110 protein-coding genes and 6 tRNA genes (1 of these 116 cut by a window edge) are annotated in these 113,104 nt (G+C 63.2%); 63 read left to right on the forward strand and 53 right to left on the reverse strand.

The genetic code is table 11. The features are described 5' to 3' along the window. Positions 1–368: aminotransferase class III-fold pyridoxal phosphate-dependent enzyme (locus tag FEZ59_RS14195; RefSeq protein ID WP_172932811.1), on the forward strand; the 368-nt coding region annotated here is incomplete at its 5' end. A gap of 2 nt (positions 369–370) precedes the next feature. On the opposite strand, the gene FEZ59_RS14200 is transcribed toward FEZ59_RS14195, so the two are convergent. Further along, positions 371–637, reverse strand: coding sequence for a hypothetical protein (locus FEZ59_RS14200; RefSeq protein ID WP_151531097.1), 267 nt, complete (start codon positions 635–637; stop codon positions 371–373). 17 nt (positions 638–654) lie between these two features. On the opposite strand from FEZ59_RS14200, the gene FEZ59_RS14205 reads away from it, so the two are divergent. Further along, on the forward strand, positions 655–1,353 hold the full coding sequence (locus FEZ59_RS14205) for a hypothetical protein (protein ID WP_113683567.1): 699 nt from the start codon (positions 655–657) through the stop codon (positions 1,351–1,353). Here the strand turns inward: FEZ59_RS14205 and FEZ59_RS14210 are convergent. The 3 genes from FEZ59_RS14210 to FEZ59_RS14220 form a co-directional block, all read right to left on the reverse strand. After that, positions 1,339–2,019: a PhzF family phenazine biosynthesis protein gene (locus FEZ59_RS14210; RefSeq protein WP_003942237.1), complete on the reverse strand. Its 681-nt coding sequence runs from the start codon at positions 2,017–2,019 to the stop codon at positions 1,339–1,341. The genes FEZ59_RS14205 and FEZ59_RS14210 overlap by 15 nt on opposite strands. Positions 2,020–2,099: 80 nt before the next feature. Then, complete coding sequence (locus tag FEZ59_RS14215; RefSeq protein ID WP_003942122.1) at positions 2,100–2,639, reverse strand: carboxymuconolactone decarboxylase family protein; 540 nt, start codon at positions 2,637–2,639, stop codon at positions 2,100–2,102. Positions 2,640–2,641: 2 nt separating this feature from the next. Then, positions 2,642–3,229, reverse strand: a complete 588-nt coding sequence (locus FEZ59_RS14220) for a peroxiredoxin (RefSeq protein ID WP_172932812.1) — start codon at positions 3,227–3,229, stop codon at positions 2,642–2,644. Between the two features lie 229 nt (positions 3,230–3,458). On the opposite strand from FEZ59_RS14220, the gene FEZ59_RS14225 reads away from it, so the two are divergent. Further along, a complete protein-coding gene (locus tag FEZ59_RS14225) occupies positions 3,459–4,379 on the forward strand; it encodes a hydrogen peroxide-inducible genes activator (RefSeq protein ID WP_020907545.1) in 921 nt (306 codons plus the stop codon). Between the two features lie 28 nt (positions 4,380–4,407). Here the strand turns inward: FEZ59_RS14225 and FEZ59_RS14230 are convergent, their stop codons facing one another. The 5 genes from FEZ59_RS14230 to FEZ59_RS14250 all read right to left on the reverse strand — a co-directional run bounded on the left by FEZ59_RS14230 (position 4,408) and on the right by FEZ59_RS14250 (position 10,319). Next, positions 4,408–5,808: an FAD-linked oxidase C-terminal domain-containing protein gene (locus FEZ59_RS14230; RefSeq protein WP_029255251.1), complete on the reverse strand. Its 1,401-nt coding sequence runs from the start codon at positions 5,806–5,808 to the stop codon at positions 4,408–4,410. Between the two features lie 77 nt (positions 5,809–5,885). Further along, complete coding sequence (locus FEZ59_RS14235) at positions 5,886–6,530, reverse strand: hypothetical protein (protein WP_172932813.1); 645 nt, start codon at positions 6,528–6,530, stop codon at positions 5,886–5,888. 163 nt (positions 6,531–6,693) lie between these two features. Beyond that, entirely contained in the window at positions 6,694–9,045 is a 2,352-nt protein-coding gene (locus FEZ59_RS14240; RefSeq protein WP_172932814.1) for a hypothetical protein, read from the reverse strand. Continuing rightward, positions 9,042–9,350 (reverse strand): type VII secretion target, encoded by a 309-nt coding sequence (locus FEZ59_RS14245; protein ID WP_021334291.1) that lies wholly within the window; start codon positions 9,348–9,350, stop codon positions 9,042–9,044. Before FEZ59_RS14245 ends, FEZ59_RS14240 begins: the two co-directional genes overlap by 4 nt. Before the next feature lie 120 nt (positions 9,351–9,470). Continuing rightward, a complete protein-coding gene (locus FEZ59_RS14250; RefSeq protein WP_047888405.1) occupies positions 9,471–10,319 on the reverse strand; it encodes a LysR substrate-binding domain-containing protein in 849 nt (282 codons plus the stop codon). 56 nt (positions 10,320–10,375) lie between these two features. Here FEZ59_RS14250 and FEZ59_RS14255 point away from each other — a divergent pair, with 56 nt between their 5' ends. Continuing rightward, on the forward strand, positions 10,376–10,783 hold the full coding sequence (locus FEZ59_RS14255; RefSeq protein WP_019748228.1) for a DUF5997 family protein: 408 nt from the start codon (positions 10,376–10,378) through the stop codon (positions 10,781–10,783). A gap of 53 nt (positions 10,784–10,836) precedes the next feature. Here FEZ59_RS14255 and FEZ59_RS14260 read toward each other — a convergent pair whose 3' ends face one another. The 3 genes from FEZ59_RS14260 to FEZ59_RS14270 form a co-directional block, all read right to left on the reverse strand. Further along, on the reverse strand, positions 10,837–13,341 hold the full coding sequence (locus tag FEZ59_RS14260; protein WP_020907550.1) for a DEAD/DEAH box helicase: 2,505 nt from the start codon (positions 13,339–13,341) through the stop codon (positions 10,837–10,839). Positions 13,342–13,367: 26 nt separating this feature from the next. After that, positions 13,368–14,405, reverse strand: coding sequence for an alpha/beta hydrolase (locus FEZ59_RS14265; protein WP_019748230.1), 1,038 nt, complete (start codon positions 14,403–14,405; stop codon positions 13,368–13,370). 181 nt (positions 14,406–14,586) lie between these two features. Further along, a complete protein-coding gene (locus FEZ59_RS14270; RefSeq protein WP_003942198.1) occupies positions 14,587–15,546 on the reverse strand; it encodes a PAC2 family protein in 960 nt (319 codons plus the stop codon). 361 nt (positions 15,547–15,907) lie between these two features. On the opposite strand from FEZ59_RS14270, the gene FEZ59_RS14275 reads away from it, so the two are divergent. Together FEZ59_RS14275 and FEZ59_RS14280 are read left to right on the forward strand one after the other, a co-directional pair. Continuing rightward, on the forward strand, positions 15,908–16,663 hold the full coding sequence (locus FEZ59_RS14275; protein WP_172932815.1) for a sensor domain-containing protein: 756 nt from the start codon (positions 15,908–15,910) through the stop codon (positions 16,661–16,663). Positions 16,664–16,818: 155 nt separating this feature from the next. Continuing rightward, the gene (locus tag FEZ59_RS14280) at positions 16,819–17,949 is read left to right on the forward strand and encodes a DUF4192 domain-containing protein (RefSeq protein WP_172932816.1); all 1,131 of its coding nucleotides are present in this window, start codon (positions 16,819–16,821) and stop codon (positions 17,947–17,949) included. Here FEZ59_RS14280 and galE read toward each other — a convergent pair. Both galE and FEZ59_RS14290 read right to left on the reverse strand, forming a co-directional pair. Next, positions 17,946–18,935: a UDP-glucose 4-epimerase GalE gene (gene galE / locus FEZ59_RS14285; protein ID WP_029255256.1), complete on the reverse strand. Its 990-nt coding sequence runs from the start codon at positions 18,933–18,935 to the stop codon at positions 17,946–17,948. The two genes, FEZ59_RS14280 and galE, sit on opposite strands and share 4 nt — an antisense overlap. Before the next feature lie 8 nt (positions 18,936–18,943). Further along, positions 18,944–19,630, reverse strand: coding sequence for a metal-dependent transcriptional regulator (locus tag FEZ59_RS14290; RefSeq protein ID WP_003942150.1), 687 nt, complete (start codon positions 19,628–19,630; stop codon positions 18,944–18,946). A gap of 176 nt (positions 19,631–19,806) precedes the next feature. Between FEZ59_RS14290 and FEZ59_RS14295 the strand changes: the two genes are divergently transcribed. Together FEZ59_RS14295 and FEZ59_RS14300 are read left to right on the forward strand one after the other, a co-directional pair. Next, positions 19,807–21,078, forward strand: a complete 1,272-nt coding sequence (locus FEZ59_RS14295; RefSeq protein ID WP_019748234.1) for an acetoin utilization protein AcuC — start codon at positions 19,807–19,809, stop codon at positions 21,076–21,078. After that, positions 21,071–23,776 carry a bifunctional GNAT family N-acetyltransferase/acetate--CoA ligase family protein gene (locus FEZ59_RS14300; protein ID WP_020969494.1) on the forward strand — a complete coding sequence of 902 codons (2,706 nt, stop codon included), beginning with the start codon at positions 21,071–21,073 and terminating at the stop codon, positions 23,774–23,776. The genes FEZ59_RS14295 and FEZ59_RS14300 overlap by 8 nt, the downstream gene beginning before the upstream one ends. Positions 23,777–23,900: 124 nt before the next feature. Here the strand turns inward: FEZ59_RS14300 and FEZ59_RS14305 are convergent, their stop codons facing one another. The 3 genes from FEZ59_RS14305 to FEZ59_RS14315 form a co-directional block, all read right to left on the reverse strand. Next, on the reverse strand, positions 23,901–24,872 hold the full coding sequence (locus FEZ59_RS14305; RefSeq protein WP_003942639.1) for a sigma-70 family RNA polymerase sigma factor: 972 nt from the start codon (positions 24,870–24,872) through the stop codon (positions 23,901–23,903). 159 nt (positions 24,873–25,031) lie between these two features. After that, complete coding sequence (locus FEZ59_RS14310) at positions 25,032–26,531, reverse strand: methyltransferase (RefSeq protein WP_019748236.1); 1,500 nt, start codon at positions 26,529–26,531, stop codon at positions 25,032–25,034. A gap of 26 nt (positions 26,532–26,557) precedes the next feature. Then, on the reverse strand, positions 26,558–26,917 hold the full coding sequence (locus tag FEZ59_RS14315; RefSeq protein WP_019748237.1) for a DUF3099 domain-containing protein: 360 nt from the start codon (positions 26,915–26,917) through the stop codon (positions 26,558–26,560). Between the two features lie 83 nt (positions 26,918–27,000). Between FEZ59_RS14315 and FEZ59_RS14320 the strand changes: the two genes are divergently transcribed. Then, positions 27,001–27,237 (forward strand): DUF3039 domain-containing protein, encoded by a 237-nt coding sequence (locus FEZ59_RS14320; RefSeq protein WP_003942602.1) that lies wholly within the window; start codon positions 27,001–27,003, stop codon positions 27,235–27,237. Here FEZ59_RS14320 and FEZ59_RS14325 read toward each other — a convergent pair. After that, positions 27,210–28,457: a YihY/virulence factor BrkB family protein gene (locus FEZ59_RS14325; protein WP_097387412.1), complete on the reverse strand. Its 1,248-nt coding sequence runs from the start codon at positions 28,455–28,457 to the stop codon at positions 27,210–27,212. The two genes, FEZ59_RS14320 and FEZ59_RS14325, sit on opposite strands and share 28 nt — an antisense overlap. Before the next feature lie 256 nt (positions 28,458–28,713). Between FEZ59_RS14325 and FEZ59_RS14330 the strand changes: the two genes are divergently transcribed. After that, the gene (locus FEZ59_RS14330; RefSeq protein ID WP_020907558.1) at positions 28,714–30,492 is read left to right on the forward strand and encodes a DEAD/DEAH box helicase; all 1,779 of its coding nucleotides are present in this window, start codon (positions 28,714–28,716) and stop codon (positions 30,490–30,492) included. 134 nt (positions 30,493–30,626) lie between these two features. Here FEZ59_RS14330 and FEZ59_RS14335 read toward each other — a convergent pair whose 3' ends face one another. Beyond that, positions 30,627–30,818: a hypothetical protein gene (locus FEZ59_RS14335; RefSeq protein WP_003942643.1), complete on the reverse strand. Its 192-nt coding sequence runs from the start codon at positions 30,816–30,818 to the stop codon at positions 30,627–30,629. 234 nt (positions 30,819–31,052) lie between these two features. On the opposite strand from FEZ59_RS14335, the gene FEZ59_RS14340 reads away from it, so the two are divergent. From FEZ59_RS14340 to FEZ59_RS14355, 4 genes are all read left to right on the forward strand, one after another. Next, on the forward strand, positions 31,053–31,430 hold the full coding sequence (locus tag FEZ59_RS14340; RefSeq protein ID WP_020969495.1) for a DUF952 domain-containing protein: 378 nt from the start codon (positions 31,053–31,055) through the stop codon (positions 31,428–31,430). 86 nt (positions 31,431–31,516) lie between these two features. After that, a complete protein-coding gene (locus FEZ59_RS14345) occupies positions 31,517–31,999 on the forward strand; it encodes a cation:proton antiporter regulatory subunit (protein WP_021344116.1) in 483 nt (160 codons plus the stop codon). Between the two features lie 7 nt (positions 32,000–32,006). Continuing rightward, on the forward strand, positions 32,007–33,179 hold the full coding sequence (locus tag FEZ59_RS14350) for a cation:proton antiporter (RefSeq protein WP_003943778.1): 1,173 nt from the start codon (positions 32,007–32,009) through the stop codon (positions 33,177–33,179). 21 nt (positions 33,180–33,200) lie between these two features. After that, positions 33,201–34,010 carry a tyrosine-protein phosphatase gene (locus FEZ59_RS14355; protein ID WP_047888402.1) on the forward strand — a complete coding sequence of 270 codons (810 nt, stop codon included), beginning with the start codon at positions 33,201–33,203 and terminating at the stop codon, positions 34,008–34,010. Positions 34,011–34,079: 69 nt separating this feature from the next. Here FEZ59_RS14355 and FEZ59_RS14360 read toward each other — a convergent pair whose 3' ends face one another. Both FEZ59_RS14360 and FEZ59_RS14365 read right to left on the reverse strand, forming a co-directional pair. Continuing rightward, entirely contained in the window at positions 34,080–35,438 is a 1,359-nt protein-coding gene (locus FEZ59_RS14360; protein ID WP_019748245.1) for an RNA polymerase sigma factor, read from the reverse strand. Between the two features lie 178 nt (positions 35,439–35,616). Then, positions 35,617–36,384: a polyphosphate--glucose phosphotransferase gene (locus FEZ59_RS14365; protein WP_007732834.1), complete on the reverse strand. Its 768-nt coding sequence runs from the start codon at positions 36,382–36,384 to the stop codon at positions 35,617–35,619. Positions 36,385–36,540: 156 nt separating this feature from the next. Between FEZ59_RS14365 and FEZ59_RS14370 the strand changes: the two genes are divergently transcribed. Beyond that, positions 36,541–37,419, forward strand: coding sequence for an inositol monophosphatase family protein (locus FEZ59_RS14370; RefSeq protein WP_021344118.1), 879 nt, complete (start codon positions 36,541–36,543; stop codon positions 37,417–37,419). Positions 37,420–37,435: 16 nt separating this feature from the next. Here FEZ59_RS14370 and cei read toward each other — a convergent pair whose 3' ends face one another. Continuing rightward, positions 37,436–38,119, reverse strand: a complete 684-nt coding sequence (gene cei, locus FEZ59_RS14375; RefSeq protein WP_003942618.1) for an envelope integrity protein Cei — start codon at positions 38,117–38,119, stop codon at positions 37,436–37,438. Between the two features lie 533 nt (positions 38,120–38,652). On the opposite strand from cei, the gene FEZ59_RS14380 reads away from it, so the two are divergent. Next, positions 38,653–38,955, forward strand: a complete 303-nt coding sequence (locus tag FEZ59_RS14380; protein WP_003942593.1) for a DUF4193 domain-containing protein — start codon at positions 38,653–38,655, stop codon at positions 38,953–38,955. Positions 38,956–39,035: 80 nt separating this feature from the next. Here FEZ59_RS14380 and FEZ59_RS14385 read toward each other — a convergent pair whose 3' ends face one another. Next, positions 39,036–39,533, reverse strand: coding sequence for a DUF3093 domain-containing protein (locus tag FEZ59_RS14385; RefSeq protein ID WP_019748248.1), 498 nt, complete (start codon positions 39,531–39,533; stop codon positions 39,036–39,038). A 41-nt stretch (positions 39,534–39,574) separates the two neighbouring features. Between FEZ59_RS14385 and dut the strand changes: the two genes are divergently transcribed. Both dut and FEZ59_RS14395 read left to right on the forward strand, forming a co-directional pair. Continuing rightward, positions 39,575–40,069, forward strand: a complete 495-nt coding sequence (gene dut, locus FEZ59_RS14390) for a dUTP diphosphatase (protein WP_003942635.1) — start codon at positions 39,575–39,577, stop codon at positions 40,067–40,069. Between the two features lie 3 nt (positions 40,070–40,072). Continuing rightward, complete coding sequence (locus FEZ59_RS14395) at positions 40,073–40,912, forward strand: DUF3710 domain-containing protein (protein WP_020969500.1); 840 nt, start codon at positions 40,073–40,075, stop codon at positions 40,910–40,912. A gap of 11 nt (positions 40,913–40,923) precedes the next feature. Here the strand turns inward: FEZ59_RS14395 and FEZ59_RS14400 are convergent, their stop codons facing one another. Beyond that, positions 40,924–41,649 (reverse strand): alpha/beta hydrolase, encoded by a 726-nt coding sequence (locus tag FEZ59_RS14400; RefSeq protein ID WP_019748250.1) that lies wholly within the window; start codon positions 41,647–41,649, stop codon positions 40,924–40,926. Positions 41,650–41,787: 138 nt separating this feature from the next. On the opposite strand from FEZ59_RS14400, the gene FEZ59_RS14405 reads away from it, so the two are divergent. Together FEZ59_RS14405 and FEZ59_RS14410 are read left to right on the forward strand one after the other, a co-directional pair. Beyond that, on the forward strand, positions 41,788–42,162 hold the full coding sequence (locus FEZ59_RS14405; RefSeq protein ID WP_065352420.1) for an OB-fold nucleic acid binding domain-containing protein: 375 nt from the start codon (positions 41,788–41,790) through the stop codon (positions 42,160–42,162). Between the two features lie 52 nt (positions 42,163–42,214). Further along, positions 42,215–42,928: a DUF3159 domain-containing protein gene (locus tag FEZ59_RS14410; protein ID WP_019748252.1), complete on the forward strand. Its 714-nt coding sequence runs from the start codon at positions 42,215–42,217 to the stop codon at positions 42,926–42,928. On the opposite strand, the gene FEZ59_RS14415 is transcribed toward FEZ59_RS14410, so the two are convergent. From FEZ59_RS14415 to FEZ59_RS14425, 3 genes are all read right to left on the reverse strand, one after another. Beyond that, the gene (locus tag FEZ59_RS14415; protein WP_019748253.1) at positions 42,921–43,214 is read right to left on the reverse strand and encodes a GNAT family N-acetyltransferase; all 294 of its coding nucleotides are present in this window, start codon (positions 43,212–43,214) and stop codon (positions 42,921–42,923) included. The genes FEZ59_RS14410 and FEZ59_RS14415 overlap by 8 nt on opposite strands. 33 nt (positions 43,215–43,247) lie before the next feature. Then, the gene (locus tag FEZ59_RS14420) at positions 43,248–43,910 is read right to left on the reverse strand and encodes a TrkA family potassium uptake protein (RefSeq protein ID WP_003942632.1); all 663 of its coding nucleotides are present in this window, start codon (positions 43,908–43,910) and stop codon (positions 43,248–43,250) included. Between the two features lie 86 nt (positions 43,911–43,996). After that, positions 43,997–44,662, reverse strand: coding sequence for a TrkA family potassium uptake protein (locus FEZ59_RS14425; protein ID WP_019748254.1), 666 nt, complete (start codon positions 44,660–44,662; stop codon positions 43,997–43,999). Positions 44,663–44,833: 171 nt separating this feature from the next. Here FEZ59_RS14425 and FEZ59_RS14430 point away from each other — a divergent pair, with 171 nt between their 5' ends. The 4 genes from FEZ59_RS14430 (at position 44,834) to FEZ59_RS14445 (ending at position 50,440) form a co-directional block, all read left to right on the forward strand. Continuing rightward, positions 44,834–46,828, forward strand: coding sequence for an APC family permease (locus FEZ59_RS14430; RefSeq protein ID WP_007732857.1), 1,995 nt, complete (start codon positions 44,834–44,836; stop codon positions 46,826–46,828). Between the two features lie 48 nt (positions 46,829–46,876). After that, positions 46,877–48,145 (forward strand): TRAM domain-containing protein, encoded by a 1,269-nt coding sequence (locus tag FEZ59_RS14435; RefSeq protein WP_172932817.1) that lies wholly within the window; start codon positions 46,877–46,879, stop codon positions 48,143–48,145. A gap of 154 nt (positions 48,146–48,299) precedes the next feature. After that, positions 48,300–48,788: a MarR family winged helix-turn-helix transcriptional regulator gene (locus tag FEZ59_RS14440; protein ID WP_003942624.1), complete on the forward strand. Its 489-nt coding sequence runs from the start codon at positions 48,300–48,302 to the stop codon at positions 48,786–48,788. Positions 48,789–48,793: 5 nt separating this feature from the next. After that, positions 48,794–50,440 carry an MDR family MFS transporter gene (locus FEZ59_RS14445; protein WP_019748256.1) on the forward strand — a complete coding sequence of 549 codons (1,647 nt, stop codon included), beginning with the start codon at positions 48,794–48,796 and terminating at the stop codon, positions 50,438–50,440. 50 nt (positions 50,441–50,490) lie between these two features. Here FEZ59_RS14445 and FEZ59_RS14450 read toward each other — a convergent pair whose 3' ends face one another. Both FEZ59_RS14450 and glsA read right to left on the reverse strand, forming a co-directional pair. Then, positions 50,491–51,156 carry an SIMPL domain-containing protein gene (locus FEZ59_RS14450; RefSeq protein ID WP_019748257.1) on the reverse strand — a complete coding sequence of 222 codons (666 nt, stop codon included), beginning with the start codon at positions 51,154–51,156 and terminating at the stop codon, positions 50,491–50,493. Between the two features lie 9 nt (positions 51,157–51,165). Next, positions 51,166–52,992 (reverse strand): glutaminase A, encoded by a 1,827-nt coding sequence (gene glsA, locus FEZ59_RS14455; RefSeq protein WP_172932818.1) that lies wholly within the window; start codon positions 52,990–52,992, stop codon positions 51,166–51,168. Between the two features lie 252 nt (positions 52,993–53,244). On the opposite strand from glsA, the gene dxs reads away from it, so the two are divergent. Then, a complete protein-coding gene (dxs, locus tag FEZ59_RS14460) occupies positions 53,245–55,191 on the forward strand; it encodes a 1-deoxy-D-xylulose-5-phosphate synthase (RefSeq protein ID WP_172932819.1) in 1,947 nt (648 codons plus the stop codon). A gap of 88 nt (positions 55,192–55,279) precedes the next feature. Here the strand turns inward: dxs and FEZ59_RS14465 are convergent, their stop codons facing one another. Continuing rightward, positions 55,280–56,722, reverse strand: coding sequence for a sugar porter family MFS transporter (locus FEZ59_RS14465; protein WP_020907569.1), 1,443 nt, complete (start codon positions 56,720–56,722; stop codon positions 55,280–55,282). 464 nt (positions 56,723–57,186) lie between these two features. Beyond that, positions 57,187–58,203, reverse strand: coding sequence for an iron-siderophore ABC transporter substrate-binding protein (locus FEZ59_RS14470; protein WP_172932820.1), 1,017 nt, complete (start codon positions 58,201–58,203; stop codon positions 57,187–57,189). 124 nt (positions 58,204–58,327) lie between these two features. Here FEZ59_RS14470 and FEZ59_RS14475 point away from each other — a divergent pair, with 124 nt between their 5' ends. Together FEZ59_RS14475 and FEZ59_RS14480 are read left to right on the forward strand one after the other, a co-directional pair. Beyond that, entirely contained in the window at positions 58,328–58,879 is a 552-nt protein-coding gene (locus tag FEZ59_RS14475) for a TetR family transcriptional regulator (protein ID WP_172932821.1), read from the forward strand. Positions 58,880–58,981: 102 nt separating this feature from the next. After that, complete coding sequence (locus tag FEZ59_RS14480) at positions 58,982–60,553, forward strand: GMC oxidoreductase (RefSeq protein WP_172932822.1); 1,572 nt, start codon at positions 58,982–58,984, stop codon at positions 60,551–60,553. 66 nt (positions 60,554–60,619) lie between these two features. Here the strand turns inward: FEZ59_RS14480 and FEZ59_RS14485 are convergent, their stop codons facing one another. The 5 genes from FEZ59_RS14485 to FEZ59_RS14505 form a co-directional block, all read right to left on the reverse strand. Continuing rightward, entirely contained in the window at positions 60,620–62,725 is a 2,106-nt protein-coding gene (locus FEZ59_RS14485; RefSeq protein ID WP_047888396.1) for a 3-hydroxyacyl-CoA dehydrogenase NAD-binding domain-containing protein, read from the reverse strand. Further along, on the reverse strand, positions 62,726–63,946 hold the full coding sequence (locus FEZ59_RS14490) for a thiolase family protein (RefSeq protein ID WP_003942598.1): 1,221 nt from the start codon (positions 63,944–63,946) through the stop codon (positions 62,726–62,728). Between the two features lie 161 nt (positions 63,947–64,107). Beyond that, entirely contained in the window at positions 64,108–65,397 is a 1,290-nt protein-coding gene (locus FEZ59_RS14495) for a ribonuclease D (RefSeq protein ID WP_019748264.1), read from the reverse strand. Between the two features lie 11 nt (positions 65,398–65,408). Further along, positions 65,409–66,815 carry a wax ester/triacylglycerol synthase family O-acyltransferase gene (locus FEZ59_RS14500; RefSeq protein WP_172932823.1) on the reverse strand — a complete coding sequence of 469 codons (1,407 nt, stop codon included), beginning with the start codon at positions 66,813–66,815 and terminating at the stop codon, positions 65,409–65,411. Positions 66,816–66,875: 60 nt separating this feature from the next. Further along, a complete protein-coding gene (locus tag FEZ59_RS14505) occupies positions 66,876–67,466 on the reverse strand; it encodes a DUF3000 domain-containing protein (RefSeq protein WP_019748266.1) in 591 nt (196 codons plus the stop codon). Between the two features lie 198 nt (positions 67,467–67,664). Between FEZ59_RS14505 and hemE the strand changes: the two genes are divergently transcribed. The 7 genes from hemE to FEZ59_RS14540 all read left to right on the forward strand — a co-directional run bounded on the left by hemE (position 67,665) and on the right by FEZ59_RS14540 (position 74,901). After that, positions 67,665–68,732 (forward strand): uroporphyrinogen decarboxylase, encoded by a 1,068-nt coding sequence (gene hemE / locus FEZ59_RS14510; RefSeq protein ID WP_020907577.1) that lies wholly within the window; start codon positions 67,665–67,667, stop codon positions 68,730–68,732. After that, on the forward strand, positions 68,729–70,090 hold the full coding sequence (locus FEZ59_RS14515; RefSeq protein ID WP_172932824.1) for a protoporphyrinogen oxidase: 1,362 nt from the start codon (positions 68,729–68,731) through the stop codon (positions 70,088–70,090). Before hemE ends, FEZ59_RS14515 begins: the two co-directional genes overlap by 4 nt. Positions 70,091–70,094: 4 nt before the next feature. Continuing rightward, the gene (gene hemQ, locus FEZ59_RS14520; protein ID WP_019748269.1) at positions 70,095–70,790 is read left to right on the forward strand and encodes a hydrogen peroxide-dependent heme synthase; all 696 of its coding nucleotides are present in this window, start codon (positions 70,095–70,097) and stop codon (positions 70,788–70,790) included. Between the two features lie 54 nt (positions 70,791–70,844). Continuing rightward, positions 70,845–73,121: a molybdopterin guanine dinucleotide-containing S/N-oxide reductase gene (locus FEZ59_RS14525; protein WP_113683579.1), complete on the forward strand. Its 2,277-nt coding sequence runs from the start codon at positions 70,845–70,847 to the stop codon at positions 73,119–73,121. Between the two features lie 82 nt (positions 73,122–73,203). Next, positions 73,204–73,677 carry a YbaB/EbfC family nucleoid-associated protein gene (locus FEZ59_RS14530; protein ID WP_020969512.1) on the forward strand — a complete coding sequence of 158 codons (474 nt, stop codon included), beginning with the start codon at positions 73,204–73,206 and terminating at the stop codon, positions 73,675–73,677. Next, positions 73,670–73,981, forward strand: coding sequence for a hypothetical protein (locus FEZ59_RS14535; protein ID WP_172932825.1), 312 nt, complete (start codon positions 73,670–73,672; stop codon positions 73,979–73,981). The genes FEZ59_RS14530 and FEZ59_RS14535 overlap by 8 nt, the downstream gene beginning before the upstream one ends. Continuing rightward, positions 73,981–74,901 carry a hypothetical protein gene (locus FEZ59_RS14540; RefSeq protein WP_046378502.1) on the forward strand — a complete coding sequence of 307 codons (921 nt, stop codon included), beginning with the start codon at positions 73,981–73,983 and terminating at the stop codon, positions 74,899–74,901. The genes FEZ59_RS14535 and FEZ59_RS14540 overlap by 1 nt, the downstream gene beginning before the upstream one ends. 119 nt (positions 74,902–75,020) lie before the next feature. Here the strand turns inward: FEZ59_RS14540 and msrB are convergent, their stop codons facing one another. From msrB to FEZ59_RS14560, 4 genes are read right to left on the reverse strand one after another with little or no spacing between them, the layout of a single operon-like run. Continuing rightward, positions 75,021–75,452: a peptide-methionine (R)-S-oxide reductase MsrB gene (msrB, locus tag FEZ59_RS14545; RefSeq protein ID WP_003942631.1), complete on the reverse strand. Its 432-nt coding sequence runs from the start codon at positions 75,450–75,452 to the stop codon at positions 75,021–75,023. Positions 75,453–75,461: 9 nt separating this feature from the next. Continuing rightward, complete coding sequence (locus FEZ59_RS14550) at positions 75,462–76,745, reverse strand: glycosyltransferase 87 family protein (RefSeq protein WP_172932826.1); 1,284 nt, start codon at positions 76,743–76,745, stop codon at positions 75,462–75,464. A gap of 60 nt (positions 76,746–76,805) precedes the next feature. After that, positions 76,806–78,359: an alpha/beta hydrolase gene (locus FEZ59_RS14555; RefSeq protein WP_172932827.1), complete on the reverse strand. Its 1,554-nt coding sequence runs from the start codon at positions 78,357–78,359 to the stop codon at positions 76,806–76,808. A 19-nt stretch (positions 78,360–78,378) separates the two neighbouring features. Continuing rightward, a complete protein-coding gene (locus tag FEZ59_RS14560; RefSeq protein ID WP_172932828.1) occupies positions 78,379–79,128 on the reverse strand; it encodes a pyrimidine reductase family protein in 750 nt (249 codons plus the stop codon). Between the two features lie 43 nt (positions 79,129–79,171). Between FEZ59_RS14560 and zapE the strand changes: the two genes are divergently transcribed. Beyond that, entirely contained in the window at positions 79,172–80,188 is a 1,017-nt protein-coding gene (gene zapE, locus FEZ59_RS14565; RefSeq protein ID WP_172932829.1) for a cell division protein ZapE, read from the forward strand. Between the two features lie 12 nt (positions 80,189–80,200). On the opposite strand, the gene FEZ59_RS14570 is transcribed toward zapE, so the two are convergent. Together FEZ59_RS14570 and FEZ59_RS14575 are read right to left on the reverse strand one after the other, a co-directional pair. Beyond that, a complete protein-coding gene (locus tag FEZ59_RS14570; RefSeq protein ID WP_003942603.1) occupies positions 80,201–80,734 on the reverse strand; it encodes a GNAT family N-acetyltransferase in 534 nt (177 codons plus the stop codon). A gap of 67 nt (positions 80,735–80,801) precedes the next feature. Then, positions 80,802–81,998, reverse strand: a complete 1,197-nt coding sequence (locus tag FEZ59_RS14575; protein WP_019748279.1) for an MFS transporter — start codon at positions 81,996–81,998, stop codon at positions 80,802–80,804. A gap of 116 nt (positions 81,999–82,114) precedes the next feature. On the opposite strand from FEZ59_RS14575, the gene FEZ59_RS14580 reads away from it, so the two are divergent. Then, the gene (locus FEZ59_RS14580) at positions 82,115–83,500 is read left to right on the forward strand and encodes a GH1 family beta-glucosidase (RefSeq protein WP_020969516.1); all 1,386 of its coding nucleotides are present in this window, start codon (positions 82,115–82,117) and stop codon (positions 83,498–83,500) included. 174 nt (positions 83,501–83,674) lie between these two features. Beyond that, positions 83,675–84,172 carry an alpha-isopropylmalate synthase regulatory domain-containing protein gene (locus FEZ59_RS14585; protein WP_020907588.1) on the forward strand — a complete coding sequence of 166 codons (498 nt, stop codon included), beginning with the start codon at positions 83,675–83,677 and terminating at the stop codon, positions 84,170–84,172. 146 nt (positions 84,173–84,318) lie between these two features. Here the strand turns inward: FEZ59_RS14585 and FEZ59_RS14590 are convergent. From FEZ59_RS14590 to FEZ59_RS14610, 5 genes are all read right to left on the reverse strand, one after another. Further along, positions 84,319–84,393, reverse strand: a tRNA-Val gene (locus FEZ59_RS14590). A 16-nt stretch (positions 84,394–84,409) separates the two neighbouring features. Next, a tRNA-Gly gene (locus tag FEZ59_RS14595) sits at positions 84,410–84,485 on the reverse strand. Positions 84,486–84,577: 92 nt separating this feature from the next. Next, positions 84,578–84,652: transfer RNA gene (locus FEZ59_RS14600), tRNA-Val, on the reverse strand. A 1-nt stretch (position 84,653) separates the two neighbouring features. After that, positions 84,654–84,724: transfer RNA gene (locus tag FEZ59_RS14605), tRNA-Cys, on the reverse strand. Between the two features lie 25 nt (positions 84,725–84,749). Continuing rightward, a tRNA-Gly gene (locus FEZ59_RS14610) sits at positions 84,750–84,822 on the reverse strand. 293 nt (positions 84,823–85,115) lie between these two features. Here FEZ59_RS14610 and FEZ59_RS14615 point away from each other — a divergent pair. From FEZ59_RS14615 to pdxS, 9 genes are all read left to right on the forward strand, one after another. Beyond that, positions 85,116–85,187, forward strand: a tRNA-Val gene (locus FEZ59_RS14615). Positions 85,188–85,432: 245 nt separating this feature from the next. Further along, positions 85,433–85,843, forward strand: coding sequence for a TIGR02611 family protein (locus FEZ59_RS14620; RefSeq protein WP_085989954.1), 411 nt, complete (start codon positions 85,433–85,435; stop codon positions 85,841–85,843). Positions 85,844–85,976: 133 nt separating this feature from the next. Beyond that, on the forward strand, positions 85,977–88,034 hold the full coding sequence (thrS, locus tag FEZ59_RS14625) for a threonine--tRNA ligase (protein ID WP_007732914.1): 2,058 nt from the start codon (positions 85,977–85,979) through the stop codon (positions 88,032–88,034). Beyond that, positions 88,031–88,585, forward strand: coding sequence for an HIT domain-containing protein (locus FEZ59_RS14630; protein ID WP_019748284.1), 555 nt, complete (start codon positions 88,031–88,033; stop codon positions 88,583–88,585). The genes thrS and FEZ59_RS14630 overlap by 4 nt, the downstream gene beginning before the upstream one ends. An 81-nt stretch (positions 88,586–88,666) precedes the next feature. Continuing rightward, positions 88,667–89,362, forward strand: a complete 696-nt coding sequence (gene pgsA, locus FEZ59_RS14635) for a phosphatidylinositol phosphate synthase (protein ID WP_020907628.1) — start codon at positions 88,667–88,669, stop codon at positions 89,360–89,362. Beyond that, positions 89,359–90,261, forward strand: coding sequence for a phosphatidylinositol mannoside acyltransferase (locus FEZ59_RS14640; RefSeq protein ID WP_019748286.1), 903 nt, complete (start codon positions 89,359–89,361; stop codon positions 90,259–90,261). Before pgsA ends, FEZ59_RS14640 begins: the two co-directional genes overlap by 4 nt. Continuing rightward, a complete protein-coding gene (locus FEZ59_RS14645; RefSeq protein ID WP_003943332.1) occupies positions 90,258–91,385 on the forward strand; it encodes a glycosyltransferase family 4 protein in 1,128 nt (375 codons plus the stop codon). Before FEZ59_RS14640 ends, FEZ59_RS14645 begins: the two co-directional genes overlap by 4 nt. Further along, positions 91,382–92,404 (forward strand): NUDIX domain-containing protein, encoded by a 1,023-nt coding sequence (locus tag FEZ59_RS14650; protein WP_172932830.1) that lies wholly within the window; start codon positions 91,382–91,384, stop codon positions 92,402–92,404. The genes FEZ59_RS14645 and FEZ59_RS14650 overlap by 4 nt, the downstream gene beginning before the upstream one ends. Positions 92,405–92,574: 170 nt before the next feature. Beyond that, positions 92,575–93,483, forward strand: a complete 909-nt coding sequence (gene pdxS, locus FEZ59_RS14655) for a pyridoxal 5'-phosphate synthase lyase subunit PdxS (RefSeq protein ID WP_003943338.1) — start codon at positions 92,575–92,577, stop codon at positions 93,481–93,483. A gap of 100 nt (positions 93,484–93,583) precedes the next feature. Here the strand turns inward: pdxS and FEZ59_RS14660 are convergent, their stop codons facing one another. Further along, positions 93,584–94,060: a RidA family protein gene (locus FEZ59_RS14660; protein ID WP_046379901.1), complete on the reverse strand. Its 477-nt coding sequence runs from the start codon at positions 94,058–94,060 to the stop codon at positions 93,584–93,586. Between the two features lie 161 nt (positions 94,061–94,221). Here FEZ59_RS14660 and FEZ59_RS14665 point away from each other — a divergent pair, with 161 nt between their 5' ends. From FEZ59_RS14665 to FEZ59_RS14675, 3 genes are all read left to right on the forward strand, one after another. Continuing rightward, the gene (locus FEZ59_RS14665) at positions 94,222–94,644 is read left to right on the forward strand and encodes an NUDIX domain-containing protein (protein WP_134999628.1); all 423 of its coding nucleotides are present in this window, start codon (positions 94,222–94,224) and stop codon (positions 94,642–94,644) included. A gap of 128 nt (positions 94,645–94,772) precedes the next feature. Continuing rightward, positions 94,773–96,281, forward strand: coding sequence for an HNH endonuclease signature motif containing protein (locus FEZ59_RS14670; protein WP_134999629.1), 1,509 nt, complete (start codon positions 94,773–94,775; stop codon positions 96,279–96,281). Between the two features lie 114 nt (positions 96,282–96,395). Then, on the forward strand, positions 96,396–97,217 hold the full coding sequence (locus FEZ59_RS14675) for an acyl-CoA thioesterase II (RefSeq protein WP_019748291.1): 822 nt from the start codon (positions 96,396–96,398) through the stop codon (positions 97,215–97,217). Between the two features lie 45 nt (positions 97,218–97,262). Here FEZ59_RS14675 and FEZ59_RS14680 read toward each other — a convergent pair whose 3' ends face one another. Further along, on the reverse strand, positions 97,263–97,928 hold the full coding sequence (locus FEZ59_RS14680; RefSeq protein WP_242459817.1) for a hypothetical protein: 666 nt from the start codon (positions 97,926–97,928) through the stop codon (positions 97,263–97,265). A 35-nt stretch (positions 97,929–97,963) separates the two neighbouring features. Between FEZ59_RS14680 and tesB the strand changes: the two genes are divergently transcribed. Beyond that, positions 97,964–98,815 carry an acyl-CoA thioesterase II gene (gene tesB / locus FEZ59_RS14685; RefSeq protein ID WP_019748293.1) on the forward strand — a complete coding sequence of 284 codons (852 nt, stop codon included), beginning with the start codon at positions 97,964–97,966 and terminating at the stop codon, positions 98,813–98,815. Then, a complete protein-coding gene (pdxT, locus tag FEZ59_RS14690) occupies positions 98,815–99,420 on the forward strand; it encodes a pyridoxal 5'-phosphate synthase glutaminase subunit PdxT (protein WP_003943308.1) in 606 nt (201 codons plus the stop codon). Before tesB ends, pdxT begins: the two co-directional genes overlap by 1 nt. Before the next feature lie 25 nt (positions 99,421–99,445). Here pdxT and FEZ59_RS14695 read toward each other — a convergent pair whose 3' ends face one another. Then, positions 99,446–100,123 (reverse strand): response regulator transcription factor, encoded by a 678-nt coding sequence (locus FEZ59_RS14695; RefSeq protein ID WP_046378508.1) that lies wholly within the window; start codon positions 100,121–100,123, stop codon positions 99,446–99,448. Beyond that, complete coding sequence (locus FEZ59_RS14700; RefSeq protein WP_225989350.1) at positions 100,078–101,292, reverse strand: histidine kinase; 1,215 nt, start codon at positions 101,290–101,292, stop codon at positions 100,078–100,080. The genes FEZ59_RS14695 and FEZ59_RS14700 overlap by 46 nt, the downstream gene beginning before the upstream one ends. 111 nt (positions 101,293–101,403) lie before the next feature. On the opposite strand from FEZ59_RS14700, the gene FEZ59_RS14705 reads away from it, so the two are divergent. Together FEZ59_RS14705 and FEZ59_RS14710 are read left to right on the forward strand one after the other, a co-directional pair. Beyond that, positions 101,404–101,604, forward strand: a complete 201-nt coding sequence (locus tag FEZ59_RS14705; protein WP_003943331.1) for a hypothetical protein — start codon at positions 101,404–101,406, stop codon at positions 101,602–101,604. A gap of 1 nt (position 101,605) precedes the next feature. Beyond that, positions 101,606–102,307, forward strand: coding sequence for a GAP family protein (locus FEZ59_RS14710; RefSeq protein ID WP_019748297.1), 702 nt, complete (start codon positions 101,606–101,608; stop codon positions 102,305–102,307). 30 nt (positions 102,308–102,337) lie between these two features. Here FEZ59_RS14710 and FEZ59_RS14715 read toward each other — a convergent pair whose 3' ends face one another. Both FEZ59_RS14715 and FEZ59_RS14720 read right to left on the reverse strand, forming a co-directional pair. Next, positions 102,338–103,258, reverse strand: a complete 921-nt coding sequence (locus FEZ59_RS14715) for a hypothetical protein (protein ID WP_172932831.1) — start codon at positions 103,256–103,258, stop codon at positions 102,338–102,340. Continuing rightward, entirely contained in the window at positions 103,255–103,611 is a 357-nt protein-coding gene (locus FEZ59_RS14720; RefSeq protein WP_003943322.1) for a GntR family transcriptional regulator, read from the reverse strand. The genes FEZ59_RS14715 and FEZ59_RS14720 overlap by 4 nt, the downstream gene beginning before the upstream one ends. Before the next feature lie 145 nt (positions 103,612–103,756). Between FEZ59_RS14720 and FEZ59_RS14725 the strand changes: the two genes are divergently transcribed. The 10 genes from FEZ59_RS14725 to FEZ59_RS14770 form a co-directional block, all read left to right on the forward strand. Next, positions 103,757–104,509 carry a YebC/PmpR family DNA-binding transcriptional regulator gene (locus FEZ59_RS14725; protein WP_007732951.1) on the forward strand — a complete coding sequence of 251 codons (753 nt, stop codon included), beginning with the start codon at positions 103,757–103,759 and terminating at the stop codon, positions 104,507–104,509. A 125-nt stretch (positions 104,510–104,634) separates the two neighbouring features. After that, positions 104,635–105,204 (forward strand): crossover junction endodeoxyribonuclease RuvC, encoded by a 570-nt coding sequence (ruvC, locus tag FEZ59_RS14730; RefSeq protein ID WP_020907638.1) that lies wholly within the window; start codon positions 104,635–104,637, stop codon positions 105,202–105,204. Next, positions 105,201–105,800, forward strand: coding sequence for a Holliday junction branch migration protein RuvA (gene ruvA / locus FEZ59_RS14735; protein WP_007732953.1), 600 nt, complete (start codon positions 105,201–105,203; stop codon positions 105,798–105,800). Before ruvC ends, ruvA begins: the two co-directional genes overlap by 4 nt. Then, complete coding sequence (gene ruvB, locus FEZ59_RS14740; RefSeq protein ID WP_172932832.1) at positions 105,797–106,894, forward strand: Holliday junction branch migration DNA helicase RuvB; 1,098 nt, start codon at positions 105,797–105,799, stop codon at positions 106,892–106,894. The genes ruvA and ruvB overlap by 4 nt, the downstream gene beginning before the upstream one ends. 138 nt (positions 106,895–107,032) lie before the next feature. Continuing rightward, complete coding sequence (gene yajC, locus FEZ59_RS14745) at positions 107,033–107,380, forward strand: preprotein translocase subunit YajC (protein ID WP_019748301.1); 348 nt, start codon at positions 107,033–107,035, stop codon at positions 107,378–107,380. A gap of 220 nt (positions 107,381–107,600) precedes the next feature. Further along, entirely contained in the window at positions 107,601–109,322 is a 1,722-nt protein-coding gene (secD, locus tag FEZ59_RS14750; RefSeq protein ID WP_020907641.1) for a protein translocase subunit SecD, read from the forward strand. Next, positions 109,319–110,542 (forward strand): protein translocase subunit SecF, encoded by a 1,224-nt coding sequence (gene secF, locus FEZ59_RS14755; RefSeq protein WP_020907642.1) that lies wholly within the window; start codon positions 109,319–109,321, stop codon positions 110,540–110,542. Before secD ends, secF begins: the two co-directional genes overlap by 4 nt. Before the next feature lie 2 nt (positions 110,543–110,544). Beyond that, entirely contained in the window at positions 110,545–112,275 is a 1,731-nt protein-coding gene (locus FEZ59_RS14760; RefSeq protein ID WP_172932833.1) for an ABC transporter substrate-binding protein, read from the forward strand. 41 nt (positions 112,276–112,316) lie between these two features. After that, a complete protein-coding gene (locus tag FEZ59_RS14765; protein ID WP_029255289.1) occupies positions 112,317–112,850 on the forward strand; it encodes an adenine phosphoribosyltransferase in 534 nt (177 codons plus the stop codon). Positions 112,851–112,948: 98 nt separating this feature from the next. After that, on the forward strand, positions 112,949–113,104 hold the 5' end (the start) of the coding sequence (locus FEZ59_RS14770) for a RelA/SpoT family protein (protein ID WP_029255290.1). Its footprint extends 2,256 nt past the window's final position; only the first 156 of its 2,412 coding nucleotides appear in the window; it begins with the start codon at positions 112,949–112,951; its stop codon lies beyond the right edge, outside the window.

The raw sequence follows: 113,104 nt of genomic DNA on the forward strand, positions 1-113,104 counted from the left end.
GGTGGCGTCATGGTTACACGTACGGCGGGCATGCCGGTGCTGCTGCGGCGGCGATGGCGAACCTCGACATTCTCGAGCGTGAGAATTTGCTTGGGGAGTCGAAGCGTCTGGAGGCGTCGTTGCATACGCATCTGCAGCCGTTGGCCGAGCATCCGCGGGTGGCGGAGGTTCGTAGTGGACTGGGTGCGGTCGCTGCGGTGCAGTTGGTTGATCCGGCGGAGGCTTTGCCGTTCGTGAAGACGTTGCGTGAGCACGGTATTTCGGGTCGCGCGGCGGGTCAGGGTGCGATGCAGATTTCGCCGACGTTCGTCATGACCGATGATCAGGTCGCGGAGATGGCAGCAGGGATCCTCGCAGCCCTCGGATGAGTTCAGTTGCGGCGCCGGAGGAGCTTCTCTATTCGGCGCCGCACTGCGTTGGGTGCAGGTTCGAGTTCCAGAACCTCTTGTTCCGACTGCTTGGCGTAGGCCTGGGTGTACCGCTCGTGCAGTACCGAGCGAATTTCGTCCGGAGAGTAGGCCCGACGCTGGCGTTCGCCGCGCGCAACGAGAACCCCGGTGGCGGCAACGCCCATTGCACCGGCGAGGCCGACCAGTTTCCAAACGTGCGAGGCGCGCAGAGGAGTAGGGAGTTTCATCCCTCTACGCTAGAGGCATGGACCGACGATTGCTTTCGCAGGTGAGTCTCGAGGAGGCCGCCGCGGCGACCCGCACGGGCGACATCTGGATCTTTCGCGGAGAGTCGACGGCGGACCGGGCCATCCAGACGCTGACCAACAGCCCGGTCAACCACGTCGGAATGTCGGTCGTGATCGACGACCTTCCGCCGCTGATGTGGCATGCGGAACTCGGTCACTCGCTGCAGGACATGTGGACCGGACGCTTCCAGCGTGGTGTCCAACTGCACGATCTGCGATCGGCGGTTCAGGTCTGGGGCGCCAAGTACGGGCAGCGTGGATGGTTGCGCCAGCTCGACCACGAGATCACCCGGGAGCAGGAAGACGCTCTGCTCAAGACGATCGCACGGCTGGACGGTACGCCGTTCCCGTCGACGGCCAAGCTTGCCTCACGCTGGTTCGGAGGCCGAATCCCGAAGCTGCGCAAGAAGTCCGACGTGTCCGCAGTGGCCGTCGAGAGCGCCTACTGCGCCGAAGTGGTTGCCAAGACCTATGAGGCGATGGGTCTGCTTGTCGGTAATCGTCGTATCAACTGGTTCGATCCGGGCAAGTTCTGGAGTGGAGATCAGTTGCCCCTCGCGCCGGGAGTTGCGCTCGGTGACGAGATCTCGGTGTCACTCAGCGCACGTGACCTCGAGGCCGGACGCAATCCCGCCGGGTACTCACAAGGTTCGTGACGGCTCGGCGACGACGCGGCCGCCGACTTCGAGCCACCCTTCCGGAGAGAAGGTGGTGTGAAGCACCGATCCGCGTCCCTGGGTGATGAGCAGTGATTTCCTCAATCGGTCCGTGATGCGCAGCGCTGCAGATCCGGTCGCCTCGTCCTCGGCGATTCCCATCACCGGTGCGAACATGCGTGCGCGGATGGCAGCTTCGAGCTTGTCCTGCCATGCCCACAGATACGAATGATCCGCCTCGTAGTCGGACGGATCTGCGTCGATGACGTCGTCGACCGTGTCCATCGGATAGATCGCGAATTCCGGTGCCCATTCGGCACGCGCGCGTACCCACGTCAAAGCGCCGGATTGGCGGACGTCGACACTGCCGGCAGGAACGTCGAGGGCGCTCACGCGACGACCCTGTTCGCCCAGCCACCACGTGGCACCGACGGTCGGGTGTCCGGCGAAGGGGAGTTCTGCTGCCGGAGTGAAGATCTGGACCCGCGCACGCGAGGCGCCGTCATCCGGAACGTCGATGAAGATGGTCTCGCTGTAGTCGAGTTCCTTCGCGACGGCTTGTCGATCCGATTCTGCAACCGTGGACGCGTCGACGATTCCCAACGGATTCCCGTGCTTGCCGTTCTCGTCCGTGAAGACCCGGACCACACTCACCTCGATACCCATCGGTCCACCCTAGCGCGCGAAAAGCCCTCCCCACCTTCACGGTGGGGAGGGCTCGTCGAACTGCACTCAGGTCCGAGTGATCAGACCTGTGCGGCAGAGAGGATCTCGTTGGCTTCGACAGCCTGTGCGACGCCCGCGACGATGGAACCGGCGCGGATCGCTTCGAAGATGACCTCGCGGTCGACACCTTCCTGGCGGAGGGTGTTCTCGTGAGCTTCGAGGCAGTGGTTGCAGCCGTTGATCGCGGACACTGCAAGCGACCACAATTCGAAGTCGGCCTTGTCGACGCCCGGGTTGCCGATGATGTTCATCCGCAGGCCGGCACGAAGGTCGTCGTACTTACCGTCGAGGTAGCCCTTGGTGCGGTAGAAGACGTTGTTCATGCCCATGATCGACGCTGCGCCGAGAGCGGCGTTGTAGGCCTCTGCCGACAGGTTGTCGGCAGCCTCGGAAGCAATCTCCTTGAGCGTGGACGCAGACTTGGTGGCTGCGGCCGTTGCGAGGAGCGTTCCCCACAACTGCTGCTCGTTCAGGACCGTCGTGCGCGCAATGGAACTCAGGTTGAGCTTGAGGTCCTTCGCGTACTCGGGAAGCGAGTTCTTGAGGTTCTCGACGCTCATACTCAGACGCTCGCAGTCAGGAGCTCGCCGGCGTTGATGGTCGGGTCGCCCTTCTTCCAGTTGCATGCGCACAGCTCGTCGCTCTGGAGAGCGTCGAGGACGCGGAGAACCTCGTCGACGTTACGGCCGACGGAACCGGCTGTGACGGAGACGAACTGGATCTCGTTGTTGGGGTCGACGATGAACGTCGCGCGGTCTGCAACGCCGTTGGCGTTGAGGACGCCGGTGGCCTCGGCAAGCTCACGCTTGAGGTCCGAGAGCATCGGGAAGGGGAGGGTCTTGAGCTCTTCGTGCTGTGCACGCCACTGGAAGTGCACGAACTCGTTGTCGACGGAAGCGCCGAGAACCTGAGCGTCACGGTCTGCGAACTCTTCGTTGAGCTTGCCGAATGCAGCAATCTCGGTGGGGCACACGAAGGTGAAGTCCTTGGGCCAGAAGAAGACGATGCGCCACTTGCCTGCGTAGTCGTCACTGGTGACGGTGGTGAAGTAGTCATCGGGCTGCTGGGCATCGACCTTGGACAGGTCGCCGCCGATGACAGCCGTGAGGTTGTAAGCGGGGAACTGGTCGCCGATTGTGAGCAGAGCCATGTGTCTCATTCTCCTACGTGTCTCGTGAACAGGAATTTCTTGCGCACACGATCCGGCTGTTCGGACTGTGACGGCCGAACGTGCTGGATCGAGAGGGTTTGTCACCGTCAGCGGGTCGGACGGTTTCGACTGGAGTGTCGAGGTTGTGACCGGCGCTTTTTGGTATGAGTCCATTCTGCATCAAACCGTTCAAAAGGTAAAGGTGATGGGTGGCACTACACTGATAGGCATGTCTGATCAGACTTATCAACCTTCCTTGTCACAGCTGCGTGCCTTTGTGTCGGTGGCCGAGTACCGGCACTTCGGTACTGCCGCAGCACGTTCCGGTGTGAGCCAACCCACACTGTCGCAGGCGCTGGCGGCTCTCGAGGCGGGACTAGGGGTCAAACTGATCGAACGTAGTACGCGGCGCGTGCTCGTGACCGCGGACGGACAGCGCTTGCTCGGTCAGGCGAAGCAAATCCTCGAGGCTGCCGACGGTTTCGTCGCGAGCGCGGCCGGCTCCGGCGACTCTCTGACCGGACCGCTACGCATCGGGTTGATCCCGACCGTTGCGCCGTACATTCTTCCGGGGTTGTTGCCGGAGCTGCGCGAGAAGCTACCGTCGTTGGCGCCGCAAATAGTCGAGGATCAAACGGCGCGCTTGCTGGATGCCCTGCGATCGGGAGCGCTCGACGTCGCGGTGTTGGCGCTTCCTGCCGGAACACCTGGCCTGGTGGAAGTTCCTGTGTACGAAGAGGATTTTGTGATGGTCGTGCCGAACGATCATTCCTTGGCCGGACGTGTCGATCTCACGGCGGACGTGCTCGACGCGCTGCCGTTGCTCTTGCTCGACGACGGCCATTGCCTGCGCGACCAGACGTTGGATCTGTGCCGTTCGGTAGACGCCCATCCGCTTGCCGGCGACACGCGGGCTACCTCTCTCGCGACAGTCGTGCAATGTGTGGCCGGGGGACTCGGGGTGACTTTGGTCCCGGAATCGGCTGTTGCCGTGGAGGTTCGACGCGGGGACTTGTCGACGGCGCATTTCGCCTCGCCGGCTCCAGGTCGCACGATCGGCGTCGTGTTCCGCTCGTCGAGTGGCCGAGCAGAAGGATTCCGTCAGCTGGCCGAGCTGGTCCGTTCGGTCAGCCCGACGGTTCCTCGATGACGTAACTCGTTCGACGTCGACGTGAAAGCTAGTCGAGAGAGCCTTCTTTCACGGCAATGACGGCTCCGGGATTGAGAATTCCCAGCGGGTCGAGCGCATCCTTGACCTTGCGATTGAGGGCCATGACGTCTTCACCCAACTGTGACGGCAGCCAGTCGCGCTTGAGTCGACCGACCCCGTGTTCGCCGGTGATCGTGCCGCCGAGCGCGATGGCGAGATCCATCACCCGTCCGAATGCGATCTGTGCGCGTTCGGACATGTCCGGGTCTGCGGGGTCGAAGACGATGAGCGGGTGTGTGTTTCCGTCTCCAGCGTGCGCCACCGTGCAGATCAGGACGTCGAGGTCGTCTGCGATGGCTTCGACCCCGGTTACCAGCTGGGGGAGTGCGCGCATGGGAACGCCCACGTCTTCGAGAAGCAGACTTCCCATCGCGAGCACTGCCGGGAACACTGCCCGCCGTGCCGCCGCAAAAGCGTCACCTTCGGCCTGGTCATCGGTGGCGAATACTTCGGTGGCTCCGTTGTTTTCGCACGCCTGAACAATTGTCTCGATTTCCAGCACGCCTGCTGCGCCGGGTGCGTCGGACTGCGCGAGCAGCAGTGCGTGAGCCTTGCGGTTCAGACCCATGCGCACCGAATCCTCGACGGCATTGATGCTGGCATGATCCATGAACTCGAGCATCGCCGGACGCATGTTGCTGGTGATCGCCAAGACCGCGTCGGCAGCTTCTTGTACCGAGTCGAACGACGCGACGACGGTTGATGCGGGCGGCTGCGCGGGAATCAAACGCAACGTGATTTCCGTGATGATGCCGAGAGTTCCCTCACTGCCCACGAACAGTTTGGTGAGGGAGAGTCCGGCGACGTCCTTGAGAAGTGGACCTCCGAGGCTGACCGCTGTCCCGTCTGCCAGCACGACCCGGAGTCCGAGAACGTAGTCGGTGGTAACTCCGTACTTGACGCAGCAGAGTCCGCCGGCGTTGGTGGCTGCATTGCCGCCGATGGAACAGATCTCGAAGGACGACGGGTCAGGTGGGTACCAGAGTCCGTGCTCTGCGGCGGCTTTCTTGACCTCCGCATTCATCAAGCCGGGCTGAGTAACCGCCACACGGGCGACCGGGTCGATCGTGATCTGTCGCATTCGCTCGGTGCTGACCACTATGCAACCGTCGACGGCGCTGGATCCACCGGAAAGGCCCGAGCCGGCACCTCTGGGAACCACCGGTACGCGGTTGGCGGTTGCCCAGCGCATCACTGTTTGGATGTCTTCGGTGCACGTTGCGCGAACCACGGCAGCGGGATGGCCGGCGGTCGGGTCGGCGGCCCAGTCCTGGCGGTAGCCCGCGGTCACATCCGGATCCAGCAGGACGGCTCCCTCGGGGAGTGCCGCTACAAGTTCGTCCAAGGCGTACGAATTTTCGACCGTCATCACTCCATCATGCGTCCGGCAGCGCCGCTGAGGTCCTGACTTGGTCAGATTTGGGCGCGGCACCGTTGCCCTGGCCCCTACCGGGCCGCATCTTCTGGCCAGCCGGGGTAGTTGGGGAGGACGAGGGGTGGGGCGAAGTCGGTGCTCATCCGGAGTCGATTCCCGTCGTGACGCGATTTGAACCAGTCAGAGCAAGTCTCCTGTTGCACACGGTCGCTGGTGGAGCTGGTGAATTTGTCGACGATCCAGCCGCCGAAGACGTCCCCTTCCGGTGCATTGCGGGGCCCTTCGAATCGAGGGTAGGGGGTAGCCGTAGAAGCGGTGTTGTGCATCCAGATCTCGTAACTACTGCTCGGGAGTCGCGACGAATCCGGTTTGCGGCCGTCGTAATCGGTATCGTAGGCGTCGGAGCAGGCGTAAGCGACCACGGTCGAATCGCCACGGTATCCGGCGGGAATTGTTTGAATACTCAAGATCCGGTTGATGCTGGTACCTCGGTAGACGCGTGGTGGTGTGTCTGCGGGTTCTCCGTAGCGGCGATCGCTCGAGACCGTTCCACGAGTGTTCGCAGTGATTCTCGAGAACCCGTGGTAGGCGTCGCTGCGATCGCCACCACTGTCAACGATGTAGTCGGATTCTATGAATGCTCGGATTATGGTGGCCTCTTCGCTGAAGAGGTCGATGCCGGGGTCTGCGAGCCATTGGTTGTGATAGTCGGTCATGTAGCTCGGTAGTACATAGACGTTTGACGCGGCGGGCGTGGTTGTGGCGCTGACGTTTTCGGTTGAGTTGGGCGCCGCGCAACCCGCGATACATGATCCCATGCTGAATGCCAGTGCAAGAGCGGTTGCGGCGCGGTGGTTTCGCCTTGTAAACGCAGGAAATCTATCCGACATCGTCGAGTCCGTCTCTCATGTTGGTCATGAACGTATCGCGATTGAATCCCCGAAACGTCAAATAGTCCTGCAGCGTGCTGTCGAATTTGCCGTTTAGACCCAGGGTCTCCAGATCGACTGGTCTGAGGGATTCGCTCGGATCGCCATTGACTCGAAAACCGTTCAGTTGCTCGAAGTCTTCTCTTCCGTAGGCGTTGTCGAGTGCCTGAACCAATCGGTAGTCGAGAAGGGTCGTCGAAGCCGAACTCTGGTCTGTGAAGTTGAGTTGTGCCGGAGGAACTTCGACCGGGGAGCCGAGGACGTGATCTTTGAGTTCGACTCCCAGCATGCTGACTGCAACGCTGGTCGGTGGTCCGAAGCCTGGGATCATGGCGGCACCGCCGGAAATCAGCCAACCGAGTTCGTCGTATGTTTTCCCACGTCTGCTGATGATGTCCTGTTGCGCCGCCGCAGCGTCACCGGTTCTGTTGAAGGCTTCTTCCTCCAGAGCGCCGTCCATCAGTGCCTGGACGCGTCCCGCATATATTGCATATTGCGAAGAACCCGCGGCGATGTCTCCGCTCATGCTGGTTTCGACGAAGGTCCCTTGGAGTTGGCCCGCGGCTCCGAGCATGTTCGCATTGAAACTTGCGGCTGCGTGGGGGTCGCTGTCGATGATCGCGATCACCGATTTTGCATTGGCGAATCTGTCGTCGTAGGCATCGAGATTTTCGAAACCGAGGGTACCGGTTTGATCGGGTTCCAATCCGACGAGATTCCCGATGTACGGGGTCACCGCGGAACCAATGGATTGCGTCAACGCGGGATTCACTTCTCCGATGGATCTGTTGTCCAGGCCGGCGATGTCGAGGTAGGCACCTTTGTTGTCGGCGAGATTGTGGGCGAGCGCAAGGGCAGAGGCGCCGGCCCGTTCGGCAACAGCTGGGTTGGAGTTGGTGGCGTCGGGTCCGATCCAATCGGTGAGGCCGCTGACGGCTCGTCCGTCATCGTTCCATTCGCGGGTGAACAGATTCACCACGTCGTCCTGATGAGCAGGGGTGGTGAGGAAGTCGGCGTTCGAAGGTATGTCCCGAGTGGCAACGTCGAGGGCTTTGGTGAGGCTGGAGTCGAGCTCATCGTTGCTGACGGGCTGGCCGTCGTCGTCGAAGACCAATCGCATCGGGGCGCTCGATGAAGTTTGCGATTGGAGAGGGGCGAGATCTGCGCTGCGATCGAGCAGTGCAGAACTCAAAGCGCTGCCGGATTGCGTCGCCGGGTCTGCATTTCGAAGTATGTCCGTGAGTGCATTCGAATCGTCGAAATGGTTGACGTTCACGGTGGTGGAGTACCCACCGGGTTGGAGTTGCGAGCTGTACGCGGGGTCGCTGAAGATTCTGCGGACGTCTGGCGGAAGGTTGTCGAGGCTGCCCGCGTTGCCGTTGCCGTCGGTGACGTTGGGATTGGAGACGGTGAACATGCCCGAGGCGAGGGCGCTGGGGATTCGCGCGTCGGCGGGGACATTCGCATCGGGGAAGTTGACCGTGCGGAATCCTTCGGCTCCTGCACCGATATTCTTCAGCTCGTCGAGGTTGGTATCGGCGTAGAACTCACGTAGGTAGGCGAGTTGTTCCGGGTCGACGACCACGGGCCCGCCGGCAGCAAGTTGCGCTTGTTGTTCCGGAGTGAAAGTCGTCGCGGCGATCAACCGTTGCTTGGCCGCCTCGCTCTCGGGTGTTGCGCCCGGGGACTGCGCGAGAATGTCGGAGTCGTGGGCTCCCTGACCATCGAACCGAACGTGATGTGAAGGGGCGGTCGACGCTGCATCGGGGATCCCGAAATCGGCCTTGCGGTCGATGAGCGAGGTGCCTGCGGCGGTGATCTCCGTGAGGATTCTGGCGGCGCTCGCGTCAGTCTCGTCGACGTCCGTGAGTGCCGTGCCGATGCGCCACGAGTGATATTCGAGGCGGGCTTCTACCCCGCGCGGATCTGTGCTCGCCAGAGATGCGGGCGTCGCGGTGACGGAACCGTCGTCAGAGACGGTGAAACCGTCGGCGCTCGCGTCGTCGACGCGGCTGACCAGTGTTTCGCGGGTGTACCGGAGGTTTGCCGATTGCGCTGCGACACAGCGCCCGGCGTCTCCGACTATCGCGACGGCGTCTCGCCCGAAGGCATGCTGCTGGGTTGCCGAATCCCATGCTGCGGTCGCCGCGCTGCCGCTCCAATCGCTGGTTGCGGTGCCCATGATGCGGTGCGCGATGTCGACGTTGCTGTCGAATACGTCATGTCCGCGGCCCAGGGAGCCGGCATAGTTGTCGAGGGCGTCCAGATTCCAGGATCGGATCTGCGAGATCGACAGTGTCATCGCACGTCTCCCGAATCCTCGATCCGTGCGCCGTTGGCGATGTCGACCCGGGCGAACACTCGTGCGGAGTTTTCCAGTTTCGTGCGGGTAGCAGTGATCCCCGCACCGATCGCGCGGCCGAGTTCGTCGACGGTGACGACGTTGTCGGCTATGGCTGCAGCGAACGCCGACCCGGCGGCTCCGGCCGATGCGGCGGTAGCGGCCTCCGAAGCCGAGAATCCACCGAGTTCCTCGGCAGATGCCGTCAGCCCCTCCGCAGCACTTGCCAATTCGGCTGGATCAGCTGAAAAAGTATCCACACCCATGAACGAATCCCCCCGAATTCATCTGCGAGATCACAGTGAATCGAGGATAGAGCATGCCAGATGACCCGACCTCGAGGGGTGCGTCATCGTCCTCGCGGTCGAGGGGGTTGTGTGAAAGCCCTAGCGGCCCTTCTGCTTTCCGGAGAACCGGCCACCCGAACTCTTGGTCCCACCGGACTTGCCGCTGCCCGATTTGCCGCCGGCCTTGGCCTTGCCGGAACCGGCGTTGCGTCCGGAAATGTTCTTTGCGGTGCCGGCGCCCTTAGCTTTCTGCCCGTTCTTGGCAGCTTCTGCGCGACGCTCGCGGGCCGCGATCTTGGCCTTGACGGAGCCCTTGATCTTCTCCGCCGGCTCACCGTTTCGGCCGCGGGAACTCTGCGCCGTTCGGCCCCGCACGATGCCGATAAGTTCCTCGACCAGATCTGTGGTCTTGGACTCCATCCATGCCAAAGCCACAGGAGCCTCGGGCGCATCGTCCACCGGACGGAAGGTCAGGTCCTTGCGATGGTGGAACCGCGCCAGCGAATGGGGAACCACGACAACTCCGACGCCGGCGGCCACCAACTCGATGGCGTCGGCGATGGTCGCGGGTCGCTCGGCGGCGGTCTTTCCGGGACGGGTCGGCCAGTCGAGTCTGTCGTCGAGCGGATCGAGCACTATCTCGTCGGCCAGATCGTCGACGGAAATCTGATCGACAGTAGTGAACACGTGATCTTTCGCTACCACCACCACCGGGGTTTCCGCATACAGCGAGATGGCGCTGATTCCGGTCCGGTCGATCGGCAGGCGAACCAACCCTGCATCTGCTTCACCTGCGCGAAGTGCAGCTTCGAGTTCGAGTACCGGGAACTGAACAAGTTCCAGACGCACCTCGGGGAGCCGCTCGTGCCACACCCGGACCCACTTGGTGGGCGTCACCCCCGGGGCGTACGCGAGTCGAAAAATTGCCTGACTATCCGCGTCTGTCACCAGGCAAGGCTACCGCCTTGGTAAAAGCACCCGTATCGGCTGGTTACTCTTGTTGCATGACGTCGAACAAAACTCCCCAGACGATGAAGCCGACGACGGCTGCCAAGAAGCTGGGTGTGTACCTGGAAGCAACACCTGCGCAGTTCCAGGAAGGCGACGTGACTCGTGACGAGCTGACCGCTCTGCAGACCGATCCGCCGGAGTGGCTGCTGGAGCTGCGACGCACCGGACCGCACCCTCGCCCGGTCATCGCCGCCAAGCTGGGTGTATCGATCGCCGGCCTGGCCCGCGGCGGCGTCGAAGAAGCACTCACCACGGATCAGATCGCCGCACTCCTCGAAGAGAAGCCTGATTGGCTCGAAAAGGAACGCGCTGTTCAGGCCGACGTGCGGGCCGAAAACGTTCGCATCAAGGAAAAGCGCGCTGCGCGTCGTAACCAGCCGCGGAAGGCTCGAAGGGGCTGACGCCCCCTGTGCGCCTTTCCGGTAGCGATGACTACCAGAAAGGCGCACAGGCGCTAGCCTTCTACGACGCTCAGCTCGTCGAACACGATTTCACCCGCGGCATCCGATTCCGGGATGTCGACGACGGCAAGCAGCGCCCATCCGTGATCGCCCTCCGGATCCTCGAGCACCTGCCGCACCCGCCAGAACTCTCCGTCCTCAGTGACCTGGAAGAGCGCCGGACCGCGCGCCGACGGCCCGGTTCCGATGGTTGCGTACTCCTCGAAGTACGGCAGTAGTTGCTCTTCCCACTCGGCGGCCTCGATACCGTCCTCGAGGTTTTCCAGCTCGTTCCACTGTCGACGCGACGCGAGATCGATGCGTCGGAACATCGCATTGCGCACCATGACGCGGAATGCGCGCGGGTTCGCCGAGATGGGACGGGGAATGTCGGCGCCGAACGCAACCTCTTCCGTGTCTGCCTCGGCTCCGGGGTCGGTGAGTGACTCCCACTCGTCGAGCAGGCTCGAGTCGACCTGACGGATCAGCTCGCCCAACCACTCGATGATGTCTTCGAGTTCCTCGGTGCGCGCTTCGGTCGGGACGGTTTGCCTCAGCGCGCGGTAGGCGTCGGCGAGGTAGCGCAGGACGAGGCCCTCGGACCGGGTAAGTCCGTAATGGCTGATCAATTCGGCAAACGTCATGGCGCGTTCGATCATGTCGCGCACCACGGACTTGGGGGAGAGGGCGAACTCGGTGATCCACGGGTGGCCACCCCGGTACATTTCGAAAGCCGGGAACAGCAAGTCCGACAACGGTTTCGGCCAGGTGACCTCTTCGAGAAGCTCCATGCGCTCCTCGTACTCGATGCCGTCCGCCTTCATCTGCGCCACCGCTTCGCCGCGTGCGAAGTGCTGCTGCGCCATCAGAACCTGACGCGGATCGTCGAGCGTCGACTCGATGATCGAGACGACATCGAGTGCGTAACTGTCGGATTCGACGTCGAGAAGTTCGAATGCCGCCAAGGCGAACGGTGAGAGTGGCTGGTTCAAGGCGAAGTCGCGTTGCAGGTCCATCGTCAACCGAGCCATGCGGCCGTACTCGTCGGGTTCGTCGAGGCGTTCCACGATGCCGGCGCTGAGCAATCCGCGATACAGCGAGATCGCTTTGAGGATGTGCTTGCGTTGCGCCGGACGCGATTCGTGGTTGTCCTCCAACAGATGCCGCATCGCGTCGAAGCAGTTGCCCGGGCGGGCAATGACATTGAGCAGCATCGAGTTGCTGACCGAGAATCGCGACACCAACGGTTCGGGCGATGCCGCGACCAAGCGGTCGAACGTCGCTTCGCTCCAGGACACAAACCCCTCGGGAGCCTTCTTGCGTTGAATCTTCTTGATCTTCTTCGGATCGTCGCCGGCCTTGGCGACTGCCCGCAGATTCTCCACTTCGTGTTCCGGTGCCTGGACGACAACGGTGCCCATCGTGTCGTAGCCTGCACGACCCGCGCGGCCGGCGATCTGATGGAACTCGCGGGCCTTCAGATGCCGTGTGCGGACGCCGTCGTACTTGGCGAGACCGGTCAGCAGCACTGTGCGGATCGGGACGTTGATTCCGACGCCCAGAGTGTCGGTACCGCAGATCACCTTGAGAAGCCCGTCCTGCGCGAGAACTTCGATGAGCCGTCGGTACTTGGGCAACATGCCAGCATGGTGAACGCCGATGCCGTGCCGGACCAGGCGCGAGAGTGTCTTTCCGAACCCCGTGGTGAAGCGGAAACCGCCCAGCGCTTCGGCGATCGCTTCCTTCTCGGCCTTGGAACAGAAGTTGACGCTCGTCAGTGCCTGGGCGCGCTCGAGCGCGGCCGCCTGCGTAAAATGCACGATGTAGACAGGGGACTGGTTGGTGGTCACCAGATCTTCGATGGTTTCGCCGACCGGCGTGGTCGCGTACGAGAACATCAAAGGCACAGGGCGTTCCGTGCCGGAGACGACGGTGGTCGGCTTCCCGGTGCGACGCGTCAGATCCTCGGAGAAGAAGTCGACCTCACCGAGAGTTGCCGACATCAAGAGGAACTGCGCGTGCGGCAACTCGATGAGCGGAACCTGCCACGCCCAACCTCGATCGGGTTCGGAGTAGAAATGGAACTCGTCCATCACGACTTGGCCGATATCGGAGTTCGGGCCCTCTCGCAGTGCGAGATTCGCGACGATCTCTGCCGTCGCACAAATGATCGGCGCCGACGAGTTCACGGCGGCGTCGCCGGTCATCATGCCGACGTTCTCGGCACCGAAGACCTCACACAGCGCAAAGAACTTCTCACTCACCAAGGCCTTGATCGGCGCTGTGTAATAGGTGCGCTTGCCGAGCGACATCGCATAGAAATGCGCGCCGATCGCTACCATCGATTTACCGGACCCGGTCGGCGTCGCAAGGATCACGTTTGCACCCGAGACCAACTCCATGACGGCCTCTTCCTGGGCAGGATAGAGCGTCAAACCTCGTTCGAGGGTCCACGAAGAGAAGGCGTCGAAAACGGAATCAGGATCCGCGTTGTCGGGGAGAAGTTCCGTCAGCAGCACTCGTACAGGCTAGCCGCAACCGCGGATCAGGTTGCGCTTCGCTCGTCCGAGCCCATGGCGTCGAGCACTGCCATGCGGGTGGACGACGTTCCGGTAATGGTGTTCTCGCCGACGCCGGAGATCAGCATGTGACGCCAGCGGGCCTCGTCGAAGACGAGTGGTGCGGTGCTGGAAAGAAAATCTTCGACGATCTGCAGGAAACGCATCGGATCGTCGCGGAACGGGAAGTGGCCCGAGCCGCGGAAGATTTCGAGACGTGAGTTCGGCATCGCCGCATGCGCGAGGTGAGCGTGGGAGACGGGAATGACGGAGTCGTCGTCGCCCCAGATCAGTTGAACCGGCAGATTCTCGGTCAGATAACAGCGGTCGAGCATCGTGACGACCTGCCCGCGCCAGTCCACGACTGCCCGCAGCGTACGAAGGTAAGCCTCGTAGGCAGTGGGGTCGGGGAGATCAGCGAGCACTCGAATCAGGTCCGGCGTGTCGTGCAGCATGGTGCCGGGGCGCAGATTCGAACCGTGGACGACACCGGCAAGGTTTCCGGCCATCCGGACGAGCGGCATCGCGCCAGGTATCCGGAGCAGTTTGACGACCTCGTTGACCACCGGAACGGACATGAGTCGCAGCAGCGGGTGGACGTCCTTGGTGACGCCACCGGCTGAGACCAGCACGAGGCGATCGACCATGTGCGGGAACTGATAGGAGAACTGCATCGCGACGCCGCCGCCGAGCGAATGCCCGATGACGGTGACGTGCTCGATGCCGAGTGTCGACAGGAGATCACGCATGCCGTTGGCGTACGCGGCTACCGAGTAATCGGCGCGCGGCTTGTCGGAGCGGCCGTGACCCAACAGGTCAGGTGCGATGACGGTGTACTTCTTGGCGAGGTGGGGAATGATCTCGGTCCACGTCGACGAGTTGTCGCCGATTCCGTGCAGGAGCAGTACTGCCGGACCCTCGCCGGCTATCCGAAATGCGCGTCGGTAGCCGTGAATCGTCCGGAACATCATCCGCGGTTCCTCGTCGGGGACCGGTCGGAGCTGACGGTTCCGTGGTCTGCTCATGTCGCCTCCTGGCTCGGCGTGTGACCACGTTGACTGTCTGCTCCAGTTGTTGAGCCGTCAACGAAAATCACACAGAGTTTGAGGCTATCCGACGGATGTGTCCTGAACAACAGCCCAGGTAACGGAGGGGTTGCGGAATGCGCACAATGTCGAATTATGCGCCCCGCCCGTCACATTTTCGTCAGTTGTCGCCTCGATCGAGGTCTCCAGCTGAGCCGAAGTCGTCATTTCCTGCCTGTTCGGCCAGGAACTTTTCGAACTCTGCGCCGATCTCGTCACCGCTGGGAAGGTCGGCCTCGCCGGCCAGAAGGGACGACTGTTGTTCCTGAGCGGCGACAAAAGTGTCGTATTGGCGCTCCAAAGCGTGGACTACAGTCTGAACTTCTTCGTTCCCGGCTATGTGCTCGTTAACCTGTTCCCGAACGCGCGCCGCGGCCTCACCCAGTGCAACCAAGGGCAATTCCAGATCCGAAACCTCGGAAACGTTTTCGAGCAAAGTCTCTGCGGCGCCCGGGTAGTCCGTTTGCGCGAGGTAGTGGGGGACATGCACCGAAAAGCCCATCGCCTCGTGCCCGTGCTGAGACATACGAAGCTCGAGGAGTGACGATGCGCTGCCGGGAACCTGCAGTTCACCTGACCAACGCTGATGGTCCTGGATCAGGTCCTTGTTGGTCGAATGTGCTGTCACACCCAGCGGTCGGGTGTGCGGGATTGCCATCGGAATCGCGTTGAGCCCGATGGTTCGACGCACTCCCAGCTGTTCGGACAACAGACGAACGGCAGTAGTGAACCGCTCCCACTTGAGGTCCGGTTCCATCCCTGCGAGCAGCAGGAAGGGCGTGCCGGCCGTATCGCGCAGTGCGTACAGATTGAGCGCCGGAGCGTCGTAATCGGAGAAATGATCGGCCTTGAACGTCATCGTTGGTCGACGTGAGCGGTAGTCGATCAGCTCGTCGACAGCAAACGACGCGACAAGCTCGGTTTCCAGGCTTTCCCGCAGATGCGTCGTCGCCAACTTCACGGCGTGACCGGCGTCGGAGTAACCCTCGAGTCCGTGAATCAGGATCGGTCCCTGGCCGTCGGCAGCCGCCAACTGGGGCGCCGGAAATTCCAGCTCGTACATCCTCGACTGTTCGTCCATCGCAGTCCCCTTCGCTCTTCGGTCTTGATCTCAAGTGTCCACTATCGGCGCACGCTCGACAGCATCGGAGTCAGGTGCCCGACAGCACTGGATCAGACGTTCATCGGTAAGAACACCGAGTCGGTGACCGATCATTCCCGATCCGACGAGACGGACGTTCGCCGAGAGCGAAGCCGAGCGGTATCTTTCGACACTTGGCCTGGGCATTCGCTAGATGTCGGGTGCGCGGCTTCGGACATGGCAGAGTGGAAGACAAGTTCGGCACGGCCGATTTGTCTGAAATGCATTGGTCGATTGTCGGGATCGGTCGAGGTCGAGTGCGGAGGCTTACATGCGGGTGTGTCCACGATCGTCCAGGCGAGTGGCCGCATACTCCCTTGCTGCGGTGGCCGCCGTTGCACTACTCGCGGGCTGCTCCGGGTCGGTCCAAGGTGCACCCGTTCCGGACTCCGCGCCGGCGACAGCCGGTGCGACCGACAGCGGCTCAGCGGCACCGAGTACGACGGCTGCACCCAAATCCTCGACGCCGAAATCCACCTCTCCGAAAACGGCGGCACCGTTGTCCGAACTGCTGCTGACTCCCGAGGAATTTCCCGAGCCCTTCGGCGCTGTTGTGCTGCCCCCGCAGGCCGTTCCGATGGCAGCGCCGGATCTAGTCGGCGTCCCACGCGGTGCCACCGTCGATCCATCCGAATGTGAGCCACCGGAACAGGATTACGGTCCGAACGGGACCGTGATGGCGGTCGGGACCGACAATGCGACGAGGGCAACGATTTCGGTCGAACTCACGAAGGTCGATGCACCACTGGACGAGTTGGAAGCGCAAACGCGCCAGTGCCCGTCCATGACGGTCACTGCGAACGGCGTCACCACTACAGTGACGACGGAAATTCTTCCGCCGTCGCCGATCGATGCCGACAAGACGATGTCACTTCGCCGCACCGTCGTGTCCCCCAAAGCCGCAGCCGGCGATCAGACGATGCTGACATTGATCGCGCAGGTCGGCGACGTACGGGTAGCAACAACACTGATGACGTTCGGTTCTGCGACGCCCTCGACGGCACCTCTGGATCAAGCGTTCACCGCAGCCGTACAGAAGGTCAAAGCAGGCAAGTGATTTCGCAGCACACGGGTCCGACACAGAGCGGACCTTTTCGGTGCGGCGCGATAATTCGTCCCCAACTGACTCGATAATCCACAGACGAATTCGACGTCGCTGTTTTCCCTGGTCGAGCGGATGGCGGCATCGGGGCGATCGGCGAGGGTCTGTGCATGACCACATCACCTCTTCCAGGAGAATTCGAATTCGCCGACGACGACCTGGCCCTTTTCGGACGCGTTGAACGTGTTTCCGATCCAGGCGAATTGATCGCGGCAATACCCGCCCTCCTGGGATTCCATCCGTCCAATTCCGTCGTTGCGCTGTCTTTGATGGGCGCTTCCGCCTCGACGCTCGGCCCGGTAATGCGACACGACTACTTTCCAAGCGTCAAAGGAAAGCCCGCGAGGCAGATGAGCGCGGCGCTGCGCCAGTTCGCCGCCGTGTGTGACGCGGAAGGAGCGCGTGCGGTCGTTCTCGTGGTGATCACCAATTGCTCGACAGCTGAAACTCTCATCGACGAAACCATCGAGCTGGCCGAGGTATTCGAAGACATGCTCGGCGGAACCTGCGTCGAGCTGGCTGACGTATTATGCACGGCCGCAATAGAATCTGACCAGCCGTGGACGAGCGTCACGCGTTCGATTCACTGCGGCACCCTGCCAGACCCGGCATCTTCGTCGGTCGCGGCGGCGCAGGTGTTGGGCGGGAGGGTCATTCGCCGTTCGCGTGAGGAACTGGTCCGGTGGGTACACGGTGCCGCTCGCAATCACGACGCGATTGCCCGACTGATCGCGAGCCGCCGAGAATCGAGTGAGTACAGCGGGGGATCAGGCCGTGATGCAGCAGTTCAGCGCCGGGTCGATCTGGTGTTGGAACATGTCCGCCGTGTGGAGGCGGGCACTTACTACCCTGACCCGCAGGAATGCGCCGATCTGGTGGTCGCTTTGACGGACGTTCACGTGCGCGACGTGGTGTTGGGTCTGGCGATCACGTCGGTTGCCGCACATGCCGAGCAATTGTGGCTCGTACTTACCCATGAAGTACCGTCTCCCGAACGAGCTTGGCCGGCAACACTTCTCGGGTTCTTTGCATACGTGCGCGGCGACGGGCCCCTGGCAGGTGTTGCGCTGTCGGCCGCACTGTCGGCCGATTCGGAACACACCTTGGCCGGATTGCTGGATTTATCGCTGCAATCCGGTGTGCACCCCGATGGGATCCGTGAGCTTGCGGCCGTCGGATTGTCCATCGGGGAATCGCTCGGAATTGCCGGTTTGCCGCCGGCACTGCCGAGTGGAAGCTAGCGAGCAGCGTGTGAGCGGTCGCCCAGATCCTGGAGGAACTGCCATGCATCGGCGACGATGACGTCGAGATCGGTACGCGTGGGCGTCCAACCCAACTCGGCAATCGCCTTGTCGCTCGATGCGATCAGTACGGCCGGATCACCCAGCCGTCGTGACGCGTCTTCGACGTTGATCGGCAGGCCGGTGACCCGCGCACAGGCAGCGATCACCTCGCGCACGCTGAAGCCGGCACCACTTCCGAGGTTGTAGATGCGGTGCTCGCCGGGAACCGAGGATTCGAGCGCCAGCAGATGCGCTTCGGCGAGGTCAAGCACGTGTATGTAGTCGCGTACCGCGGTGCCGTCCGGCGTGGGCCAGTCGGTTCCGAATACCGAGATCTTGTCTCGCTGCTCGAGTGCGACCTGAAGGACGAGCGGAATCAGGTGGGTTTCGATCACCCGGTTCTCGCCGGCGGACTTGTACGCACCCGCGACGTTGAAGTAGCGCAAGCTGGTAGCGCCGAGGCCGTGGGCGATCGAGTACGAGGTGATCGCATGATCGATCGCGAGCTTGGTCGCGCCGTACGGATTCGTAGGGCGGGTCGGAGCGGTTTCCACGATGGGGGACTGCTCCGGCTCGCCGTACGTCGCGGCGGTGGAAGAGAACACGAGCCGGGGAGTGCCGGAGACACGAATCGCCTCGAGCAGTTCGATGGTCGTGACGACGTTTCCGCGCCAGTACTTTTCGGGGTGCAGCACGGATTCGCCGACCAGCGACTGCGCAGCGAAGTGAAGTACGCCGTCGAAAACCGGTGAACCCGCACTGCCGAGGATGTCGGCGGCCAGCGCCCCCACATCCCCTTCGATGAACTCGGCACCGGCAGGCACCGCGTCGGCATTTCCGGTGGAGAGGTCGTCGATGACGACAACTTCGTGTCCACGCTCGAGCAACACAGTGCTGCACACACTGCCGACGTAACCGGCGCCGCCGGTGACCAGGAGTTTCATCTAGTTCCTCAGACCTGCTTGACCTGAACGGCGTGAGCCATTTCCTCGGACAGGTCGAACCCGCTGTGACCCGGCACGATGATGGTCACCGAGCCCGGACGGGTTTCGACCGTCACCCTGGCGTCGGGAACGACGCCGGCGTCACGCAGCTGCGCGATCACCTCGGGATCGGACTGCACGTGCTCGGCGAGTCGCCGAACGACCACAGCTGTCTGTGCGCCGTGCGGAATATCGGTCAGGCGCACCAACGTTTCGGTGGTGGCAACCGGGCCGTCGAGTCCCAACTGGTCCAAGCCCGGAATCGGGTTGCCGTATGGCGACGTCGTGGGGTTGTTCAGAACGACGACGAGCCGACGCTCGACCTCCTCGCTCATCACGTGCTCCCAACGGCATGCCTCGGCATGTACGTCTTCCCATTTGAGACCGATGACGTCCACCAGTAGGCGCTCTGCCAACCGGTGTTTACGCATGACAGAGATCGCGAGATCGCGACCCTTGTCGGTGAGTTCCAGATGTCGATCGCCGGCGACCATCAGCAAGCCGTCGCGCTCCATACGCGCAACTGTCTGGCTGACGGTGGGTCCGCTCTGTTCGAGCCGTTCGGCGATCCGCGCCCGGAGTGGGACTACGCCCTCTTCTTCCAAGTCGTAGATCGTCCGGAGATACATCTCCGTGGTGTCGACTAGATCCTTCACACTCAACCCCTTCGTCAGTTGATCATTCTACCGTTCAGTTCGTGGTTCCGGTGCCGCCTCCACTGCGGCGAGTCCAGCGCGTGTCCGAATTGGATTCGTGTCACTCGATCTCGGTCTCCGAAGCGGGCCGCGAGTGTGGTGTGCGGCACGAAACGAGAAGGAAGTAGCGTGATCCCATGACCGCGTCGATCAGATCTGACGGGGACCCCGCGGCGTCTCGAGCGAATCGAGTCGTGGTGTGGAGTCCGGAGTACCTGAGCTATCGGTGGAGCGCCGATCACCCGATGAATCCCACTCGCCTCGATCTCACGATGGCACTCTCGCGAAGCCTCGGACTTCTCGAGGGCATCGAATTTCTCGAACCGAGCGCCGCGTCCGATGCCGACCTCCTCAGAATCCACACACCGGCATATCTTGCAGCGGTCAAAGACGCTGGTAACTCTGCGAACAACGGTGTGAGCGGCCAGGATGTTCCCCACGGGCTCGGTACCGAGGACAACCCGGTCTTCCCGCACATGCACGAAGCAAGTGCGATCCTCGCCGGCGGCTCGCTGGCCGCAGCGCAGGAAATCGCTTCGGGACGTACGCGTCGCGCGGTCAGCATCGGCGGCGGCATGCACCACGCGATGGCGGATTGGGCTTCGGGATTCTGCGTCTACAACGATGCGGCTGTGGCGATTTCGTGGCTGCTCGACAACGGCTACGACCGCATCGCCTACATCGACGTCGACGCTCATCACGGCGACGGAGTGCAACATGCGTTCCTCGGGGACCCCCGGGTGCTGACGGTCTCGCTGCATCAGCATCCGGCGACGTTGTGGCCGAACACCGGATGGTCGAGCGAGGTCGGCGACGGGGCCGCTGAAGGCACTGCAGTGAACATCCCGGTGCTTCCCGGGACCGTCGACGCGTTGTGGCTGCGCGCATTTCACGCCGTCGTCCCGGGAGCCATTGCAGCCTTCCGCCCGCAGATCATCATCAGCCAGTGCGGAGTCGACTCGCACCGCGAGGACCCGCTCGCGGACCTCGCCCTGACCGTCGACGGCCAGCGAGCAGCGTTCCTGGCAATGCGCGATCTTGCCGACCGCTACTCCGAGGGCCGGTGGCTGGCAGTCGGCGGCGGCGGATACGGACTGGTTCGCGTCGTGCCGAGGGCATGGACTCACCTGATCGCTGCTGCGCTCGATCGCGAGGTCGACGTCGACACAGCTGTGCCTGACGAGTGGAAGGAATCGACGAAGCTGCGAGCGCCGAGCGTCGACCTCCCGCCGACCATGGGCGACGGCGGAGATGTCGCATACACCCCGTGGGACGGCCCGGGTGGTACACCGGAGACAGGTGTCGCCTCGGTAGATCGTGCACTCACCCGAATCGACTCGGCGATCATCGCCACACGCCGCGCTTCGTTCCCGCTACTCGGACTCGACCCGGAGGATCCCCGTGACTGAACAGTCCGATACCGATGCCGGCGGCGCGAGCGACCAGGCGCCGAAGACCGACCCCGCTCACACCTATCCCCATTCGTGGGTAGTCGATGTTCTCGCCTCCGACGGCGGCGCGGTGGCGTTGCGACCCATCGTTCCCGAGGACGCGGACAAGCTCGTCGAATTCCACGGCAAACTCTCCGAGCGGACCCGGTACCTGCGCTACTTCGGCCCGTACCCCACGATGTCGGCGCGCGACGTGAAGAACTTCACGACGGTCGACCACCACAACCGCGTCGCCTTCGTGATGATGCTCGGCGACGAGATCATCGCGGTGGGTCGCTACGAGCGACTCCTCGACGTCGGTGACGGAAAGTCTGCCGAGGTCGCCTTCGTCGTCGCCGACGCACACCAGGGGCGCGGCCTCGGCCCGATCCTGCTCGAATACCTGGCAGCAGCAGCGGCCGAGAACGGCCTGACGATGTTCGTCGCCGAGGTCCTGTCCGAGAACCGCAACATGGTGACGGTGTTCCGTGAGGCGGGGTATCAGGTGAGCCGCTCGTTCGACGGTGGCGTGCTGCGCCTCGAATTCGCGATCGACCCGACGGAAGCGCTTGTTTCAGTACGTAATTCGCGTGAGCGGGCAGCTGAGGCCCGCAGCATGGGAAACGTGCTGAGTCCACGATCGGTGGCAGTGATCGGCGCATCAGCGGACCCCGCCAAGGTGGGTAACGCGGTGTTGACCAACCTGCTGCGCGGCGGATTCACCGGACCGGTCTACCCCGTCAACGCGGAGCATCGTTCGGTTCACGGGGTGCGGGCGTACCCAACTGTTCGCGACATCCCCGACGACGTCGATCTCGCCGTCGTGGCTGTACCTGCAGAATCGATCAATTCGGTACTCGACGACTGCCTCGACAAGGGCGTCAAAGCGCTGGTGGTGGTCTCGTCGGGCTTCAGCGAGAGCGGTCCGGACGGACGCTCGTCCGAACGCAAACTGGTCCATGCAGCACGCGCTCACGGAATGCGCCTCATCGGTCCGAATGCACTGGGAGTGGCGAACAACGACCCCGCGATCTCGTTGAATGCGACTCTGGCACCGGTCTTGCCGGTGGCAGGCAACGTGGGCTTCTTCTGTCAGTCCGGCGCGCTCGGTATCGCCATTCTCGACGAAGCCGCGCGCAGCCGAATCGGGTTGTCCGCCTTCGTTTCTGCCGGCAACCGTGCGGACGTATCGGGCAACGACCTTCTGCAGTACTGGGATTCCGACCAGTCCACCGAAGTGGTCCTTCTCTACCTCGAAAGCTTCGGCAACCCACGAAAGTTCTCCCGGATCGCCCGCCGAGTTGCGCGGAAGAAGCCGATCGTCGCGGTCAAGAGCGGTCGGCACGCGGTTCCGCCGGTTCTCGCCGCCACCGGAGTCGAGATCGACGATTCCATCGTCCGCGCCCTCTTCGAACAGGCGGGCGTCATCCAGGTCGGCTCCATTTCACAATTGTTCGACTGCGCCTTGCTCTTCGGATATCAGCCGTTGCCGGCCGGTCCGCGGCTTGCTGTCATCGGCAACTCGACCGCGCTCGGTGTCCTTGCAGCGGACGCCGCCCGCAGTGAAGGTTTGCAGGTCAGCGACCCGGTCGACCTTGGCGCCCAGGCGAGTCCGGAACTGTTCGCCGCTGCCGTGCGCGACGCGTTGGCGTCGTTCGACGTCGATGCCGTCATCGCCGTCTTCGTTCCTCCGGTTGCCATTCCGGTCGAGCCGTTCGCGAAAGCACTCAAAGACGCCGTCGCCGGCTCGGACAAGCCGATTCTCACGACGTTCCTCGCAGCCGAGGGTGTGCCGGACGTCCTGGCGGTCCGCGACGAAGTCGGAAACCCGACCCGCGGTTCGGTGCCGTCCTACCCGGGGCCGGAGCGCGCCGCACTGGCGTTGGCGAGGGCCTGGCGTTACGCGGAGTGGCGCAGCAAGCCTGCGTCGAAGGTTGTTCGCCCCGCGGGAATCGACTCCGAACGAGCCCAGAAGATGGTGGCCGCCTGGCTTGAAAACTCGCCTGGCCGTTGGCTTTCGGACGTCGAAGCAGCAGCTCTTCTCGAGTGCTACGGGGTTGCAGTCGTCGAATTCCGTTCGGTCCTGAGCGAAGACGAAGCTGTAGAGGCAGCGGATGCTGTCGGCTACCCGGTCGCGGTCAAGGCAACCGGCGAAATGTGGCGCCACCGACCGGATCTGGGCGGCGTCAGGCTGGATCTGAGTGGGCCGGAATCGGTGCGCCTCGCTTACCGAGATCTTGCGGCCGCGTCGGGTGAACCGCTGCTGCACGTGCAGAAAATGGCAACCAAGGGCATCGGGTGTGTGGTTGGTGTCCAAGACGACCCGTCGTTCGGTTCGCTGATCTCGTTCGGTCTCGCCGGTGTGATCTCCGATCTCCTCGGGGACCGTGCCTATCGCGTACTGCCGCTCACGGAAGACGCTGCTACGGAGTTGATCGACGCACCCAAGGCAGCGCCGCTGCTCTCCGGATATCGAAATGCCGTTCCGGTCAACAAGGGTGCCTTGGTCGATCTGGTCCAGCGGATCTCGGCGCTGGCCGACGACATTCCGGAAGTCCGCGAACTGGCCTGTGAGCCGGTACTTGCTTCGGCTACCGGCGCGGAGATCACCGATTCGCGAGTACGCATCGGGCCAGAGCCGAGCGCAATCGACCTGGGGCCCAGGCGTCTGCGGTAGGTACAACGAACAACACCGGCCACCGCACATTCCCGAGGGGGAGGGAATAAGCGGTGGCCGGTGCTTTGTGCGGTGCGTCAGCGCGAGTGGTGTGGCGCGCTGACGCACGTGCTGTGTTGTTTGATCAGCTCGCGTAGGAACGCAGTTTCTCGGCGCGATCGCCGACGCGGAGCTTGCCCATGACCTCACGCTCGATCTGACGAACCCGCTCACGCGAGAGGCCGAAGAGCTTGCCGATCTGATCGAGGGTGCGAGGCTGGCCGTCGTCGAGACCGTAGCGAAGTCGGATGACCTGCTGCTCGCGCTCGTCGAGCGTCCCGAGCACGCTGCGCACATCGCTGTGCAGCAGACCGGCGATGACGGCGTTCTCCGCCGAAGTCGCCTCGGAATCTTCGATGAAGTCGCCCAAGGGAGCTTCTTCGTCGTTGCCGACTGGCATGTCCAGGCTTACCGGGTCGCGGCTGTGGTCGAGCAGGTCCGCGATCTTGTGGGCGGGAATGCCCGACTCTTCGGCCAACTCGTCGTCCGTCGCTTCGCGCCCGAGCTGCTGGTGCAGTTCACGCTTGATGCGGGCGAGCTTGTTGACCTGCTCCACGAGGTGGACTGGGAGCCGGATGGTGCGGCTCTGATCAGCCATTCCGCGGGTGATCGCCTGACGGATCCACCAGGTGGCGTACGTCGAGAACTTGAAGCCCTTGGCGTAGTCGAACTTCTCCATGGCACGGATGAGTCCGAGGTTGCCTTCTTGAATGAGATCGAGGAGCGGCATTCCACGGCCGGTGTAGCGCTTGGCCAGCGACACGACGAGTCGCAGGTTCGCTTCCAGGAGGTGGCTACGCGCCGACTGTCCCTCGCGAACGATCGTTGCGAGATCCCTCTTCTTGGCGACTGTCAGGCGCTTTCCCGTGGCAAGGACGTGGCTGGCGTACAGCCCCGCTTCGATTCGCTTCGCCAGTTCGACCTCGTCTGCTGCTGTCAGCAGTGCAGTACGACCGATCCCGTTCAGGTAGACGCGGACCAGGTCTGCGGCCGGGCTCTGGGCGTCCAGATCTGCGGCGCTCGGACGAATGCGAGTAGTGGTGCTGGGGCTTGTCATGACTTGCCTCCCTATCGGCGGTCTCTCACACAGTTCAACGTGTGAGAGTTCCGGGAAAGTTCCCGCGCCGATTTCCGCTAAAACGCCGTGACCTGCAGTTATTTCCCAGTCGTCCTGAGAAGTTGCTGAGAACACAAAAATCTGCAACTCACCGGGAACTCAGTTAGTGACGGGAAGCACCAACCCGTGCCGAACCAGCGAGACCAGCAATGTGACGACGGCCTCACGTAGCTGGTCCGGGTCTTCGCCGTTCGCCGCGGCGAGAAGTTCCACCAGTTCGTCGACCACCAGTCCGTCCGCTCGGAGCCCGGCCAGCAGCGCAGCACCGAGCTCGTCGATCTCGTGCTGCCAGTGCGGTCCGTTGCCGCGGTGCACACGCGTGACCACTTGCTGCCATCCCTCGTCGCCGGGGAGGTAGACGCGTTCGAGGGCCGTGTCCGGATCGAGGACGAATCGCTCCTCGAGGACGTCGTGTTCACGCAACCAGGCAAGACGGTCGAAGTAAGCGAGCGCCTCGGCCCCGAGCGGGTCCGAGAAGCCGTGCATGAGGTCCTCGGCCATCAGGTCGGTGGGGGAGTCGGTGCGGCGAAGGAACACGAAACCGAAGCCGACGCCCTCGACATCGGCTTCTTCGAGGTGATCCAGCCAGGCGTTTGCTCGCGATGCCGATTCCGGATCTCGCGGATCCTGCCCGCCGTCCTTGAGCCACGTGCCGACGTACAGAGCTGGGTCCGCCACGTCGCGCTGCACCACCCAGGCGTCGACGCCGTGCGCCGGCAGCCATGACGCGATCCGCGAACGCCAGTCCTGTCCTTCGATGTGCACCCACGAGGCCAACAGCGCTGCCGTGCCGCCGGGGTTCAGATAGTCGATCGAGCGCGAGATCATCAATTCGCTCGCACCGTCGAGATCGAGGCCGGAATCGCGGTACGTGTGATGGACGCGTGCCTCGCCGACGACAAACGGGGGATTGGCGACCACCTGGTCGAAGGTTCGACCCTCGACGGGTTCGAACCAGGACCCCTGAAGCAGTTCGACGTCCAGTCCGTTGAGCGCCATGGTTGCGGCCGTGAGGTCGACGGCGCGTTGATTGATGTCGGTTGCGGTGACCGAATCCGCGTATGTGTTCGCGTGCAGGGCTTGGATGCCGCATCCCGTACCGAGGTCGAGCACGCTGCCGACCTTCGCGGTGGGCGTGGCCTGCAGCAAGGACAGTGACGCATGTCCGACTCCCAGCACGTGATCGGCCGTGGCCTTCTTGGGACGGATTCCGCCGTCGAGATCCGAGATCACCCAACGGTCGCCGTCGCCGACGTCGATGGGGCGAAGATCGACCGCGGCCCGCACGAGCGGATTCTCACTGTCGAAGTTTTCACCTTCGAGCAGGCCGGCGTCGACGCACTGCGCAATTGTCAGCGGAGTCAACGCCGCGGCGACGTCGCCTGCTGGGCAATCATCGGCGAGAAGGAACAGTCTGATGAGAACGCCCAGGTCCCCGAGTTCTCGGGTGGCGCGGCGCACGGGTACCGGCTCACTTCGGCCGAGAGCGGCGTGAACTTCGGGACCCAATGCCTCGAGCATGGTTCCCGTGTCGAATCGATTGCGAAGCAGGGCCTCACGCAGCGCAGGGGTGATGGACAGGAGCGTTTCGCTTCTCACCCCGTCATTCTCGCAGGCGGAACTTGTCAGCCTTCGATGGTGTGGTGCGTCGCGGATTCGATCTCGCCTGCGGTCTTCTTTCGTCCGTCGTATCGGCTCGGTTCGTCCTTGGTGCGCGGTGGTCGGTCGTTGGCGATCAGGACGGCGATCCAGGGAAGCGGAATGGATGCACCGATGATGAGCATCGAGATCCAGGCGTTGGCCCAGATGCCGTACGCGATCGCCGCGAGGATCAACGCCGGGAACCGGAAGGACATGATGATCATGTACTTGCGCACTCGGGCTTTGTGCTGTTCTTCGACGGACTTCTGCGCTTCGGTGATCAGTACGGGATTATCGGGAGTCCCGGCCTCGTCGGACCTGCCGAACGCGCCATTTCGTGCCATGACTCCACTGTTCCACTCTCGGCCGACAATTGCACACGACCCGTGGGTCGCACCGCTGTGACGGAGACGGCATTATTGGAGGGGTGAGCACTCAAACCAAGGAACGTCCCGACGTCTCCACCGACGAAACGACCGACGACGACACCCCGAAGTTCTTCCACTATGTGAAGAAGAACAAGATCGCCGAGAGCGCCGTCATGGGAACCCATGTCGTCGCGCTGTGCGGCGAGGTGTTTCCCGTGACGAAGTCCGCCAAGCCGGGATCACCGGTGTGCCCGGACTGCAAGAAGATTTACGAAGGACTCCGTAAGGGCGACTGACCTCGGGTCACGCGAGCGGGAGTACTTCCGGAGCTCGGCGGATCGACAGCCTCGACGCAGTCGGCCGCCGGGCTCTTCGCGTCTGCGTGCGGTTCATCGCAGGGATCTTGGTCGGCGCACGAGTTCTGGCGCGACTCCGTTTGTCTGCTGCGGGGCCGCCCGTACGAGGGGACTGTGGCCGGATCCGCTTTGTCGCCCGAGATGCGGATCGGGCTGGTGGCCAGGTGCCAGGTCAGGTTGGTGACCGGACCGGTCTCGTCGTCGGTGTTCTGAGCCGCAAGCCACTCTCGCATCTGCTCCATCCGAGTGGCACGAGCCGGCCAGAACTCCTGAACCGTCGCGTTGAACTCGGCGCCGAGGACGACGGCAAAACCGAGGAAGAACGTGAAGAGCAGAAAGGCGATCGGCGTTGCCAGTGCGCCGTACGTGTAGCCGGTGCTGGTGACAAATCCCAGATACCAGCGCAATCCGGTACTGGCGGCCATGAAGAACACACCGGCGACCAGCGCGCCCGCGAGCAGCCGATGCCACGGCAGCGACTTCGGCAGAGCGACTTTGTAGAGCGTCGTGAGACCGATGATCACCAGCAGACCGACAGCGGGGTAGTAGAAAGTGTCGACCAGATTCGATCCGACCACGTACCAGGAGGCCGGCAGTGCTCGCCCGACGAGCGTCGGCCCGAGAGCTACCAGCGGCAGGATGAACACCGCCATCACCAGGAACATCACGTAGAGCAGCAGGGCGAAGATGCGCTGCCAGATGGGATTGCGCGCATCCTGCTGACCGTGTGCTTCCACGATCGAGTCGACGAACGTACTGATCGCCGACGATCCCGCCCACAGGGAGAGCAGGAAGCCCACCGAGATGATCTCCGGTCGTCCGCGCTGAAGGACGTCCGTCACCGTCGGGCGGATGATCTGGTCGACGACGCTTTCGCTGAAGATCGTTCCGCTGAACGTGACGATCTTGGATTCGATGATCTCGACGGTGTTGGGTCCGAACCACCCACCGATGTAGCCGATCATTCCGAGAAGGCCCAGAAGCAGGGGAGCCAGTGACAGCGTTTGCCAGAACGCGGCCGTAGCCGCCTTTCCGAAGATGGAATCGTCCCAGGCCTTGCTCAGTGTGCGACCGATCAACTGCCCGGTGCGGCGTAGCGGATGCCATCTGCGGTGGTGCAGATCACTTCCGCTCGACTTCTCGCCTCGCGCTTCACTCATGATGTCTCCAGCATCCCTGACGACACACCCGGTTGCCCAACCATGGCGCCGACGTGTCGCACATTTCTGAGACAATTCGCGTGCAGGTCGGCAGGATGCGAGAGCAGCGAAACCTCGCCGGCCGGAGTGAGAACGGCCATGAGTACGCGCTTCGAGTGCGGCTTTCGTCGGTGGCGGCGGCTAGGCTCGTCGCCGGACATTGATGAAAATTCGAGGAGCGCGAGACAACAGTGCGATTCCAGTGGAGGCGCGGCCTATGACGTCTGAGACCGTGGCAGCCGAGTTCGGCAATTCGCCCGAACCCGCCGGAGCTCAATCCGCGGGAACCCAACCTGGCGCCCCTACCGGTTCCCTTCGTGCATGGCAGCGCCGTGCACTGACCAAGTACCTTTCCAGCAGTCCGCGCGACTTCCTGGCGGTCGCAACGCCGGGAGCAGGTAAGACCACCTTCGCTCTGCGGGTAGCTTCGGAATTGCTCCGTGACCGGACGGTCGACCAGATAACCGTCGTGGCGCCGACCGAGCACCTCAAGCACCAGTGGGCGGAGTCCGCTCAGCGATCCGGCCTGGCATTGGACTCGCGGTTCTCCAACTCGACCGGCCAGACCTCGAGTGACTATCACGGCGTCGTGCTGACCTACGCCCAGGTTGCCTCGCACCCGTCGAAGCACCGTGTGCGCACCGAGGGCCGCAAGACGCTGGTCATCCTCGACGAGATCCACCACGGCGGCGACGCCAAGAGCTGGGGCGACGCCATTCGTGAGGCGTTCGGCGACGCGACCAGGCGTCTCGCACTGACCGGAACTCCGTTCCGCAGTGACGACAGTGCCATTCCTTTTGTCGAGTACGAGCCGGACAAGGAAGGTCTGCTCCGCTCGAAAGCCGATCACTCCTACGGATATTCGGATGCCCTCAAGGACGGCGTGGTTCGCCCCGTCGTGTTTCTCGCCTACTCGGGCGAGGCACGGTGGCGAAACAACGCCGGCGAGGAATTCACCGCTCGGCTCGGCGAGCCGCTGAGCGCCGAGCAGACGACTCGGGCATGGCGTACGGCCTTGGACCCTGCCGGCGACTGGATTCCTGCCGTGCTGCAAGCAGCAGACACCCGTTTGGCGCAGCTGCGCAGTACGGGTATGCCCGATGCGGGCGGACTTGTCATCGCGACGGATCAGACAGTGGCCCGCGAGTACGCGAAGGCGTTGACGGCGATCACCGGCGAACAGCCGGCCGTCGTGCTGTCCGACGACCCCACCGCGTCCAAGCGAATCGCCGAATTCGGTGCGAGCGACCAGAAATGGATGGTCGCGGTCCGCATGGTGTCCGAGGGCGTCGACGTTCCCCGTCTGGCGGTCGGTGTGTACGCGACCAGCGCGTCGACCCCGCTGTACTTCGCTCAGGCGATCGGGCGCTTCGTGCGTTCGCGTCGTAAGGGCGAAACTGCCAGCGTCTTCCTGCCGTCGGTGCCGGTGCTTCTCGACCTTGCTGCACAGCTCGAGGCTCAGCGTGACCACGTGCTCGGCAAGCCGCATCGTGAGAAGGACGGCCTCGAAGACGACCTGCTCGCCGATGCGAACAAGCAGAAGGACGAGCTGGGCGAGGAGGAGAAGGCGTTCACGTCCCTGGGCGCCGATGCCGAACTCGACCAGGTGATCTACGACGGATCGTCCTTCGGTACCGCGACATTCGCCGGAAGTGACGAGGAAGCCGACTACCTCGGTCTCCCCGGCCTACTCGACGCCGATCAGATGCGGGCATTGCTGCGTCAACGCCAGCAGACACAGGTCGAGGCCAACTCGGCCAAGGCCGCCGCACCGCAACCCACGGCGGCAGTGGTATCCGATCGAGCGGCCACGGCAGATCAGCTCGGAGCGCTCCGCAAGGAGCTGAACGGGTTGGTGGCGATGAACGTTCACCGCACCGGCAAACCACACGGCATCATTCACGCGGAACTTCGCCGAGTGTGCGGAGGCCCGCCGACGGCCATCGCGACTGTCGATCAGCTGACCGAGCGCATCGCGATCCTACGCAGCTGGTAGCAGCCGATACCGGTCCCGCACGCTTCGCGTGCTTGCCGGCCCCGGAACGGCAGAACGGGCGATCACAGTGAATGTGATCGCCCGTTCTGGCGTTCATGGCGCGCCTCGTGAAGAGGCCACCCCCGGCTGACAGGTCAGATTGCGGGTTCGCTTTCGGAGACGACGGCATTCATCTCGCGAAGTCGATCCGCGTGTTCGGTTGCGTGGTGTCCGCAGAAGAGAAGCTCGCCGCCGGTGGGAAGCACGGCGCGTACGCGTGCTCCGGCACCGCACCGGTCGCACCGGTCGGCAGCGGTCAACTGTGGGCTGGTCAGTGTTCCGGGCATGACTCCTCCGTACTGGCTTTGCGGCATTCGGGCCGCGTGCCTGGGGCCTGGTCCGCCGCGTCGGAATGGCGCGGTAGATCCACTCTTACAGACGTTTGGGGTTTACGGGTTGTTCCCGAAGGCGTTTCTTAGTGTTGTGTCTCACTGGAAATGCGCTGGGCAGGCATTCTCGGGTGAAGATTGTTCGCTGACAGCTGATTCGAATCGCCGACCTCAGCCCGATATTCTGGGCGGATGAACCCGGGACGCGAACCACTTGTCGACGAGAGCGTCGAGTTGCTCCACATGTGCACGCGCGAGGAATGGGCGCGGGCACAACAGCACGGCGAACGTATCCCCGACGGATTCGAGGCGGAGGGATTTGTTCACATGTCGACTCCGGCGCAAGTTCATCTCCCGGCGAATCGGATCTTCGCCGGCCGCGATGACATAGTCCTTCTCGCCATCGATCCGGCCCTGCTCGGTGGTCAGGTCAAGTACGAACCGGGCGTCCCTTCTGACCCGGAATCGATGCGATTCCCGCATCTGTACGCCCCGATTCCGGTCGCAGCCGTCACCGCTGTCGTCGAGTATCTTCCGGACGAGAACGGCGTGTTTTCGCCGGTTCGGTAGGTCGCCGGTTCGCTCGCCGCGAAGTGCTCCCGGCGGATTGTGGCCCTCACGCGATGCAGGTCGCCGATCGGCGCTACCGTTGGTATATGAACGTAGAAGTCACCCCACTACCGGGGATCGGGACGCGCAAGGATTTTGTTCTGTCTTCCGGTCGTCGCGTGGGTGTCGTCACCCATCGGGACGGTCATACCGACCTCATCGTGTCCAAGGCAGACGACCCTGACGCGTGTGCTGCCTCGCTGCCTCTGACCACAGAGGAAGCGGCAGCGCTCAGCAATCTCCTGGGTGCCCCACAGCTCGTTGCGCAGCTCGAAGAAGAGCACCGTGACCTTCCGGGCATTCGAACCAAACAGCTCTACATCAAGGACGGTTCGCGCTACGACGGGCAGACCCTCGGGGACACCGGCATGCGCACGCGTACCGGAGTCTCCATCGTCGCCGTCATGCGTGCCGGACAGGTCAGCCCGTCCCCGAACCCCGACTTCACCTTCACCGGGGGAGATCTTCTCGTAGCAGTCGGAACGCCGGACGGTTTGGCCGCAGCGGCAAAAATCTTGGCCAACGGCTGACTGGCGCGTGGACACAACCACCCTCGCACTGATCGAACTCGGCGCGGTCTTCTTCGCGCTCGGACTGCTCGGACGACTCGCTGCTCGCGTGGGGATGTCGCCGATCCCGTTCTACCTGATCGGCGGCCTGTGCTTCGGACAGGGCGGTTTCATCCAACTCGGAGACATCGGCGAGTTCTCCCATCTGGCAAGTGAGATCGGGATCGTCCTGCTCTTGTTGCTGTTGGGGCTCGAATACACCGCGGCCGAGCTCGTGACCGGTCTCAAACGCTCACGCGTAGCGGGCATCGTCGACATCGTCCTCAACGCGACTCCCGGCGCGGTGGTCGGCTTGATTCTCGGCTGGGGCGTCGTGGGGGCGACGGTCATGGCCGGCGTCACCTACATCTCGTCTTCGGGAATCATCGCCAAGGTGCTCAGCGACCTGGGGCGCCTCGGTAACCGCGAAACACCGGTCGTGCTGTCGATTCTGGTGTTCGAAGACCTGGCGATGGCGCTGTATCTGCCGATTCTGACCGCGATGCTTGCGGGCGTCAGCTTCATGGGCGGGCTCGAAGCGGTCGGGATCTCGTTGTTGGTCATCACCGTGGTTCTTGTTGTGGCCCTGCGATACGGGCGGTACGTCTCCGCGCTCCTCGACAGTCCCGACAGTGAGACGCTCCTGCTCAAGCTGCTCGGTGCCGCACTGTTGGTTGCCGGCATCAGTTCGGCGATGCAGGTGTCGGCGGCTGTGGGCGCGTTCCTCCTCGGGATCGCGATCTCGGGGTCGACGGCGCACAATGCCAGTCGCGTGCTCGAGCCCCTTCGAGATCTGTTCGCTGCAATGTTCTTCGTGGTCTTCGGTCTCAACACCGATCCCAGTTCCATTCCGCCCGTCCTCGGGTGGGCTGCGATCCTGGCCGTCGTCACCGCGATCACGAAGCTGATCACCGGCGCCTGGGCGGCCAGACGTCAGGGTGTCGCGCGAATGGGTCAAGCGCGCGCCGGTGCCGCCCTGATCGCCCGCGGTGAGTTCTCCATCATCATCGCCGGGCTGGCGGTGTCCGCGGGTGCGGTCGACGCCGAACTGGCGGCATTGGCAACGGCTTACGTGCTCCTGATGGCGGTCATCGGTCCAGTGGCGGCAAGAGTTATCGAACCGGTTGCCTCGTTGTACATCAAGGTTCGTACGAAGTCCTGATTGCGGCCCTATTCTGTCCGGATGTCGAACAGAATCGCCCGTCCCGCCGCGACAGTCCTGTGCGCGGTGATCCTCTCGTGCGGTCCGGTGCCGGCGCTCGCCGGGGGAATACCCGCGCTCGAACAAGCCGGACCTGCAGCTGCGCAGGTTGCCGCAGACCGATCGCTGCATCTCGAGGGTGCGTCGAACGCGCGTGACATCGGCGGCTACGTCACCGAGGAGGGGCGGACCGTTCGGTGGGGGAAGGTGTTTCGCTCGAATGCCCTCGACAAGCTGACGCCGTCGGATCTCGCGTCGTTGAGCGAACGCGGAGTGGAATCGGTGGACGACTTCCGCACGGTCGTCGAACGGACGCTCTCGCAAGACCGCATTCCGAACGGGGCACGAACCAACTGGTTCGACGTCATCGGAACCAACCCCGCCAACCTCCCGGCCCTGGTGGACATGCCCACGATGTACGCGTTGATGGCGACCGATCCGGGGGCGAGCCGCGCATTCCACGATGCTCTGGTGAACGTCGCGAACACCGAGGGTGCAGTCCTCTACCACTGCTCGGCGGGCAAGGACCGTACCGGCTGGATGACTGCGGTTCTTCTGACCCTCCTCGGCGTGAGCCGCGCCGACGTGAACGCCGACTACATGCTCAGCAACCAGTACCTCACCGGACCTCGCACCGGGAGTGCGTTCATCGACGGCGTCGAACAGTCGTGGCTGGACACGTCTTTCGCCACGGTGGATCGGGTGTACGGCAACTTCGACAACTACGTCCGGGACGGCCTGCAGTTGAGCGACGGGGACATCGCACAACTCCGGGACACACTCTTGGCCTGAGGCGGCAAACGAAGAAGAGCCGCTCTCCGGAAATCCGGAGAGCGGCTCTTCTTCGCGTAGCTGGTGTGACTAGTCGAGGTAGTCGCGCAGAACCTGCGAACGCGACGGGTGGCGCAGCTTCGACATCGTCTTCGATTCGATCTGACGGATACGCTCACGCGTGACGCCGTAGACCTGTCCGATTTCGTCTAAAGTCCTCGGCTGGCCGTCGGTGAGGCCGAAGCGGAGGCGAACCACGCCGGCTTCGCGCTCGGACAGCGTCTCGAGTACCGACTGCAGCTGATCCTGCAGCAAAGTGAACGAGACGGCGTCGACTGCGACAACAGCTTCGGAGTCCTCGATGAAGTCACCGAGTTGGCTGTCGCCCTCGTCGCCGATGGTCTGGTCGAGAGAGATCGGCTCACGCGCGTACTGCTGGATTTCCAGCACCTTCTCCGGCGTGATGTCCATTTCCTTGGCAAGCTCTTCCGGCGTGGGCTCACGGCCCAGGTCCTGGAGCAGCTCACGCTGGATACGGCCGAGCTTGTTGATGACCTCGACCATGTGCACCGGGATGCGGATGGTGCGAGCCTGGTCGGCCATTGCGCGGGTGATGGCCTGACGGATCCACCACGTGGCGTAGGTCGAGAACTTGTAACCCTTGGTGTAGTCGAACTTCTCGACTGCACGGATCAGACCGAGGTTGCCTTCCTGGATGAGGTCCAGGAACGCCATGCCGCGGCCCGTGTAGCGCTTGGCCAGCGAGACGACCAGGCGAAGGTTGGCCTCGAGGAGGTGGTTCTTGGCGCGGTTGCCGTCGCGGCAGATCCAGCTCATGTCGCGTCGCTGAGCTGCAGGCAACTTCTCGCCCTTGTCAGCAAGATCCTGCATGATCTGCACGGCGTAGAGGCCGGCCTCGATGCGCTTGGCCAGTTCGACTTCCTCTTCGGCGTTGAGGAGTGCGACCTTGCCGATCTGCTTGAGGTAAGCGCGAACCGAGTCGGCGGACGCCGTCAGTTCGGCGTCCTTGCGTGCCTGGCGAAGAGCCTCGGACTCTTCCTCGTCCCAGACGAAGTCGCCGGAAGCCTTGTCCTTCTCGGACGGCTCTGCAGCGGTCTCTTCGTCTTCGCCGACTGCTACGACCTCGACGACATCGGACTCGACCTCGGCAAGGTCGCCGTCCGTGATGTCGATGTCTTCCAACTCGACATCGCCGTCTTCGGCATCAGGATCGCCGGCCTTCTTGGGGCTGGCCTTCTTAGCTGCTGCCTTCTTGGCCGGAGCTTTCTTGGCCGGAGCCTTCTTTGCTGCTGCCTTCTTGGCGGGAGCCTTTTTCGCCGGAGCCTTCTTGGCTGCCGGAGCGGTGACGGTGGCCGCCTCCACGGCTGGAGATTGTGGCTCTGACTCTGATGGAGAATCAGCAGTCTGACGTGTATCGGTGGCTGCCACGTACGCCCTTTCGTGACGGTGTCGTGCGGCGTCACGCCAGAGTGGTGATCCGGCGGAGAGGTCAATGGTTGTTGGCCGGCGCGCAGCCGGACTTCACCATTGTAACGACTCTCAGGAAACTCTTACGTCACGGCGGGCCGTAACAGGTAGATTTTCCGCTTTTCACGTGCAGGTTTTCTCATCCGGCGACGGGGGCCGGCCTGGTCAGTCCGACCGACGCGAGCGCAGCTCCGGCGATTCCCGCGGTGTTGAGGAGGGTGGCGGGGACGACCTTCGTGCGGTTGGTCAGGTGCGGAATCCACTTCTCGTGCTTGCGGCTGATTCCGCCTCCGGCGATGAAGAGATCAGGCCACAGCAGGTTCTCGAAGGTGGTCAGAACTCGGGAGACCTCGACCGCCCACTCCTTGTAGCTCCAGTCCTTTTTTTCCTTCACCGACGACGCCGCTCGATGCTCGGCTTCCTTGCCGTCGACCTCGAGGTGGCCGAACTCGGTGTTGGGCAACAGAACTCCGTTGTGCAACACGGCAGATCCGATTCCGGTGCCGAAGGTCAAGAGGATCACGACGCCGGAGGTGTCCTTGCCCGCGCCGAACGAGTCCTCGGCAATTCCGGCGGCGTCGGCGTCGTTGAGGACGGTGACTTCGCGCCCGCCCAGGGCCTTGCCGAAGAGCGCGGCCGCGTCGGTGTCGATCCAGGACTTGTCGATGTTCGCGGCGCTGCGCGCGACGCCGCCGGTCACGACAGCGGGCAACGTGATGCCGACCGGCCCGGTCCACTTTGCCTGCTCGACGATCTCGGCCACAGTGCCCGCGATCGCATCGGGAGTGGACGGCTGCGGGGTCAGGATCTTGATGCGGTCACCGATCATTTCCCCGGTGCTCAGGTCGATCGTGCCGCCCTTGACGCCGCTGCCGCCGACGTCGATCCCGAAACCTGTGGTTGTCATCGTCCTGCGCTCCTGAGTGTCGAATTCGAGGTCACGATCTACCGTTGCAAACACTAACCCGAACGAGGACTCGGGCGCGTGCGACTCCAGGCGTTCGAGTGGTGCCCCTCGGTAGAGATGTGTTGCGATGGTCCGGTGCGCCCTTCAGAAAGAACATTGCCCGACTTTTCCGCCGATTCTCTGGACCCCGCACAATTGCGGGCAGTTGCCGTAGCCGTCGCCGAACGCGCAGCCGAACACGTCCGCGTGCGTCGGCCCGAGGTATTCGGCCTGGTGGGTTCCGGTGCCTCCGAGGGTGGTTCGGTTGCTGCGAAGAGCACGCCGACCGATCCCGTCACGGTGGTCGATACCGAAACCGAACAGGTGATTCGCGACCTTCTGGCGCAATTGCGCCCTGCAGATTCGATCTTGGGTGAGGAAGGTGGCGGAGACACCGACGATTCCGCGGGAGTTCGATGGGTTGTCGATCCCATCGACGGCACGGTGAATTTTCTCTACGGAATCCCCGCGTTCGCCATTTCGGTGGCCGTACAGATCGACGGGATCTCAGTGGCCGGGGCTGTCGTCGACGTGTCGCTGGAAACAACGTATTCCGCGCACCGGGGCGGCGGCGCAACCATGGCCACGGCCGACGGCGTCGTCAGCGAACTGCACGCCAATGAGGTGACCGAACTGTCAATGGCTCTGTTGGCCACCGGTTTCGGCTACGGAGCGGATCGCCGAAAGGTGCAGGGCACCTTGATCGGGCAGATCCTGCCGCAGGTTCGCGACATCCGACGCATAGGTTCGGCTGCTTTGGATCTGTGCATGGTTGCCACCGGCCGGGTCGACGCTCACTTCGAGCACGGGCTGAGTCCGTGGGACTGGGCCGCGGGCTCCCTGATCGCTTCCGAAGCGGGCGCCGTGATCAACGTCCCGGCGCCCAATTCCACGTCGGCCGACGGCGATGTCGTCTATGCGGTGGCTCCGGCGATCGCCGAGCAGTTCGCGCACATGCTCAGTTCGATCGGCGCAGATCAGCCGATTCCGAGCTGAGGCCGAACCGGGTTTGTCAGCAGCGCGCCGTGCGCGCTGCTTTGAGCAGTGCGATGTCCATCGGAGCGACTTCGGCGTTTGCGGGCTGCTCGGCCAGAGCATGCAGGATCGCGGTGGCGTCGGTGTTGGGGGTCAGGGCGCCCTTGTTGTAGGTGCCGAGAGCCAGATCGACGGTGTCGTCGCCGCGGCCGTCCTGGACCAGTTCGGCGCAGGGGGCGACCAGCCAGACGGAACTGGCGGCGGCGAGGCCGTTCGCTCCGAAGCGGATCTGACCCTGGCACTCCATGTTCTGGTCGACGTAGACGGGGTCGTTTCCGACCTGGACGTCCGGCGCGCTGGAGAAGCCGAACTCGCTCAGTTGCGCTGCCACCTGGGCGGCCTGACCGTGTTCGCCGTTGGCGTTGAACACACGAACCTTGGTGGCCGCCAGGGGAGCGGGATCCACGTCGAGCAGCTTCGAACGGTCGACGACGGTTCCCAGCGGTAGTGGCGCCGCTGCCGAGGGATCGGAGGAAGGCTGCGGGAGGTTGCAGGCGACGGTGTCACTGACTTCTGCCTCGGCGCTCAGGATGCGGACCCACAAGACACTGCCGATCAATGCGAGTACCGCGAACACGGCGATCACCGGCCACGCGCGCCGACGGCGGAACGGACGTCCCTGGTCATCGGTAGAGCTGCCTTCGGTGATCAGAGAAACCACGGTATCCCTCGACTTTCTTGACGAAACTTCTACTTCGCCATCGGGCCGAGCGGCGCCGGCATGACGTTCGGTGCCTACCTTAGAGGGCTTGTGTGACGACACAGCCGAAGCGCGGCTCGACGCGTCGAGCCGCTGGCGATCGCCCAACGGTAGTTGGGCAACTAGCGGGCAGTTTCTACCCGGATCCGGTCTGAAAATGTCGCCGAAAGGTCACAGCTTGCTCTTGCCTTGGTGACAATTCGCAGTCATTTTTCGGAAATTTCCGATTCGGTTACTACTTTCGTGCTCACGTCGGCTACTGTCTGGCGGCCCAGGTCGTTCAACTGGGCATCGGCCGGACGCCGAAATGACAACCAAATGAGGCGCAGATCACGTTCCCGGAAGGAACTTCCGGGCACTAATTCCAGTCCTGCAGCGTTATGCAGCGACAGGGAATGATCTGGATGCCACGGCGGTTTCCATGCGCATCAAGGATCTACCGGATTCTCGGCGCACACGGGACCGGGATACACGAAGAGGATGGGGTAGACGAGATGGCAACTGACTACGACGCACCGAGGCGTACAGAGTCCGACGAGGTTTCGGAGGACTCTCTCGAGGAGCTGAAGGCGCGACGCAACGAAGCGCAGTCAGCCGTCGTCGACATCGACGAGACGGACACCGCGGAGTCCTTCGAGCTGCCGGGTGCCGACCTTTCCGGCGAGGAACTCTCGGTTCGAGTTGTTCCGAAGCAGGCAGACGAGTTCACGTGTTCGAGCTGCTTCCTGGTTCATCACCGCAGCCGCCTGGCCAGTGATGCCAACGGACAGCTCGTATGCATGGACTGCGCTGCCTGATCTCCCTTCCCGGTGGTCGACCCGTCAGCTCGCGGGTCGACCAAGGGTCGGGAAGTACTGCTTTGCTGTGACCGCGCTGGTCAGCGATCCAGCGCAGCCAGCAGATCAGCGGGACGACGTGTGCTCACCAGCCAGTATGGCGTGGGATCCTCCGGGTCGTCGAGCACGATCAACACCATTGTCTTGACCCATGGGCGATGTTGGACGAACGCCGACGGATCGAGTTGGCGCCCCATCGCCGCACTCTTTGCGGAAGCCGGCACTGCTGCCGCCCGCGAAATCAGTTCGACCGGCAGGTGGGCTCGACCCACGTGCAGTTCTTTCACCCCTGCTGTCTCCACCACCTCGACGCGCATCCGGCTGAGCCAGAATGCCGCCCAGATCGGGATGGGGAGCAGCACGACGTACGCCAGGTACGAGAGAAGCCCCGGGCGGCCCATGTGGACCTCGGCCGCGAGGAGTCCGGCTACGGCCAGCCCGGCGATCCACCACCAGATCGGCACCCACAGGCGCTCGGAGAACAGCGTCGTGGACGGGGGCGTTGTGGTGGCGACGTCAGGTCGAGATGTTTCGGGCACCTGTCAAGGATAGTCCGTCGCTACGAGTAGTCTTGGCCCACGTGAGCGACCATCTCTCCATCGCCTTGAAGCGACTGGATCCAGACCTGCCCGTTCCACAGCGTGCGCATCCCGGAGATGCGGGTGTGGATCTGTGCTCCACCAGCGACGTCACCATCGAACCCGGCCATAGAACACTGGTCGGAACGGGGATCGCGATCGCGTTGCCGGTGGGCACCGTCGGGTTGATCCATCCGCGTTCCGGACTCGCAGCCAAATCGGGACTGTCGATCGTTAATGCGCCCGGAACCGTGGACGCGGGATACCGGGGCGAACTCAAGGTCTGCTTGATCAATCTCGATCCGGCCACAGCCATCGACATCCGCCGCGGTGACCGAATCGCTCAGCTCGTGGTTCAACGAGTCGAACTTCCGGTTTTCGAGGAAGTCGAGTCGCTGGACGACACGACCAGAGGAACCGGAGGCTACGGTTCCAGCGGCGGTCACGCGATACTCGATACCGATGCGCCTGGCGCGGTCGTCGGAGAGGGAGTCTGAATCATGTTCGGACGCAAGAAGAAGACAGACGTCGACGAGGAAACCACCAGCTTCTTCGGTGACGAGAACGACGAGTCGGTGGAGATCGACGAGGTCGAAGACGATCTCGACGTCGCCGGCGACGAGTTCGGCGACGAATCGGAAGGCCCTTACGACATCACGGAGATCGATTCCGATGATCCGACGGCAGGCCGTGACGGTCAGCGCCTGGATCTCGGTTCCGTTCTGGTGCCGATGCCGACCGGCGGACAGTTGCAGGTCGAGATGGCACCCAACGGTTCGCCGCAGGCCGTGCACCTGGTCACCGAACATGGCCGCATCACGGTTGCTGCATACGCCGCCCCGAAATCACCCGGTCAGTGGCGTGAGGTCGTTGCCGAGCTCGCGCAGTCGCTTCGCGACGACAATTCTGCGGTGAGCGTCGAGAACGGCCCTTGGGGCCGGGAACTGGCTGCCGTGACGGCCAACATGGACCTGCGGTTCATCGGCGTCGACGGTCCGCGGTGGATGGTGCGCTGCGTGGTTGCGGGTCCGAGCGGATCCACCGCCGCGAACACCCCTTTGGTGGCAATCGCACGCGACATCCTGCGAGACACCGTCGTCAACCGAGGATCAGAGCCGCATCCGGTGCGGACACCGCTGCCCGTCGTGCTCCCGCAGGTACTCGCCGAGCAGTTGGCGGCCGCACACGAGCAGCAGTTGGCGACAGCGCAGCAGCAACAGGTCGCCGCCCAGCAGCAACAGCAGTCAGCTCCGCCCGCTCCGCCGGCACCTCCAGCGCGACCGACCCCGCCGCCGCGTAGCGGCGAATCCGGTTCTGCCATGCAGCAATTGGGTCAGTAGCAGGGTTTCTTTCAGGCGCTCGCGGTGGTATCGGATTCGATCGCCGCGAGCGCTTTGATGCAGGTGGCCCCGAGAACCGCGGGGTCGCGCCCGATCATGTCGAGCGTCGTCGTGGCGACTGCGCCGCGGGGGAGTGCATTCGCCCAGGCCTGCGCCACTGCCGCGGGATGAACCGGATCGTCCACCGCCGAAGCGATGCCGACCGGAATGCCCACCGCCTGTAACGCGCTCTCGCTGAGCGAGTGGTACGACGCCGCCTCGTCGAGCGCGGCCGGGAGATCGGGCCATTGAGAGCGCCAGGAGCGCTCGAGTTCGGCTCCGAGCCACGCCGGACTCGACGCGAGCATCGCTGCGATCACCGCCTCCAACCCTTCGGAGCGCAGTTGTGCTGCGGTGAACCTCGCGCTCGCTGCAGCGGGTGCGTCGTCCGCCGACCCGATCCAGGCCGGAAGTGCTGCCAACACACTCACGGTTCGATCGGGGTTCTCGGCGGCCCACTGGAGCGCCACGGCGGCCCCGATCGAGACGCCTCCGACGATGATTCGGCCGTGCGTGTCCGCGGCTCGGTCCATCGCGTCCAGATAGCCGTCCACGACACGCCGAGGGTCCGGTTCAATTGCGACGATGCGCACACCCAGAGCCGCTAGCGGCGCCCGGAATGCGCGATCTGCGAAGTGGGCGTCAGAGCCTGTACCTGGGAGAACGACGGCAACGGTCGCCGATTCTGAGTTCTGCATCTTTTGATCTTGCCCGGTGCCCCCGAGACGCGGACTGACCGGTGTGGTTACACGCTCGTAATGGGTCTACAGTGGCGATCACACAGCCCTTCACGTGACGCGAAACCCTTGCGTCACAGATGTTCGCAGGAGCGCGCAATGGCACCCGCCGCCGCAGGATATTTTCGTCGACTGACCCAGCGTCTGACCGAGGACGTCGACCAGTTGGACGCCCAGGAGATGGTCGAGTCCAACAAGGCTTCCGGAGGTCAGAAGGCCTGCGATTGTCGTCGCGGTGAAGAAGTCACGATGGTGGGCCGACTCCGCAGCGTCGACGCGTGTCCCAAGTCGGGAAATGCCAGCATCGAGGCCGAGTTCTTCGACGGCACCGAGGTGATCAATCTCGTCTGGATCGGGCGTCGCCGGATCCCGGGAATCGAGACCGGTAAGACCCTGCTGATCCGCGGTCGTGTGGGCGAGCGTGACGGTCGCAAGGCGATCTTCAACCCTTACTACGAACTGCGCGGCGAATAGGCGCGTTTCCCGCATTTACCGTGCAACTCGGTGACTGTGGCACCCTCGACAGGTGACTGAAACACAACAGCGATCGGTAATCGACCAACTCGGCGGGCTGAGTGGTCTGATCTATTCGTCTTTGCCGATTCTGATTTTTGTCCCGGTCAACAGCATCTGGAACCTCACCGCGGCAATCTGGGCCGCATTGGGCGTCGCTGTCGCTATCGCGGCCTGGCGCCTTTTCCGCAAGGATTCCCTCCAACCCGCAATTTCCGGGTTTCTCGGAGTCGGAGTTTCCGCGTTCATCGCCTATCGCACCGGCGATGCCAAAGGATATTTCCTCTTCGGTATCTACACGAGCCTCGCCTACGGTGCGGTCTTCCTGATTTCCATCCTCGTGCGCTGGCCCCTCGTCGGAATCATCTGGGGTTATCTCAACGGGCACGGCAATCTGTGGCGCAAGCACAGCTCCGCCGTCCGGCTCTACGACATCGCGACGGCGGCGTGGGCGCTGGTCTTCGGTGCACGGTATCTCGTTCAGTCACAGCTCTACGACACCGACCACACCGGATGGCTCGCAGTCGCGCGTATCGGCATGGGTTGGCCATTGACCGGTTTGGTGCTGCTCGTGACGGTCTGGGCTGTGCGGAAGGCCGATCGCATCGTCGAGCCGGAACCGGTTGTGGAGCCCGAAAGCAGCGAGCCCACCGCAACGGACGCAGGGTCCGAAGAGGTGGGCTCGGTGAATCTGACGAAGCCGCGCGAAGACCGCGATCTCAGCTGATCAGGTCCTGGTACTCGGGGTGCTTGTCGAGAAACTTCACGACGTACGGGCAGACCGGGTGAACCTTGAGACCACGGGCGCGTAGGTCGTCCAGAGCCTGGCGGACCAGAATCGCGGCCAGCCCGAAACCTTCGAAGGCCGGGTAGATCTCGGTGTGGTTGAACGAGACGACGTCACCGGACGTGGTGTAGTCCTCGATGCCGGCGAGGTCGCCGTCTGCATGGATCTCGTACCGGCTCTGGGCTGGATTGTCGGTGACTACGGTGTTTTCGGGTGCTTGTGCCATGTGATTCCCTTTCGTCGTCAGTGTGTTCGTCGGTCAATTCTCCAGGCGGAGTGCAACGCGCAACTGATCCTCGGCGTCGACGGCCGCGACGAACAGGAGTTCGTCTCCACCTTCGATGGGATCGTCCATCTGCGGGACGATCACACGCCCGCCCCGCAGAATGGTGACCAGTGCGCAGTCCCGCGGAAGTTCGAGCTTCTTGACGGCTTTTCCGGCAAGAGGTGTGTTGTCGGGCAACGTGATCTCGACGAGATTGGCCTGCCCCTGCCGCAGTGTCATCAGTTTGACCAGGTCACCGACGGAGACGGCTTCTTCGACGAGCGAAGCGAGCATCCGCGGTGTCGAGACGGCGACGTCGACGCCCCACGACTCGTCGAAGAGCCATTCGTTGCGGGGATCATTGACGCGGGCGACAACTCGGCGAACGCCGAACTCGGTTTTCGCGAGCAGACTGAGGACCAGGTTGGCCTTGTCGTCTCCGGTTGCGGCGATCACGACCTCGTAGGACTCCATCGACGCGTCCTCGAGGCGGCTGAGTTCGCACGCGTCCGCGTGTACCCACTTCGCCTCGGGCACCGACTCCGGTTCGATGTGATCGAGTTTGCGCTCGATCAGCATGACGTCGTGTGAGCTTCGAATCAGCTCTCGCGCAATGGAGCGGCCTACGGCGCCGGCTCCGGCGATGGCGACCTTCATCGAGAACTTCCAATCACGTTGTAGTGCAACACAGTCGCAGGCTTGTTGTGAGGGGCGGCGTTTGGATCAGTCATCTGCGGCCTCCGTCAGTCGTCACTCGGCGGCGGGTTGCCGGCCAGTGCGATCGCTTCGGCGACAGTTCCCGATACCGCGGCGATGTAGACCTGGTCGTCGGCCTGGATGACGGTCTTGCGATCGGGGAGCACGCCGGTTCCGAATCGGATGATGAAGGCGACTCTCGAACTGGTCGCGCTCTCGAGTAGTGCGATCGGCTTGCCGGCCCAATCCTCGTGCAGGGCAAGTTCGGTAATCGCAACAGTGCCCGAAGGATCGCGCCACTTCGCGGTCTGACTTTCCTTGGTCAGCGTGTGCAGGAAGCGATCCGTCGACCACGGCACGGTCGCGACGGTGGGGATGCCGAGGCGCTCGTAAACAGCGGCACGCTTGGCGTCGTAAATACGCGCGACGACGCGTTCGACGCCGAAAGTCTCGCGTGCGACTCGCGCCGCGATGATGTTGGAGTTGTCTCCCGAGGACACCGCAGCGAAGGCGTCGGCCCGCTCGATGCCCGCCCGGACCAGCACGTCACGGTCGAACCCCATTCCCAGAACCTTGGTTCCCGGGAAGTCGAGATCGAGACGCAGAAACGCACTCTGATCGCGGTCGATGACGGCGACCTCATGTCCGATCCTGGTCAGAGACGCGGCGAGGGAAGAACCCACTCGACCGCACCCCATGATGACGACATACACGCCCTACTCCGTTCATGGACCCTCATGGCGCGATTGCACGCCGAATCGAACGGTACAGCCCCTCACGGGAAGAGCAAGTACAACGGTCGCCTGCGTGCCGGGTGTCACGACAAAAGGTGAAGTTGGGGCTCTGATGACTCCGAATCGGGCGAGACGGCTTACGCTTTGCACGTGTCTAAGCTCTCGACCGCTACCAAGCGGCTCCTGCTCGGTCGGCCGTTCCGAAGCGACAAACTCGGGCACACGCTGCTACCCAAGCGAATTGCACTACCGGTCTTCGCGTCCGACGCGATGTCGTCCGTCGCGTATGCCCCCGAAGAAATCTTCCTGGTTCTCTCCGTCGCGGGTATTTCCGCGTATGCGTACACACCCTGGATCGGATTGTCCGTCGCCATCGTCATGGCTGTGGTGGTGGCGAGTTACCGCCAGAACGTCCATGCATACCCGTCCGGTGGCGGCGACTACGAGGTCGCGACGGTCAACCTCGGCCCGACCGCCGGTCTGACCGTCGGTAGTGCGCTGATGGTCGACTACGTGCTGACGGTCGCCGTGTCGATCTCGTCGGCGGCGTCGAACATCGGCTCGGCTCTGCCGTTCGTCGCGCAGCACAAGGTGTTGTTCGCGGTTGCGGCGATCGTGTTGCTGACCGCGGTCAACCTTCGCGGTATCCGTGAATCCGGTACCGCGTTCGCAATTCCGACCTACGCATTCATCGTCGGCATGTTCCTGATGCTCGGGTGGGGATTCTTCCGGATCTACGTTCTTGGTGAAGACGTGCACGCGGAATCGTCGTCGTTCACACTCAACGCCGAGGATTCGCATCTGTACGGAATTGCCTTCGCGTTCCTGATCGCGCGTGCCTTCTCCTCGGGTTGTGCTGCATTGACCGGCGTCGAGGCCATCAGTAACGGCGTACCGGCGTTCCAGAAGCCGAAATCGCGCAACGCGGCCACGACCTTGCTGCTGCTCGGGTCGATCGCCATCGTCCTGTTGATGGGCATCATCATCCTGGCTCAGAAGATCGGCATCGTCTACGCACACAATCCGCAGGAACAGCTGGTCGGTGCGCCGGAGGGTTACCACCAGAAGACCTTGATCGCGCAGATCGCCGAAGCCGTGTTCAGTGGTTTCCCGATCGGATTCTTCTTCATGGCGATCGTCACGGCACTGATCTTGGTTCTGGCCGCGAACACCGCGTTCAACGGATTCCCGGTACTCGGATCGATCCTGGCGCAGGACCGGTACCTACCGCGTCAGCTGCACACGCGCGGCGACCGACTGGCATTCAGCAACGGAATCCTCTTCCTCTCCGGTGCTGCGATCGCATTCGTCGTGGTGTTCGGCGCCGAGGTCACCAAGCTCATCCAGCTGTACATCGTCGGCGTCTTCGTCTCGTTCGTGCTCAGCCAGACGGGCATGATCAAGCACTGGACTCGGCATCTGAAGTCCGAGACCGACAAGGCACAGCGGGCCCGGATGCAGCGCTCGCGAGTGATCAATTCGATCGGTCTCGCAATGACCGCCACCGTCCTGATCATCGTTCTGATCACCAAGTTCGCTGCCGGCGCCTGGATCGCCATCGTCGCGATGGTCGCGATCTTCATCGTGATGAAGATGATCCGCAAGCACTACGACAGCGTCGCAGCCGAGCTCGAGGAGCAGGAGTGGGACGGCGTACTTCCCAGCCGCACGCACTCGATCGTGCTCGTCTCGAAGTTGCACATGCCGACGATGCGAGCTCTCGCCTACGCGCGAGCCACGCGACCGGACACCCTCGAAGCCATCACGGTCAACGTCGACGAGCCCGACACCCGTGCACTCGTGCGTGAGTGGGAGAAGAGCGACGTGACGGTTCCGCTCAAGGTGATCGAGTCGCCGTACCGCGAAATCACCAAGCCGGTTCTCGATTACGTCAAGCGTGTACGACGCGATGCTCCGCGTGATGTCGTCACCGTCTTCATTCCCGAGTACGTCGTCGGGCACTGGTGGGAGCAGATCCTGCACAATCAGAGCGCGCTTCGTCTGAAGAGTCGTCTGCTCTTCCAGCCCGGCGTGATGGTGACCAGCGTTCCGTGGCAGCTGAGTTCGTCGGCAAAGGCAAAGCCGCTGGACATCGAGAAGACCGCAGGCGCCACGCGTCGCGGTTACGACACCGGCGAGAAATGATCACCGGCGAAAAATGATCGGCAACATCGAAATGGCAGGCGTAGTTCGTTGAGTGAGAATTGGACCGGGCAGACCTTCGAGGTCGATCTGGGCAACCCCGGTCACGGCGGGTTCGTCGTCGCCCGGCACGAGGGACGGGTCGTGTTCGTCCGTCACGGTTTGCCGGGGGAGCGGGCGCTGGTCCGGGTGACGGAGGACAAGGGCGGATCGTTCTGCCGCGCCGACGCCATCACAGTTCTCGACGCATCTCCGCATCGCATCGATCCGACATGCCCGATCTCCGGCCCGGGCGGGGCGGGCTGTTGCGATTACTCGCATGCGGATCTGAGCGTCCAACGTGAGATGAAGACCTCGGTCGTGCGTGAGCAGCTTCTGCGACTCGCTCGTGTCGAATCGGACGTCGCGGTGGAGGAACTACCTGGAACCGGAGACGGGACAGGATGGCGCACGCGAGTGCGGTTGGCGGTGGACGGGCACGGGGTCGCGGGATACCACGCGTACCGGAGCAACCGGATCGTCACGGACTTGCGCTGCACCCAGATCGATCAGAGCGCGTACGACGGTCTCGGCGGTGCGCAATGGGCGCCAGGGAGCGAGCTGCAGGTCGTTCTCGACGCTGCCGGTCAGCGGCACGTCGTGGAAATTGCCGCACCCGCGGTGTCCAAGACGGGACGGCGGACGCCGGGGCGTCGCGGCGCGATGGCACGCCGAGCGGCGAGCGGCGGCCCGCGAAAGACCCGAGTGGCCATCGGATCGGACACAGTGACCGAGCGCGTCGGCAATCGAGAATGGGAGCTGGCCGCGACCGGTTTCTGGCAGGCCCATCGCGGCGCTGCGAACGCGTACTCACAGGTGGTCGGGGAGTGGGCCGACGCCGCTACCGCGGACACGGCGTGGGATCTCTACGGCGGAGTCGGGGTTTTCGCATCCGTGCTCGCCGACCTTGTCGGGCCGTCCGGCGTGGTGGAGTCAGTCGAATCTTCGGCGCGCGCAGTCGCGGACGGGCGGGCAGCTCTGTCCGATCTCGGTCACGTGCGCTTCCACAGCGCCCGCGTCGAGAACGTCATCGCGGAGCTGGAGCGTTCGCCTGCCGTCGTCGTGCTAGACCCGCCACGTGCGGGAGCCGGCCGTCCGGTCGTGGAAGCTCTCGCCGCAACGGGCGCTGAACGGATCGTGCACATCGGATGCGACCCGGCGTCGTTCGGCCGCGATATCGGTCTCTACCTGGAGCAGGGCTTCAGAATCGGCGGCCTCCGGGCGTTCGACGCCTTCCCTCAGACACACCACATGGAGTGCATCGCGCTCCTAGAACGCTGACGCGTCCCGAAATCTTTCCCTGAAACGGTGTGACGCTTCTCGCGTTCAGAACAGTTGCTTGCATTACGCAACTAATCGTATAGTTTCGTTCTGCAAGTAGTTTTCCGTTTTCAAGTCACGGCTCGTTCGAGCCACTCGAATTCAGGGGTAGGCAATGTCGGTACAGCCGGAGACGGCCCAAGCGCTCGTCGACACGATCTTCATGTTCGGCAGATCGCTGCGAGCCGCGGTCACCACCGGTGCAGACAGCCTGCTGCCGCCTGCGCTGGTCAGTGTGTTGTTCATGCTGGCAGCGCGTGGGGAGTGCCGACAGAACGAATTGGCCGTCGATCTGTGTGTCAGTCAGTCGTCGCTCAGCCGGCAAATGTCGGATCTGGTCGACGCTGGGTATGTCGAGAGAAATCCCGATCCGGCTGACAAGCGGGCGTTCCGCATCCGAGTATCGGAAGAGGGACACGACGTTTTACGGAGAACCACGCAGCGGCGTGCGGCGCGTTTGCGCAACATGCTCGAAGACTGGAGCCAGGAAGAGGCCATGGCCGCAGTGACATCGCTGCAACGTCTCAACGAGACGTTCGGCGCATCGAATCGGCAGGCCTCACCGGCAGTTCCGCACACGGGCGTAGAAAGTATTGGGAGATAAGGCACATGGCAGCAACAGTAGGAGAAACCCGGGCAAGTACCGGAGGTGACGGATCGGCTCGCGAAGCGGGCGCGATGACTCACCGCGAAATTCTCGAAGCACTCACCGGACTCATCGCAGCGCTGTTCACCGCGCTGCTCAGCAGCACCATCGTTTCGACAGCGCTTCCCACGATCATCGGTGAACTGCACGGAACTCAGACGCAGTACGCCTGGATCATCACCACGGCACTGCTCGCCACTGCGGCATCGACGCCGATCTGGGGCAAACTGGCCGACCTTTACAACAAGAAGGTCCTGGTCCAGACCGCGATCGTCATCTTCGTGATCGGCTCGGTCATCGCCGGCGCGGCGCACAATGTTCCGTTGCTGCTGGGTGCACGTGTCATCCAGGGCATCGGCATGGGCGGCCTGACTGCTCTCGTCGTAGCCATCATCGGCACGATCATCCCGCCGCGAGATCGTGGTCGCTACTCCGGATACATGGGTGCGGCAATGGCCGTCTCGATGTCCGGTGGACCGATCCTCGGCGGCGTCCTCGTGGACACTGCCGGCTGGCGCTGGTGCTTCTACGTGTGTGTTCCGTTGGCAGTCATCGCACTGTTCCTGCTTCAGCGCACACTGCACGTCGAGACCGTGAAGAAGGACAACGTCTCCATCGACTGGATGGGCGCCACCTTGCTCACCGCCGGTGTCAGCGTCCTGCTGATCTGGGTGTCGTTTGCCGGTCAGGACGACTACTACGCCTGGTTCTCGAAGGAGTCGGCCTTCTTCGTCATCGGTGGTCTGGCCCTGCTCGGCCTGACGATGTTCGTCGAATCCAAGGTCAAGGATCCGATCCTGCCGATCAAGATCATCACCGAGCGCACAACTGCTCTCGCGATCATCGCCTCGATCGCAGTCGGTGTCGGCCTCTTCGGTGCGACGACCTTCCTGACGCAGTACTTCCAGACCGCACGCGGATTCGATCCCACCGAAGCCGGATTGCTCACCATTCCGATGGTCGCAGGCATGCTCGTCGCCTCCGTCGGCTCGGGACAGCTGATCACCAAGTTCGGTCAGTGGAAGCCCTTCATCGTCGCCGGCGCAGTACTGCTGCTGGTCGGTTTCGGGCTGCTGTCGACGATCGACCACGCCACCAGCCTGTGGACCATCGGAATCTTCATCGCCATCGTCGGTCTGGGTACTGGCATGTTGATGCAGAACATCGTGCTCGCGGTGCAGAACACGGTCAGCGTCGAGAACATCGGTGCGGCCAGCAGTATCGTGGCGTTCTTCCGCACGTTCGGCGGCGCGATCGGCGTGTCGGTGCTCGGTTCGATTCTTGCGACCCGCGTCAAGACACTGACAGTCGATTCGGTCTCCACCTTGCCGCCCGAGCAGCAGGCAGTAGCTGGAAAGAGCCTCCAGGACGGCCTCGACCTGAGCAATATGCCTGACTTCGTCTCGCAGATCGTTCGGTTCGCCTACGGCGACGCAACAGGACGGATCTTCCTGGTCGCAGCCGTCGTCGCTGTGGTCACGCTCGTGTCGGTCATCTTCATCCCGAACCGTCCGCTGCGCACCACGATCGACATCGCGACTCCTGACGCCGAGCAGAAGTACGAAGAAGAGCGCGAAGAGAAGAACGAAGAGAAGAACCTCACTCGCTGATCCGCATGCCCGGCTGGTCTACCGCCGGCCGCGTCTTCTGAACAGTTATGTCACGCCATAGCCCATCGAACGCGGACAGAGATCGATTCTTCGATCTCTCCGCGTTCGACGGCTATCGGGGCCGAATCCGCTTTCATCGCCGCGACACGTCCGCGCATCGGCACGATCTGGTCGAAGTCCTCGAGCACCTCGAGAACTTCGACCAGATCTTTGTCTGCCAGGTCCGCGAACTGTCTGGCTTTCGATTCGGCTGCCGTCCATGCCAATTCGCGTGCTTTTGTCGCCAGATCGCTGCGGTCGTCGAGGTCGAACTCGAGCCCGTCGAGCCGAATCGCGTCGCCGCCCACCGATACACACGCCGCGATGACGGCGGCGGGGGAGTTCGCCGCTTCCGGCTCCAGCTCTCGCAGTACGACTCGGAAAGTTGTCGATGCGGTGAATCCTGTTGTCTCCTGGCGGCCTCCGTCACTCCAGTGAGTCTGCGGATGGACGCTCAGCCCGGCGGTGGTGAGGTCCGCTCCGCGCACACCGCGCGCGTGCAGGGTCTCGGTCAGCGCAGTGGACAGACGCGCGACGGCGTCGAATGCGTCGGAAACGGCCGTCTGTGTCACCGATACTCCGATCGTCAGCCGCACGATGTCGGGAACAGCTGTTGCAGTGGCAGTTCCGGTCACCGTGACAGTGGACGGTTCCGAGGTGAGGGCGGTGGTCGGCATGTGTACTTCCTATCCGATTCGTCCGGCGGATATGACACTCCGCAACATCAGGTCCAATTGCTCGTAGGCGCCCGCAGCCAGTCGTTCGAGAAGCGCAAGTTTCAACTCGGGTGCCTGTGCGGTCAGTTCTGCATATCGCTCCGGAGTCAGCACGGCCACGGTGACCGTGGAATCGGCGCGGATGTCGTTGAGGAACGGAGTGTCGAGGAACATCGTCATCTCGCCGAACGTCATTCCGGCGGAGAGCGTCGTGATGCGGTGCTCGACCCCGTGCGCGTCGGTGAACATGGTGCTGACCTGGCCACTGAGAATCAGGTAGAAGCCAGACGCCGATTCACCTCGGCGGGCGATCTTCTCGCCGCGGGCATAGGTACGAGTCTCCAACTCTGCCGAGAATCCCTCGATCTGTGCCGCGGACAGAGCATCGAGAACTGGGTGGTCCTCGATCGAGATCGTCGACGCCTGCCGTTCGGCCTCACAATGCACCGCAAGCAACGTGTCTTCGCACCACTGCATGGCGGAATCGAGATCCGCAAAAACCCGACCACTTCTTCTGGCGGGGTCGATGCTCGAACTTCGTTGTCCCAGCAGTCCTTGCGGATCGACGACGGCCACCGCACAAGCCTGCTCGGCCAGTTGAACCTGCAGCGCAGTGATCATGCGTACTGCGACGTCGCTGGCGTCGTCGACACGGCGGACGTCGATGACGACAACTTCGAGGCCCTCGTCCACCGAGCCGATTTCGCGGACCGCCGATTCGGCACCGGTGAAGAGGAGATCGCCGTGCAGTTCGTAGACCCGGCTGCGCTTGCCGACGTCGTCGAGCACAGCCTGTTCGGTCGGGGTGCGTCGTACTCGCGACGGTGCTTCGATGACGCTGTATCTGGCCCGGATCGACGAGCGTGACGCCCGCGTCACGTGGAGGAAGTGCAGTTCGAGTTCCTTCGACAGTGCCCGGGCAGACGCAACTCCGCGAACGCTGTTTCCGTGAACGTCGAGCCTGGGGGAGTACACCGCGATGCCGATCTGGCCGGGCAGAACCGCCAGGACTCCGCCGCCGACGCCGCTCTTGGCCGGCAATCCGACCTCCACCAGCCACTTTCCGGCGCCGTCGTACATGCCGCACGTCGCCATGACGCTGAGGACCTGTTCGACGCCCGCGGGGGCCAGCGCGCGCTCGTGGGTGAGCGGATTGACACCGTTGTTCGCCATCGTCGCAGCCATCAGACTCAGGTCGCGGCAGGTCACGTCGATCGAGCATTGACGGAAATACAGGTCGACGGCCTCGTCGGGATTGCCGGTGATGACGTCGAAGGATCGCAGCATGTGTCCGATCGCGCGGTTGCGGTGACCGGTGCGCGCCTCGGAGGTGTAGACCGACTCGTTGAATGCCAGTTCGCGGCCCGCGTACCTCGAGTACGCCGAGCGGATGCGCTCGAAGCGGGCCTCGGGATTCGGGCCGGCGACCAGTGATGCAGCGGTGATCGCCCCGGCATTGATCATGGGGTTTCGTGGCCGTTCGGTGAGCGGGTCGAGGCTGATTTCGTTGAACGGCTCGCCGGATGGTTCGACGTCGATTTTCGCGGCAACCGCCTCGCTTCCCCGATCGGCGAGAGCCAAGGCGTAGGTGAAGGGTTTCGAGATCGACTGAATGGTGAACGGGATTCGCGAGTCGCCGATCTCGTAGACGTAACCGTCGACGGTGGCGATGCAGATTCCGAACGAATCGGGGGCGACCGCCGCGAGTTCGGGGATGTAGTCGGCCAACTCGCCCTCGTCGAGTGATCGGACGTCGTCGAACACTCGCGTTATCAGGTCGTCGACCACAGTTCCCATATGTCGACCTTAAGCCGACATGGCGGTCGTTTTGTGGAACAAGAGTTGTCGAGTCGATTGCGACGGATCCCATTTGTCTGTGATTGCGATCACGAGCGATCCGTGGGATTTCGCTGTTACGCGAAGTCACACCGGATTCGGGCCGAGTCCGCGTGTCGGTTCGCCGGAACGCTCCGTAGACTGGCAGCACTGTCGCGAAGACAGCCGCGGCGCGCACCGGTGCAGCTGTGAAGCACGGAGGGAGCGATCTCGTTGGGTGTTCTTGCCCGCATTCAGGGTCCTGACGATCTACGTCAGTTGAGCCACGCCGAGATGACGGAGTTGGCCGACGAGATTCGTGAGTTCCTCGTGCTGAAGGTCGCTGCGACCGGTGGTCACCTCGGGCCCAACTTGGGCGTCGTGGAGTTGACCCTCGCACTGCACCGAATTTTCGACTCGCCGCAGGACGCGATCATCTTCGACACGGGCCATCAGGCCTACGTGCACAAGATCCTCACCGGTCGTCAGGATCAGTTCGACACTCTGCGTAAGCAGGGCGGACTGTCCGGGTATCCGTGCCGCGCCGAGAGCGAACACGACTGGGTCGAGTCCTCTCACGCTTCCGCCGCGTTGTCCTATGCCGACGGCCTCGCGAAGGCCTTCGCGCTCACGGGCCAGAATCGCCACGTTGTCGCCGTCGTCGGTGACGGCGCCCTGACCGGCGGAATGTGTTGGGAAGCCCTCAACAACATCGCAGCCGGAAAAGACCGTTCGGTGGTGATCGTCGTCAACGACAACGGCCGCTCGTACGCGCCGACCATCGGCGGCCTCGCCGACCATCTTTCGGCACTGCGCACCGCGCCGAGTTACGAGCGCGCCCTCGACAGTGGCCGACGCATGGTCAAGAGACTGCCCTGGGTGGGGCGCACCGCGTACTCCGTCCTGCACGGAATGAAGGCGGGTCTCAAGGACGCTGTCAGCCCTCAGGTCATGTTCACCGATCTGGGTATCAAGTACCTCGGACCGGTCGACGGTCACGACGAAGCCGCCATGGAATCGGCGTTGCGCCGGGCGAAGGCCTACGGCGGACCGGTCATCGTTCATGCCGTCACTCGTAAGGGCAACGGTTACGCACACGCCGAGAACGACGTGGCCGACCAGATGCATGCCACCGGCGTCATCGATCCCGTCACCGGTCGCGGCACCAAGTCGTCCGCGCCGGACTGGACGTCGGTCTTCTCGGCCGCATTGATCGAGCAGGCTTCGCGTCGTGAGGACATCGTCGCCATCACCGCTGCGATGGCCGGGCCCACCGGCCTCGCGGCCTTCGGTGAGAAGTTCCCCGATCGGATCTTCGACGTCGGCATCGCCGAGCAGCATGCGATGACCTCGGCCGCCGGTCTTGCACTTGGCGGCCTTCACCCCGTCGTTGCTATCTACTCGACCTTCCTCAATCGGGCTTTCGACCAGTTGTTGATGGACGTCGCACTGCTCAAACAACCGGTGACAGTCGTGCTCGACCGCGCCGGGGTCACCGGAGTCGACGGCGCCAGCCACAACGGCGTCTGGGATCTTTCGCTGCTCGGAATCATCCCGGGGATTCGCGTCGCGGCACCGCGTGATGCAGACACACTGCGGGAAGAGTTGGACGAGGCGCTTCTCGTCGACGACGGTCCAACGGTCGTACGGTTCCCGAAGGGTGCTGTACCCGAAGCGATTCCGGCAGTGAAGCGACTCGACGGAATGGTCGACGTCCTCAAGGCCAGCGAGGGTGAGCGAGGCGACGTGCTCCTCGTCGCGGTGGGCCCGTTTGCATCCTTGGCGCTCGAGATTGCCGAGCGGCTCGACAAGCAGGGCATCTCGGTTGCCGTCGTTGATCCGCGATGGGTTCTGCCGGTCGCGGATTCGCTGGTGAAGATGGCGGACAAGTACGCCCTCGTGGTCACCATCGAAGACGGCGGTCTGCACGGCGGCATCGGTTCGACGGTCTCGGCCGCGATGCGTGCCGCCGGAGTGCACACGTCGTGCCGCGACATGGGCGTTCCTCAGCAGTTCCTCGATCACGCCAGCCGCGAAGCCATCCACAAGGAACTCGGACTCACGGCTCAGGACCTCTCCCGCAAGATCACCGGCTGGGTGGCGGGGATGGGCAGCGTCGGCGTCCACGTCCAGGAAGACGCGTCGTCGGCTTCGACTCAGGGCGAAGTCGCGCAAGGCTGACGGCTCGTCTCACGATAATCTCGAAAAGCGGTGGCCCTCGGATCAATCCGAGGGCCACCGCTTTTCGGCGTGAAACCGTGAGATCTCGCTACTGGACGGATTCGAGTGTGCTGCCTCGCGTTTCCTTCACGAATCGCAGGACGACGAACAGTGACAACGCTGCCATGACGGCGTAGCCGGCATAGGTGTACGACAGATTCCAATCGGCCAGTGCCGGGAACGTCCAGGAGACCAGGAAGTTCGCGACCCAGTTGGTGGCGGTCGCAATTCCTACTGCTGCAGCACGCACGCGATTGGGGAACATCTCGGAGATCAACACCCAGACCACCGGGCCCCAGGACAGAGCGAAGAAGAACACGAATGCGTTCGCACCGATAAGTGCGATAGTCGCGTTGGCTCCGGTCAGCGTGGCCACCGATTCGCCGATCTCGTTCTTGGTCACTGTTGCCGAATGGAAACAGAATGCCGCGGTGCCCAGTGAGATGGCCATACCGGCGGAACCGACCAACAACAGCGGTTTTCGACCGACCCGGTCGATGACGGCGATGGCGACAAACGTACCGACGATGTTGACCAAGGCGCTCACGACGCTGATCAGAAGGGAGCGGTCGGCGCCGAATCCCACTGCCTGCCACAGGGTGCTGGAGTAGTAGAAGATCACATTGATACCGACCAGCTGCTGCAGTGCGGCCAACGCGATACCGACCCACACGAGGTGGGAGACGCCGAGCCGCTTCGAGAAGAGTTGGCGGACCGTGGTTTTGGCCTGCTTCTCGCTGAGCGAGTCGCGGATCTCGTTCATCCGCTCGGTGACGGCGTCGTGATCGCCGCCTTCCAGGTCGGAGATGATCTTGCGAGCGCGATCGTCCTTGCCCTGCGCTACGAGGAATCGCGGCGACTCGGGAATCGTGGTCGTCATGATCAGATACAGAACTGCGGGAACGGCTTCGAGCATCAACATCCACTGCCAGGCCTCGAGGCCCGCGATCTGATTGCGATCGCCACCGGCCGCGGCCTGGAGTGCGTAGTTGACCAACTGCGACACGGCGATTCCGAGAACGATCGCCAATTGGTACATCGAACCGAGACGGCCGCGAATCGCAGCGGGAGAGATCTCCGCGATGTACGCCGGAGCGATGACCGATGCGAAACCGACGGCCAGGCCGCCGACCACGCGCCAGAACGTGAGGTCGTAGACGCTGAACGGAACTGCGGAACCGACGGCGCCGATTATGAACAACACTGCGGCTATTTGCATGACGCGGATGCGGCCGAGGCGATCTGCGAGTGTGCCTGCGATCCAGGCGCCGAGTGCTGCGCCGAGCAGAGTCAGTGAGACCGTGAGCCCGGTGCCCGAGGCGCCGATGTCGTACTTGTCTCGGATCGCACCGACTGCCCCGTTGATGACAGCGGTGTCGTATCCGAACAGAAAACCGCCGAGCGCGGCGGCGCCGGCGAAGAGCACTGCATGTCCGACGTCGGCGCGAGTAGCGCCGGATCCACCGCCGGAGGCGGTTCCGCTGAATGCCATTCCTGCCCCCTCAAAGGCCCTACGGTCGACACCCCGATGCGTCGATCCATCCGCGAGCACTCTGCACGCTACGCCCACCGGACGAGATTTGGCGGGGACTCACGCGCCGTTATCCAGCTGAGTCCATTCCCAGGTCGAAACAACCGGACGCAGAGACAAGGTATTGATTGCAGTGATTATGCAAACAATAATGTCGGTGCAGGTGAGGGCGGTTTACTTACCCGCGCGACGCTCGGCTTTGGCTGCGATGTCCTCGAGATCCTTTGCCATGAATTTCCGGTCACCCGCGCGCCCAATCGACCGAATACCGCTGTGAAGATCTTCGAGATACGTGAAGTGGATTCGGATTCCCCGGAGAAGTACATCTCGAGGATCGTGCCTGTGGCGTCAGGCTTCAGAGTGAACCCGCTCGTGTAGTTCATGCCGTGGGAGTTGGCTTTGAGGGTGTCGTGAAAATCCCGTTTCTAGGCGGTCGCGCGCTTTGCGGCTTCACTCAACGTCGGTGTGATCTGGCCGAGGACCCAAGGCGTGCTCAGGACGTTGACGTTGCTCAGTCCGCCGATGACGCGGGTGTCGCTGAGGAATGCGGTGGATCCGCGTTTGACCGCGTCGAGTCCACCGACTGCGGGTACGCCGGACGGATCACCGGAACCGTCGGTGAAGCCGACGATCACATCGGCGTCGATGTCGGCGATGTTCTCGTAGGAGATCGTCTTGAAGAACGATCCGCCTGCGTTGTCCGCGGCGAGCTTCTCGACGCCCGGCGCATTGACGAATCCGAGTTCCGTCAGCACCTGGACCCGCGGGTCGGTGGGCAGATAGACGTTGATGTTGCTCGAATCGGTGTCGAAGTTGACCACTGCCAATGTCTTTCCGGCGAACTCCGGGTGGGCTGCGGCGGTATCGGCGAGAGTCGCGTCGAGGCCGTCGACGAGCTTCTCGGCCTCTTCGCTCTTGCCGACTGCCTTGCCGACGATGCGGGTCTGGTCCTGCCAGGACGTCTGCCACGCTGCGCCGGGATAAGCGGCCGACGGTGCGATCTTGCTCAGTTGGTTGTAGACGGATTCCTCGAAGCCCTCGTACGGCGCCAGGATGACGTCGGGGGTCAACGACGCGATGGACTCGATCGGCGGTTCTCCGCTGGCCGGCATGTCGAAGAGCGTTGTCTTGTCCGCGTCGAAGTAGTCCTGGGCCCAGGGCATGACGCCGTTGTCGTCCGCACCGTAGGTGTACTTGGGCTGTCCGACCGGAGTCAGATCGAGTGCGTACAGGATGTCCTGCGCGTTCCATCCGAGGGTGACGAGGCGCTCGGGCTTCGAGTCGATGGTCGTGGTGCCGAAGGTGTTCTCGATGCTGACGGGGAATCCGTCCGTACCTTGGGATGTCGTGGATGTGCCCGAATCCGAGGAGCACGAGACAAGTGCGGTGACCGCGATTGCAGCCGCACCGAGGGCAGTGAAGCCCCGAACAGAAGTTTTCATGAAGGGCAGCCTAACCTACTGAATTTCGGCAGCCAAACGAAACCGATTGTGCCGTTTATGCAGGTGGGAGTCGGATCTGGACCGCGTTTCTCAGGGCGCCGTTTCGGTGGGCGATACTTTCCTCGTGCGATCACAGCAGAAGATTCTCGGCGCCGCCCTCGGACTGATCGAAGGTGGCGGATTCGAGGCTGTGAACATTGCCGCAGTTGCCACCGCGGCCGGTGTCTCGCGCCAGACGGTGTATTCGATTTTCGGTACACGTGAAGAGGTCGTCTCCCAGGCGATGGGCGGTCTCGCTGTCGAGGTTCTCGGGGAGATCACGGCACAGGTGGAGTCGGTCGACACGGCGTGCGACTACGTCGTTGAATTCATCGTTGCCGCGCGAACTGCCGTGCGTGCTCACCCGGTGCTCGCGACTCTGCTCCTCGCCGAGCGGGGAAACCCTGTCTTCGATCTCGAAATGATGAGTCGAGCAATACCTTTCGCTGGTCAGATGCTCGCCCCTATGGTCGAACGTGGCCTCGCCACGGAGGTGGAGTTGGATGAGATAGTGGAAATTGCCGTGCGACTGGGGCTTTCGGTTGTTGCATTCGACAGTGACCTCGTCCATTCCGATGACTCCTTGCGGGCCTTTCTCTCGAGGTGGCTCGGGCCCGCAATCCGGTCGAACTCGTAGTTCCTCGCCTGCTCCGCCAAAACCTTGACACTCGAGCGTCAGAGTGTCTAGTTTTGGCGTGCCCGGAATTCTCTGGCGACATTCTTCGAGGGAGCACCAGTCATGTCCGGAGTGAAACGTAGATCGTTCTTGGCCGGTACGGCCGCCGTGGGAGTCGCGATGATGGCGCCACGCACTGCCAAGGCTGCAACAGGGATTCCGCTGACACGTGAAGTGCACCGTGTCGTGGTTATCGGTTCGGGGTTCGGCGGAGGGGTGACGGCACTTCGCTTGGCCGAGGCCGGGGTTCCGGTCACCCTGCTGGAGAGAGGGATTCGGTGGCAGACCGGGCCGAATGCCGAAACTTTTCCGCATCCCGCCAGTCCGGACAAGCGTATCCTCTGGTATCAGTCCAACCCGACTCTGTTCGGCAGGCCGGCGATCTTCGAGCCATACGCGGGTTTGTTGGAGACGGTGACCGGTGAGAACATGACCGCGATCTGCGCAGCCGGGGTGGGCGGCGGATCGCTTGTGTACCAAGGGATGACGCTGCAACCGGAAGAAGCGGTCTTCAACACGCACTTTCCGGAGGAGCTCGATTACGCACGAATGGACCGCGTCCATTACCCGCGGGTGGCGCGGATGTTGCAAGTGGAAACTGCACCCGACGAACTGATTTCCAGCCCGAACTACGAGGCGGCACGTGTATTCGCGCGTAACGCAACGCGTTCCGGTCTACCCGTGTCGAAGATTCCGATGCCGATCGACTGGAACTACGCGTTGGCCGAACTGAGGGGTGAGATGAAGCCGTCGTACACCAACGGTGACGGCGCGCTCGGTGTCAACAACGGTGGCAAACATTCGGTGGATGTCACCTACATTGCGGCAGCGGAAGCGACCGGATTGGTGAATGTGGAGACTCTGCACCAGGTCACCGATGTCGAGCGGGCGGCCGACGGACGGTGGCGTGTGTACGTGGACCGGACCGACATTTCCGGCAACATTCTCGAGAACAAGATTTTGACGACGGATGCGCTCGTGATGGCTGCCGGCAGCATGAACACCACCAAACTCCTGGTCCGCGCCGCGGCAACGGGGCGGATCACGGATCTGCCCGACGAACTCGGCGCGGGGTGGGGGACCAATGCCGACCGGATCTACATCTGGTCGGATCTCGCGGAGAATTTCGGCGCGACGCAGGGCGGGCCGGTCGTCTACGGCAGCCGGAACTGGGACGACCCGCATAACGCGTTCACCGTCATTCAGGCGTCGTTCCCGCCGGTGGCGTTCGACGCTCACAGCACGGTGATGGTCGGATTCGGGGTCAGCAGCGACCGAGGTCGGTTCGTGTACGACTCAGCGCGAGGCGAGGCGGTGCTCCGTTGGCCGAGGGATGGCGACTCTGCGATCCAGCAAGGCCACATCGGACCTGCGGCCCAGCGGATCGCGGCAGGAGGACTGCTCACCGACACCAACGCATTACTGCCGTCCACCTGGCATCCCCTCGGCGGTGCCTGCATGAACTCGGTGTGCGATCTTGATGGTCGGGTTCTGGGCCAGCGAGGGTTGTACGTGCTCGACGGCGCTCTGTTGCCGGGGAACTCCGCTGCGTGCAATCCGTCGATGACTATCGCCGCCGTCGCAGAGCGTGCGCTCGAGAACATCGTGAAAGACGATGTGGGAACCCTATTCTGAACCTGCGCAAACGCCACGGACGGCGCACCCGAAGGCGCGCCGTCCGTGACGGGTCGATCGACTGACTCAGACGCTGGCAACACCAGGCGCGAGGAAGCGCTTGCCGTTGACAGCCTCGGAGGTACCGGTCCGGTCAAGGTACGGCGTGATGCCGCCGTTCCAGAATCCGAACCCGCCGCCGAGCAGCAGGCAGAGGTCGATGTCCTCGGCTGCCGCTACGACGCCCTCGTCGAGCATGATCTGAATTTCCTCGGCAAACGCACGACGTGTGCGCTCGAGGACCTCTTCCGAAGTGGACACCTTGTCACCCTGCGGCCACAGTGCGGCGACCTCGGGATCGACGGCCTGACCGTTCTCGCCCCAGGTCCACACGCCGGGCTTGCGAGCCTCGACGAGTGCTTCGAGTCCAGGTGAGCTCTTGAACCGGTCCGGGTACGACTCCTGCAGAGTCTCACCGGTGTGCAGAGCCACTGCGGGTCCGACGAGGGCCAGCAAGGTGAACGGCGACATGGGCATGCCGAGTTCGGCGATGGCGTTGTCCGCGACGTCGAAGGGGGTGCCTTCGTCGACGGCGGACATGACCTCACCCAAGGTGCGGGTGACGAGGCGGTTGAAGACGAAGCCGGCCTTGTCGCCGCACAGGACAGCAGACTTCTTCAGTGACTTCGCGGTGGCGAAAGCCGTTGCGAGCGTAGCGTCGTCGGTCTTGCTGCCCTTGATGATCTCGAGGAGTGGGAGAACGGCAACCGGGTTGAAGAAGTGGAAGCCCACCACGCGCTCGGGATGCTTCAGCTCGGACGCCATCTCCGTGATGGAGAGCGACGAGGTGTTGGTCGCGAGGATGGTTTCGGGAGCGATGAACTGCTCGAGTTCCGCGAAGACCTTCTTCTTGACGTCCATGTTCTCGAAGACGGCTTCGATGACGAAGTCGGTCTTGGCAAACGCGGCCTTGTCGAGTGAGCCGGAGACGAGCGCCTTGAGGCGGTTCGCAGCGTCGGGGGACAGGCGTCCCTTGCCCTGGAGCTTCTCGATTTCGGTGTGGACGTAACCGACACCCTTGTCGATGCGCTCCTGGTCGATGTCGGTCAGGATGACCGGCACCTTGAGCTGGCGGACGAAGAGCAGTGCGAGCTGGCTGGCCATGAGACCGGCACCGACGATGCCGACGCCGCTGACCTTGCGGGCGAGCGAGCGGTCGGGTGCTCCGGCGGGGCGCTTGGCGCGCTTGTTCACCAGATCGAAGGCGTACAGACCTGCGCGGAGTTCGTCGGTCAGGAGAAGATCGGCAAGAGCCTCGTCCTCGGCCGCGAAGCCCTTGTCGAGCGAGGCGGCATCGGTGATGTCGGTACTGCGAGCCAGTTCGAGCAGCTCGACGGCCTTGACGGCGCCGGGAGCGTTGCCCTTGGTCTTGCCGTCGACGATCGCCTTCGCACGAGCGATCGCGTCGTCCCAGCCCTGGCCACGATCGATCTCGGGGCGAGCGGGGGTCACTGTGCCGGCGAGGACCTGCGACGCCCAGGCGAGGGACTGCTCGATGAAGTCGGCAGAATCGAGAACGACGTCGACGACGCCGAGTTCGAGTGCCTTCTTGGGGGAGAGCACCTTGTTCTGGTTCAGCGAGTTCTCGATCACCACGGTGACGGCGTTCGACGGGCCGACGAGGTTGGGGAGCAACTGCGTTCCGCCCCAACCGGGGACCAGACCGAGGAATGCTTCCGGAAGACCCAGTGCGCCCGCATTGGCGGCAACCGTGCGGTAGTGGCTGTGCAGGCCGACCTCGAGGCCGCCGCCCAGAGCGACACCGTTGATGAAGGCGAACGTGGGAACGGACGACTCACGCAGGCGTCGGAACACCTTGTGACCCAAGCGGCCCAGCTCGAGTCCCTGCTCGCGAGAGGTGATCGCGGGAACACCCTTGAGGTCCGCGCCGGCGGCGAAGATGAACGGCTTGCCGGTGACGGCGATGGCAACCGGGTTGGCTGCAAAGGCTTCGTCGAGGGCAGCGTCGAATGCTGCGAGTCCGCCGGGACCGAATGACGACGGCTTGGTGTGGTCGAAGCCGTTGTCGAGGGTGATCAGTGCAAACGGGCCCTCGATGCCGGGGACCGAGATGATCTTCGTGTAGGCGTTCGTCACGACCTCGTCGGCGAATGCTGTTGCAATATCAGACATTTAGTTAACCCCTGCCTGGTAGTCAGCGTGGTTCGGGTTCTCCCAGATGACGGTGCCGCCCATGCCGAGGCCGATGCACATGGTGGTCAAGCCGTAGCGCACGTCGGGACGCGTCGCGAACTGGCGGGAGAGCTGCGTCATCAGGCGAACGCCCGAGGAAGCGAGGGGGTGGCCACACGCGATGGCGCCGCCCCACTGGTTGACGCGCGGGTCGTCGTCGGCGATTCCGTAGTGCTCGAGGAACGCGAGGACCTGAACGGCGAACGCCTCGTTGATCTCGAAGAGTCCGATGTCCTCGATCTTCAGGCCGGTGCGTGCCAGGAGCTTCTCGGTGGCGGGAACCGGGCCGATGCCCATGACGGCGGGGTCGACGCCCTGGTAGGCGAAGCCCACCATGCGCATGCCGACCGGCAGGCCGAGCTCGGCTGCGGTGTCCTCACCGGCGAGCAGTGCTGCGGTGGCGCCGTCGTTGAGTCCGGCGGCGTTACCGGCGGTGATGCGTCCGGCCGGGCGGAACGGCGTCTTGAGCTTCGCGAGATCTTCGACGGTGGTTCCGGGGCGCGGCGGCTCGTCTTCGGTGGCCAGACCCCAGCCCGCGGAACTGCGGGTGGCGACGGGGACCAGGGTGTCGGCGATGAAGCCGGCCTTCTTGGCAGCGTCGTACTTGTTCTGGCTGTTGACGGCGTAGGCGTCCGTGCGGTCCTTGGTGATGGTCGGGAACCGGTCGTGCAGGTTCTCGGCTGTGTTACCCATCACGAGGGCGCTCGGGTCGACCAGGCGGTCGGCGAGGAAGCGCGGGTTGGGGTCTGCGCCCTCACCCATCGGGTGGTGGCCCATGTGCTCGACGCCACCGGCGATCACGACGTCGTACTGGCCGAAGCCGATGCCCGACGCGGTGGTGGTGACGGCGGTCATCGCGCCGGCACACATGCGGTCGATGGCGAATCCGGGAACGGTTTCGGGGAGACCGGCGAGGATCGCAGCGGTGCGGCCGATGGTCAGGCCCTGGTCACCGGTCTGCGTGGTGGCTGCGACAGCCACTTCGTCGATCCGTGCGGGATCGAGCTGCGGGTTACGGCGAAGCAGCTCACGAATCGCCTTGACGACGAGATCGTCTGCGCGCGTGTCGGCGTACATGCCTTTCGGGCCGGCCTTGCCGAACGGGGTGCGAATGCCGTCGACGAAGACGACGTTGCGTTGGTTGTTTGTGGATGGAGCCACGCGAATTCCTCCTGATGGAGCTGCCCACCACTCCGAAGTGCGGTGAGACGTTGGTTCGGCGATCACGGCCAGGCGTCCGGCCTCGTATCGAGCGTACTACTGCCCATTACTGACCGGTAACTTAACGTGCCGAATTGCTCCAACCTCACACCGGGGTCAGGTCAGGATTCAGGCTCTTCTACTTCGGGCTCGGCCGGGACCACGGAGTTCAGTGCCTCGGCGAGGACGGGAACCGTCAAAGTGCGTTGCCAGCCACGTGCGCCACCGGAAGTGAGCTTGGTCTCGATTGCGCTCTCGACTTCGGTGATGTCGGAGTCGGGTTCCAACTTCCAGTCCCAGCACAGGCGCCTGACCAGGTCGGGTTGGAGCAGATTCTCCACGGGCACCGACACTTCCTTGCTCAGGTCCGACAGTGCGGCCCGAGCCGCCGTCAGTCGATCGGCCGCCGCCGGGTCCTGGCGAGCCCACCGGCCGGCGGCAGGGGGTCCGACGATCGGCGGGGTCTTCGGCGGAAGCTCGCTGTCCGGGAGCCTGCGCGCAGCTTCCAGCGCGTCCATCCACACACGCGAATACCGGCGTTGACGTGGTCCGCCGAACACGGGAAGCGAACGGAGCGCATCCAGCGACTGAGGATCTTTGAGAGCGGCGTCGATGATGGCGGAGTCAGGGAGAACCCGGCTCGGCGACACGTCGCGCTTGCGCGCGAGATCCTCACGCGCCTGCCACAGCGCCCGTACTGCCGCCAACTGCCGAGTGGTCTTGAGCGAGGTGATGTGCGATGTACGACGCCAACGGTCGGGCTTGGGCTTGGGCGGGCCGGCCAGACGGATGTACTCGAACTCCTCCTTCGCCCACTCGAGCTTGCCCTGGGATTCGAGTTCGGCTTCCATGGCGTCGCGCAGTTCGAGAAGCACTTCGACGTCGAGGGCGGCGTAGTTCAACCAGGCGTCCGGCAGCGGACGTGTCGACCAGTCCGCGGCCCCGTGACCCTTGCGAAGTTCCACCCGCAGGGTTCGTTCCACTATCGCGGCGAGTCCGACTCGTTCGAACCCGGCCAGTCGACCGGCCAGTTCGGTGTCGAACAGCTCGGCCGGTGTCAGGCCCAGTTCGGCGAGGCCGGGGAGATCCTGATCGGCCGAGTGCAGCACCCATTGCAACGGGTTGATCGCCTCGGCCAACGGCTGCAGGTCCTGCGCTGTCGGAATCGGGTCGAGCAGGAACGATCCCGCTCCTTCGCGTCGGAGCTGGATCAGGTACGCCCGTGCCGAATAACGGAATCCGGATGCTCGCTCGGCGTCCACGGCGAGCGGGCCGTGGCCGGAGGCCAGCGCGGCCGCGGCGTCGGCGACACCGGCGGCAGTGGTGATGACGTCCGGAACTCCGTCACGCGGAACGAGCAGCGGAACTACGTCGGAGGTGGGCTCGGTTGCATCATCGGTGACTTCGGACATGGTCACTGACTCTACGTCGCAGTCGAGGCCGGGGTTGTCACCTCAGCGTCGAACAGTTCGTCGAGTGCGGCTCCGAAACCTTGCGCGAGCTGGTCCAATTCGGGTGCCAGATCGGAGCAACTGACGATGCCGACGTCGAGTTTTCCGTCGAGTGACATCACCGTCACGTTGAGTCCTGCCCCGTGAAAGATCGGGCCGAGCGGGAACATTCCCTTGATCTGGGCGCCGAGGAAGTAGAGCGGGACCGGCGGCCCGGGCACGTTCGAGACGACCAGGTTGGACACGACGGGGTGACGCTCGGCGAGTTTGAGCGACGAGTACACCCGCATGGCGGCGCCGAACACCGCCGGCGATGCGAACTGGGACCAGTCCTGGAGCATGTTCGCGCCCAGAGCCTCGTTGTGGTTCTTCGAGGTGGCGTTGTAATCGCTGATCGCGTGCAGACGCTCGACCGGATCGCCGATCTGGGTGCCCAGCTGCGTGAACATGCCCGAGATCTGGTTTGTGCCCGGCCGATCGGATTTACCGTGGACCGATACGGGGACCATCGCGACGAGTGAGTCCTCCGGCAGTTCGTCGCGGTCCTCGAGGTAGGTCCGCAAAGCGCCCGCGCACAGCGCGAGAACCACATCGTTGACCTTGACGCCGTGGCGATCTTTGACGGCTTTGACCTTCGCGAGATCGAGCTGGCTGAAGGCGACGTTGCGGTGGCCGGTGATCGCGCCGTTGAACGAGGTCCGCGGCGCGGTGAAGGGAGCAGGCATCGCTTCACCCTTGCGTGCACGCGTCACCCACTTGGGGAGCATGGCGATTCCGCCCGGGACCAGACGGGCGATTCGTGCGGGCCGGGCGATGACGGCCATGAGTCCGCCGATGGCGATGTCCAGCGTTCCCGCGTCGCCCGCACCCTGTGCGGTGGGATCCACGAGCGCCGGTGAATCCGGTTCGAGGCTGCACAGCTGAGCGAGGATGTTCGCGCCGGTGACGCCGTCGGCAGCGCTGTGATGAATCTTCGACATGACGGCGATCTGTCCGTCGGCAAGTCCCTCGATGACCCACATCTCCCACAGTGGGCGGGAACGATCCAGCGGTTGGCTCGCGATGTGTCCGGCGAGTTCTGCCAGTTCCGCGTGTGTGCCCGGAGCAGGTACCGCGGTCCGGTGGCAGTGCCGCTCGATGTCGAAATCGTGATCGTCGACCCACACGGGGTAGTCGAGATTGAGGCGGGAATCTTTGAGTTTGCGCCGGAAGGTCGGCATGGTGGCCATCCGCGAGTCCAACTCGCGAAGCAGCTTCCGGTAGTCGTAACCGCCCGGAATGGTCGAGGGGTCGAGCAGTACGAGTCCACAAACGTGCAATAGCTGGGTCGGTGTTTCCAAGTAGAGGAAGGTCGCGTCGAGTCCGCTGAGACGTTGCATGACTCATTTTAGAACAGGTTCTAGTATTTTTCCGGGGGAATGCGTAAACGAGTAGTGGAGTTAGTCGCCCTGCCGCGACAGCGTGGTTATCCCGGCAGGCGGAAGTCCTGCCGCGTACGCGAGAACTTCACAGAAAGCCTCGACGTGGTGAGCCAATTCCGATGACGTTGCAGTCCAGGATGCTCGTAACTCGAGTTGGTGGGCTCGCGGCGGGCCCGCGATGTCGCCGTATCGCACGGAAGTTGTGGCTGTGACCGTACCGCCCAGGGCCACAAAAGGTTCCGGTCCGGCTTCGAGTGCGTCCACCAGCCAACTCCAGGCTACTTCGGGAAGTAGTGGATCCGCGGCGACGGCTTCGTCGAGGTCGGCCTGTATGTAGGCCACCAACCGCATGGTGCCGTTCCACGCCTCGTCGCCGTCCGGATCGAACAACAGGATCAGGCGACCGAAAGCGTCGCCTTCGGACTGCTCGGCCACGACGTCGGAGTCCGGGTGCAGAACCTCGGCTCCCACTGCGTGGCTGTACGGAGCGAGACGCTGCGGCGGACGGATGGGACCGACCTCTATCTCGGGCCGAACCCGCGCAGCGGTCATCGCCTCCACGGCGGCACGGAACTCGGCCGGGTCGGCTGTCGATCCGGATGTCGTCACAGGTCAGGACGTTAGTCGGGGATAAGGGCGGGTAGGTGGAGGCGCGCCGACCGAGTGTGGTTCGGGTGTGTGGCCGCTCACGAACCGCTCGGGTGTCCGATCCCGAGTGTGGGACATGGCAGCATTGAGTCGATCGAAGACACACGTTGGCGGAGAGCGCGAGGACTGATGAGCGGGTTGGACAACATGAATTCAGGCATGACCGGGTCGGCGGAATACAGCGCTCGGCGAGTTTTGCCCGACGCACCGTTGCTCGCCGCGGCGACCGGACGCACTCCGAGTCGACGGCCGGTGTGGTTCATGCGCCAGGCCGGACGTTCATTGCCGGAGTATCGCGAGATCCGCGCGGGGATCGGCATGTTGGAGTCGTGTTTCGATCCGGCGCTGGTCTGTGAGATCACGATGCAGCCGGTGCGTCGTCACGATGTAGACGCGGCAATCCTGTTCTCGGACATCGTTGTTCCGCTCAAGGCTGCGGGAATCGATCTCGACATCGTTGCCGGCGTCGGACCGGTGGTTGCCAATCCGATTCGCTCCATCGCCGACGTCGCGGCCCTCCCTCGATTGGTTCCCGAAGAGGTCGGGGCGATCGCGCAGGCCGTTCGACTTCTCACCACCGAGTTGGGCTCGACTCCGCTGATCGGCTTTGCCGGAGCGCCGTTCACCTTGGCGTCGTATCTGGTCGAGGGTGGTCCGAGCCGGAACCACGAGAAGACCAAGGCGCTCATGCACTCCGATCCGAAGACCTGGCACGCGTTGCTCGGAAGCCTGGCAGACACCACGATCTGCTTCCTGCAGACGCAGCTCAAGGCGGGTGTCGACGCGGTTCAGCTGTTCGACTCGTGGGCCGGCGCGCTCTCGCTGGCCGATTACCGGGAATTTGTTCTCCCGCATTCCGAACGGGTGTTTGCCGAGGTTGCCGCTGCCGGCGTTCCGCGTATCCACTTCGGTGTCGGAACCGGTGAACTTCTCGGCGCGATGGGGGAGGCAGGTGCCGACGTCGTGGGTGTCGACTGGCGGATTCCGCTCGACGTCGCGGCCGGTCGTGTCGGTCCGGGCAAGGCGCTGCAAGGCAATCTCGATCCCGCTGTACTGTTCGCGGGCCCCGAGGTGATCGATCGTGAGGTGCGCCGGATCGCCGCTGAAGGTGACCGCGCGATCGAAGCCGGTGCCATCGGCCACATCTTCAACCTCGGCCATGGAGTTCTTCCCGACACCGATCCCACGGCGATCACCTCGGCGGTGGAGCTGGTGCACTCGCTGTGACAACCACTCGGCCGTCGGTCGCGGTGATCGGAGGCGGAATCTCCGGTCTGGTTGCCGCGTACCGGCTTCGGCGCAGTCTGGGCTCCGTTGCCGACATCACGGTCGTCGACGACTCTCCGCGACTGGGCGGGAAGCTGCGAACGATTGATCTTGGCGGTGGCCCGATCGACATCGGCGCCGAGGCGTTCATCGCCCGTCGGCCCGAAGTCCCTGCGCTTCTCGCCGAGCTGGGACTGACCGATCAGATCGTTTACCCCGCGGGGTTGAGCCCGTTGATCTGGTCCCAGGGCTCACTGAATCGACTTCCTGCCGGAACCTTGATGGGAATCCCGGCATCGTCCGAGTCGGTGAGAGATCTAGTCGACGAGCAGACGCTGTCGCGCATAGCTGCCGAACCAGGCGTTCCGTTCGAGTGGACCCGCGGTTCCGATTGCAGTGTTGCCGAACTGGTTTCACAGCGATTCGGTGATCAGGTGGTCAGCCGATCGGTGGATCCCCTTCTCGGCGGGGTGTACTCGGGCCTGGCGGAGACCATCGGAGTGCGTGCAGCTTTGCCGACACTCGCTGCTGCGCTCGATGCGGGCGCTCAGAGCCTCACGGATGCAGTTGCAGCCGCAGTGCCGACACCTGCACCCGGACCAGTGTTCGGAGCGCTCAGGGACGGTTACGGCATCTTGCTCGATGCGCTGCGGCAGGCCGCCGACGCGACGTTCGTCCGCGGCGAGGCTTCCGGGTTACGCAGGGACGGGACGGGGTGGAACGTCGATCCGCTCGGCAGCGTCGACGCGGTGATTCTGGCTGTTCCGGCGCCGCGCGCAGCGGTGCTGTTGGCCGGCGTCGATGCGGATATTGCGCGTATCGCGTCGCGGATCGAACTGGCGTCGTCCGCGGTGGTGGCGCTCCGCCTGCCCGGTCAGGTCGACCTTCCGCAGAATTCGGGGATCCTGGTTGCCACCGACGCCGACCTGACCGCCAAGGCGTTCACGCTGTCGAGCCGAAAGTGGACGCACCTCGCTGATCGCGGCGAGCATCTCGTTCGGGTGTCGTTCGGTCGATTCGGCGCATCGGAGATCGTCGACCGGCCGGATGGTGAACTGATCGAACTTGCGCGCGCCGATCTCGAGACCGTGACCGGAATCACCGAGGAGCCAGGAGCGAGCTTCGTACAGCGGTGGCACGGCGGTCTTCCCCAGTACTCCCCAGGTCACACGGAAATCGTGGCTGAAATCGAGTCCGGGATGACGCAGTTCGACGGCCTCGAAGTAGCCGGGTCGTGGCTGCACGGCGTCGGGGTTCCGGCGTGTGTCGCAGTCGGCACGACGGCGGCTACACGGATATTCGAGCGAGTGGCACGATAGACCCATGGCACGCCTTGATTTCGACAAACTGAACTCTGAAATCCGTTACCTCATGTTCTCCGTGTTCCAGGTGGAACCCGGTGTGCTGGGCGATGATCGGGAAGCTGCGGTCAAGGACGCCCGCTTGTTCTTCGAGGGTCTCGAAGACAAGGGCGTCGTGGTTCGCGGCATCTACGACGTCGCCGGCTTGCGCGCCGACGCGGACTTCATGATCTGGACCCACGCGGCCAGCATCGAGGAACTTCAGGCCGCGTACGCGGATTTCCGCCGCACCACCGTCCTCGGACAGGCCAGTGCTCCCATCTGGAGCAACTCGGCGGTGCACCGCCCCGCGGAGTTCAACAAGAGCCACGTGCCCTCGTTCATCGCGGGTGAGGATCCGGGCGACTACATCTGCGTTTACCCGTTCGTCCGCTCGTACGAGTGGTACCTGCTCCCCGACGAGGAGCGTCGCAAGATGCTCGCCGATCACGGTATGGCTGCTCGTTCGTACAAGGACGTTCGCGCCAACACGGTCCCGGCCTTCGCTCTGGGGGACTACGAGTGGATTCTCGCGTTCGAAGCGCCTGAGCTCATCCGTATCGTCGATCTGATGCGCGATCTGCGTGCCACCGAAGCTCGCTTGCACGTTCGCGAAGAGGTGCCGTTCTTCACCGGGCCGCGCGTGGACATCGAGAAGCTGGTCCTTTCCCTACCCTGATCTACTTCGAAAGTAGTTTCTGTGACAACTGCACCGAACCGGCGTCGTCAACACATGTCCCATTGGGGAATGTTCACCGCCGAATCGGTCGCCGGCGAGGTGACCGCCGTGCATCCCTACGAGGGTGATTCGAATCCCTCGCCGATGCTCGGGAACCTCGCCGGTTCGGTGCGCAGTCGGGCTCGCGTTTCGGGCCCGGCGGTGCGCCGCGGTTGGCTCGAGACCGGACCTGGTCCCAGTGACCGACGTGGCGCGGACGAGTTCGTCTCGGTCTCGTGGGACGAACTGACCGAACTCCTCTCCCGCGAGTTGCGTCGCGTGGTCGACACGCACGGGAACAACGCGATCTTCGGCGGCTCGTACGGCTGGGCCAGCGCCGGTCGATTCCATCACGCGCAGAGCCAAGTTCACCGATTTCTGAATCAGCTGGGTGGATACACCAAGTCGGTCCACAGCTACTCGCTCGGTGCCACCGGTGTCATCATGCCGCGTGTGGTCGGAACTCACTGGAAGTTGTTCGCGCGCTCCACGTCGTGGGACGTCATCGCCAAGCACTCCGATCTTCTCGTCTCGTTCGGGGGAGTGCCGATCAAGAACACCGGCGTCAATGCCGGTGGTACGAGCGATCATCCGACGCGCGGGGCGCTCGACGCATTTCGTACCCGCGGCGGAAAGATCGTCTCCTTCAGTCCGTTGCGCGACGACGTCGATGGTGACTGCGAGTGGATCGCACCCGTTCCGGGAACCGACGTGGCAATCATGCTTGCCCTGGCGTTTGTCCTGGCGTCGGAGGACCTGCACGATCGCGATTTCCTGAACCGCTTCTGCGTCGGCTACGAACGCTTCGAGGATTACCTGCTCGGACGTGCCGACGGTGTACCGAAGGATCCGCGCTGGGCGCAGAAGATCTCCGGGGTGCCGGCGGAGTTCATCACCGACCTGGCTCGGAGAATGGCGTCCGGCCGGACGCTGGTGACCGTCACGTGGTCGTTGCAACGCATCAAACACGGTGAGCAGGCACCGTGGATGGGCGTGACACTCGCCGCGATGCTCGGCCAATTCGGGCTTGCGGGTGGCGGTTTCGGCCACGGCTACGGTTCGATGAACGAGCCGGGTCTGGCTCCGGTGCCGTATCCGTTGCCGACCTTCTCACAAGGTGTGAATCCGGTGCCCGATTTCATTCCGGTGGCCGCGATCTCCGATCTCTTGCTCTCGCCCGGCGAGGAGTTCGACTACGACGGCAGGCGCCTGACCTATCCGGATATTCGGTTGGTCTACTGGGCCGGTGGCAATCCGTTTCACCACCACCAGGATCTCCCGAGGCTGCGACGGGCATTTGCGCGTCCGGACACGATCGTCGTTCACGATCCCTACTGGACGCCGATGGCCCGCAATGCCGACATCGTTGTCCCGTCGACAACGTCGCTCGAACGAAATGACCTGAGCTGCACACGAAATGATCCACTTCTGGTCGCGATGCAGCAAGTAGTTCCACCTTTCGCGAACTCGCGAGACGACTACGACACGTTTGCCGCTCTGGCTTCTGCGCTCGGATTCGGGGAGCAGTTCACCGAGGGGAGATCCTCACAGGAGTGGATCGAGCATCTCTACGGTCAATGGCGGCCGTTCGTCGATGCAGACGGCGGCAACACACCGACGTTCGAGGATTTCTGGTCGGACGGGCACTACCGGATGCGAACCGAAGACAACCTCGTGCTCTTCGGTGACTTCCGCGAGGACCCCGAGAAGTATCCGCTCTCGACTCCGAGTGGGAAGATCGAGATCTTCTCCGAGACCATCGAGTCTTTCGGCTACGACGACTGCGCCGGCCATCCGCGCTGGTACGAGCCCGACGAGTGGCTGGGTGGACCACGGGCCACGCAATTCCCGCTTCACTTGATCGCCAACCAGCCCAAGACGCGGCTGCACAGCCAACTCGATCACGGCGCTGCGAGCCAGGCATCGAAGATTCAGGGACGCGAGCCGATTCGTATGCACCCCGATGCAGCGGCCCAGCGCGGCGTGTCGGCTGGGGACGTGGTGCGCGTATTCAACGATCGCGGGGCGTGCCTGGCTGGTGTGATCGTCGATTCGGATTTGCGGAGCGACGTCGTCCAGTTGTCGACCGGGGCGTGGTACGACCCGCTCGATCCTGCCGATCCCGATTCGCTGTGTGTTCACGGAAATCCCAACGTTCTTACGCCGGACGTCGGCACGTCTTCGCTTTCGCACGGGTGCACCGGCCAGCACGTTCTGGTGCAGATCGAGAAATTCGAAGGGGTTCTGCCGCCGGTCAAGGCGTTCGATCCGCCCGTGCTTCGTTCGCGCTGACGGAACCGATCGGCCACCTCCCGCGTCGAACCTCGTGAGCGCCTGAATCAGGTGTCACGATCTATCGAAGGTGGGGGCCATCGTGAGTGGGGCGGATGTTGGTTCGATGAGGGGACAGGTCGAAGTTCTTCGGGCTCAGATCGATTCGATGCAGGTTGATCTGTTGGAGCGAACGCGATCGCTGGCGGATATGCAGGAGAAGATCGCACGAGCGACGGCGAGCGCGCGCTCGAGTGATGGCAGTGTGGAAGTCGTCGTAGACGCTTCGGGGGCGACCGTGGGAGTCGCCCTCTCCGGGAGCGCTTACGGCAAGCATTCGCCGGTAGCGTTGGGAAATCTGATCCTGGCCACGGCCACATCTGCGGCGGAGGACATGCGCCGACAGATTGCCGAGATGTCGAGGCCGTTCACCGAAGCGGCCAGGATCGATTTGCCCGACCTCGTTCCCGGTGTGCTCGGATTGCGTGAGATTCTCGCGCCTCGTCCGGCGTCGGTGCCGGTCGGCGGCGACGAGCACTGGGACCGCACCGTTCTGAGGAGCTCCGGCAATGTCTGAACTGGACGTGGACGTGGCCGCGATGGGAAGTGCTGCACCAGCATTCGAGGTGGTCGCTGCCGGTCTCGACGAGGCACGGAGTGCTCTGGAAACAGTGGCCGGCGCCGAAGAGGGGTGCTGGGGCGCTGACCAGTTCGGAACCGCATTCTCGGACGCGTATGTTCCCGGTGCGGAGTCAGCAGTCGGTGGGATGACACTGGTCGCGGGCGCGCTCCGCGAATTGACCGCCACGCTGATCGAGATCACCGATCGTTTCGAATCGATCGACACCTCGCTTGCCGACGACATGGCGGGTGGGCTCTGATGGGACTCGAGATTCCAGGCTGGTTACAGGCGGTTGCGTCGGTCGCGGTGGGCAGTGACTGGCCGCAAGGAGACGAAACGGCACTGTGGAGGTTGGGTGATGCCTGGTCAGGCGCGGCTGATCGGATCGAGGCTTCGGCCGCTGCCGGTGGTTACGGATTGCAAACAGTACTGGCATCGATCGACGGTCGAGCCGGCGACTCGTTGTCTCGGTATTGGTCGGAGGCCGGGGGAGTTGCGGATGTCTTCGAGCGGTTGTCCTCTGCCGCGGCCGAACTGGGTCAGTCATGCACCGATACCGGCACGGACATCGAGTACACCAAACTGTCGATCCTCGCGGCGCTGGGCGCACTGGCGCTCGAGATTGCCGCCATGGTGGCGGCCGCTGTCCCGACACTGGGTGCGAGTACCGCCGGAATCGTGGCGGCTGAGGTGGCAACAACACTCACGGTCCGAATGCTGTTGCAGCAATTGTTGATACGAGTGATCGAGGCTGCAGCAGTGGAAGCTGCCGCTGCCGTCTTCTCCGGCCTCGCCATTCAACTCGGGCAGATGACGATGGATCATCGCCAGTCGATCGACGGTGGCAAGGTCGTGACCGAGGGCCGCGACGGTTTCATCAAGGGACTTGCGAACGGAGGGTTGAAGACGACGCCGGATCGTGTCGGCCCCGACCCGAACCCGCTCCCGACCGGTTCGAGATTGCAGCAGATCGCGCGGGGGGCTTTCGACGATGCGGTATCGGGAGCGTCCGCTGCGATCGTGACGAAGGAAGTCACGGGCGGCGATGCCTCGTTGACGGACATCACTTCCGGCGCGATCGGTGGTGGGATCGGGTCAGTCAAGGACGGTCTTGTCGCTCGAAACGAGGACCTGAACGCGGCTGGTCTGAGCCCGACTGCGCTGAACTGGGACTTCTGAGTTGAAGTCTCGAATCGTGGGCTACCAGTGACACGGGGTAGCCCACGACCTGGCTACTGAGCGACACGGGGTAGCCCACGACCTGGCTACTGAGCGACACGGGGTAGCCCACGACCTGGCTACTGAGCGGGCTTGAGAACCAGCGAGATCGAGTTGATGCAGTACCGCTGATCGGTCGGCGTCGGGTATCCCTCGCCCTCGAAGACGTGACCGAGGTGGCTGTGGCACTTCTTGCAGATGACCTCGACACGGCGCATCCCGAGTGAGCTGTCTTCCTTCAGGATCACGGCATCCGAATCCGCCGGATCGAAGAAGGACGGCCACCCGCAGTGCGATTCGAACTTTTCGGTGCTGCGGAACAGTTCGGCTCCGCACGCACGGCAGGAGTAAACGCCTTCCGTGGTGGTGTCGGTGTACTCGCCGACGAAGGGGCGTTCGGTGCCCGCTTGGCGCAGGACGGCGAACTCCTCCGGAGTCAGCTTTTCGCGCCACTCGCTCTCGGTGTACGTGACCTCAGGTGTGCTGTCGATGCCATCGTGTGAAGAACTCATGCCTCCACGCTAATGCTTTGTCGCCGTTTCGGCTTCGTCGGCAGGTGAGACGGTATCGAGCGGGGGATCGAGGAGGTAGGCGGGATCGATTCCGCGATCCAAGCGGCCCTCGCGACGCGCGACCAGATACCGGTATCCGAGGACACAGAAGATCACGATCAGCAGAAGGCTCCAGCCGAGGGTGCTCTTGGTGTATTCGGCTGCCCGGCCGAAGGTCGGCCAGCGGTTCGACCACCAGCTGTCGAACGTCATGAAGCCGTAGACGGCGAGCCACGCCGGCCAGTTCCGCATGACCGAGTTCTTGAGCACCACGGACATCAACAGCGGCAACAGCATCATCGAGTAGTACATCTGGCCGAGCGATGGCAGCAGGAACGACGCGGTCATGATCACACCGGTCGCGGTCGTGAGGAAGAAGAGTTCGTCGTTGCGGTAATAGCGGTACAGAAGCCACAGAGAGACGACGACCATGGCGGCCAACACGACGCGCAACAGCAGGATCAACCATTCGGGCAGACCGAAGTAAGCGCCGTTTCCGACAATCGAACTGTTGAAGTAGTCACGAGATTCGAGCAGGTACGGCACGGTGCGGCGGACGAAGTCCATCGGATCCGACGCAAGCGGCCATGCCACGACCGTGAGAATGAACGGGATGCCCAGGGCGGTGACGAGCACCTTCCACTGGCCGCGAACGAGCGGCAGCAGGAGCAGTGGCGCGAGAGTGGGTTTCACTGCGATGGTGAGACCGATCGCGACGCCGGCCCACAGATCCTTCTTGCGCATCAGCAGCAGGAGGAAGGCAACTTCGCCGAGCAGTACGAGGCCGTTGATGTTGGTGAACACCAACGTGTTGGTGACTGTCTCCGACATGAAAGCACCGAGCACCAGAATCGGCGCCGCGATGGAACTGATCGTCAGGTCGAACAAGCGCAACAGCAGGTAGAGAGCCACGAGAATGGCGACGGCATTGACACCGATGAACAGCCACCGCGAGCGCTCGGGATCGAGGATCGCCAGGGGTGCCATCAACAAGGAACCCGATGGTGGGTACAGATAATGGGGGTCTACGGAGTTGAAATCTGCGGTGTAGACGTCGCGCCCGTTCCAGAACGCCAGCGCGGCGTTGTAGACCGGTCGGAAGTCATCGGTGATGGCGCCGTTGACTGCTGTGACGATGACACGATTGAGCACGGTCATCACGGCGATCGGCCACAAAACGAAGTTGACGACTTGTTGGGTTGTCCGCCCGGTACGCGGCTCGAGCTGTCGAAGGAACACTTCGGCACGGTACACCGGAGCAGGGTGTGATCGGGGGATGCACCCCTTTTCGGTCGTGGTGGACAAGCGCCCCAGTCAGGCCGGGCACACGCTTCCGTTGCTGGGCAGGGAGGCGTCGGTGAGGTATGCCCTCATCGCCTGCTGCGCGCAGGTGGATTGTGCCGCGGGGTGACCCGCACCCTGCCAGTCCAGGGTTGCGAAGCGCGACCCCGCGTTGGTCACGACGCCGGTGACGGTCGAGAGTCCGGAGTTCCCGACGGCCGGGTCGCCCTGACCGCTCAGCACGAGGACGGCGGGCTTCAACTGATTCGGCAGGGGAGAGTTGGCGGTCGACGGCCAGCTGGCGCATGCGAGCAAACCGAGCGCGGCTTCTCGACCGAATACCGGATAGTTGGTGCCCCAGGTGTCCGCCAGTTCGCGGACGCGCCCGATCCCCGGCCACTGCATGCCGTCGGTGCATCGTCCGATGAACTGGCCGTCACCGTCCACCTCGTTCTCAGCCCGGGCGGCGCGCTCTCGAATCGGCGAAGCGTTGCCGGTACCGAGCGCGGACAGAGCGTCTGAGAGCGAGCGGGTCTCTTGCTCACGGTTGGTTCCGGCAGTCCACAGGCTCGCCGAAATCGCGTTCGACACCGCAGCGGCGGACAGCGGCTGGAATTCATCGGCCCGAGCGCGCTCCATCAAGTCCGTGACCGCTTTCTTCGGATCAGGTCCGAGAGAGCACCCCAGCGCCACACATCGCTGAGCGAATGCGGTCAACGCCGCTTCCTCGCCCTGCACGCGGCTCTCCGCCTCGGTGGCAGCGTCGGTGGCCACCGGAGCGGGAGAATCGAGGATCAACCTCGCGAGGTTCTCGGGGTGGGCTGCCGCGTAGCTCAGCGCGATGTCCGAGCCGGACCCTGCCGACCACAGAGCGATGGTCTCGACGCCCCACCGCGTACGTAGAGCGTCGATGTCCTCGGCAGCGGAGTCCGCGCCGAACTTCAGCTCTTGAGGATCGAGATAGTCGGTACAGGCGATGGTTGCATCGTGACCGAGAGCGGCGACCGCGTCGGCGGCGTCGCCGGTGGAGTCCGCGTCGAACTGGCCCAGATCGTGAAGGCCGCGCCGAATCTCCGGCGTCATGCAGTCGATTGCGGTGGACCTGTCGATTCCGCGTCGATCCAGGGCAACGACGGGGTGGTCCGCGAGCACCGTCGTCAAGCCGGACGTAGCGAGCATGGCCAGAGAGTTTCCCGACGAACGGTCGGTGCCGGATGTGAACACGATCGGATACGCGTTGGCAGGCGTCGACGACGTCCGAGCGCGGGTCAAGCCGGCAGTGAAGTTGCCGTCGATGGCGCCGGTCACGTCGATGGGGGCACTGAATTCCGCGCATTCGAGGATGACGCCGACGCTCGACGCTGCGAGAGCCTGGTCGGCGAGTGACGTGCCGGTGCAGTCTCGCCACGGTATGTCGTCGGTCGGGACGCCGGGGTCGACCGGCGGCGCATCGGGTGACGGTCCCTCGCTCTGGGCAGGGCTGCCGTCGGTGCGGCCTTCGACCGCGACGGCGGGCCGAAGCGACGGCCCGGCGCCGCACGCACAACACGTCGCGAGGACGACGGCCATCAAAGCAACTCTGCGCATGCCGACCAGAGTGCCAGGTTCACCGACGTGGCTGCTGACGAACCCATCGAGTGAGGATCGTGCCGTCCGAGTCGCCGAGAATGTGAGCGGGACGCATCGACGTGGGCATTGCATTGGGGGAGAGCGAGATTCGGCCGACTTTGCTCCCCACCAGTTGAGGTGAAGTGGTGATGCAAAGTTCGTCGACGGCATTGTCCTCGATCAACTGCCCGAAAAGTGACGGCCCTCCCTCACACAGCACGCGACGGAGCTTGCGAGCCGACAAGGCCCTGTCGATGTCGCCGCTGCTGACATTCGGTGAGTCCGTCACCTCCACCTGCGCTCCGGCCGATCTCAGCGCTGAAATCGCTGCGCTGTCCGCGGCGCTACCGACAACAAGAATCGGCGGAATTTCGGTATCTCGTAGGAGCTGGCTTTCGGGGTCGATCGACGCGTGCGCCGAGACGACGAGGATCGGTGGGACCGGAGCGAGGCCGCCCGCCTTTCGTCGCGCCCGGGCTGCGTCCGAGATCTGCACACCCCCGTAGTTCTCGGCTCGCGCTGTGCCTGCGCCGACCACGACGACGTCACAAAGTTCGCGCAAGATCCCGAATACCGACTTGTCTGCAGGTGTGCCCAGTCTATGGCTCACTCCGTCGACGGAGACGCACCCGTCGATGCTGGAAACGAAGTTCACGCGCATCCAGGGTTGGGAGAGGTTCTCCGGATAGGCGTACAAGCCGCGGAGTTCGTCTTCGTGGCCTGGTGTGAAGTAGGTCGCAATATCCATACGGTGCACATGAGAGATCACATCACGTAGATACCCTTGACGGATGCATGAACGTCTTGTCGATCGCAGCCCGGTGGTACCCGCCGATCAACTGGTAGCTCAAATGGTGCCTCCCGCAATGTTCGACGAGGTGAGTTTTGCCTCCTACATTCCTGATCCGAAGGAACCGAGCCAGGCAGCTGCTGTCGCCAAGGCCGAGGAATTCTCCAAGCGCGTAACCAAGATCCGTAGTGGTGGACGCCGCGGACTGTTCGGCAAGAAGACCCAGGCGACCGGCGCCGGCCTGTACCTCGACGGCGGGTTCGGTGTTGGTAAGACTCACTTGCTGGCGTCGATCTTCCACAGCGTTCCGTCGCCGAAGGCTTTCGGAACCTTCGTCGAGCTGACACACGTCGTCGGCGCTCTCGGCTTCAACAAAGCGGTCGAAGCGCTCGCCGACCACAGCGTTCTCTGCATCGACGAGTTCGAGCTCGACGATCCGGGCGACACCATGCTCGTCTCTCGCCTCCTTTCGGAGCTTTCCGCGCGCGGCGTGTCCATCGTCGCGACGTCGAACACGCTTCCCGGCCAGCTCGGTGAGGGTCGCTTCGCGGCTCAGGACTTCCTGCGTGAGATCAAGAAGCTCGGCTCGATCTTCGAGACGATTCGCGTCGACGGCCCCGACTACCGTCACCGCGATCTCCCGCCCGCACCGGAGCCCATCTCCTCGGAAGAATTGGTCACTCGGGCCGAGGCGATCGACGGCGCCACGCTCGACAACTTCGACGAGCTGTGCAAGCACCTCAGCACACTGCATCCGTCGCGCTACAACAAGCTGGTCGAGGGTGTGAAGGCAGTCTTCATCGACGGCGTTCACCCGGCCACGGATCAGTCTGTTGCACTGCGCATCGTGGTTCTTGCCGACCGCTTGTACGACGCGAGCATCCCGGTCACCGTTTCCGGCGCACGCCTCGACGAGATCTTCACTCCCGAGATGCTCGCCGGTGGGTACAAGAAGAAGTACCTGCGCGCGACCTCGCGTCTGCTCGCACTTTCTCGTTTCGAGGTCGCGGCCGGCTGATCAGCAGGCCTGTCAGCTGACGGGGCGCTCCATCACGAAATCGTGGTGGAGTTGTGCCCCCACGAGAAAAGTCTTCGTGCCGACCTGGGTGAAGCCGTGTTTGGCGTAGAACTTCTGGGCGCGCAGATTTTCCTGATTGACACCCAGCCAGATCCCGGCACTTCCGCTGCGTCGTGCATGGTCGACAACCGCGTCCATCAAGGATGCTGCCGCGCCGGTTCCGTGGTTTCCCGGAAGCACGTACAACTTGCTCAGTTCCGTCGTCGGGCGAAGTGTCACAGCAGCTTTGACGTCCGGATCGGCGGGCTCGTCGTCGACGAGCATCGCGTAGCCGACGATCGAGCCGTCGCGAATGACCTTGAGAACGGTTCGTGTCGGGTCCGTCAGATACTCGGAGAACTTGTCGACCGAGAGAACGTTGTCGATGAAGGCACTGATGTCGTCGTCGGATGCGTCCGGCGGACAAGCCAGCGGAAACGTCACCGCTGCCACGTCGGCGATTGCTTCGGAATCCCAGATTCCGGCCCGGTCAACGGTGATCGTCACGTCAGTTTCTACCTCTCGCGCACATGATTCGGTTGATCAAGTACACCACCTTCGTCGAGCATGATGCTCAAGCGGCATTCTCGGCGACCGGCGTCGTGGCTCGTTTCGGTGCGAACGCGGGAGCAAGGACTATCAAGATCGCGCAGAACGCCAGCGGAATCAGGAACCCGATTCGAAGGTCACTGAAGGCAGCGACCGCGCCGACGATGCCGCCGCCGACCACCGTGCCGACGTAGTTGAAGAGGTTGATTCGTGCGATCACCGCGTCGACCTGATCCGGGGGAGCCATCCGTCCGGCGGCGCTGAAGCAGATCGGGGCGATTACCGGTACGCCGAGGCCGACGATCAGGAAGCCGGCGATGGCAACGGCGGGAGATTGCGCGAGGACAACGATCGTCATGCCGACCACGCCGATGAGAGAGCCGATCCGCACGACGGTGGTCTCACCGAACTTGCCGACCCAGTAGTCGCCGGTCAGTCGTGCGACCAGTGCCGCGATTTGGTACGCCGCCACGGAAAGGGCGGCCGTCCCGGCGTCGGCGAGCAGTTCGTCCTTGACGTACAGCGTCGACCAGTTTCCGACGCTGAAGTCGACCGCATAGAACAATGCCATCGCGACGCCGAGGAGGACGAACGCGCGGGTGGGTACGGTGAATTTCGCGGTGCTCGTGATGTTTGCATCGGCAACCGGAGACTCGGAGCGATCGAGCAGTTGCGGGCCGAAGGCCAGAAGCATCAGTCCGACAACAACTCCCGCGATCACCTGCGTTATGCGGATCGAGATGTCGAGGCTTGCGGTAGCAGAGATGAACAGAGCGCCGACAATCGCTCCGACGCTCCAGGAAGCATGGAACGAGGAGAGGATGAAGCGGCCCTTGGCGTGTTGGATCGAGACTGCCTGCATGTTGGCGGCCGCGTCGACCATGCCGAGTCCGATGCCGTAGATCGCCAGGAAGACGAAGAACATCGCCGCGTTGGGCGCAATTCCGGTTGCCCCGCCAAAGACTGCGATGACGGCGAGTCCGGTTCGCAGAGTCATCTTGCTCGACGTTCTCACGGCCAGAATCTCGGCGAGCACACTGCCGAGCCCGGCGATGACGGACACGGTGACAACCGCAACCACAACCAGTGTCTCGCTCAGCTCGAACAAGTCCTTGTACTGCGGCAGCTGCGTCAGAATGGCGGCGAGGAGAAATCCTTGAAGTCCGAAGGCCACCGAAGTGGCGATCCGAGCCCTCGTCAGGGTGCGGGTGTTATCCGTCATCAAGCAGGGCCTTTGTCTCGTTCGTTCGGTTAGGCCGAACGGTACTGGATCTTGATACTGGTCGAGTGTCCAACAAAGCTGCGTGTTTTGCACGGTTCTTTGATTAACTGGCCGACATGACTCGGCAGCCGACACCAGAATTTCCGTCTTCCTTCGTCTGGGGAACCGCCACCGCGGCCTACCAAATCGAAGGAGCTGTGGCCGAAGACGGTCGCGGACCGTCGATTTGGGACGAGTTCTGTGACCGCCCCGGTGTAGTCGTCGGGGGCGACACCGGAGCGGTTGCTGCCGATCATTATCACCGCTGGGAATCGGATATCGAGTTGATGAAAGACCTCGGGCTCGACGCTTATCGGCTGTCCCTGTCGTGGTCGCGAATTCTGCCCACCGGATCGGGGGCCGTGAATGCGAAAGGGCTCGACTTCTACGACCGCCTGATCGATCGACTGTGTTCGGTGGGAATTACTCCTGCCGTCACTCTCTTTCACTGGGATCTGCCCCTCGCACTGCAAGAGCAGGGCGGCTGGATGAACCGAGACACGTCGTACCGGCTGGGGGAGTACGCCCAGGTCGTCGGCGAACGGTTGTCCGATCGCGTCGGAATGTGGATGCCGCTCAACGAACCGGTAGTGCACACGCTCTACGGTCATGCCCTGGGAGTTCATGCCCCCGGCCTGGCCTTGGGGTTCGAGGCTTTCCAAGCTGCACATCACCAGCTGCTCGGGCACGGCCTCGCTGTCGAAGCGCTTCGGGCAACCGGATGCACGAACATCGGAATCGCCTCGAACCATGCACCGGTGCGTGCCGCCTCGGATTCCCCGGAAGACGTGATGGCTGCCGACATCTACGACCACGTCGTCAATTGGATGTTCGCCGACCCGGTTCTGGTCGGGAAGTACCCCGCCGACGAATTCGCTCAGCTGCTCAGCGGGCCCGTCGACGAGGACTTGAAAATCATCGGGGTGCCGCTCGACTGGTACGGGATCAACTACTACGAGCCGACGATGATTGCCGCTCCGGTGGAAGGCCAGGGGACCGAAGGTGTGCTCGAGGTCGACCTACCGCCGGGCCTGCCCTTTGCGCCTGTCGCGATTACCGGTTATCCCACAACCGATTTCGGATGGCCGATCGTTCCCGAAGGGCTGGGTGAGATCCTGCGGACGTTCCAGGCTCGGTTCGGTGACGCACTGCCGCCGATCTACATCACGGAAAGCGGATGTTCATTCCACGACGCACCGGACGCCGCAGGCGTCGTCGAGGACGAAGCGCGAATCGACTACCACGACGCGCACCTTCGCGCCCTCCGATCGGCCATGGACGACGGTGTCGACGTCCGTGGCTATTTTGTGTGGTCACTCCTCGACAACTTCGAATGGGCTGCGGGATACAAAGAGCGATTCGGCCTGGTACACGTCGATTTCGACACCCAGAAGCGCACACCGAAGACCTCGTTCGAGTGGTATCGCGCCCTGATCGCCGAGCATAAATCGGCTCAGGTCTGACCTGTGCGGAGGCGGTCCGGGTTGCATTCTCGAACCGGGCCGCCTAGCCTCGTCTCTCATGAAGCGAATTCTCGTAGTAAGCCGCCGTAGCGGGGTCTGAATCGGACCGACCCCTCGCTGCGGGTCGTCTTGCTACCAGTTGGTCCTCCACTTCATTCCAGGAAGACCACGATCATGACTTACAACTTCGCCTTCGCTTCTGATTCCGCCTTCGCTTCTGATTCTTCTTCTACCGCTGCTGATCCTTTCGCGGCGCGTCACGGAAAATCTCTGCCAGCCGGCCTGCGTGCCGAATGCTCAGCGATGTCTTGGACCGAGTTCGAGTCCACGTATGCGGCAATGAGCGGCCCGATCCGTTTGGGCGCGTGGTCCTCCGAGAAGATTGCGCCGGGTCGTTGGACTTTCGAAGCGACTCTCGGTCTGGGGGAGCGCATCCAGAAGGCTTCCGCCACCTCGACTGGCGCGATCTCGGCCATGACGTCGATGCTGCACGACGCGGGAATCTCGCTCGAGATCCTGTCTTTCCATCAGCACCAGATCGGCCACCGCACGGCGACGTTCATCTTTACCGAGTGCGACGGCCGTCGGAGCTGGGCGATGGGGATTGCGGAGTCGTCGACTGAGTCCTCGCTGCGCGCGATGACTTCGGCAGCGAACCGCTTCTCTCACTGATCAGTTACAACAATCTGATCAGCTACATCAACCGCAGTACTGACGTGGATTCCCGAGAGGGCTTGCGTCTGTACTGCGGTTGATGTGTTCGGCGCTCGAACGCAAAAAGCCGGAACCCTGAGGTTCCGGCTTCTTGCAATTTCAAATGGTGCGCGATACTGGGATTGAACCAGTGACCTCTTCCGTGTCAGGGAAGCGCTCTCCCGCTGAGCTAATCGCGCGGGTTCTGGAGAAAAATGGAGCGGACGACGGGATTCGAACCCGCGACCCCAACCTTGGCAAGGTTGTGCGCTACCAGCTGCGCCACGTCCGCATGAGCAATGAACTCCGTTACCGGAACTCAGTACTTTTCTAACTTATCAGACCTGCAAGCAGGCCTTGACCATCAGGCCCGAGGGCCTGACGTGGTGCGCGATACTGGGATTGAACCAGTGACCTCTTCCGTGTCAGGGAAGCGCTCTCCCGCTGAGCTAATCGCGCGAGGTGGAGACGGGAATCGAACCCGTGTGCACGGCTTTGCAGGCCGTTGCCTCACCACTCGGCCACTCCACCGTAAAAGGTTGAGTCACACCTCTCGAGCGGACGACGGGATTCGAACCCGCGACCCCAACCTTGGCAAGGTTGTGCGCTACCAGCTGCGCCACGTCCGCATCGCACCGTGTTGCTTGGGGAGCTGCTCGCTCTCCTCGGTGCGTTGGAAACATTAGCCGACCGTGTCGGATACACACAAATCACCAGCTCAGTGGCGTGTTCGGAGTCGAATCGGCCCGTCGCGCGCGTTGCAACTGTCCGTCTTGGCGATGAATACGGTCTGAAATCAGCTCGAATTCGTAGATTTCGGGGTCGCCTGGAGCAAAACGAATGCCAACCTGGTGATTCGTATTCATCGCGCAGCCGTGTTAATGTTCCAACTCGTTCGAGCGCATGCGTTCGGATGACTTACGGTCCCGTGGCTCAGTGGGAGAGCGTCCGCTTCACACGCGGAAGGTCGCTGGTTCGATCCCAGCCGGGACCACAGAAAAACACTGAAGGCGTTCCCGATCATCGGGGACGCCTTCAGTCGTTTGAGAGCACAGCTGTTTGAGAGCACAGTCGTTTGAGAGCACAGCTGTTCGAGGGCACGGTTGTTTCGGCATGCAGACCGTCGACGCAGGTCGCCGGGCGACGATTTCGGTAGCCTGGTCGAAGAGACATTTCGCGACCGAAAAGGTGACCGACTTGAGTACCGAAAAGGTCGATTCTCCCGTCGACGATTCAGACCTGTCCGTCTTCCAAGACGCAGAGTCCCGCTGGGAGCGGTGGCGCGCTGGAATCGCCGCGCGGCCCACCCTCAATCTTGCGTACCGCATCGGCGTCGGAGTCGTGGGCACGATCGTGTTCGCAGCAGGCATCGTGGCTATTCCGTACCCCGGGCCCGGTTGGCTCATCGTCTTCGCCGGCCTCGGCATACTGGCGTCGGAGTTCGCGTGGGCACATCGACTCCTTCATTTCGCGAAGGCTCGATACGACAGGTTCATGGAATGGTTCGGCAAGCAGTCGCTGTTCGTCAAGGGGTTGGGCGTTCTGTTCACCACAGTGATCGTCCTGGCGACTTTGTGGGTGCTCGGCACCTTCGGCCTGATCGGGACATGGGTGGGCCTGGACTACTCGTGGCTCGAGTCGCCACTGTGAGCTGAACGCGGCCCGGTTTCCTTCACTCGGTTGTCTCACCATGTCGGTAGGGCCGATAACATGATCGTGCGCGTGCTCGCAGTGGGTACGACGCCTGTCTAACTTGTCGCAATACCTTTAGGAGCACATCGCCGTGACCAGTCCCGCGCCAGAGCACTCAGCCGCCCCACTTCGGGTGCCCGCGGGGACGACCGCCGGGACTGCAGTGCGCGAAGCCGGATACCCCACGAAGGGGCCCGACGTGATCGTCGTTGTCCGCGATGGCGAGGGAACGCTCAAGGATCTGTCGTGGACACCTGAGGTCGATGTCGACGTCGAGCCGGTGGCAGCATCCACCGAGGACGGCCGCAGCGTCATCCGGCACTCCGCGGCTCACGTCCTCGCGCAGGCGGTCCAGAAGGAATTCCCCGACGCGAAGCTCGGGATCGGTCCGCCGATCAAGGATGGCTTCTACTACGACTTCGCAGTGGATCGTCCGTTCACTCCGGAGGATCTGGCCAAGCTCGAAAAGCGTATGAAGCAGATCATCAAGGGATCGCAGCGTTTCTCGCGTCGAGTGGTCGATTCGATCGAGGACGCTCGGGTCGAGTTGGCCGACGAGCCCTTCAAGCTCGAATTGATCGACGACAAGTCCGGTATCGACGATCCCGAGATCATGGAGGTTGGCGGCAACGAGCTGACCATCTACGACAATCTCGATCCGCGCACTGGCGACAAGATCTGGTCCGATCTGTGCCGCGGCCCGCATATTCCGACCACGAAGCACATTCCGGCCTTCAAGTTGACCCGAAGCTCCGCCGCCTACTGGCGTGGCAACCAGGACAACGCCGATCTTCAGCGTGTCTACGGCACCGCGTGGGAGTCCACCGAGGCTCAGGACGAGTACCTCGAACTGCTCGCCGAGGCCGAGCGTCGTGATCACCGCAAGCTCGGTACCGAACTGGACCTCTTCAGCTTCCCCGACGAGCTCGGTTCGGGCCTGCCGGTGTTCCACCCCAAGGGCGGCATCATCCGCACCGAGATGGAGAACTACTCGCGCAGCCGCCACATCGAGGCGGGCTACGAGTTCGTCAACACTCCGCACATCACCAAGGGACATCTGTACGAGGTTTCCGGTCACCTCGACTGGTACCGCGACGGAATGTTCCCGGCGATGCACGTCGACGAGGAACTGAACGAGGACGGCACCGTGCGCAAGCCGGGCCAGGACTACTACCTCAAGCCGATGAACTGCCCGATGCACAACCTGATCTTCCGTGCTCGCGGACGCTCGTACCGTGAATTGCCGTTGCGGCTCTTCGAATTCGGCTCGGTCTACCGCTACGAGAAGTCCGGCGTCATCCACGGCCTGACCCGCGTGCGCGGCATGACCCAGGACGACGCTCACATCTACTGCACCCGTGAGCAGATGCGCGACGAGCTGACCACCACCCTGCAGTTCGTTCTGAACCTGCTCAAGGACTACGGCCTCGACGACTTCTACCTCGAACTGTCCACCAAGAACCCGGACAAGTTCGTCGGTAGCGACGACGTCTGGGAAGAGGCGACCGCAACGCTTGCCGAGGTCGGCGAAGCTTCCGGCCTGACTCTGGTGCCGGATCCGGGTGGAGCCGCGTTCTACGGTCCCAAGATCTCCGTTCAGGTCAAGGACGCACTCGGCCGCACCTGGCAGATGTCGACCATCCAGCTCGACTTCAACCTGCCCGAGCGGTTCGAACTCGAGTACACCGGCAACGACGGCGTCAAGACTCGTCCGGTCATGATCCACCGCGCGCTGTTCGGCTCGATCGAGCGGTTCTTCGGTGTCCTGACCGAGCACTACGCGGGCGCGTTCCCGGCGTGGCTGGCGCCGGTGCAGGTCGTCGGAATCCCGGTGGCCGAGGCCTTCGCCGATCACCTGTTCGACGTCACGAAGAAGCTCAAGGCAGCCGGTGTTCGCGCCGAGGTCGATTTCAGTGATGACCGGATGCAGAAGAAGATCCGTAACCACACCACGCAAAAGGTCCCGTTCATGCTCCTCGCGGGCGAGCGTGACGTGGAAGCCGGCGCGGTCAGCTTCCGTTTCCGTGACGGCACCCAGATCAACGGAATTCCCGTCGACGACGCCGTCCGGATCATCACCGAGTGGATCGGTCGCCGCGAGAATGCCTCGCCGACAGCCGAACTGGTGCAGCCAAGCGTGGCGCAGTGAGCGCCCCCGGTGACGATGGTCCGGGTTCGCTGATCGACCACGGCGTCGGCGATCCTGATCATTTGCAGCGTATTTGGTCGCCACATCGGATGTCGTACATCACCGAGGCGCCCAACACCCCGGGTACGACGGGTGAACCGTTCATCGACATTCCGAAAATGTCGGACGAGGAAGGGTTGATCGTCGCCCGCGGTGAACACGTCTACGCGGTCTTGAACCTGTACCCGTACAACCCGGGTCACCTGATGGTGGTGCCGTACCGCAAGGTCGCGGCCCTCGAAGACCTCACGCCGGAGGAGAGCGCCGAGTTGATGGCGTTCACCCAGCGTGCGTTGCGGGTGATCAAGAGCGTGTCGAATCCGCACGGATTCAACGTCGGTCTGAATCTCGGTGCTGCCGCGGGCGGTTCGCTGTCCGAGCACCTTCACCAACACGTAGTCCCACGTTGGGGCGGCGACGCCAACTTCATCACCGTGCTCGGTGGGGTCAAGGTGATGCCGCAATTGCTGCGGGAGACCAGGGGACTACTCGCCGGTGCCTGGCAACAATAGGTTGATGCATCCGGCTTCATGGCAGGATGCATTGCTGCAACGAGTTCCGAACCGGAACTCACGACGGGGAGGGTTCCTGCGGTGTTGAGCTTCTTCGGGCGCGCATCGGTGTCCAAGGTGACGGCACCTATGGGGAAGGCGCTGGTCAAGACCGGTCTGACGCCGGACTCGGTGACGGTGATCGGCACGGTGGCAAGCGTCGCCGGTGCGGTGACGCTGTTTCCGTCCGGACATCTGTTCTGGGGAACCTTGTTCATCTGGTTCTTCGTCATGTTCGACATGCTCGACGGCGCAATGGCTCGTGCTCGCGGCGGCGGAACGCGGTACGGGGCGGTACTGGACGCGACCTGCGACCGCGTGGCCGACGGCGCGATTTTTGCCGGCCTGGCCTGGTGGGCGGTCTACCACGAGAACAGCAAGTGGCTGCTCGTCGCGACGCTCATCTGCCTCGTCACCTCGCAGGTCATCTCGTACGCGAAGGCGCGCGCAGAGGCGAGCGGGCTGACTGCGGACGGCGGGTGGATCGAGCGCCCGGACCGACTGATCATCGTGTTGGTCGGATCTGGCCTGACAGGTATGGGTCTACCGTGGGCGATTCACATCGCGATGTGGGTACTTGCCGCCGGAAGTATCGTGACGGTCTTCCAACGAGTGCTCGCGGTGCGCAATTCGCCTGGCGCCCGGGAACTTCTGCCGATCGCCCCGGCGGCATCGACGGTCGAAGGCGCGGCGGGCACGGAGGGCGATCCCAAGCCTGAAGGTGAGGCAGAGCAGTGAGTTTTTCCGAGCGCGCAACCGATCTGGGATATGCCGCGGGTTGGCGGCTGGTGAGAAGCCTGCCGGAATCGGTGGCGGTCAAGCTGTTCGACGCCGGAGCGGATTTCGCGGTACGCAAGGGCGGACCCGAACAACTCAGGAAGAACCTCGCGAGAGTTCTGGGCACGACGCCGGCGGAAGTTCCGGATCAGTTGATCAAGGATTCAATGCGCTCGTACGCCCGGTACTGGCGTGAGGCGTTCCGTCTTCCGTCGATGGACCTGGTCGCGACAGGTAAAGCGCTGCATGCGCTGGTCGAGGGCCAGGAACATCTGGAAAAAGCAATGGCGGCAGGTCATGGCGCGGTATTGGCGCTGCCCCACAGCGGTAATTGGGACATGGCCGGCGTGTGGTGTGTTCAGCAATGGGGTGGGTTGACCTCCGTTGCCGAGCGGCTCAAGCCCGAATCCCTGTACGAACGGTTTGTCGAATACCGCGAGAGTCTCGGTTTCGAGATCTTCCCGCTAAGCGGCGGGGAGCATCCACCGTTCGTCGAACTCTCCAAGCATCTGCGTGAGAACAAGATCGTGTGCCTGTTGGGGGAGCGCGATCTGGCGAAGAAGGGTGTGCCCGTCACCTTCTTCGGCGAACCTACTCGCATGCCCGCCGGCCCGGCGAAGCTCGCGATCGACACCGGCGCGCCGCTACTTCCGGTCCACTGCTGGTTCACTCCCGACGGTTGGGGTTTCAAGATCGACCCACCGATCGACGTATCCGGCGGAGTCGGCCCGGCCACGCAGGCACTTGCCGACCGTTTTGCCGTCAACATCGCAGCGCACCCCGCTGACTGGCACATGCTTCAGCCGCTGTGGCGCTCCGACCTCTCCGAATCGCGGCTCGCCCGCATGGAGGGTGAATGAAGATCGGCATGATCTGCCCGTACTCCTTCGACGTCCCCGGTGGCGTGCAGGCGCACGTGGTGGATCTGGCCGAGGTGCTGATCGAACGTGGTCACAAAGTGAGTGTGCTTGCGCCGTCGTCCGATGACGACGAGTTGCCGGATTTTGTGGTTTCCGCAGGTAAAGCCGTCGCGATTCCCTACAACGGTTCTGTTGCGCGGTTGTCTTTCGGCCCGACGGCGAACAACCGCCTCCGCAAGTTCATCGCGGAAGGTGACTTCGACGTTCTGCATATCCACGAACCCAATGCGCCGAGTCTGTCCATGCTCGCGTTGCGTATCGCGGAGGGCCCGATCGTCGCCACCTTCCACACGTCGACCACGAAGTCGTTGGTGCTGAGCACTTTTCAGGGTGTCTTGGCTCCGTATCTCGAGAAGATCAGTGGCCGGATCGCAGTCTCGGAGTTGGCGCGTCGTTGGCAGGTCGAGTCCCTCGGATCCGACGCCGTCGAGATCCCCAACGGCGTCGATGTCGCAGCGTTTGCCGAGGCCGATCTGTTGCCCGGCTACCCGCGCGAAGGTGGAACCATTCTGTTCCTCGGTCGCTACGACGAACCGCGCAAGGGGATGGCCGTCCTCCTCGGCGCACTGCCGGAGTTGGTCGAGCGTCACCCGGATCTCGAAGTGATCGTGGTCGGACGCGGCGACGAGGAGAAACTCCGCAAAGAGGCGGGCAAGTACTTCAAGCATCTCCGCCTGCTCGGGCAGGTCAGCGATGAGGAGAAAGCGTCGGCGCTTCGCAGTGCGGACGTCTACTGTGCGCCCAATCTCGGCGGTGAGAGCTTCGGGATCGTGCTGGTCGAGGCCATGGCGGCTGGCACTGCCGTCGTGGCCAGTGAGTTGGACGCTTTCCGCCGTGTTCTTCGCGACGGTCAGGCCGGCTTGCTGGTCCCCATCGGGAACTCCGATGCCTTGGCCGAGGCAATCGATTCCGTTCTCGGTGACCCGGATCGACGACGCGCGCTGGTCAACACCGCGACAAGTGTTGTTGCCGAATACGACTGGCCGGTGGTGGCCGAACAGATCCTGCGTGTCTACGAGACCGTCACGGTTGGCGGCACCGGCGTACGCGTGGTGGGGTCATGACCTTCTCCGCTCTGACGATCTTCATTCTCGGGCTCGTCGCTGCCGTCGTCCTGGTCGTCGGACTGTGGGCGTACGGGACGGCGAACCGACTCGATCGACTGCATGTGCGTTCGGATCAGTCGTGGTTGGCGCTCGATGCGGCTCTGTCCCGTCGTGCCGCGGTTGTCCGCGCGGCGGCTGTGGACATGAGCGCCGACGACGCCCGCAGATTCGTCACCTTGGCGGACGCTGCCGAACGGGCGGATCGTCAGGATCGCGAGCTTGCCGAGAACCGGCTGTCCAATGCTCTCGCTGCCTACGGCACGACGTCGCTGCGACCTCAACTGGTGGCCGAGTTGGCCGATGCCGAGGCGCGCGTGCTGATCGCCCGGCGGTTCCACAACGACGCGGTGCGAGACACTCTCGCGTTGCGTACCCGACGACTTGTTCGATGGCTACATCTCGGCGGAACGGCGCCACTGCCTCAATACTTCGAGATCTCTGAGCGCACGACCGCGGCGGCGGTGCCCGAGGGAATCACCGTGGATACGTCACGGACCTCTGCCCGCGTGGTGATGCTGGACGAGGAAGATCGGGTGCTGCTGTTGCACGGGCACGATCCCAAGATCCCGAACACTTACTTCTGGTTCACCGTCGGCGGCGGGCTCGAACGCGGCGAACATCTGCGAGCGGCCGCAGTTCGTGAGATCGAGGAGGAGACCGGATTCGTCGTGGCGCCGGAGAATCTGCGAGGTCCGCTTTGGCGTCGGGTGGCGATCTTCCCGTTCGACGGTGAGCTGATCCGTTCGGAAGAGCTGTTCTTCGCTACGCGCACTCACGGCTTCGAGCCGGTCTTCCAAGGCCACACGGAATTGGAACAGCGTGCCATCACAGGCCATCGCTGGTGCAGCGCCGACGATATCCGCCGACTGGCTAAGTCCGGTGAGCCCGTCTACCCGTTGGATCTGGCAAACCTCCTGGTGGAGGCCGCGACGATTGCGGACGGTTCCGAGGATCCGGAAGTGCGTTCCATCCGCTGATCGTTCGGTCGTTCAGTGCTCGCGGCCGTTTAAGGCCAGCAATGGCAAATTGGATACGGAATCGAAGGCCGGTTCGTCCTAGAGTTCTGGCCAGAGGCCACCGAGCGAATGAACTCGTGTGTTCGCCGTGCCTTGTTTCTTTCGTCACGCCACTACTGCAGGAGTTTGCTGTGAGCACCCCCGACTCTGCCCCCACCACCGCCATCGGCACCGCCCGCGTCAAGCGCGGCATGGCTGAAATGCTCAAGGGCGGTGTGATCATGGACGTGGTCACCGCTGAGCAGGCCAAGATCGCCGAAGACGCAGGCGCCGTCGCCGTCATGGCACTCGAGCGGGTCCCCGCAGACATTCGCGCACAGGGCGGCGTCTCGCGCATGAGTGACCCGGACATGATCGACAGCATCATCTCCACCGTCAGCATCCCCGTCATGGCGAAGGCACGCATCGGTCACTTCGTCGAAGCTCAGATCCTGCAGAGCCTCGGCGTCGACTACATCGACGAGTCCGAGGTCCTGACCCCGGCCGACTACGCCAACCACATCGACAAGTGGAAGTTCACCGCCCCCTTCGTCTGTGGCGCCACCAACCTCGGTGAAGCGCTCCGTCGCATCAACGAAGGCGCGGCCATGATCCGCTCGAAGGGTGAAGCCGGCACCGGAGACGTCTCCAACGCCACCACACACATGCGCACCATCCGCGGCGAGATCCGCCGGTTGACCTCGCTGAGCGAGGACGAACTGTACGTAGCCGCCAAGGAACTGCAGGCCCCCTACGAACTGGTCGTCGAGGTCGCCAAGGCCGGCAAGCTGCCTGTCACCATGTTCACCGCCGGCGGCATCGCCACCCCGGCAGACGCTGCGATGATGATGCAGCTCGGCGCCGAGGGCGTGTTCGTCGGATCGGGCATCTTCAAGTCCGGCAACCCGAAGCAGCGCGCCGAGGCAATCGTCAAGGCCACCACGTTCTACGACGACCCGGACGTGCTCGCCAAGGTCTCGCGCGGACTCGGCGAGGCAATGGTCGGCATCAACGTCGACGACCTGCCCGTCGGACACCGCCTCGCAGAGCGCGGTTGGTGACAGCAGGTTCGACGACCGGGCTCAGTGCCTGAAAGTCTTTACACAAGAAGGGGCGGCGGTTGCATTGGCAACCGCCGCCCCTTCGGGGTGTGGCGGACCGTCAGATGCTGTCCGATACCTCGAACACGAACTCGACCTCGACGGCACTGTTTCGGGGGAGTTCGGCCACGCCGATCGCAGAGCGGGCGTGCTGTCCAGCGGTACCGAAGATCTCGGCCAGCAGGTCGGACGCACCGTTGATCACCTGGGGTTGCTGCGAGAATCCGGATCCCGAAGCAACAAATCCAACGACCTTGACGACCCGAACGATGCGGTCGAGACCGACCAAGGCATCAACGGCCGCGAGTCCGTTGAGAGTGCACAACCGCGCCGCCTGGGCGGCGTCTTCGACGGAGACGCCCTCGCCCAACTTGCCGATGCACGTCGTAGTGCCCTCGACGAGCGGCAATTGCCCAGACGTGTAGACGTATGACCCCGTCTGAACGGCGGGAAGGTATGAGCCTGCGGGGGTGGCAACAGGCGGGAGGGTCAGGTCGAGTGCGGCGAGTCGTGCGGTCCAGGTACTTGCGTCGTTCATCGGTTCCTCAATGGGTTCTTTTGTCCGGGAATGGTGTTCGAGTCTGTCATCGGGAGTCTCGGCAAGTCCAAGTCGTATTTGCGCCCACCCCATCACTTTTGGTGATATTCGCCGTCGTCGGATTCAAATGGTGTTCGAGTTGGCCACCTAAACTGTGTCGTATGTCGTCAATTCGTAACATCTCACTGGGGATACCTGTCCGTTCCGGTCACGTACTCATGCTCGACGGCACGGACACTGTCACGGGGGAGAACTTTCATCGATTGATCGGTGGCGGTATCGAGTTCGGTGAGACGGCCGAGGCAGCGCTGCGACGCGAGTTCGCGGAGGAACTCGGTGTCAGGTTGGGAAGCGTCGAGTTGCTCGAGGTCGTCGAGAACATCTTCGAGTTCGAGGGGCGACCTGGGCATGAGATTGTCCATGTCTTTGCAGTCGACTCAGCTGACATCGATGCGTTTCCGCTCGACGTGCAACTCCGAGTCCTAGACGAAGGTAGTCCAGTCCACTGGGTATTGCGTGGTGGGTCCGACCGCCTTATCTACCCGGCCGAAGCTGCCCGCATTATCAACGCCCTGGTTCAGTAGGGGAATCCGTTGCCGGAACAAGAGTGGCCGCAAAGGTTGCTCCGCAACAATTTTCGGTCAATCGGGATTGTTCGGACTGATTCCTGGAAATCATGGATATCGAACGTATATTCGAATAATGTTGAGGAATGTTCGATGACGGAGTAGGAAGTTCGGGTACCGCAGCGCTGCTGTCCGGTGCTGAATCCGACTGCGCCCTCATCGATCTCATCGCCGATCTGCATGCGCGCGAATCGATGCTCGTGGAACGGAAACTGGCTGCCATTGCCGAGTTTTTCGAGCGTCGCAGCGCTGACCACACTGATAACGGTGCTTGGTCGTCTACCGCTCACGAACTGGCTGAGGCCGAGCTCGGCGCGGCATTGACCATGGGCCGTGCCGCAGCGGGAAAGTTGATCGGTCTCGGCTTTTCTCTCAAGACTCGCCTCCATCGCACGCGTGCCGCCATGGCGCGCGGAGAACTGGATCTGTATCGAGTCGGATTGATCGACTCCGCTACGGCCAACGTAGCCGACGATTTGATCGACGAGGTGGAACGGCAACTCCTCGAAAAGATCTCGGCGCCACCGATGCCTGGCGGTACTGGCTTGACCGGTCGCCGATTGACAGCGGCTATCGACCGGATCGTCGCCGTGGTGGATCCCGAGGGGATACGCGAACGTCGACGCCGCGCCCTGGCTGATCGGTTCGTGGGTGTGAGCGCTGCCGAGGACGGAATGGCGCGGATATTGGGGAGTATTCCGGCGGAGGAAGCACGGGCTTTCGACCGTCGGTTGCGGGAGTTGGCAATGTCGGTGTGTCGACACGATTCCCGTAAGTACGAGCAACGACGAGCTGACGCATTGGGAGCGTTGGTATCCGGGTCGACGATTCTGCCGTGCGATTGCGGCCTGGACGATTGCCCACAAGATCGAAGCGGGATTGTCGTGGTGCGTCGGCCGTTGGTTCACGTGGTCATGCTGGAATCAACGCTTCAGGGCGGTGACGCACCAGGTGCAGACGAACCCGCTCACCTCGACGGTTATGGAGTGATCAGTGCAGAGCATGCGCGTGACATCGCCGCGGGTGCGCTGATTCGGAAGGTGCAAGTACCAGTCGATGCCGCGCTCGAGTCTTCCGGTGAGTGCGAGCCAGTACCTCCGCCCGTTGTTCCTTCGGCGTCGGTCTACCGCCCCGGCGCTGTCCTCGACACCTGGGTGCGGGTGATCGCAGGAAGCTGCCAGTGGTTGCACTGCGATGTCGCTGCATGGAATTCAGATCTTGATCACACTGAGCCCTTTGATCATCGCGATCCCACTCGTGGCGGAAAGACCGTGGCGTCGAATATGAGTGCGTACTGTCGAAACCATCACCGCCTCAAGCATTCCGGTCAGTGGTTGCACACCTCGAACCCGGACCGGAGTGTCATGCTGACCTCGCCGACCGGACATTGCTACCGAACCAGGCCGTCAGGTCTGCTGGCGGGAATGCTCGAGCCTGTACTGCCCGAGGGTGGTCGGCGTCGGCGCACACGTCTGGAGAACAAGGCCTCTCGTGTGCGGGGTGAACGCCGGCGTCAGCGGATACGGATGCACCGGCGGATGAAGAAGGCCCCGAGGAGGACCTTCGACGGCGGAGACGATCCACCGCCATTCTGAGTCGATGCGCCCCGTCGCTCAGTGTTTTCGGATGCCCACTTTGGTGGCCGGGGGTGCGTCAGGCATTGTGTGAAGGTCGGTAGACGTCGGTACACGGGAAGATGTGGAGCATCGATGGCGAGGATCGAAGAAATTCTGGAGTTGGAACGCCTCGAGCGTGACATCTTTCGAGGAATCATCGCGGAGACCACCCTGACCCGCACTTTCGGCGGCCAGGTCGCCGGCCAGGCATTGGTGTCGGCGGTACGCACGGTCGATCCGGCCTATTCAGTTCATTCGTTGCACGGATACTTCCTGCGTCCGGGCAATCCGATGGAGCCGACGGTCTTTCTGGTCGATCGTGTTCGGGACGGTCGATCGTTCGCGACCCGCTTGGTCACCGGAATTCAAGACGGGCAAGCCATTTTCACGATGTCGGCATCCTTCCACGTCCAAGACGAAGGCATCGAGCACCAGGACGAGATGCCACCGGTCCCTGACCCCGAGACCTTGGCCATCGCCCAGGATTCGGAAGATCCAGAGACTGCGTGGTTGGCTCGCGAGTGGTCCGATTGGGACCTCCGGATGGTGCCGAAGGCCGACATCAACAAGCGTCCAGGCGCTGCCGCACAGCAGCAAGTATGGTTCCGTTCCCGCGAGGCTCTCCCGGACGACCCGGTATTTCACGTGTGCACGCTTGCGTACATGAGCGACATGACGCTGCTCGGATCTTCCCGAGGCCCTCACATGGACGTCGCAATGCAAAGCGCCTCGCTCGATCACGCCATGTGGTTCCTGCGGCCGTTCCGGGCCGACGAGTGGCTGTTGTACGACCAGACGTCGCCGTCAGCGGGCTTTGGTCGCGCATTGACGCAGGGACGAATCTTCGACAGCCGAGGAAATATGGTTGCTGCAGTCGTCCAGGAAGGCCTGACCAGGCTGTATCGCCCGAAGTGAGGTCGGCCGAAGTGAGGTCGCCTGAAGTGAGATCAATCGAGGCCTTCAGGGGCGAGACCGCACCGCAGGCCGGGCCGGATGGTCGTACCTGACCTCGAAATCGACCTCCTCGGACATCTCTGAGCGGTGTTCGAGGAGTGCGTCGACGGTCCACAGATCCGCCTCCGGAGTGTGCCGTCGCATGGCAGCTCCGCTCATGTCCAGGCGGACGCTGACGTCGAACTCCAGCCCACGCCCGAGCAACATCGGACCGGCGATCACGATGACCGCGCGCTCATGGACGGGGACGCGGGTCGAGCGAGCCGATCGATCGGTGGGTTCGTCCCAGAGTTTCGGCAACAACGCTCGTTTGGTGCGGGCAGCGGTGATCACTTCACGATCGAGTGCCGGATAGTCGAACCAGATGGTGCGGTAACTCAGCGCATCCTCGTGACCGAACTCGTATCGCAGCGAAGCCGGCCGCACGTAGTCGTGCAGTGACACAACAGCACTCGGCCTGCTGTGCGACTCGACGGCGGCCCGGACCAGTTCCGCGAGCCGAGACGGCTGCGCACAATCAGGTCCGTCGATCGCTACTACCGTGACCGACGGAAATGATCCGCTCAGCGTTGCGATCTGCTCGGCCAGGGCGAGGGGAGTGGACGGGATGAATGTGCTCACGCCCACCATGGTGCCGTGCCCGCTCGCCGAGGCGATATTGTGAACCGTCATCGCGCCCACTGCGGCGGTCTATTTCCGGAGGACTCATGGTTGGTATCGAGGAGATCCTCGCGCTCGAACACCTGGAGAAGGACATCTTCCGTGGTGCGGTCCATCCCACTGCACTTCAGCGGACGTTCGGCGGGCAGGTTGCCGGGCAGTCTCTGGTTTCTGCCGTGAGCACCGTCGACGAGAGCTACCACGTGCACTCGTTGCACGGATACTTCCTGCGCCCGGGCAACCCGAAGATTCCGACGGTCTACCTGGTGGACCGCATCCGCGACGGGCGCTCGTTCTGCACCCGCCGGGTGAACGCAGTCCAGGACGGCAAGACGATCTTCACGATGTCGGCCTCGTTCCACGTCGAGGACGAAGGTATCGAGCATCAGGATCGGATGCCTTCCGTTCCGGCGCCGGAGGACTTGCAGGACGCGCAGACCGTTCCCAAGTTGGCGGAATCGCAGTTCTACCAAGAGTGGAAGAACTGGGACATCAGAATTGTGCCGGCCGAGCAGAGTGCGTCAGCGCCGGATCTCGCCGCACAACAGCGCGTGTGGATGCGCTACCGCGAGCCTCTGCCGGATCGTCCGCTGCTGCACATCTGCACGCTTGCGTACCTCAGTGACATGACCCTGCTCGGAACTTCGAAAGTCCCGCACCGGGGCGTGAAGACGCAGACTGCTTCGCTCGATCACGCGATGTGGTTCCTGCGTCCGTTCCGGGCCGACGAGTGGTTGCTCTACGACCAGACATCGCCGTCGGCAGGTTTCGGTCGCGCGCTCACTCAGGGGCGTATCTACGATCGCGATGGCAACATGGTGGCAGCGGTGGTTCAGGAGGGTTTGACGCGTCTGGAACGCGAACCCGACAGCCGTGAGAACAAGACAGGAACTGTGTGATGACGCGTCCGCTGATCGGTGTACTTGCCCTCCAGGGTGATGTTCGCGAGCACCTTGCTGCACTTGATGATTCGGGTGCGGATGCCGTGGGTGTCCGACGGCCGGAGGAGCTGGACAAGGTAGACGGAATCGTGATTCCGGGTGGCGAATCCACCACCATGAGCCGGCTTCTGCAGGTGTTCGAACTGTTGGATCCGCTGCGTGAGCGTCTTCGCGGCGGGCTGCCGGCCTACGGTTCGTGTGCCGGCATGATTCTGCTGGCGAGCGAGGTACTCGACACCCGGCCGGACGCCGAACATCTCGGCGCCATCGACATGACGGTGCGCCGCAACGCTTTCGGCAGACAGGTCGATTCTTTCGAGTCCGACCTGGAGTTCGAGGGCATCATCGGAGATCCCATCCGCGCCGTCTTCATCCGCGCGCCGTGGGTGGAGCGAGTTGGACCGGGCGTGGAGGTCCTTGCACAGGTTCCCGCCGCCGCGGGGGAGGCCGCGGGCCGGATCGTCGCGGTTCGGCAGGGCTCGGTGATCGCCACTTCTTTCCATCCCGAGGTCACCGGGGACCGTCGAGTGCACGAGATGTTCGTCGATCTGGTTCGCGGATAACTCGAGTAGTCAGCCTCGGCCGAACCTACAGCTCCAGTTCGCGGGCAAGGATCGCCGCCTGGACGCGTGAGGTGAGGTGCAACTTCGACAGAACTCGTGACACATGAGACTTCACCGTCGGAGCACCGACACCGAGTTCACGCGACAGTTCGGCATTGGACATACCCGTCCCAAGCAGCGCGAGCACCTCGCGTTCACGATCGGTGAGCTCGCTCAATCCCAGCGGTTCGGTGGGTTTGGGTGCACGCTGAACGAACTCGCCGATCAGTGCACGCGCCGCGCGAGGAGCGAGCACTGCATCTCCAGCCGCGACGTTGCGGATAGCGCTGGTCAGCTCGTCCGCGGTCGCAGTCTTGAGCAGAAATCCCGACGCGCCGGCGCGCAAGGCCGCGAAGACGTATTCGTCGAGGTCGAAGGTGGTCAACACCAGAACCCGGCTGCGGGTCGTCCCGATGATCTGACGCGTCGCCTCGATGCCGTCGGTGCCTGGCATCCGGACGTCCATGAGTACGACGTCGGGTTGATGCGTGCGGGTGACGGTGATCGCCGACGCTCCGTCACCGGCTTCTGCAACGACATCGATGTCGTCGTGCTGCCGCAGGATCATCGCCAGGCCGGAGCGGATCGCGGCGTGGTCGTCGACCAGGGCGACGGTGATCACCGATCCGTTCCGTTCGGTGCGGGGACCGGTAGCTGTGCGCATACCGTCCATTCTCCGTCGACCGGAAGTGCGTCGAGTGAACCGCCCAGCAGCTCGGCGCGGTGACGCATGTTTGCAAGTCCGCGCGTTCCTGCTCGCGGATGGGATGTGTCGGGACCGACGGGGTTTCGGATCTCGATCTGTAATGCATTGTGCTGGAGAGAGATCGACATCGAGATCGGCGCACCGGGCGCATGTTTGAGTGCGTTGGTCAAGGCTTCCTGGGTGATCCGATACGCCGTGTGATCGACCACGCTCGGCAAGGCGGCAGCATCGACGTCGATCGCAACGTGCACAGTGCCGCCGGCTGCCCGAACTGCGTCCAGGACGACGGGCAACTCGGTCAGCCGCGGGGGAGAGGAACGCGGGTCCGGGGTCTCGTCGTCCCCGGCGTGGAGCAGTTCGATCATCGACCGCATCTCGGAAAGGCCCGCGAGACTGCTCGATCTGATCGCCCCGATCATCTCCCGCAAGCCGTCGTCTGGTTCGCCCCGTTCACCGGAGAGAGCTGTGGTGGACAGTGCCGCCTCCGAATGGATTGCGATGGCGGAGAGGTGGCTTGCGATGACGTCGTGCAGATCGCGCGCCATGGTTGCTCGTTCGTGAGCGACTGCGGCCTCGCGGTCTAGAGCGGCGAGTGCTTCGTGGACTCTGGAACGCTCGCGTTCGGCCTCGGTCAGTTCGACTTGTCGACGGATGACCAGTGCCCACCACACCGGCGTACCGAAGAACAGTGCCGTCACCACGCCTGCCCCAGCCGCAGCGCGGACGTCCTGGGTGGACAGGTAGACGAGTGCGGTGAGCGCGGCAACCGTCACCGCGGTCAGAGAACACACCACTCGGCCCAGCCGCGCCGTCCCGTACAGAACTGCGGCGTAGGTGAGATCCGAGAGGACCAGCCACATCGGCAGAGTGGGTCCCAGGGCAGCGTCGACCGCGACGATGACGGCCCCCGCCGCCAAAGCTGTTGCCGGACGCACCCGCCGGAACGAGTCGATCGCACACAGCAGAGCCAGCATCCCGATCCGAACCCCGGCGGGAACGTCGGCGACACCTCCGACATCGGTCCACATTTGGTACAGGCCGACCAGGTAGAGGAGTACCCCGATCGCGAACAGGCCGAAGGCGATGAGCGGATCGTTCCACTTGCCGACACTCCGACTTCTGGTCACCACAGACTTATCAGAGCACATCGGGGCGCCTGACTTGTCATACCAAATGATGAGGTCGGCGTTGTTCCGATGGCTGATGTGCGGATTCGATAGAGAAGACAGGCTCGACGTATGAAAATTCGCTTCGAGTTGATGATCGGCATTCTCTTGGTCGTCGGTGGCGGCTGTCTGTGGCTGTTCGCGCGTGACGCCGAGTTCTTCTGGTTTCGCGGCGGGCCACTCGGCGTGATCCTCGCGATCATCGGTGCCTTCGATATCGTGAATGCAGTCCGAACGAGGGAGACAGCGATACCCGAGCGCCGAAACGACTGACGTGGAACTCGTCCTGCTCACCACGCTGGGCGGGCTCGCCCTGCTGGACAGTACGAGCATCGGAACTTTGGTCGTCCCGGTCTGGATGTTGTTGATGCCGGGACGACCGCAGGTTCGCAGGCTGCTGACGTATCTGGTGGTCATCACGACGTTCTATTTTGTTGTCGGGGTGGCAGTCTGGACGACGGCACGGGCAGGTATGCCTGTCGTCGCCCCGCTGCTCGAAACCCCCGCCGCCCGCGGTGCGCAGTTGATACTCGGTATCGCGTTGTTCGCGTGGAGTTTTCGATTCGATTCCGAGAAGAGGCGCACATCCGGTCAGGCCGATCGAACCCATGTTTGGCGAGAGCGGGTGCTCGGCTCGGCCAGTTCCGCGAGAAGTGTTGTACTTCTGGCAATTGCTGCCGGGACCGCCGAATTGGTGACGATGCTGCCCTACTTGGCGGCGATCGCGATGATCACCGCTGCTGGGCTGTCCGCAGTCACGTCTGCGTCGATACTTGCCGGATACTGCCTGATCATGGCCACTCCGGCAGTGCTTCTGTTGTGCGGGCGGATCGTGGCCGGCGACCGACTGGACAAGCCGCTGAGCGGGGTGGACTCGTTCATCTCACGCCACGGCGACAGCGCGATGGGTTGGGTGTTCGGCATTGCCGGCTTCTACCTCGCCGGCAATGCCGCTGCCGTGTTGTTCGTGAATTGACGTTGTTCGTAAATTGACGTTGTTCGTGAATCAACCAGCCTGAACCAACGAATTGATCAGCTTCACACCGTCTTCCGGGTGATCGACGGTCACGGCGAACAGTCGTCCGTTCTCGAGAGTGACCACGATGGCCTCACCCGAGCGGAGAGTGACGGCTGTTCCGCGCGGTGTCATTCGGTAACCCCATCCACCCCATTCGGCCGGACGTATCGCGTCGACTGATGCGGACTTCACCTTCGAGATGGGGATCTTCTTCCATCGAACGCCCCAGGAACTGATGCCGACACCATGACGGTCGACGCGCACGGTGACCGACGCGAATGCTGTGACGGCGAGGGTGGACACACCCAGGATCACGGCAACCCACCAATCCGAGTACGCGGCAGTCGCGATCACGAGAACTACGAGGCCGGCGGTAACGATCCACGGCCAGACGCTGCGGACCTGCCCGACCCACACTGCACGTTCGGAGGCCGTCAGCGGAGTGTCGAGCGTCGGGGTCGGCAGTGGCGACTCCGGGCCGCTTCGTTGCTGGTCAGGCAGCGCGTATGCCAGAACTCCTACGAGTACCGCCGCGATCGGCGCAAGAATCCACCAGCCGATACGCGCGTCTTCCGGCGACCCGGCGTCGATCGTCAGGGCGACGCTCAGAATCCAGATCGTCGCCAGTGTCGCACTCGAGATCGAGGTTACGGCGAGAAACAAGGGCGCGTTGTCGCTCGAACGGGCCGCGACGGCACAGGCGCAAACGACAGCCACCAGTGAAATCACCAGCGCGATGGCGAAAAACGTCGTCGTGGTGCTGAACCCGTCCGGGGTCGATCCGGACCAATGGCTCGCGACGGTCTCGGGTAGGCGGTCACCCCACGCGAAGCGTGCGAATACCAGAATCAGGGTCGGGATCAGAGTCAGCGAAGCTGCTGTCCAGAGTCGGATCTTGCTGGGCGTCATTGTGTGCTGGTCTCCTTGATGAGGTCGAGCATGTGCGCAGTGTCGAGTCCGAGATTTCGGGCCTGCCGTACGAACTCGCGCGCAGATTCGTTGAGAGCTGTTCTTCCCGAGTCGAATTCGGCGCGAATGACGGCGCCACGTCCGCGTCGGAGGTCGATCAGGCCTTCGTCGCGGAGTGTTGCGTACGCACGAAGAACCGTGTGGAGATTGACGTCGATCGACTCGGCGAGAGCGCGAGCGGACGGCAGGCGGTCACCTGGTCCGATCTCACCGCGGATGACCGAGCCACGAACCCCGGCTGCAATCTGCTCCGCGAGCGGAGTTGTGGAGGCGTGATCTATTCGGACCAACATGTTTGCATTCTATGCAAACAATGCGCGGTTTGACTAATTCGTGTCGGGGGATGCAGCGAGTTGTGACGTGGGACGGGTAACATCGGCAGAGCTGAAAGACGCGCATTCGGCGTGCGCAACGCAGCAGGAAAGGGGCTTGAATCGCATGAGCGGCCACTCAAAATGGGCCACCACCAAGCACAAGAAGGCTGTGATCGACGCACGTCGTGGCAAATCCTTCGCGAAGCTGATCAAGAACATCGAGGTGGCGGCACGAACCGGCGGTGGCGATCCCACGGGCAACCCCACCTTGTACGACGCCATCCAGAAGGCGAAGAAGACGTCTGTTCCCAATGACAACATCGAGCGTGCGCGCAAGCGCGGCGCCGGTGAAGAAGCGGGCGGCGCAGACTGGCAGACCATCATGTACGAGGGCTACGGACCCAACGGCGTCGCCGTTCTGATCGAGTGCCTCACCGACAACCGCAACCGCGCAGCCGGTGAAGTTCGCACCGCGATGACCCGTAACGGTGGCAACCTCGCTGACCCGGGTTCCGTCTCCTACCTGTTTGCTCGCAAGGGTGTCGTCACGCTCGAGAAGAACGGCCAGTCGGAGGACGACGTCCTGATGGCTGTGCTCGACGCCGGTGCCGAGGAAGTCACCGATCTCGGTGAAACCTTCGAAATCGTCAGTGAGCCACAGGATCTGGTTGCCGTACGTTCGGCACTTCAGGAAGCCGGCATCGACTACGACTCCGCTGAAGCCGATTTCCGCGCTTCCGTCGAGGTTCCCTTGGATGTCGACGGCGCACGCAAGATCTTCAAGCTCGTCGACGCGCTCGAAGACTCTGACGACGTGCAGAACGTCTACACCAACATCGATCTGTCCGACGAGGTTCTCGCGGCTCTCGAAGACTGATTGCTTTTCAACTCAACCCGGCCCTGACGTCCGCGTCTCGGCCGGGTTGCGTGTTGATGCGGGGTAGTAGGCCCGCGCACCGCTAAGCTATCGAACAGCTGTTCGGTATGGAGAGGTGTGGCAAAGTGCGCGTGCTCGGAGTGGACCCAGGCTTGACTCGCTGCGGGTTGGGCGTGGTCGACGGGAGCAACGGCAGGAAAGTGCGCCCCATTGCCGTCGACGTGGTGCGGACCCCGCCCGAGATGGACCTCGGGTCTCGGCTACTGCGGATCTCCGATGCGGCGGAGCTGTGGATCGAGCAGTACAAGCCGGAGGTCGTCGCGATCGAGCGTGTATTCGCGCAGCACAACGTCAGTACGGCGATGGGGACGGCGCAAGCAGGCGGAGTTGTCGCGCTCGCTGCCGCCAGACGCGGTATCCCGGTGTGTTTCCACACGCCCAGCGAGGTGAAGGCCGCCGTTACCGGCAGCGGTAACGCCGACAAGGCGCAGGTCACCGCGATGGTGACGCGAATCCTGAACTTGAAGACGGCGCCGAAACCGGCTGACGCCGCTGACGCTCTGGCGCTCGCGATCTGTCACTGCTGGCGAGCACCGATGATCGAGCGAATGGCCCGCGCCGAGGCGATGGCCGCTGAACAAATGCGTAAGTATCAGGCAAAATTGGCCGAGATGAAGAAGGCAGGTTCACGATGATCGCGTCGGTACGCGGCGAGGTACTCGATATTGCGCTCGACCACGCGGTCATCGAAGCGTCAGGTGTCGGCTATCGGGTCAACGCCACCCCGGTGACTCTCGGTGCACTGCATCGGGGAAGCGAAGCGCGACTGTTCACGACGATGATCGTTCGCGAAGACTCGATGACGCTCTACGGTTTTTCCGATACCGAGTCGAAGGACCTGTTCAGCCTCCTGCAGACGGTTTCCGGAGTCGGACCGCGCCTGGCGATGGCAACTCTTGCAGTTCTCGAACCGGACGCATTGCGGCGGGCGCTCTCGGAAGGCAACCTGACGGCGTTGACGAGGGTCCCCGGTATCGGAAAACGCGGCGCCGAGCGCATGGTCGTCGAATTGCGCGACAAAGTCGACGCGGTCGCGACGACGGCCGGCGCGGCTTCCGGTGTCGTCGTCGGCAGTTCGATCCGTGATCAGATCGTCGAGGCTCTCGAGGGTCTGGGCTTCCCGATCAAGCAGGCCGAGCAAGCCACGGATTCGGTCCTGGCGGAATCGCCCGAGGCCACAACGTCGGTAGCACTGCGTTCTGCTCTGTCGCTGCTCGGTAAGACTCGATGAACTTCGACCCGATCGACGATTTCGACGACGAGTCGCAGGTCTCTGCCGAATTGGTGGCGGGAGACGGCGATGTCGAAGCGAGTTTGCGTCCCAAGAGTCTCGACGACTTCATCGGGCAACCCCGTGTTCGCGAACAACTGCAGCTCGTGCTCACCGGAGCAAAACTTCGCGGCAGCACACCTGATCACATCCTGATGTCCGGTCCCCCCGGACTCGGCAAGACGTCGATGGCGATGATCATCGCGGGGGAGTTGGGCTCTTCTCTGCGGTTGACGTCCGGACCGGCGCTCGAACGCGCCGGAGACCTGGCCGCGATGCTGAGCAACCTCGTCGAGGGTGACGTGCTGTTCATCGACGAGATTCACCGAATCGCTCGTCCGGCCGAGGAGATGTTGTACCTGGCGATGGAAGACTTCCGTGTCGACGTCGTCGTCGGTAAGGGGCCGGGTGCCACGTCGATTCCTCTGGAGGTTGCACCGTTCACGCTGGTCGGTGCGACTACGCGGTCAGGTGCGCTGACCGGTCCGTTGCGCGACCGCTTCGGGTTCACCGCTCACATGGATTTCTACGAACCCGAAGAGCTGCAACAGATTCTGATGCGTTCGGCCGGAATTTTGGGAGTCAATCTCGAAGTTGACGCCGGGGCCGAAATCGCACGACGCTCGCGGGGGACACCGCGTATCGCGAACCGATTGCTGCGCCGGGTTCGCGACTTCGCCGAGGTGCGCGCCGACGGAATCGTCACCATGGACGTCGCTCAGGCGGCCTTGGCTGTCTACGACGTGGACCAGTTGGGCTTGGACCGTCTCGACCGATCCGTACTGAGTGCATTGGTGCGGTCGTTCGGCGGCGGGCCCGTCGGCGTGTCGACGCTTGCGGTGGCCGTCGGCGAGGAACCGTCGACGGTGGAAGAAGTGTGCGAGCCGTTCCTGGTTCGGGCCGGGATGATCGCCCGGACGCCGCGAGGACGCGTGGCTACCGCCGCTGCCTGGACTCAACTCGGAATGACACCGCCGCCGGATGCCGCAGCGGGCGGTATCGAGGTTCGTGTCAACGAACCGCAGGCCATGTTGTTCGATCCGAACGGAGAGTGAATTTCGACTGGAAAGGCCTACTTGAACGGCCGATCTGTCAGGAATCCTCAGCAACTAATGGCACACTGGTGTATTGCGTAGGTCCATCCGGGACCATCGCGGCGTAAAACGTGCAACACAACCGAGGTTGATCAACACATGTCGAGTTTGCTTTTCCCACTCTTGATCCTCGCACTGCTGGTGCCCATGTTCCTGGGCATGCGCAAGCAGAAGAAGGCTTTGGCTGCCACTTCCGAGATGCAGGACTCGCTGCAGGTCGGCGATCGAGTGCAGACCACGGCCGGGCTCTATGCCACGATTGCTTCTCTGGACGACGACACCGTGGACCTCGAGATCGCCGACGGTGTCATCACCACCTGGTCGCGTCTGGTCATCCGTGAGCGCGTTGTCGAGACGACAGAAACCGACGAGTACGACGACGACTCGGTTTCCGAGATCGAAGAATCAGCTGCTGACACCGAAATCCGGCTCACCAAGGAGTCCTGACTTCGTCGACCTGGCACGTGTTCTAGAGTTGTGAACTCGGACACACGTCCAGGTCGGTTGGTCTGTAGTAGTTCTTTCATCGGAGTAGTTCTTTCACCAGCAGCTCAGTTCATCCCGTTGATCAATCGTTGCAGTTCGAACGCCGCAGCTCGGGTGGTCGTCGACCGCCCGAGCCCTGCATTTACTGAAGCTCTGCACCTACTGAGGAGACTTAAAGATCGTGGCACCTTCCACCGGAACGGTGCATCCGGTCCGCTACCTGGCCCTTTTCGGGGTCCTGGTGGTGGCACTGTATGCCCTGGTGTTCTTCACTGGAGACAAGTCGGCCACGCCGAAACTCGGCATCGACCTGCAGGGTGGAACGCGCGTCACGTTGACCGCTCGTACCCCGGACGGCAGCGCTCCCAGTCAGGACAGTCTCAAGCAGGCTCAGGAAATCATCGAGACCCGCGTCAACGGTCTCGGCGTTTCCGGCTCCGAGGTCGTCGTCGACGGTGACAACCTCGTCATCACCGTTCCCGGCGACGACAGTGCGCAGGCTCGCTCGCTCGGCCAGACCGCCCGTCTGTACATCCGCCCGGTGACGGGTTCGATCGACGTCGCCACCCGTGACGCGAACCGGACAGCTACCCCAGAGGTGCCAGCGGCTGAAACTCCGGCCACTGATGCTCCGGCTCCCGAGGCGCCGGCCGACGGGACCCCGACGCCGCAGAACCGCCCGTTCCTGGCTCAGGACCCGACCACTCCGGAGGCAACCCCGGCGCCGGAGACGACAACACCGGCTCCCCCCGTGGACGCATCGAGTGACGGCACCGACGAAGGCGACGCAGCAGCAGCGGAAATCGCCGCAGCGCGCGCCCTCCGACAGAGCAGCGATCCGACGGTGCAGCAGCAAGCAGTGGCGAACCTCGACTGCTCCGTCGCGGATCCGCTCCGTGGAAACGACGACCCGACTCTTCCGCTGGTCGCGTGCTCGCAAGACGGACTGAACATCTATCTTCTCGGTCCTTCGATCATCGACGGACAGGAGATTGCCGACGCTTCTTCGGTCTTCAACTCGCAGCAGTCGCGCCACGAGATCAGCCTCTCGTTCAAGACGACCGGCAGCAACACCTGGGCCGAGTTCACCTCGGCCAACATCGGCAAGCAGGCAGCGTTCACGCTCGACTCGAAGGTCGTCAGCGCCCCCACGATTCAAGGTGCAACGCCTGCGGGTAGCGCGACCTCGATCACGGGCAGTTTCACTGCGGAGAGCGCCAAAGAACTTGCCAACACTCTGAAGTACGGTTCGCTTCCGCTGTCGTTCGCAGCTTCCGAGGCCGAGACGGTCTCGGCAACGCTCGGCCTGGCCTCACTGCAGGCGGCATTGATTGCCGGCGCGGTCGGTCTCGTTCTCGTTCTGCTGTACTGCCTCGTCTACTACCGGATGCTCGGCGTCCTGACGGCGTTGTCGCTGATCCTCTCCGGAGTCATGGTCTACGCGATCATGGTTCTGCTCGGCAGATACATCGGCTTCACGCTCGACTTGGCCGGCATGGCTGGTCTGATCATCGGTATCGGTATGACCGCCGACTCGTTCGTCGTGTTCTTCGAACGCATCAAGGACGAAATGCGTGAGGGCCGTAGCTTCCGCTCCGCGGTGCCACGCGGTTGGGCGCGAGCGCGCCGAACAATTCTTTCCGGCAACGCGGTGAGCTTCATCGCCGCTGCAGTTCTGTACGTGCTGGCGGTCGGACAGGTGCGAGGCTTCGCCTTCACCTTGGGTCTGACCACCATCCTCGACGTGATTGTCGTGTTCCTCGTGACGTGGCCACTGGTCAGTATGGCGTCCCGTTCGGCGTTCTGGTCCAAGCCCAGCGTCAACGGTCTCGGCGCAGTGCAAGAGGTTGCCCGCGAACGTAAGGTTGCCGCCGCTGCGTCGGCTAAGGAGACACGAGCATGAGCGAGTCCAACAACTCCCCGGTGGGGTCCAACAACAGTTCCTCGGCCGAGTCCGCCGACGCCGCAGCCCGGTCGGAGATCACCGACTCCGGCGTCGATCAGGGCGCGATGCCCAAGCACAGTTGGCTCTCGCGGCTGTACACGGGAACGGGTGCGTTCGAGGTCGTCGGCAGGCGTCGTTTCTACTACGGACTGACCGGCGCTCTGGTCGCCATTGCGCTGCTCAGCATCATCCTGCGCGGCTTCACCTTCGGTATCGATTTCGAGGGCGGATCGCGCATTCAGTTCCCGGCCGAGGGTGGAGTCGAGACGTCGGAGGTGGAAACCGTCTACTCCGACACACTCGGGTTCGAGCCGGTCAGCGTGCAGACGGTCGGCTCGGGTGCCAGCGCAACCGTACAGATTCGGTCGGAGACGTTGAACGCGACGCAGATCAACGATCTGCAGTCGGCGCTCTTCGACGAGTTCCAGCCCAAGGACAAGAACGGGAACCCGTCGGCGCAGGCCATCAGTTTTGCGGACGTGAGTGAAACCTGGGGCGGCCAGATCACCAAGAAGGCGCTGATCGCGCTGATTGTGTTCCTGGTGATCGTGAGTATCTACATCGCCATCCGCTTCGAGCGGGACATGGCGGTAGCCGCGATTGTCGCGTTGTTCTTCGACATCATCGTCACTGCCGGCGTCTACTCTCTCGTCGGTTTCGAGGTGACGCCCGCGACGGTGATCGGTTTGCTCACCATTCTCGGCTTCTCGCTGTACGACACAGTGGTGGTGTTCGACAAGGTCGAAGAGAACACACGCGGTGTTCTGCATCTGACGCGCCGGACGTACGGCGAGCAGGCCAACCTCGCGGTGAATCAGACCTTGATGCGATCGATCAACACGACCGTCATCAGTGTGCTCCCGGTGATCGCTCTGATGGTTGTCGCGGTCTGGATGCTCGGCGTCGGCACGCTCAAGGACCTTGCGCTGGTTCAGCTCGTCGGCATCATCGTGGGTGCGTACTCCTCGATCTTCTTCGCGACGCCGCTCCTGGTGTCGATGAAGGAACGCTGGGGACCCGTTGCCGCGCACACTCGTAAGGTGCTCTCGCGCCGGGCTACGCTGGCCGAGAAGGGTACGCAGACGGTTGCCGTCGGCGCACCAGTTGCACGCCGTGCGCCGGTTGCTCCGCAGCCGGGTGTGCGGCCGACCGGAAAGCGAAACAAGAAGGGGCACTGAACATGCTCCCAAGAACACGCACACTGGTTCGATCGATGACGTTCGTTGCGGCCACCGCTGTGGCTGCCGGTTCGTTGGCGGCCTGCTCGGAAAGCGCCGAGCAGGTTCCGTCCATCGGATATGCCATCGACAACTCCATCTCCACGTACAACGCCAACACGACAGCTGGATCGGTGTCCGGGGCGATGGCCGCGTTCGGCCGGGTGCTTCCCGGCTTCACGTTCACCGGTCCGGCCGGTGCTCCTGTGTCGGACACCGACATCGGCACGGCGTCGGAGTTGCCCGGTGACGTGCTCACGGTCTCGTACAAGCTAAATCCGGCGTCGGTGTACTCCGACGGGATTCCGATGTCCTGTGACGATCTGGTCCTCACCTGGGCGGCGTCGAGTGGCAAGTTCACCAAAGACGTCGATGGTGCGGTGAAGCCCATGTTCGACGCGGCGAACAATCTCGGTTACGCGGACATCGACCGGATCGACTGCCAGAGCGGGTCGAAGGACGCGACTGTCTTCTTCAAGCCCGGGCGATCGTTCACCGATTGGCGGTCGTTGTTCGGTGCGACTGCATTGATGCCTTCACACATCGTGACGCAGCGCGCCGGAGTCGGCGACGTGGTGAGCGCGGTGAATGCCGGTGACACCGAAGCGTTGTCGAAGATAGCGGACTTCTGGAACACCGGGTGGAACCTGACTCCAGGTCAGGTGGACACCTCCGTACTGCCTTCCGCTGGTCCGTATCGAATCGACTCGTACAGCGCCGACGACGGCCTGGTGCTGGTCGCGAACGAGCGGTGGTGGGGCAACAAGCCCGCGACCGATCGCATCGTCGTCTGGCCACGTGGTGTGAATCTGACCGAGGATCTCGACAAGAACTCGATCGAGGTCGTCGACGTCGCTTCCGGGTCGGCCGGCGAGCTCGGTACTCCGTCCGGGTTCGACGTCCAACAGATTCCGTCGCGGTCGATCGAGCAGTTCGTTCTCGCGACGTCTGGTTCGCTGGGCGACGAAGCCGCCCGTCGAGCGTTCGCGCACTGTGTTCCGCGGACAACTCTGTTCGAGAAGTTCGGGCAGACGGATAACGCGCCGCAGGCTGGTCTGGGTTCCGGCGTGGTCGATTCGCGACTGATGGCGCCGGATTCACTCGTTTACAGCGACGCCGCTGCGGTCGACGGTGACCGGTACGTCAATGCCGACGTCGATGCCGCGAAGACTTCGTTGTCGGAAGCCGATCTCGACCAGTTGACCGTCCGGGTCGGGTACCTCGCACCGGACCCGGTGCGGGCGCAGATCGTCTCTGAAGCGAAAGCCGCGTGTGCTCCGGCGGGAATTACGATCGAGGACGCGAGTACCGACAGCTTCGATCCTGCGAGTCTGCAGTCCGGGGGAGTCGACGCTGTGCTTTCCGGCATGGCAGGCAAAGTCGGGGCGGGCGGAACAGCGAGCATGATCGACGCGCGCGGAGCGTTGCGATCGGGCAACGGCGCAAACCTCGGTACGTACGGAAATGCACGGATCGATCAGATCATCGATCAGTTGAACGTGGATGCGAGCACCAGTGCGCAATTGGGACTCTCGGTGGAGGCGGAGAACATCCTGTGGACCCAGGTGCCTACGATTCCACTGTTCAATCAACTACGAACTGTCGCTGTAGCTCCAGGCATGTCGGCAGTGTTGGTCAATCCGACTCGGGCCGCTACCGGCTGGAACATGGACAGATGGGTATTACGCAGATGAGCGTCTCGAATGGTGTTGCCTTGCACACGCCTGAAGAATTGATCGCAATCCACCGGGCTGCCGGAGACGCCGTTGTTCGGCTGACTCGCTGGGCGGACAACTTTCCCGGGCCCGGGGTTCGGTTCGCCGATCTGACTCCGGTGTTCGCCGACGCCGAGGGGTTCGGGGCTGTGCTCGACGCCCTTGTCGCCTGTGCTCCGGACGCCGACACGATTGCCGCCGTCGATGCTCGCGGGTTCCTGCTCGGTGCCGGCGCGGCTGCGAAGATGGGTGCTGGGGTGGTGGCCGTGCGGAAGGTCGGCAAACTGCCGCCGCCGGTACTCTCTCGTTCGTACAGCCTCGAGTACGGATCTTCGACGCTCGAGATTCCCGCAAACGGCTTCGATCTCACCGGGCGGAATGTTCTGGTGATCGACGACGTTCTGGCTACCGGAGGGACACTCGAGGCGGCTGTACAGTTGGTTGAGTTGGGTGGAGCGAACGTCGTCGGCGTCGCAGTGGTGCTCGAGATCGAGGAACTGCGCGGTCGAGATCGCTTCTTGAAGTACCCACTGACATCCCTGGTGAAGGTCTGAGTATTAAAGTTGTCTCCTGGGGGTCGAGTTAGACCTCCAGGGCAATTACCCGATGCAGGGCGGTTGCCTCAACCAACTCGGTGGTAGGAGGTGGCGACATGACGTCGAATCTTGATCGATCACAGAACTCGGGTGCAGTGTCGCAGGAGACGGGTGCAGATCCGGCTCCGGAGACGACACCATCGAAGTCCGCGGTGCCCGACGATTCGGGATCTGCGCAAACTGCCGGCAATCGGGGTGGGCAGAACCTGGCC

It is taken from the genome of Rhodococcus sp. MS13, assembly GCF_013277835.1.
GTDB classification, from domain to species: Bacteria; Actinomycetota; Actinomycetes; order Mycobacteriales; family Mycobacteriaceae; genus Rhodococcus_F; species Rhodococcus_F erythropolis.

Excerpts from the sequence above, each read along its gene's own strand:
- hemQ (WP_019748269.1), top strand. The coding sequence starts at position 70,095 with ATGGCACGCCTTGATTTCGACAAACTGAACTCTGAAATCCGTTACCTC.
- FEZ59_RS14420 (WP_003942632.1), bottom strand. The coding sequence starts at position 43,910 with ATGAAGGTCGCCATCGCCGGAGCCGGCGCCGTAGGCCGCTCCATTGCG.
- FEZ59_RS14225 (WP_020907545.1), top strand. The coding sequence starts at position 3,459 with ATGTCTGATCAGACTTATCAACCTTCCTTGTCACAGCTGCGTGCCTTT.
- FEZ59_RS14280 (WP_172932816.1), top strand. The coding sequence starts at position 16,819 with ATGACCACATCACCTCTTCCAGGAGAATTCGAATTCGCCGACGACGAC.
- FEZ59_RS14645 (WP_003943332.1), top strand. The coding sequence starts at position 90,258 with ATGAAGATCGGCATGATCTGCCCGTACTCCTTCGACGTCCCCGGTGGC.
- FEZ59_RS14355 (WP_047888402.1), top strand. The coding sequence starts at position 33,201 with ATGTCGAACAGAATCGCCCGTCCCGCCGCGACAGTCCTGTGCGCGGTG.
- yajC (WP_019748301.1), top strand. The coding sequence starts at position 107,033 with ATGTCGAGTTTGCTTTTCCCACTCTTGATCCTCGCACTGCTGGTGCCC.
- FEZ59_RS14245 (WP_021334291.1), bottom strand. The coding sequence starts at position 9,350 with ATGGGTGTGGATACTTTTTCAGCTGATCCAGCCGAATTGGCAAGTGCT.
- FEZ59_RS14210 (WP_003942237.1), bottom strand. The coding sequence starts at position 2,019 with ATGGGTATCGAGGTGAGTGTGGTCCGGGTCTTCACGGACGAGAACGGC.
- FEZ59_RS14230 (WP_029255251.1), bottom strand. The coding sequence starts at position 5,808 with ATGACGGTCGAAAATTCGTACGCCTTGGACGAACTTGTAGCGGCACTC.
- FEZ59_RS14315 (WP_019748237.1), bottom strand. The coding sequence starts at position 26,917 with ATGGCACGAAATGGCGCGTTCGGCAGGTCCGACGAGGCCGGGACTCCC.
- FEZ59_RS14365 (WP_007732834.1), bottom strand. The coding sequence starts at position 36,384 with ATGACAACCACAGGTTTCGGGATCGACGTCGGCGGCAGCGGCGTCAAG.
- ruvA (WP_007732953.1), top strand. The coding sequence starts at position 105,201 with ATGATCGCGTCGGTACGCGGCGAGGTACTCGATATTGCGCTCGACCAC.
- FEZ59_RS14415 (WP_019748253.1), bottom strand. The coding sequence starts at position 43,214 with ATGGCACAAGCACCCGAAAACACCGTAGTCACCGACAATCCAGCCCAG.
- FEZ59_RS14265 (WP_019748230.1), bottom strand. The coding sequence starts at position 14,405 with ATGAGCAGACCACGGAACCGTCAGCTCCGACCGGTCCCCGACGAGGAA.
- FEZ59_RS14705 (WP_003943331.1), top strand. The coding sequence starts at position 101,404 with ATGAAAATTCGCTTCGAGTTGATGATCGGCATTCTCTTGGTCGTCGGT.
- FEZ59_RS14240 (WP_172932814.1), bottom strand. The coding sequence starts at position 9,045 with ATGACACTGTCGATCTCGCAGATCCGATCCTGGAATCTGGACGCCCTC.
- FEZ59_RS14330 (WP_020907558.1), top strand. The coding sequence starts at position 28,714 with ATGACGTCTGAGACCGTGGCAGCCGAGTTCGGCAATTCGCCCGAACCC.
- FEZ59_RS14695 (WP_046378508.1), bottom strand. The coding sequence starts at position 100,123 with ATGCGCACAGCTACCGGTCCCCGCACCGAACGGAACGGATCGGTGATC.
- galE (WP_029255256.1), bottom strand. The coding sequence starts at position 18,935 with ATGAAACTCCTGGTCACCGGCGGCGCCGGTTACGTCGGCAGTGTGTGC.
- msrB (WP_003942631.1), bottom strand. The coding sequence starts at position 75,452 with ATGAGTTCTTCACACGATGGCATCGACAGCACACCTGAGGTCACGTAC.
- pdxT (WP_003943308.1), top strand. The coding sequence starts at position 98,815 with ATGACGCGTCCGCTGATCGGTGTACTTGCCCTCCAGGGTGATGTTCGC.
- FEZ59_RS14200 (WP_151531097.1), bottom strand. The coding sequence starts at position 637 with ATGAAACTCCCTACTCCTCTGCGCGCCTCGCACGTTTGGAAACTGGTC.
- ruvB (WP_172932832.1), top strand. The coding sequence starts at position 105,797 with ATGAACTTCGACCCGATCGACGATTTCGACGACGAGTCGCAGGTCTCT.
- FEZ59_RS14585 (WP_020907588.1), top strand. The coding sequence starts at position 83,675 with ATGACTTACAACTTCGCCTTCGCTTCTGATTCCGCCTTCGCTTCTGAT.
- FEZ59_RS14305 (WP_003942639.1), bottom strand. The coding sequence starts at position 24,872 with ATGACAAGCCCCAGCACCACTACTCGCATTCGTCCGAGCGCCGCAGAT.
- FEZ59_RS14665 (WP_134999628.1), top strand. The coding sequence starts at position 94,222 with ATGTCGTCAATTCGTAACATCTCACTGGGGATACCTGTCCGTTCCGGT.
- FEZ59_RS14485 (WP_047888396.1), bottom strand. The coding sequence starts at position 62,725 with ATGTCTGATATTGCAACAGCATTCGCCGACGAGGTCGTGACGAACGCC.
- FEZ59_RS14535 (WP_172932825.1), top strand. The coding sequence starts at position 73,670 with ATGTCTGAACTGGACGTGGACGTGGCCGCGATGGGAAGTGCTGCACCA.
- FEZ59_RS14405 (WP_065352420.1), top strand. The coding sequence starts at position 41,788 with ATGGCACCCGCCGCCGCAGGATATTTTCGTCGACTGACCCAGCGTCTG.
- FEZ59_RS14725 (WP_007732951.1), top strand. The coding sequence starts at position 103,757 with ATGAGCGGCCACTCAAAATGGGCCACCACCAAGCACAAGAAGGCTGTG.
- FEZ59_RS14205 (WP_113683567.1), top strand. The coding sequence starts at position 655 with ATGGACCGACGATTGCTTTCGCAGGTGAGTCTCGAGGAGGCCGCCGCG.
- FEZ59_RS14345 (WP_021344116.1), top strand. The coding sequence starts at position 31,517 with ATGAACGTAGAAGTCACCCCACTACCGGGGATCGGGACGCGCAAGGAT.
- FEZ59_RS14340 (WP_020969495.1), top strand. The coding sequence starts at position 31,053 with ATGAACCCGGGACGCGAACCACTTGTCGACGAGAGCGTCGAGTTGCTC.
- FEZ59_RS14445 (WP_019748256.1), top strand. The coding sequence starts at position 48,794 with ATGGCAGCAACAGTAGGAGAAACCCGGGCAAGTACCGGAGGTGACGGA.
- FEZ59_RS14500 (WP_172932823.1), bottom strand. The coding sequence starts at position 66,815 with ATGCAACGTCTCAGCGGACTCGACGCGACCTTCCTCTACTTGGAAACA.
- FEZ59_RS14470 (WP_172932820.1), bottom strand. The coding sequence starts at position 58,203 with ATGAAAACTTCTGTTCGGGGCTTCACTGCCCTCGGTGCGGCTGCAATC.
- FEZ59_RS14495 (WP_019748264.1), bottom strand. The coding sequence starts at position 65,397 with ATGTCCGAAGTCACCGATGATGCAACCGAGCCCACCTCCGACGTAGTT.
- FEZ59_RS14580 (WP_020969516.1), top strand. The coding sequence starts at position 82,115 with ATGACTCGGCAGCCGACACCAGAATTTCCGTCTTCCTTCGTCTGGGGA.
- FEZ59_RS14380 (WP_003942593.1), top strand. The coding sequence starts at position 38,653 with ATGGCAACTGACTACGACGCACCGAGGCGTACAGAGTCCGACGAGGTT.
- secF (WP_020907642.1), top strand. The coding sequence starts at position 109,319 with ATGAGCGAGTCCAACAACTCCCCGGTGGGGTCCAACAACAGTTCCTCG.
- FEZ59_RS14525 (WP_113683579.1), top strand. The coding sequence starts at position 70,845 with ATGTCCCATTGGGGAATGTTCACCGCCGAATCGGTCGCCGGCGAGGTG.
- FEZ59_RS14465 (WP_020907569.1), bottom strand. The coding sequence starts at position 56,722 with ATGGCATTCAGCGGAACCGCCTCCGGCGGTGGATCCGGCGCTACTCGC.
- FEZ59_RS14450 (WP_019748257.1), bottom strand. The coding sequence starts at position 51,156 with ATGCCGACCACCGCCCTCACCTCGGAACCGTCCACTGTCACGGTGACC.
- zapE (WP_172932829.1), top strand. The coding sequence starts at position 79,172 with ATGCATGAACGTCTTGTCGATCGCAGCCCGGTGGTACCCGCCGATCAA.
- FEZ59_RS14680 (WP_242459817.1), bottom strand. The coding sequence starts at position 97,928 with ATGACGGTTCACAATATCGCCTCGGCGAGCGGGCACGGCACCATGGTG.
- tesB (WP_019748293.1), top strand. The coding sequence starts at position 97,964 with ATGGTTGGTATCGAGGAGATCCTCGCGCTCGAACACCTGGAGAAGGAC.
- FEZ59_RS14295 (WP_019748234.1), top strand. The coding sequence starts at position 19,807 with ATGACCGCGTCGATCAGATCTGACGGGGACCCCGCGGCGTCTCGAGCG.
- FEZ59_RS14325 (WP_097387412.1), bottom strand. The coding sequence starts at position 28,457 with ATGAGTGAAGCGCGAGGCGAGAAGTCGAGCGGAAGTGATCTGCACCAC.
- glsA (WP_172932818.1), bottom strand. The coding sequence starts at position 52,992 with ATGGGAACTGTGGTCGACGACCTGATAACGCGAGTGTTCGACGACGTC.
- FEZ59_RS14575 (WP_019748279.1), bottom strand. The coding sequence starts at position 81,998 with ATGACGGATAACACCCGCACCCTGACGAGGGCTCGGATCGCCACTTCG.
- FEZ59_RS14270 (WP_003942198.1), bottom strand. The coding sequence starts at position 15,546 with ATGGACGAACAGTCGAGGATGTACGAGCTGGAATTTCCGGCGCCCCAG.
- FEZ59_RS14400 (WP_019748250.1), bottom strand. The coding sequence starts at position 41,649 with ATGCAGAACTCAGAATCGGCGACCGTTGCCGTCGTTCTCCCAGGTACA.
- FEZ59_RS14540 (WP_046378502.1), top strand. The coding sequence starts at position 73,981 with ATGGGACTCGAGATTCCAGGCTGGTTACAGGCGGTTGCGTCGGTCGCG.
- hemE (WP_020907577.1), top strand. The coding sequence starts at position 67,665 with ATGACCGGGTCGGCGGAATACAGCGCTCGGCGAGTTTTGCCCGACGCA.
- FEZ59_RS14395 (WP_020969500.1), top strand. The coding sequence starts at position 40,073 with ATGTTCGGACGCAAGAAGAAGACAGACGTCGACGAGGAAACCACCAGC.
- FEZ59_RS14670 (WP_134999629.1), top strand. The coding sequence starts at position 94,773 with ATGTTCGATGACGGAGTAGGAAGTTCGGGTACCGCAGCGCTGCTGTCC.
- FEZ59_RS14660 (WP_046379901.1), bottom strand. The coding sequence starts at position 94,060 with ATGAACGACGCAAGTACCTGGACCGCACGACTCGCCGCACTCGACCTG.
- FEZ59_RS14560 (WP_172932828.1), bottom strand. The coding sequence starts at position 79,128 with ATGGATATTGCGACCTACTTCACACCAGGCCACGAAGACGAACTCCGC.
- FEZ59_RS14220 (WP_172932812.1), bottom strand. The coding sequence starts at position 3,229 with ATGGCTCTGCTCACAATCGGCGACCAGTTCCCCGCTTACAACCTCACG.
- FEZ59_RS14335 (WP_003942643.1), bottom strand. The coding sequence starts at position 30,818 with ATGCCCGGAACACTGACCAGCCCACAGTTGACCGCTGCCGACCGGTGC.
- FEZ59_RS14555 (WP_172932827.1), bottom strand. The coding sequence starts at position 78,359 with ATGCGCAGAGTTGCTTTGATGGCCGTCGTCCTCGCGACGTGTTGTGCG.
- FEZ59_RS14760 (WP_172932833.1), top strand. The coding sequence starts at position 110,545 with ATGCTCCCAAGAACACGCACACTGGTTCGATCGATGACGTTCGTTGCG.
- FEZ59_RS14715 (WP_172932831.1), bottom strand. The coding sequence starts at position 103,258 with ATGACGCCCAGCAAGATCCGACTCTGGACAGCAGCTTCGCTGACTCTG.
- FEZ59_RS14215 (WP_003942122.1), bottom strand. The coding sequence starts at position 2,639 with ATGAGCGTCGAGAACCTCAAGAACTCGCTTCCCGAGTACGCGAAGGAC.
- FEZ59_RS14480 (WP_172932822.1), top strand. The coding sequence starts at position 58,982 with ATGTCCGGAGTGAAACGTAGATCGTTCTTGGCCGGTACGGCCGCCGTG.
- FEZ59_RS14675 (WP_019748291.1), top strand. The coding sequence starts at position 96,396 with ATGGCGAGGATCGAAGAAATTCTGGAGTTGGAACGCCTCGAGCGTGAC.
- FEZ59_RS14720 (WP_003943322.1), bottom strand. The coding sequence starts at position 103,611 with ATGTTGGTCCGAATAGATCACGCCTCCACAACTCCGCTCGCGGAGCAG.
- FEZ59_RS14650 (WP_172932830.1), top strand. The coding sequence starts at position 91,382 with ATGACCTTCTCCGCTCTGACGATCTTCATTCTCGGGCTCGTCGCTGCC.
- FEZ59_RS14235 (WP_172932813.1), bottom strand. The coding sequence starts at position 6,530 with ATGACCGACTATCACAACCAATGGCTCGCAGACCCCGGCATCGACCTC.
- FEZ59_RS14255 (WP_019748228.1), top strand. The coding sequence starts at position 10,376 with ATGACGTCGAACAAAACTCCCCAGACGATGAAGCCGACGACGGCTGCC.
- FEZ59_RS14440 (WP_003942624.1), top strand. The coding sequence starts at position 48,300 with ATGTCGGTACAGCCGGAGACGGCCCAAGCGCTCGTCGACACGATCTTC.